Here is a 112464-nt window from a genome sequence, read left to right as displayed (position 1 = left end):
CAGTGGTGTGGTCCATGGTACCGGCCAGGCCGAGGCCTCCGGCCAGCAGGATGGAGCCGGCGATCAGGTACCGCTTCCACTTGCCGGTGCGGCTGATGAGCATGCCGGAGGCGACGGATCCGATGAGGTTGCCCGCGATCATGGGCAGTGTGAGCAGGCCGGCTTCCGTGGGGGTGGCACCGCGTGCCACCTGGTAGTACTGGCCCAGGAAGGCCGAGGAACCGAACATGCCCACGCCGACGGCCACCGAGGCGAGGATGGCGAGGGCGGTGGTCCGCTCCGAGATGATCTTGAGCGGGATGATGGGCTGGGCCACCCGGGATTCCACCAGCACCAGCAGACCCAGGAGCAGGACACCGCCGCCCACCATGGCGACCGTCTGCCAGGACCACCAGTCGTAGTAGTCGGGGTTGCCGGCAAAGGAGACCCAGATGAGCAGCAGGCTGACGCCGGAGGTCAACAGGATGGAGCCGAGCCAGTCGATCTTGGCGGGGCGCTTGACGTGCTGGATCTTCAAGGTGACCTGCAGCAGGATGAGCGCGACGACGGCGAGCGGGACGCAGACGAAGAACGTCCAGCGCCAGCCCAGCGGGCTGTCCACGATGAAGCCGCCGAGCAGCGGGCCGCCGGCGGTGCCCACGGCCATGACGCCTCCCATGTAGCCGGAGTACTTCCCGCGGTCACGCGGCGGGATCATCGAGCCGATGATGGCCTGGGCCAGGGCGGTGAGTCCACCCAAGGCGATGCCCTGGATGACGCGGGCGGTCAGCAGCAGCGGGATGGTCTCGGACAGGCCGGCCATGACGGAGCCGGCCACGAAGATCACGATGCTCAGCTGGACGAGGATCTTCTTGTTAAAGAGGTCCGCCAGCTTGCCCCAGATCGGGGTGGTGGCCGCGTTGGCCAGGAGCGCTGCGGTAATTACCCAGGCGAAGTCCGTCTGGGTGCCGTGGAGCTCGGACATGATGGTGGGCAGCGCGTTCGTCACGATCGTGCTGCTCAGGATGGCGGTGAAGAAGGCCGCCAGCAGCCCCGTGAGAGCTTCCATGATCTGGCGGTGGGTCATTGCCGCAGGTTCTGCGGCGGGCTGGGATGCGCGGGGCGCCCCCCGCTGGATGTCCGACGGGGCCGGGGACGGCCCTGTGGCGGCGGCGTGGCTGGCCATATATCTACTCCTCAACAATTTCGGTCGTATTCGTGGGTCCGGCCGTCGTTGCCCGGGCTGAGGTCCTGAGGGACCCAGCAAGTTTCTTCAGGGTGCGTGCCGTCAGTTCGACGTCGTCCTGGCTCCAGTCCTGCAGCAGGTCCTGGATGGTTGCCGTGCGGTGGTCTTCGATGAGGCGCAGCTTGTCGGCGCCGGCGGCCGACAGGGCGATCAGTTGCGCGCGGCCGTCCTCGGGGTCCGGCCGGCGGACCACGTAGCCCTGTTCCTCGAGTTCGGCGATGTGCCGGCTGAGAACCGGGGCGCTGACGCCGAGCCGCTCCGCAAGATGCGTGGCCCGGGATTCGCCCTCCCCCACAAAGCGGAGAACTCCCTGCAGCGCCACTCCGGTGTCCTGCCCCCGCAGGTTGGCGGCGGCCACGCAGCGGACAGCGCGTTGAAGGTCGAAGATCTGGTAAACGAGTTTGGCTGCAGCGTTGGATTCAACTGACACGATGGACACCCCTCTTTTGTTTGCCCTAGGCAACTATATCGCAAAATGGTTACTTTGGGAAACTAACCCTAGTGAGCCGTCGCTTTGGCCCTCCCTTTGGGGTGCCCTGTGAGGTGCCCGTGGGCGCCGTGCCGCGGCCCACGAGGACGCTTAAACAGCAAACGCGGACCGCCGGGTCCGCCCCTCGCAATGAGGGGCGGATCCGGCGGTCCGCGCTGTTGGGCGTTGCTGCCGTGGAGTGCTGTGGTGGTGCCGTTTTCCTGCGGAGGGACGGCAGGCCTGTTTAGGTGGCCAGGTGGGTGGGGCCGAACATCTTGAGCAGCGTTTCGACCACGACGACGTTGGGCCCGTCCGCGGCAAACCCTGCCTTGAGCGCGTCCCCGACGTCCTCGGGGGCGACCCGGACGGCCGGGACGCCGAAGGCCTCGGCGAGCTTGACGAAGTCAGGCCGGGCCAGCTCGGTGGCCGTGGCCTTGCCGAAGGCGCCGACCATGTATTCGCGCAGGATGCCGTAGCCGCCGTCGTCCACGATCAGCCAGGTGACCGGGACATTGTGCTGCTTCGCGGTGGCTAGCTCGGAGATGGAGTACATCGCCGAGCCGTCGCCGGAGACGGCCAGCACCCGGGCCGAACCGCCGGACTTGCCCGTGGTTTCCAGTCCCACGGCGCCGCCGATCGCCGCGGGGAAGCCGAAGCCCAGCCCGCCGGCGCCCTGCGCGGAGTGGAATTGGCCCTCGCGGGCGTCCCAGCAGCTCCAGGCCCAGTAGGCCGAGATCGTCATGTCCCAGAACGTCTGCATGCCCGCGGGAACGGCCTCGCGGATGTCGGCCATGAAGGCCAGTTCCTTGGCCAGGTCCTGGGATTCCAGCCGTGCCTTGACCTTGGCCAGGGTGTCCTTGACCAGGGCCTCGGGGGCTGTGCCGTGCCAGTCGGCGCGTTCGCCGTGCGGTTCGGTCAGCGCCTCGTCGAGGGCGGCGAGGGCCTGCCCGGCATCGGCCCGGATGCCCAGACCGGGCCGGTTGGATTCCAGGACCCGGGGTTCGGCGTCGATCTGGATGATCCGGCCGCGCGGTTCGAAGGTGAAGTAGTTCGAGGTCACTTCCCCAAGCGAGGAGCCGATCACGATCAGGACGTCGGCGTCCTCGAGCAGCTCGGTCATGTACCGGTCCTCGATCCAGGCCTGGAGCGAGAGTTCGTGGTTCCAGGGGAACGCGCCGTTGCCGCCGGGCGTGCAGATCACCGGCGCCCGCAGCTTTTCCGCAATCGAGAGCAGGGACTTCTCGGCCCGGCCGCGGCGGGTGCCGCCGCCGGCGATGATCGCGGGACGCTCCGCCGTCGAGAGCCACTTCACGGCCTCGCGGACCAGCTCCACCCGGGGCGGGTTGTCCGCGGCCTCGGCCAGCGCATCCTCCACCGGGGGCACCATGATGGGGTCCAGCAGGACGTTCTGCGGGATTTCCAGCCACACGGGGCCCTGCGGCGAGGAGATCGCCTCGGTCCAGGCATCCTGGATGGCCGAAGGAATGCCGGAGGCGTGCTGGATCAGCCGCTGGGACTTGGTGACGTTCGCGGCCGAGGCCTTCTGGTCATCGAGCTGGTGCAGCATGCCCTTGCGCCGGGCGCCGAGGCCCTCCAGCGGGATCTGGCTGGCCACGACCACCATGGGCACGCCGGTGGCGTAGGCCTCCTGCAGCCCGGCCAGGGACGTCAGCGCGCCCGGACCGGTGGAGAGGAACAGGACTCCAACCTCGCCGGTGGCGCGGGAGTACCCGTCCGCGGCGAAGGCCGAGTTGTTCTCGACCCGGGAGGAGACGAAGTGCAGGTTTCCGCGCCCCATCGCATCGAACAGGCCCAGGGCATGCTGGCCCGGGATGCCGAAGACCGTCTTGGCGCCCAGCGCCTCGAGGGTCTCGACGACGAGGTCCCCGCCGTTGCGCACGCCGGTCACTTGGAAGACGCCGGGGTAGCGACAGTGGCACCGAAGCCTGCGGCGCGGCGGGATTCCTGTCCGAGGGCCTGGGCGGCGTAGCCGTTCGGGGCGCCGAAGCGGTTGCCCTCGACGGCGCGGTCCGCCATCAGGGTCACGAGCTCGTAGGCGACGTGGCTGGCCGCGACACCGGTGATCTCGGCGTGGTCATACGCGGGGGCGACCTCGACGACGTCGGCCCCCACCAGGTTCATGCCGCGGAAGCCGCGGATGATTTCCAGCAGTTCGCGGCTGGTGATGCCGCCGGCTTCCGGCGTGCCGGTGCCCGGCGCGTGCGCGGGGTCAAGGACGTCGATGTCCACCGAAATGTAGAGCGGGCGGTTGCCGATCCGGTCCCGGACCTTGGCGACGGTTTCCAGGACGCCCTGGTAGTAGACGTCCGCGGAGGTGACGATGCCGAAGCCGAAGCGGTGGTCGTCGTCGAGGTCCTTCTTGCCGTAGAGCGGCCCGCGGGTGCCGATGTGGCTGATGGCCTCGGTGTCGAGGATGCCTTCCTCGACGGCGCGGCGGAAGGGGGTGCCGTGCGTATACTCGGCGCCGAAGTACGTGTCCCAGGTGTCCAGGTGCGCGTCGAAGTGCAGCATGGCAATCGGCTCGCCCGCGCGCTCAGCGGCGGCGCGCAGCAGCGGCAGGGCGATGGTGTGGTCGCCACCGAGGGTCAGCAGCTTGCTGCCGGCCGCCGTCAGGTCCAGGGCGTTCTGCTGGATGGTTTCGATGGCCTCGTTGATGTTGAACGGGTTGACGGCCATGTCGCCGGCGTCGGCCACCTGGATGGTCTCGAAGGGGCTGACGTCCCAGGCCGGGTTGTACGGCCGCAGCAGCCGGCTGGCTTCACGGACGTGGTTGGCACCGAAGCGCGCACCCGGACGGTAGGAGACGCCGGAATCGAACGGCACGCCGACGACCGTGACGTCCGCCTTGGCCACCTGGTCAAGCCGCGGCAGGCGGGCATACGTGGCAGCCCCGGCATAGCGCGGGATACGGGATGAATCGATGGGGCCAAGGTTGCCATTGGCCTCGATGCGCAGCTCTTCCAAAAGAAGCCTCTCCTCCGAGGATTGAACGACGGTTGTGACAGCCATCATACACTTGGAGTTTCATGCTGCGCATCATTTGTTTACCATGTACCTTCGGGCCACTCCGGGTCCGCGAGGGGAGCCACCCCCAACCGGAGGGCTCCCCTCGGGGGCCGATCCCCAACCGGGCCGGGCCCCAGCCGGGCGGCGACGGGCCGGGCGCGGGGTCTGGAGCGGGGCGGGCGCTTCAGGCGATGGCCGAGGCGCCCCGCTCCCCTGTCCGGACCCGGACGGCGTCGCGCACTTCCATGATCCAGATCTTGCCGTCGCCGAAGCGGCCCGTCCGCCCGCCTTCCTCGATGGCGGCCATGACGCCGGCCAGGGCGTCCTCGTTGACCAGCACTTCCAGCCGCGCCTTGGGCAGCAGGTCGGAGCTGTATTCGGCGCCCCGGTAGACCTCGATATGGCCGCGCTGCCGGCCGTAGCCGCTGGCCTGGCTCACTGTCAGGCCGTTGACTCCAAACCGCTCCAGCGCCGCACTGACGGCGTCGACCCTGTCCGGCCGCACAATGGCCGTAACGAGCTTCATGTCGACACCCGGCCCCGGGCGGCCTCACTTTCGGCCTCCGCTGGAGCCTGAACCTGCGCCGGGGCCTGCGCCTGGGCCTGAGCGTGCGGGGCGGGGTCGGGGATGGCATGCGGGCCCGCGGGGTGGAAGCTGCCGCCGACCATGAGGAGTTCGTAGGCCGTCTCGGCATGTTCTGTCACGTCGATGCCGGAGAGCTCGTCGGCCTCCGAGACGCGCATGCCGATGGTCTTGTGGATTGCGAAGCCAATCAGCAGGGTCATCACGGCACTCCAGGCTGTGACAATCAGCGCGGTGAGAATCTGCGGCCAGAACTGCGCCAGGCCGCCGCCGTAGAACAGTCCGCCGCCGGTCTTGGCGGAGGGAAGCGCGAAGAAGCCCAGGGACAGGGTCCCCCAGAGGCCGCCGACGAAGTGCACCGCCACGACGTCCAAGGAGTCATCCAGCCCGATCTTGAACTTCAGCCCGACGGCGAGCGCACAAACGGCGCCCGCGACGGTGCCGATCAGGATTGCCCCGACGGGGTCGATGAACCCGCAGGCCGGGGTGACGGCCACGAGTCCCGCAACAGCACCAGAGGCGGCGCCAAGCGACGTGGCATGTCCGTCGCGCAACCGCTCCACGAACAGCCAGCCGAGCAGGGCGGCACTGGTGGCAAGCAGCGTGTTGGTCCACGCGAGGGCGGCCGTGGCGTCGGCGGCGAGTTCCGAGCCGGCGTTGAAGCCGAACCAGCCAAACCAGAGGAGGCCCGCGCCGAGCATGACAAACGGCAGGTTATGCGGGCGAATGTTGGGGTCCTTCATGAAACCAAGCCGCTTGCCGAGCACCACCGCCAGCATGAGGCCGGCCATGCCGGCGTTCATGTGGACCACTGTGCCGCCAGCGAAGTCGAGGGCCGAGATCTTGCTGCCGATAATGCCGGTGGGTCCGAAGATGCCGCCGCCCCACACCCAGTGGGCGATCGGCGCGTAGACGAGCGTGACCCAGAGCCCGGCAAAGAGGAGCCAGGGGCCGAACCGGACGCGCTCGGCCACGGCCCCGCTGATCAGCGCAACGGTAATGATGGCGAACGTGGCCTGGAACCCGATGAACACCATGTCCGGCAGGCCGGGCGCCTTGGAGCCAATGCTGGTGGTCAGCCCGCTGAGGCCGAAGTTCGTGAAGGGATCGCCGATGAACCCGCCCAACGTGTCCGGCCCGAAGGCCAGGCCGTAGCCCCAAAGGGCCCAGACGACGGCCACCACGCCCATGGCGCCGAAGCTCATCATCATGATGTTGAGGACGGATTTCATTCTGACGAGCCCGCCGTAGAAGAACGCGAGCCCAGGGGTCATCAGCAGGACGAGAGCGGACGCGGTGAGCATCCACGCCGTCGATCCCGGGTCAAGGACCTGGGGATCAACAGCCATCCCTACTGCAAGAACGGAGAAATTCATTGCGGGAGCCTTCCTCGAGTGCCGGCGCTCCGAGGGCGCCGATTCGGCGAGACCATGTGACGAACTTGGGACTGTTAGACGTCCCCCCGCAGATGACGCTACCCACGGGGTGTTTCAGGGAAGCTGTCCTGTTTTTGCGAGCACGTTACGGGACGGGCACGGGGATGAATTTCCTGTTTCCGGCACATTTCCAGAATGTGACGAACATCTCACCATTCACGGCCCGCTGCTCACTGCCACTGCCACCCACGACTCGCCGCCATCCACAACTCACTGCGATCCAAGACTCACTTCTCAAGGGCCGACCGACGCTCCTTCCCGGTTGCTTCCCCGCCCACTTCCGGGCCGCCCCGGGATGTAGGGTTCGTGCCGGCCGCGGAGCCGACCCCGGGCCCGGCAACCGGGAAGGAACGCAGCCAGCGACCGCCGTCGGGCGCCCAAACCGCCGAATTGCCGGCACAGCCCGATACCCACATAGCCCCATCGCCGCCTTCCGCGATCCAGGCCGACCCTGTGGACTGGCGCCATGGACCCCATCAACTACCTTGCACAACTCGGCGGAGTCGCCCGGACCGGCCAGCTCCTGGCCGCGGGATACTCCCGGACGGACATCGCCGGGCTGACGAGTGCCGGGGCGCGCCAGCCCAGGCGAGGAGTGTTCGCGCTCCCCGAGTGCCAGCCGGAGCTCGCTGCGGCCATCCGGCACAATGCCCGTGTCACCTGCGCCAGCGCGGCCGGGCACTACGGCCTCTGGCTCAGAGAAATCCCGGCCCAGCATCATCTGGCCTGCAACCACGGCCACGGATCCGGCTTCATTAGGCACAGGACCATCAGGTTCGATGGCCCTGCCCAGCTGCCAGTGGCCGCGGTCGAGGACGTTGCGCTGCATGCCCTGTCCTGTTTGAGGCCGCCCGCATCGACAGCACTGGCGACGTCGGCCATGCGCTTGCACGGCATTCCCCTCGAATTGCTGAAGGCCCAGCTCATTGGCGACCGGTCGGGTCCGGTGCTCCAGGCCCTGCGACAGCTGGATTTGCGCGCCGAATCAATCGTGGAGGTCGATGCCCAGCACCTCTTCACCACGCACGGAATTGGATTCGATACCCAGGTCCGGCTCCCCGGAATCGGCCGGGTCGACTTCCTGATTGAGGGATTCCTCATCGTGGAAGTGGACGGTTACGCATTCCACTCCAGCCGCGAGGCCATGCGCGTGGATCTGGGACGCAACAACGCCTCCGCGGTCAACGGGTTTGCCGTGCTGAGGTACATGCCGGAGCACATCTGGCTTGAGCCGGAGCGTGTCATCGCCGATATTCGGGCCGTGCTGAGCCGGACCCCGCACAGCATTCCGTGACGTTAGAGCATTCCGTGACGTTCCTGCCCAGTTGCCGCCGGGTACACGAGGACCGCCCGCTGGATTCCGGGACCGGGCGCCGGCCCGCAGCCCGCGCCGGCTTAGCAACCGGGAAGGAGCGCAGCGGCAGACCGCCCCGCCCGGTCAGCCCGGGCCCATCCCAGCCCAGCCAGCCCGCAGCCCGCAGCCCGCAGCCCGCAGGATGCTAGCGGCTGGCGGCCGGGACGAGCACCCACAGCACCTCGACGGCGTCGTCCGTGGGGTTGACCCAGGTGTGGGGTTCCCGGCCCGGGAACGTCACGGTGTCCCCCGCACTGAGCTCGAATTCCTCGTTGGTGAGGATCAGCCGGATACTTCCCTTGACCACGTGCAGGACGTCGACGTCGCAGTCCACGGCATAGAGCTCGGACTCGCCGCGACCGCGCGGCTCAATGACTGCCTGGATGATCTGGACCCGCCGCTCGGAGCGCGCGGTCAGGAGGCGCTCGACGATCCCCTCGCCCCCGAGGGAGATCCGGGGGCCCTCGTTCTGCTTGGTGAGGTGGGTTTCGGGGGCGGCGAAGAGGTCGCCGATCGAGATCGACAGGACTTGGCACAGGGTGACCAGGGAGGCGACCGAGGGCGAGGTGAGGTCCCGCTCCACCCGGCTGAGGAATCCTTTGGTGAGCCCTGTGGCGTCGGCGACCTGCTCGATGGTGAGCCGCTGTGACTGCCGGGCGGCGCGGATCCTTGAACCGATGGCAACGGGAACGTTGCTCGGTTCAACGGGTAGAGCCTTCATATAGGAACCTTTCACGGCCGGCCGCTTGGCCCCATCATTGGAGCAATCCTAGCGGGAACAAGCCTTCGTGACGCGGATGCGGTGAGGACGGCATTGCGCCTTGACTGTTACCGGGATCACAACATACTGTTTGGCAACATGTGTTGCCTATTGGGCAATACCGGAGGTTCCGACGGACATCCTCCTCGTACCCGTCACGCAGCAGCAGACTTGCCGAACGCACCGTTGAGGCCCGGCAATGCCCGCGCACGCTGCCAATCAGCTCCAAGGAGCCTTTTATGGACGCTAGTTTCGTCAACATCGCCATTGTGGTGGTGTATCTGCTCGCCATGCTGGCGTTCGGATGGTGGGGCAAGTCCCGCACCAAGAACAATAGCGACTTCCTCGTCGCCGGCCGCCGGCTCGGCCCGTTCCTCTACACCGGCACCATGGCCGCCGTCGTCCTCGGCGGCGCTTCCACGGTCGGCGGGGTGGGCCTGGGCTACAAGTTCGGCATCTCCGGCATGTGGCTCGTGGTCGCAATCGGCTCCGGCGTCCTGCTGCTGAGCCTGCTCTTCGCCGGCACCATCCAGAAGCTGAAGATCTACACCGTCTCGCAGATGCTGACCCTGCGCTATGGCAGCAACGCCACGCAGACCTCCGGCATCGTCATGCTCGCCTACACGCTGATGCTCTGCGCTACCTCCACCGGCGCCTACGCCACCATCTTCGTGGTGCTCTTCGGCTGGGACCGGTGGCTCGCCATTGCCATCGGCGGGGCGATCGTGCTGGTTTATTCGACCATCGGCGGCATGTGGTCCATTACGCTGGCCGACCAGGTCCAGTTCGTCATCAAGACGGTGGGCATCTTCCTGCTGATGCTGCCGTTCACGCTGAACGCCGCCGGCGGACTCGACGGAATCCGTGCCCGTGTTGACGCCAGCTTCTTCCAGATCGACGGCATCGGCGTCCAGACGATCATCACCTATTTTGTGGTGTACACCCTCGGCCTGCTGATCGGCCAGGACATCTGGCAGCGAGTGTTCACGGCCAAGACGCCTGAAGTGGCACGTTGGGGCGGTGCCACGGCCGGTATCTACTGCATCCTCTACGGTGCCGCGGGCGCCCTGATCGGCCTCGGCGCCCGGGTGGCCCTGCCGCAGATCGACGTCAAGGCACTCGGCAAGGACGTTGTCTACGCCGAGGTCGCCACCCACCTGCTGCCCATCGGCATCGGCGGCCTCGTGCTTGCCGCCGCCGTGGCCGCCATGATGTCCACCGCCTCCGGCGCCCTGATCGCGGCCGCCACCGTGGCCCGCGCCGACGTGCTGCCGTTCGTCGCCGGCTGGTTCGGCAAGACCGTCAACACCGATGACTCCGACAACCCGGAACACGACGTCAAGGCCAACCGCATGTGGGTTCTGGGCCTTGGCGTCGTGGCAATCGTGATCGCCATCATCACCAAGGACGTCGTCGCCGCCCTGACCATTGCTTACGACATCCTTGTGGGCGGCCTGCTCGTGGCCATCCTCGGCGGCCTGGTCTGGAAGCGCGGCACCGGCGTTGCCGCCGCGGCATCCATGGCCGTCGGCTCGGTCATCACGCTCGGCACCATGATCATCCTGGAAATCAACGCCGAGGTTCCGCTGGACGGCATCTACGCCAACGAGCCGATCTACTACGGCCTCATCGCCTCAGCAGTGGTCTACATTGCTGTGTCGCTGCTGACCAAGCCGACGGATCCCGCGGTCATGCAGAACTGGCACCGGCGGGTCGCCGGCCTCGCGTCCGAGGACGAAAAGACTCCTGTCCTGACCCATTAGGATTCTGACAGCCGGGTAAAGGTCGACGGCGGCGCTCCCCTTTCCGGGGGCGCCGCCGTCGGCGTTTAAACGACTAGGGCGAATAAACGATTAGGGCGACCCAAAAGCGGGCCGGAAAGTCACTCCTTTTCCTCCGGTTCAAGGAATTCTTCCCCTTCCAGGGGCACTACAGGCGTCTCGTCGCCTAGGAAGTCGTCCGCGTCCAAGGGAACGAGGCGGTCGGCCTCCTCGAGAATTTCCTCTTCCTCTGATTCCTGGGCTGCACTGACGGGCGCGTCCTCGGCGTAGTCGTAGGCGGGATCGGATTCGAGGGAATCCCGGGCCGGCTGGATGGGGTGTGATCCGGTGCTGTCCATGATGCAACCTCCGTGTGACAGGGGTGGCGGCAAGGGCCTGGAGAGCCCGCCCTGGGTTTCATTCGAACACCGCGAGCGCGGCCGGTCAAGGGCTCACCATTGCTTCCGGAACCTGTCTGTCAGACACCCCGCCGGAGCAGCCCAATTACGGGGTCCCTAAACTTTGCGCTGAGGATGACCGGCCGGAAATGCGCGGAATTACGGGGTACTCTGGATTCGCAATGGGGCCGGACCATGCCCGACCAAATCCAGGAGTTTTCGTGTCTCAGCACACTGAATCGGATCACGACGATTCTCAGCAGTATCCCCCTGCACACGCCCCTTCCGGCCGCACCGAGCCAAGGAGCGCCCCGCCGCAGGCCCCCGCCCCGGGCGCCGCTCCCGGCTCGACGCCTTCCGCGTCCGCTTCGACGCCCTCGACGCCCGGTTCGACGCCGGCCTCGACGCCAACCGCCGCGGACATCAAGCGCTGGCGCCAGTACCTCGCCGATGAACGCGCCGAGGCCGCCGTCTACCGCCATCTTGCCAAGAACCGCAGCGGCGAGGAGCGCGCCATCCTGCTCGCACTGGCCGAGGCCGAGGGGCGCCACGAGGCCCACTGGCTCCAGCTGCTGGGCGAGCACGCCGGCAAGGACCGGCACGCCTCACTCCGGAGCCGGTTCCTGGGCTTCCTGGCCCGCCACTTCGGCTCGGTTTTCGTCCTGGCCCTCGCGCAGCGCGCGGAGAGCCGGTCCCCCTATGCCACGGACCCTTCCGCCACGCCGGCCATGGTTGCCGACGAGCAAATCCATGAAGAAGTGGTCCGCGGACTGGCCACCCGGGGCCGCAACCGGCTGGCGGGAACTTTCCGGGCCGCCGTCTTCGGCGCGAACGATGGGCTGGTCAGCAACCTCTCCCTCGTCATGGGCATGGCAGCCTCCGGCGTCGGAAATCAGGTGGTGCTCCTCAGCGGTGTAGCCGGGTTGCTGGCCGGGGCGCTCTCCATGGGTGCCGGCGAATTCATTTCCGTGCGGTCTCAGCGGGAACTCCTCGCCGCCACCCGCCCCACCCAGATCACTCTGGCGGCGGCCCCGCTGTTGGATATCGAGCACAACGAACTCCTGCTCGTGTACCTGGCCCGCGGCATGTCCCGGGAAGCCGCCGAGCACCGCGTCGCGGAGCGCATGGGTCTGCTGGAGTGCGACTGCGATCCGAGCCTGTCCCTGCAGCCGGAACTGCCCGAAGCCGAGGACCAGCATGAGGCTGTCGGCACGGCGTGGGGTGCCGCGGCGTCGAGCTTCTGCTTCTTCGCTTCGGGCGCGATCGTGCCGATCATCCCGTTCCTGTTGGGCATGACGGGACTTGCCGCGCTGGTCGCCTCCGCCTCCCTCGTCGGTCTGGCCCTGCTGCTCACCGGCGGCATCGTCGGCCTGCTCTCCGGCACGTCCCCGGCCACCCGCGGCTTCCGCCAGCTGGCCATCGGCATGGGCGCCGCCGGTGTCACCTACCTGCTGGGCATGGTCTTTGGTGCCGTGGTCGGCTAGTGGACGGTCCTGAATTCAGGGACCGCGGGCCGCGGCACAGCCGGTCCGCCACGGCGCTGAGGGTCGTCAGGAACCTTGCCGCCGCCGCCGTGATCGCCGGGGCCGCTTTCTTCGCGGCCGGCTTCATCTACGGCGATCCCCGCTTCACCGGGCTCTTCGAGGTCACCCGGGGAGCGGGGCACAACCCGGGGTACATTTCACAACCGAGCCAGCCCGGCCCGCAGGTGCGGCCGCGGTCCGGCCAGGTGTCGGGCCAGCCGGCCGTGCCGGACAGCGAATCCCACACGGACACTCCCCCGCCGGGGCTGGAGGAGCAGGACAAGCCCCTCAGCACACCCCGGAAGCCGGACGTCGCCAGTACTTCGTACAAGTTCCTCGCAACGAACGGCGACGGCAGTCCGGTGGGCTACTCGCCGTGCCGGCCGTTGCACTACGTCGTCAATGCCGCCCTGGCACCGCAGGGCGCCGAACGGCTCGTGGGAGACTCCATTCGGACGATCTCGCAGGCCACCGGGATCACGTTCATCAATGACGGGTCCACCAACGAGGCGCCCTCGCCAACCCGTGCGCCCTACCAGAAGGAGCGCTACGGGGACCGGTGGGCGCCCCTGCTGATTGCGTGGACCACGCCGGAACAGGCCCCGCGGCTCAAGGGCGCGGTAATCGGCGTCGGGGGCAGCACCCACTTCAGTTTCGGCGACGGGCCAAAGAGCTTCGTCACCGGCAGCCTGGAACTGGATGCGCCGCAAATCGCGGAAGGCCTGGACCGGGCCGAGGGCGCAGCCTACGCCACGGCCGTGATCCTGCACGAGCTCGGCCACGTGATGGGCCTGGAGCACGTCGATGACCCGACCCAGCTGATGTACCCGGAGATCGGGTCCCCTGCCGGACTGGCGGCCGGCGACTTGAACGGGCTCTACGAGCTCAGCCACGCCCGGTGCCGCAAGGACCTCTAGCTCGACAGCACAGTGCCACTAGCGTGCCAGCACGTCCAGGGCTTCCTCCACGGTGTCGACCAGGAAGATCCGTTCTTCCATCTGGCGGCCGGAAGCCAGGCTCTGCAGGAGAGGCCAGGCCGGGAACCGCCGCAGCCAGTGCTCGTGCCCCACGAGCACCATGGGCGTGACGGTTTCCGCGGCGCCGTAGTAGTTCTCACAGGCGTCCTGGAAGATTTCCTGCACCGTGCCGCCGGAGCCGGGCAGGAAGACGATGCCGCCGTTGCACAGTTCCAGCAGGATCGCTTCCCGGATGGCGTTCGCGAAGTACTTGGCCACATGGGTGGCGAAGAAGTTGGGCGGCTCATGACCGTAGAACCACGTGGGAATCCCCAGCGACGGGGTGCCCCCGGGATGGCGTTCGACGACGGCCGCGGCCGCCCGTGCCCAGGCAGACACCGACGGGCGGAAGGACGGCACCGCGGCCAGATCGGTCAGGGCCCGCCGGAACTCCAGCTCCGGGGCCTCGCTGAGGAAGGCGCCCAGATTGGCCGCCTCCATGGTCCCGGGGCCGCCGCCGGTGGCCACCACCCTGTTGTTCCGGGCCAGCAACCGGCCCAGCAGTGCGGCTTCTTCGAAAAGGGCTGTGCCGCGGCGGGCCGCGTGCCCGCCCATGACCCCCACCATCGTGCGGCCCGCGCAGAGGTCCGAACGCGTCAGATCGTCGAGGGCGCTGCCGATCGCGTGGTCGTGCAGGGCCGCGGCCAGCGTCGCCTCCAGACGGTGCCGCTGGCCCGGCCGGATGCTCCACTGATACACCCGCGCGTCGAGCGTGTCCTCATAGCGTGACGCGGCGATCCCTGCATACAGTTCGTGCGGCGTGTACAGCTGACTGCGGTACGGGTTGAACGGGACGGCCTCAAGCCGGGGAAAGATGAGGGCGCCGCGGCCGCGCAGCGAATCCTCCGCGCCGCCGTCGAACGTGCAGCCCAGGAAGATTGCGCCCTGCGGGTCCAGCGCCTCCAGCTGCCCCCGGCGGCCGCGCAGGTCCAGCGACTGGACATGCCAGCCCTGCATGGTGCGCGTCCCGGCCGCAACAAGCCGGTCGAAGACGGCGAGACTTTCGACCTCCAGGGTGCGGGGGCTGGGATGCAGGCTGCGGGCGGCGCTCATGGAGCCAGCCTAGACCGCGGCCCCCGCCGCTCCCCCGTTGCGCCATCACTCTTGGCGGTCATTCCCCGGTTTTGGGGCCCAGAACTGACAGCGCAACGGGGAACGGGGGGACGGTCAGGGTCAGGAGACCTGGAGGCCGCCGTTGATGTCATAGGTTGCGGCGGTGATGTACCCGGCGTCGGGGCCGAGCAGGAAGGCGATGAGCGCCGCCACCTCTTCCCGGCTGCCGACCCGTCCCATCATGATGCCCTCCGACATCTGCGCCTTGCGCTCCTCACTCAGCGTGCCGCCCATGATGTCGGTGTCGATGGGCCCGGGGGCGATCGCGTTGACGGTGACGCCGAATTCGCCCACCTCGCGGGCCAGGGCGCGGGTGAAGCCGATGATGCCGGCCTTGGACGCGCTGTAGGCCACCTTGGAATAGGTGCCGCCGCCGCGCTGGGCAGAGATCGAGGAGATGCTCACGATCCGGCCGAGCCTGCGCTCGATCATGCCCTTGAGGACCCGCTGGGAAACGATGAAGGAGCCGCGCATGTTGATGGCGAAGACCTTGTCCCATTCTTCGACCGTGGTTTCCATGAACGGTGTGGGGGAACTGATGCCGGCCAGGTTGGCCAGGGCGACGATCGGTGGCAGCGAGCCCTCGATCTCCGTGATGGCGCGGTCCACCGACGCGGCGTCGGAGACGTCCGCTCCGACGCCGATGGCCTTCACGGCGCGGTTGGAACCGATTTCGGCGGCTGCGGCGATGGCGTCCTCGGCGTTGATGTCCAGGATCGCGACGGACCATCCCTCGCTGGCCAGACGGTCGGCGGCCGCACGGCCGATGCCGCGTGCCGACGCGGCACCGGTCAGGACCACTGTGCGTTCAGTGGGGAAAGGGGTAACTGACGTCATGGGGAAGGTTCCTTCTGGTAGTTCGGGGTTAGGCGAGGTTGGCGGGTTCGACGGCGGCCGCCGCGGCGACCGCGGGGTCAAGGGCGGCGTCGCCTTCGGGGCGCCTGCGGGCGTAGAGGTAGGTGGCCGCTGCGGTCACGCACAGGCAGAAGGAGAGGAACAGCAGCCCGCTCTGGTTGCTCCCGGTGGCGTCCTTGAGGAGTCCGACGGCGTACGGGGCAACAAAGCCGCCGAGGTTGCCGAGGGAGTTCACCAGGGCGAGTCCGGACGCGGCAGCCGCTCCGGTCAGGGCTGCGGACGGCATCGAGAGGAACGGGGCAATCGCCCCGTAGATCCCCATGGCCGAGACCGTCAGGCCGATCATTGCCAGGATGGGGTTGACCGGCAGGAGGTACCCGGCGGCCACGAGTCCGACGCCCGCGAGGACCATGCTGACGGCGGAGTGCCAGGCGCGCTTGCCGGTCCGGTCCGCGCGCTTGCTCCAGAAGTAGACGAATACTGCGGCCACGGCGTAGGGGATGAAGACGATGAAGCCGACCTCAGCCGTGGAGAAGTTCCCGAGGGCTGCGACGATGGTGGGCATCCACAGGCCCAGGCCGTAGATCCCGCAGACCAGGCCGAAGTACAGGGCGGAGTAGACCAGCGTGCGCTTGTCCTTGAGGCCGGCGAGGAAGTTGTGTTTTCCGGACTGGGACTTGGCTGCCAGCTCGGCGTCCATGGTGGCGGTGAGCCAGTTGCGCTCATCGGCCTCGAGCCATTTGGCGTCGCGCGGGCGGTCCGTCATGAGGATGGGCGTCAGGAGGCCCAGCAGGATCGCCGGGATGCCTTCGATCACGTAGAGCCACTGCCAGCCCTGCAGGCCCAGGACGCCGTCCAACTGCAGGAGGAGCCCGGATACCGGGGCGCCGAGCGCGTTGGAGACGGGCTGGGCGAGGATGAAGATGCCCAGCACGGTCACGCGCTGCGCGGCGGGGAACCAGAGCGTCAGGTAGAACAGGATCGCCGGGAAGAACCCGGCCTCCGCGGCCCCCAGCAGGAACCGGACGATGTAATAGGTGCTTTCGCCGTTGACCAGGCACATGGCGGTGGCAAAGATGCCCCACGTGATGAGGATGCGGGCCAGCCACTTCCGGGCTCCGAACCGGTACATGCCGGCGTTGCTCGGGACCTCCAGGAGGGCGTAGCCGAGGAAGAAGATGCCTGCGCCAAGCCCGTAGGCGGCGGAGTTCAGGCCGATGTCCTCGCTCATGGTGAGTTTGGCGAAGCCAACGTTGTTGCGGTCCAGGTAGGCAACGAAGTAGAGCAGGACAATCAGGGGCATGACGCGACGGCGGACCTTGCGAAGCGTGCGGTCGCCCAGTTCGCCGAGTCCAAAGGACTTGGGGGCTATTCGAGTCATCATCGACCTTCTTATGTGCAGTTCCCTCGGGCGGCCTTGCCGGAAAGGGATACGTGGGTATGGGGAAGACGGCCTGGCCGCGGCTGCTGCCGGGCTTCGGACCTTTTTGAGTCAGATGTCAGACATCTGATTCAAGAACTAGGCACGAGCTTAGAATGTGATTCGGATTACGTCAAGAGATTACGGTGTGGCCGTCAGGCCTTGGCACCCCGGACATAACGCTCGTAGTCCTCATTGGTCTGGTCCATGTGCGCGTCCATCGCCTGCCGTGAGCGCTCGGCGTCGCCGCTCAGGATGCTGTCCAGGACCCGCTGGTGATGATCGATGGCGTGTTGCTGGATCACATCAACCGCCGACGTTTCGCGCCGGGTGATGTACAGCAACTGGCCCAGTTGGGCGAAGAGGGCACGGACAAAGGGATTGCCGGAGGCCCTCAACACGGCGTCATGGAAGCCAATGTCCGCCTCCACGAAGCGGTCCAGGTCGCCGGATTCATGGAAGCGCCTCATGTTCTCGATGCACTCACGCATCCGCTCGGCCTGCTCTGGGGTATAGCGGGTGGCGGCAAGCGCGGCTGCCCCGGTTTCCACCATGCGGCGCATTTCGATCAGCCCCACTGAAACCTGCTCGGCCGCATTGCCGTGCGAGGCCGCCTTGAAGATCGCGTCCAGGCCCGTCCAGTTGTCTGTGGGATTGACGAAAGTTCCCCTGCCGGCTTTCACGTAGAGGATGTTTTGCGCCCGGAGCGCCTTGAGGGCTTCACGCACCGTGAGCCTGCTGACGTCGTAGGCCTTGGCGATGTCGGCTTCCGGCGGAATCGCGCCGTGCGGCTGGAGCTTTCCGTCGAGGATCTCAGTCAGCAGGCCGTCGACGAGGTCGTCGACCAGTGTCCTGCGGCCCATCCCAGTTCCCACCTTCAGTCGCGGCTCGTGCTTCCCTCCACATTACCCAAGTCCCGGCGTCGCCCACGTCCCTGCGTCGCCCCTGGTCACCGCGCAGCCATGTAGGCATCGAGGTTGGCCAGCGTTTGTTCCAGGTTGACCGGATGCCGGCGCAGGTACCCGGCCAGCCGGAGGAGGCTCTTGCCGCGGACCCGCCGCGCGTCCCACTGCTCGGTCACCATGGTGCCGGCGGTCCCGTCGGGGCCGGTGGACGGTTCAAGCAGATAGCGCCACACGTGGCCGTAGAAGTGCCGCCATGCGATCCGGTGGCCTTCCTCGAACTCGCAGACCCTGTTCAGGATCTTGTAGTTCATCCGCATCTTCATCTGCATGCCAAACTTGGCGCCGAGGTAGAGCCGTCCGGGCCCGCGCGGCTGGGCGCCCTTGACGGTGCCCGATCCATCAATCACGCTGTGCAGGGCAGGCGTGGCGAGCACGTCGAAGATGGCCTCCGGGGCGGCGGCGATGAACCGGCTGCGGGACACGAGATATCGGGCTTTCATCTGGCAATCCTAGTCCGCGGATCGTGGTGCAGAATGAGGCATGCAGATTTCCCGCAGCGTTCCGGGCAGCCGGCCGCGCATCGGAGTCCCTGTCCGCCTCACCAGCTCTTCCGATCCGGACCCGCGCGTTGCGGAAGCCAACGCATTGTTCGAGTACATCGTGGAGCTGCTGCGTGAGGGCGGCGGCGAACCGGTGCCGCTTACGGCTGCGGGGACCGACGACGGCGGCCTCGCCGCGTCGCTGGCGACCCTCGACGGCGTCGTGCTTCCCGGTGGCGGCGACCTCGACCCCGGCCTCTATGGCGAGACGCGAAGCGGTGCCTGCTACGACGTCAGCCCGGCCCAGGACGCGCTGGACGCCGCGGTGGCGCAGCAGGCGATCGACGCCGGGCTGCCGCTGCTCGGTATCTGCCGCGGACATCAGCTGCTCAATGTGCTCTACGGCGGGACCCTGGTCCAGGACATGGCGCCCGGGACGGTGATGCACCGCGAGCCCGCGCCGGCACACGGGACCGGCCCGTGGGCCTGGCACGAGGTAGCCGTACAGGCCGGCTCCAAGGTGGCATCCCTCTACGGCAGCGAATCCGGTGGCGTGACCGTGAAGATCGCCTCCGGCCACCATCAGGCCGTGGCACGGGTGGCCGGCGCGCTGCGGGTGACGGCCGTGGCCGAGGACGGGACGGTCGAGGCCCTGGAGGATCCGGAGCGGTGGGTGGCGTCGGTCCAGTGGCACCCCGAGGCCTTGGAGCTCCCCGCCGGAGAGCGGCTCGCCCCGTTCCGGGCCTTCGTCGAGGTGTGCCGGAACCGGGCCTGAGGCAGCCGCTCCCGATACAGACTGCTGCAGACAACGGAACCCCGGGGTCAATTCAATGGGCCCGGGGTTCCGGTTTGTTCAATTCCATACAGGGCAACGCACGGGGCGCCGCTCAGCCGGCGACGCTCACCGCCACCTTGACCGGGGTGCCGGTGGCCAGCGATTCCTGGGCGGCATCGGCCACCCGGGAGGCCGCGACGGCGTCCTCCGGGGTGCAGGGGTTGTACCGGCGCCCCAGGATCAGGTCCACGAAGGCTGCCATCTCGTCGCGGTACGCCGTCTCGAACCGCTCGGCAAAGGTCAGGTGCGGCTTCCCCGCGGGGAACGTGATCCCTGCTTCGGCGGAGGCCAGCGCCGTCCTGTCGTTCAGACCCACCATCAGCGAGCCGCGGGAGCCCTGGATTTCCAGCCGGACGTCATGGCCCGCCCCGTTGTACCGGGTGGCGGAGACGGTGCCCACGGTGCCGTCGTCGAACGTCACCAGCGCGAGGGCGGTGTCCACGTCGCCGGCCTCACCGATGGCCGGATCCCCGTTGTTGGAGCCTTTGGCGTAGACCTCGACGATTTCGCGGCCCGTGAGCCAGCGCAGGATGTCGAAATCGTGGACCGAGCAGTCCCGGAAGAGCCCGCCGGAGCTGGCCAGGAATTCGACCGGTGGCGGCGTCATGTCGCAGGTGACGGCGCGCAGCGAATGGATCCAGCCGAGCTCGCCGGCCTGGTAGGCCCGGCGGGCCTCAAGGTAGCCGGCGTCGAACCGGCGCTGATGCCCGATCTGCACCACGCCGTTGCGGTCCCGGATGTAGTCGAGCACCGGCAGGGCGTCGGCCACGTTCAAGGCCACGGGCTTTTCGCAAAAGACCGGGATCCCGGCGTCCACCCCGGCCTTGATGAGCTCCGGATGGGTGCCGGTTCCGGTGGCGATGACCAGGCCGTCCAGCCCGGAGGCCAGCAGGGCCTCGACCGAGGGCAGGAATTCGGCGTTGAGACCGGACGCGACCGCCCGGGCATGCTCTTCGGCGACGTCCGTGAGCCGCAGGCGGACTTGGATGCCCTGCGGGTTCAGGACGTCGTTGAGGGCGGCGATGTTGTGCGCGTGCATGACCCCGATCCGTCCGACGCCGACAAGTCCGAGGATGACGTCTTTCATACTGCTACTTTCGTGTGTAGTGCGGGCGCGGTGAAGGCAGCCCGGAACGCCTCGAGCGCCGCATCTCCGTCACCGCTGGCCCAGGCTTCCATGCCCACGGTCCCGTCGTAGCCGGCATCCGCGAGCGCCGTGGCGATGGCCGCGTAGTTGATTTCCCCGGTTCCGGGTTCGCAGCGGCCCGGAACGTCCGCCACCTGGATTTCACCGAGGTAGGGCAGGGCGCTCCGGACCAGCTCGATCAGGTTCCCCTCCCCCATTTGGGCGTGGTAGAGATCCAGCATGAGGCGGGCGTTCGGGTGCCCGGCGGCCTGCACCAGCGCCAGGGTGTCCTTGGCGCGGGCCAGCGGGATCCCGGGGTGGTCCAGGATCGTGTTGAGGTTCTCGAGGCAGAACGTCAGCCCGTATTTTTCGCCGAGCTTGCCCAGCCGTTCGAGGGTCCGGGCGCCGGTGATCCACATCTGGCCGGTGGACCGGTAGACCGGGCGGGCCGCGTGGCCGTCGACCAGTTCAGCGGAGTGGACCACCATCCGGCTGACGCCGAGGTCCAGGGCGGCAGGGATCAGGGACTCGGCCGTGCGCACCACGTCGTCCGCCGTCTCAGGGTCCACCAGGCTGCCGGAGGTGTATCCCGTCATGGACGAGAACACCGCCCCGGTGGCCTTGAGGGCGCCAATGTCTTTGGTTCGGGAGTCCCACAGTTCGACGTCGAAGCCGGCGGCGTGGATCCGGCGCACCCGCTCGGTGAACGGCAGGTCGGTGAATACCATTTCTGCACCTACGGCGAGCCGCATCAGAGGACCGAAGCTTCCTTGACGGCCACCGGCGCGCCTTGTTTGACCGACTCGATGCAGGCAAGCGCCATGGCCAGCGCGCTCCGGGCATCCCTGGCTCCCGGCGTGAGGGTAAAGGGCCTCGGCGGCGGCGAAGTCCGCTCGCGCCGGGCACGCACGTGGTCGGCAAAGTCGACGAGCTCATCCGTGTAGGCCTGGCGGAAGAGCTCGACGTTCAGCCGTGGCGTGTCGGCGGACATGCCCTCGGCGGTGAACCGGCGGGCGGCGGTCTCGGTGGCGCGGCCGGCCTGGACCATGCCGCGGGAACCGAAGACCTCCCCGCGGATGTCGTAGCCGTACAGGGCGCTGAAGTTTGCCTCGGCGACGGCAATCGCGCCGTTGCTGTACCGGATGGTTACCACGGCGGTGTCCAGGAAGCCCTGGTCCCGCAGTCCCGGCTCCACGAGGGCGTCGGCAACAGCGTAGACCTCCACGGGCTCGGCACCTTCGTTGAACCAGTTGAGGGTGTCGAAGTCGTGGATGAGGGTCTCGAGGAAGATCGTCCACGCCGGAATCTTTGCGGCGTGGCCGATGCTCCCGGTGCCCGGGTCCCGGGTCAGTGACCGCAGGAGCTGCGGCTCCCCCGCGATTCCGGCGGCGAGGTCCTTCTTGGCTGCCTGGAAATCCGCGGAGTACCGGCGGTTAAAGCCGATCTGGAAGTGCACGCCGGCGGCTTCGACGGCGGCAAGCGCGGAGTCGAGTTCGTCAAGGCCCAGGCCAGCCGGCTTTTCGCAGAAGACGTGCTTTCCGGCGGCGGCGGCCTGGCCGATCAAGGCGGAGTGGAACCGCGCGGGGCTCGCGATGACGACGGCGTCGATCTCCGGGTCGGCCAGGATGTCGGCGGCGTCGGCGGTCACCTTCGCCGTGCCCAGGGTGCCGGCCAGCGCCTCGGCGGATTCCAGGTTGGGATCCGCGATGGCGGCGAGGACGGCACCAGGGACCCGGCGGGCGATGCTCTCGGCGTGGAAGGCGCCCATCCAGCCGGAGCCGATAAGGCCGATGCTCACCGGCACGGAGGCCTCGGACGGGTTGCGGTTCAGGTAAGCCATAGGCTTGTCCTTTCAAGACTAGGGACGGCAGTCACTGGTAGGTGGTACCGGTCGTCTGGGCCACGTCGGCGACTTCGCCCTGGACTTCCTTGACGACGTCGCCGTGGCCGCCGAGTTGTTCGAGTTCGTGGGCGAGTTCGGCGAGTTCGGCGCCGCCGGCCATTTGGGCGGTGAGCTCGTCCAGGGTGATGTCCTTCTTGTCGTAGTAGCCGATCGACTTGCCGCGTTTGAGCAGCAGGAACCGGTCGCCGACGGGGAAGGCGTGGTGCGGGTTGTGGGTGATGAAGATGACGCCGAGGCCGCGGTCGCGGGCCTGCAGGATGTAGCGGAGCACCACGCCGGACTGCTTCACGCCCAGGGCCGCGGTGGGCTCGTCCAGGATCAGGACCTTCGCGCCGAAGTACACGGCCCGGGCGATCGCGACGCACTGGCGTTCACCGCCGGAGAGCTGGCCGATGGGCTGTTCGACGTCGCGCAGGTCGATGCCCATCGCGGCGAGTTCCTTGAGCGTGATGTCCTTCATCTTCTCGACGTCCATGCTCTTGAACGGGCCGAAGCCGGATGTCAGTTCGGAGCCGAGGAAGAAGTTCCGCCAAATCGGCATCAGCGGCACCACCGCGAGGTCCTGGTAGACGGTGGCGATGCCCACATCGAGGGCGTCCCGGGGGGAGCTGAATTTCCGGTCCTCGCCCATGACCTTCAATGTTCCGGCGTCGTGCTGGTGCAGGCCGGCGATGATCTTGATCAGGGTGGACTTGCCCGCGCCGTTATCACCCAGCACGCAGGTGACGCGGCCGTTGTCCACGGCCATGGTGACATCGGACAGGGCGATGATGTTCCCGTAGTGCTTGGCGATCCCGTCGAGGGCAAGCAGGTGCACTGGCGTGTCGGTGAGAGGGTCTTTTTCGCTCTGCAGCAGGGTTTGCTGGTCGATCTCTTTGGCATTCATTTCCGGGCCCCTTTTACTTCAGTTCTGCGCGGCGCTTGACGACGAGGTTGACGATGGTGGCCAGCAGCAGCATCAGGCCCAGGAAGAACTTGAACCAGTCCGGGTTCCACTGCGCGTAGACGATGCCCTTGTTGGCCATGCCGAAGATGAACGCGCCGATCGCGCCGCCGATCGCCGAGCCGTAGCCGCCGGTCAGGAGGCAGCCGCCGATCACCGCGGCGATGATGTAGAGGAACTCGTTGCCCACGCCTTCACCGGACTGCACGGTGTCAAAAGCGAAGAGGTTGTGCATGCCCAGGATCCAGGCGCAGAACCCCACGGCCATGAACAGGCCGATCTTGGTGGCCTTGACCGGCACACCCACGGCACGGGCCGCGTTCGCGTCGCCGCCGACGGCGAAGATCCAGTTCCCCACCCGGGTCCGCATCAGCACCCAGGTCGCCACCGCGACGAGCGCGAACCAGTACAGCACCGTGATTTTGACGTCGACTCCGCCGATGCTGACCGAGGAGGCGAACACCGCCCGGGCGGAGTCGAAGCCGTCCATGTTCGCGATCGAGGGTGAGGATACCGACCCGCCGATCAGGCGGGTCAGGCCCAGGTTCAGGCCGGTCAGCATCAGGAACGTCGCCAGAGTCACGATGAAGGACGGCAGTTTGGTCTTGATCAGGATCCAGCCGTTGATGAAGCCGATGGACAACGAGACCACCAGGGCCAGGCCGACGCCGACCCACACATTCGTGGTGAAGTACCAGCTGAACAGCGACGCCGTCAGGGCCGAACTGATCACGGCGACACCGGTGGAAAGGTCGAACTCCCCGCCGATCATCAGCAAGGACACCCCCACCGCCATGATCCCGATCGTGGAGCTGCCGTACATGATGGTCGCCAGCGCACCGGGCTGGGTAAACGTCGGGGACACCAACGCGAAGAAGATGAAGAGGACGATAGCGCCCACCAGGGCACCGACCTCGGGACGTCCGAGCAGTTTCTGGAACGGACTGCGCTTGGCGACGCGCTCATCGGGCGCCGGCGACTTTGTCTTGGTCTGGGTGATGGTCATGATGATTCTCCTTGCTGCCGGGCCGGCGCGGGGGCCGGCCCGGCCAGCGGGCTGTTAGCGGACGCCCTGCTTGGCGAAGGTCAGGACATCGGCCGCATTTGATTTGTCGACGATTGCGGGGCCCGTCAGCACAGGCTGGCCGCCGCCGATCTTGAATCCGCCGCGCTTGTTCTGCCAGATGGCGTCGACGGCTCCGTAGCCCTGCAGCCACGGCTGCTGGTCCACGGTGAAGAGAACTGCACCATCCACGATCTTCTGGGCGAGATCCGCGTTGAGGTCGAAACTTGCAACCTTGGCAGAGCTGCCGGCATCCGTGACGGACTTGAGGAGAGTCAGTGTGATGGGGGCGCCGAGGCCGATGATGACGTCGGCGTCCTTGGAAGCCTGGAGCTTGGCCGTCGCGGTGGACTGAACGGAGGTCATATCCTTGCCGTCGACGTAAAGGATCTCCGTTCCAGGCACCTTCGCCTTGACGCCCGCGCAGCGTGCTTCAAGTCCTACGTGGCCCTGTTCCTGAATCACGCAGACCGGGTGCTTGAAGTTCTCTGCCGCGAGCCGGGTGCCGACTGCCTCACCTGCGAGTTTTTCGTTAGAGCCGAAGTGGGTGAAGGCTCCGAGTGCTTGCGAGACCCCTTCTCCAGCGTTGAGGCTCACAACCGGGATGCCGGCGTCAGTGGCCTTCTTCAGGGCGTCTTTGAGTGCTTCGGGCTTGGCGAGCGTGACCGCGATGCCGTCAACCTTCTGGTCGATAGCCTGCTGGATGAGCTGTGCCTGGCGTCCGGCTTCAGGATCGGACGTGTAGAGGAGCTCAACGTTGTCCTTCGCGGCCGCCTCCTCGGCACCCTTGCGAACTATGTCCCAGAAGGTGTCACCTGCTGCGGCATGGGTGATCAAGGCGATCTTAATCCGGGGCGTCGAGGCGACCTGGCCTCCGCCAGCCGCATTGCCTGAGTCTGCGGGCTTGCCTCCGCTGCTGGAACACGCGCTCAGGGCCAGCATGGGTACAACGGCCGCCACGAGGGCCGCCTTCCGCCACGAGAACTTGGTCACGATCAATCTCCTTTGATTCCGGGCCACGCCGGCCGCTTCATCGCGTCGGTCAGTGAGCCATCTACCACCGATCATGGTGACTTCGATCACAGATGTCAATAGTTTGTCCTGACATTAGGATGTTGTGACGTAACTTGGATCGGCGAAAATGCCCCTTTCGCGGGCTCGACCAGCCCAGAGGCGTCAGCCCGCCCCCAAGCCCGCGGCGCCCCTCGGCGGCCCTTGGCTCCCCCGGACGGCCCTGCTACTATCAGAAAAAGGCAGTATGTCCTATCAAGCGAACATGATGCTGACAAACGCGGACAGGCCGGCTCACCGGCCGCCGCGGAGTACAAGGGAGCACGCCCAGTGGCGAATCAACTAAATCTGCGCATCGACCGCTCATCCCCGGTGCCGCTGTACCACCAGGTGGTGCAGGGCATCGAGGCGGCGATCCACACCGGGTTGCTGGAGCCGGGCAGCCGGCTGGAAAATGAGATCGACCTGGCGGCCCAGCTCAACCTGTCCCGCCCCACGATGCGCAAGGCCATGGACGAACTGGTCCGCTCCGGCCTCCTGGTCCGCAAGCGCGGCGTCGGCACCCAGGTGGTGTCCAGCCAGGTCCGCCGCCCGCTGGAGCTCTCCAGCCTCTACGACGACCTCAGCAACAACGGCAGCAAGCCCACCACCGACGTACTCAGTTTCTCCCATGAAGAGGCGGACGCCACGATCCGCACAGCACTGCAACTGCCCGCCGGCGCCAAGGTCTACCACTTTGCCCGGCTCCGGAAAGTGGGCGGCAAGCCGCTGGCCCTGATGGAGAACTGGGTGCGCGATGACATCACCGCCATCGACGAGGCGCTCCTGGCCTCCCAGGGCCTCTACGCCATCCTGCGCAACGGCGGCGTGAACTTCCGGCTGGCCTCGCAGCGGATCGGCGCCATGATCGCCAACGACTACCAGGCGCCGCTGCTCGAGACCACCCCCGGCTCCGCCCTCGTCACCATGGAGCGCACGGCCGTGGACGACACCGGCCGCATGGTGGAAACCGGCCACCACGTCTACCGGGCAGATTCCTACAGCTTTGAGATGACACTGGTCCAAAGATAGAAGTCCAACGATAAGAGTTCAAAGGCAGGCGCTCACCCGCGAGCGCCACCGGCTCCACCCCGGCACACCCGCGCCCTCCTGCGGCGCGACAACGAAAGGGCAGCTTCCATGGCCAACTGGGTCTATCCGCTCGGCACAGCCGCCGAGGGCACATGGGACATTTCCATCGGGACGTCCGATTCCGGGCTGGCGGTGGACGGCTGGGCCCATACCGGGCTGAAGGTCGCCACGCTGCCGGCCGGCGGCGGCGTCGTGCTGGACGCGGCGGCGGAGGAACGCATTGTGATCCCGCTCAACGGATCCTTCCTGACGGCCGTGGACGGGCAGGACTATCACCTGGCCGGCCGGGACAGCGTCTTCAGCGGCCCCAGCGACGTGCTCTACACGGGCGCCGGCAAGGCGGTGGCCATCACCTCGGCCGACGGCGGACGGGTGGCGGTAGCGACCGCCCCGGCCAAGGCCTCCTACCCGACCCGCCTCATCACGGCCGCCGAGACGCCGGTGGAACTGCGCGGAGCCGGCAACTGCTCCCGGCAGGTCCACAATTTCGGGACTCCCGCTGCGCTGGAGGCGGACCGCTTCATCGTCTGCGAGGTCCTCACGCCGGCCGGCAACTGGTCCTCCTATCCCCCGCACAAGCACGATGAGGAAAAAGACGGCGAGACCAGCCTCGAGGAGATCTACTACTTCGAAACAAGGGTGACACCCGGGGCACCGGAGCGCCCGGGCGCCGACGACGCCATCGGCTACCAGCGCGTCTATGCCTCGGACGAACGGCCCATCGACGTTTCCGCGGAGGTGCGGACCGGCGACGTCGTGCTGGTGCCGTACGGCTGGCACGGGCCCGCCATGGCCGCCCCCGGTTACGACATGTACTACCTCAACGTCATGGCCGGCCCGGGCCCGGTCCGCGACTGGCTCATCAGCGACGACCCGCACCACGGCTGGATCCGCCAGACGTGGGAGGGCCAGGACCTGGACCCGCGGCTGCCGTTCGGCCGTTAGGCCGGCTGCAGCTCAGCCTCGGAATCCGCCGTGGAGCCGTCGACGTCGGCCGGCCGGCCGGCGTCGTGCTTCAGAGTGTCATGCCGCTTCGCGGCAGCGGCCGCGAACGCCATCACGGCGAGGCCGAGCAGGGTGATCCCGGCGCCGGCCCAGATCGGCGAGGTGTAGCCGAGGCCGGCGGTGATGGTGACGCCGCCCATCCACGCGCCGAGGGCATTGCCGACGTTGAAGGCGCCAATGTTGGCGCCGGAGGCCAGGGTGGGGGCGCTGCTGGCGTACTTCATCACGCGCATCTGCAGGCCGGGAACCGTGGCGAAGCCGAAGCCGCCCAGCAGCACCATGGAGGCGATGGTCGTCGGCTGGTTGTTGGAGGTCAGGGCGAAGACCACGAGCACCGCGACCAGGAAGGCGAGCACCACCAGCAGGGTGCGGTCCACATTCTTGTCAGCCGCCTTGCCCCCAAGGGTGTTGCCAATGAAGAGCCCGACGCCGAAGAGGATCAGCAGCCACGGGACCGTGCTGGCGGCGAAGCCGGTGACCTCGGTGAGGGTGAACGCAATGTAGGTGAAGGCGCCGAACATGCCGCCGTAGCCGAGGATGGTGACGAAGATGGAGAGCCAGACCTGGCCGGACCGGAAGGCACGGAGCTCACCCCGCAGGCCTCCTGGGGCAGTGTCTCCGGAGCCGGTTTTCGGCACCAGGGTGAGGATGCCGACGAGCGCCAGGACTCCGATCCCGGTGATCCCCCAGAAGGTGGAGCGCCAGCCCGCGGCCTGGCCCAGCATGGTGCCGAACGGGACGCCCAGCACGTTGGCCGCCGTGAGGCCGGTGAACATGATGGCGATCGCGCCGGCCTTCTTGTTGGGCGCCACCATGCTGGCGGCCACCACGGCGCCGATGCCGAAGAACGCGCCGTGCGACAGCGCCGCGATGATGCGACCGACCATCATGGTGCCGTAGTCGGGGGCGAGGGCGGAGACGAGGTTGCCGGCGATGAAGAGGACCATCAGCACGGCAAGTACGGGCTTGCGCTCGAAGCGCGTCACGGCGGCGGTGAGAACCAGCGCGCCGACGACGACGGCGAGGGCGTACCCGGAGATGAGCCATCCCGCGGTGGCTTCGCTGACGTGGAAGTCGGCGGAGACCTGCGGGAGCAGGCCCATGATGACGAACTCGGTGAGTCCGATCCCGAAGCCGCCAAGGGCTAGGGCTATCAGGCCAATCGGCATGGAGATGCTCCTTACAAAGCTGTACGGACAGGGGTATGGCGCGTAAGCTAGTAGTTGCAGACGCGTTATTTATTCTTGCACAAGCAGATACAACGCGCAAGCAACTATTATTTGATGTGTCCGGCACCACCTCCGCCGGGCACACGAGCCGAAGGGAAGCAGCAGATGGGCATCAAGGACGACGCCGTCGAGGTCCGGGCACAAGGCTGGCGGACCCTGGCGGCCCTGCACGGGCTAATCGAAGCCGAGCTGGAGCGGTCCCTGCAGGCCGGGGCGCAGCTCTCCGTCGTGGAGTACACCGTGCTGGACGCGCTGAGCCGGCAGGACGGCTGGCACATGCGGATGCAGCAACTCGCCCGCGCCACGGCGTTGAGCGCGAGCGCCACCACCCGGCTGGTCAACCGGCTCGAGGACCGCGGACTGCTGACCCGGATCCTCTGCGCGGATGACCGCCGCGGGATCTACACCGAGCTCACACCCAGCGGCATCACGCTGCTCGAGCAGAGCCGGCCGGTCCACGACGCCACGCTGGAGCGGGCGCTGGCCCAGGCCCAGGAAGTGCCGGAACTGGCCCCGCTGGTGGACGCCCTCCCCCGGCTGCACACCGTGGCCTAGCCGGGACACCGCAGAAGCCGACGCAGAAAGCCCCGCACCGCGTTTCGACGCGGGCGGGGCTCGCTGGTGGGCGGGCCATTCAGGCTATGCGGTGACGGGTTGCTTCGCGGCAAGCTGCTTGAAGTGGTGCTCGAGATCTTCCAGGCTCTTGTCTTTGGTCTCCGGGATGTACTTCGCGGCGAAGGCGATGGCCCCAACGCCCAGCACGGCGAAGACAAAGAATGTATTGGACAGTCCGATCGCGGCGAGGAGCTGCGGGAAGCCGAAGCCAACCAGGAAGTTCACAATCCACAGCACGAAGGCCGAGGCCCCCATGCCCAGGCCCCGGATCTTCAGCGGGAAGACCTCCGAGAGCATCAGCCAGGTGACTGGCGAGATGGCGCCCTGCTGGAACGCCAGGAACGTCACGGTCAGGGCCAGGATCACAAAGCCGCGGGCCGTTCCTTCCGGCAGGATGAGCGAGAAAACACCGATTAGCAGCAGCGCCGTCGTGGTGCCAAGCTGGCCGGTGATGAGCATCTTGCGTCGCCCCACCTTGCCCAGCAGCCAGATGCCCACGAAGGTTGCGGCGACGGAGATGACGCCGTTGGCGATGTTGGCCGTCAGGGCCGCTTCACGGCCGAAGCCCGACTGCGCGAGGATTTGCGTGCCGTAGTACATGATCGAGTTGACGCCGGTGATTTGTTGAATGACCGCCAGCCCGACCCCCACAACGAAGACGTGGCGCAGCCACGGAACACTAAGGTCCTTCCAGGACCCCATCTTGGCCTTGTAGTCCTCCACGGCCATGGCCTTGACTTCTTCAAATTCAGTCCGGGCCTCCGGCTGGGATCGGATCCGCTGCAGCACGCTAAGGGCCTCGCCGAAGCTACCCATTGAGGCCAGCCAACGCGGGCTTTCGGGCATGAAGTTCATGCCGATCCAGAGCGCGATCGCGGGCAGGGTTGCGATGACCAGCATCCAACGCCAGATCCCGCCGGACTCGCCAAAGCTGTTGCCGAGGTAGGCGTTGAAGATGAACGCCAACAGCTGGCCGGTGACGATCATCAGTTCGTTCTGGGTGACGATCCGACCGCGCCGGGCACTCGGCGAGACTTCTGCCAGATACACGGGAACGGTCACTGAGGCGCCGCCCACGGCCAGGCCAAGGATCAGTCGGGCCAGGATCATCACTTCCGTGTTCGGCGCGAAGGTGCAGGCCAGCGTGCCGGCAAGGAAGACCACGGCCAGCACCATGATCATCTTGCGCCGGCCATGCCGGTCCGCGAGCCGGCCGCCGAACAGGGCGCCGAAGGCCGCGCCGAACAACAGTGAGGATGTCACGAGCCCTTCGGTCAGCGGCGTGAGGCCGAGGTCGGCCTGCATGTACGGCAGGGCGCCGTTGATGACGCCGGTGTCGTAGCCGAAGAGCAGCCCGCCAAAGGTGGACACGATCGTCGCGGTGCGCAAGGCCCGCCTGTGGTTCACGGGTCGTGTCACTTCAGTGACCGTCGCAGTCATAGGCTCGCCTTCTCGATGCGCTGCGTCATGGTCTCCAGCTGGTAGCGGGGACCTCCGCGGCGTTGTCGTCCTCGGCGAAGACGCTCGAGACCATGACGGTGTCCTCACGGTCCAGGAAGCCGATTTCCTTCAGGCCGCCGAAGAACTCATCCCAGTTCACGTCGCCGTCGCCGATTTTCAGGTGCTGGTGCACCCGGACCGGGTTACCGGGCGGGTTGGTGATGTAGCGCAGCCCGTGCGAGGCGAGGTGGTCCATGGTGTCGGCGACGTGCACCAGGCGCAGCTTGTCCCCGGCAGCCCGCATGATCTCCAGGGGCTCGTTTTTCATGTGGAAGCTGTGTGAGGCCACGTAGACCAGGCCCACATTCTTCGAGTTCAGCCCACGGATCACCCGGATCGCGGCCAGGCCCTCCTCGACAAAGTCGTCCGGATGCGGGTCGATCAGGAGGTCGATGCCCTCCCGCTCGATGATGGGGAGCAGTTCCTCCATGGAGCGGTAGAAGGCGCGCTCGGATTCCTCGGCCTTCTCCGGCCGGCCGCTGAACTCGGTGTTCATGGTGCTGACGCCCAGGTCCACGGTGATCTGGATGGCGCGCTTCCAGTAGCGGACGGCGGCCTCACGCGCGTCCTCGTCCGGGCCGGACCAGCGCAGTACGGGCAGCACCGAGGCGATTTCGATCCCGGCGTCCTTGCAGGCCGCCTTCAGCTTGCCCACCAGCTCGTCGTCGGCCTTCGGGTGGTTGAAGAAGGGGATGAAGTCGGCGTGCGGGGTCATCTGCATGTACTTGTAGCCGAGGTCGGCAACCACGCGCGGGAATTCCAGGAGTCCGTGCCTGTGGTGGAACGGCGTGGGATCAAGGGCGATTTTCACTTCTGAATACTCCATTGTGGATCTGGCCATTATGGATCTGGCGGACGGGCGGGCGGCCGGCGCCGCGTTCTTGGCGGCCCGGCCGGCAGAGTCTCTCTAGCGGTAGAGGGCGGGCTTGGCGTTGAGTTTCACGGCGACCTTTTCGCCGTTCTTCTGCGCCTCGACCCCGGCCTCGCAGCACGCTGCCGTGGCGTAGCCGTCCCAGGCGGTGGGGCCGCCGATTTCACCGCGGAGGGCCGCATCGACCCAAGACTGGATTTCGACGTCGTATGCCGCCCCGAAGCGTTCCTCGAAGCCGGGGGTGATGTTGCCGCCCCAGTGGCCATTGCTGCGGGTGTAGGGGCCTTTGTCCCCGCCGATACTGACGATGCCGTCCTCGAAGGAGGCCTGGGTGGCCACTTCGTAGCCGAACTTCGCGTTCACGTAGATCTCGACGTCGGCCAGGACGCCGGACTCGGTCTCGATCAGCACGTGCTGCGGGTCGTGCTGCCCAGCCGGTGCGCTCCGCGTGGGCTTGCCGAGGCGGACCTGGACCGAGGTGATTTCCTCGCCGGTGAAGAAGCGGATGGCGTCGAATTCGTGCACCACGGAGTCGTTGATCAGCATCTCGTTGGTGAAGCCTGCCGGCGTGGTGGGGTTCCGGTGCTGGTGATGCAGCATGAGCAGCTCGCCGAGTTCGGAGTCGCGGATGATTTTGCCCAGCGCGGAGTATTCGGCGTCGAAGCGGCGCATGAAGCCGACCTGGATGCGCTTGCGGCCCAGCGCCTGCTCGGCCTCGACAATTTTCCACGAGGATTCGGCATCCGGGGTGAGCGGCTTCTCGCAGAGGATCGGGATGTCCTTGGCGATCGCCTTGAGCAGGATGTCCTCGTGCAGGAAGCCGGGGGTGGCGATCAGCACGGCGTTGACGTCGCCGTTGCTGAGGGCTTCTTCGGCGTCGGCGAGCGCGACGGCGCCGGGGATGCCTTCGATGGCGGCCTGCGCCCTGGCGAGGTCGACGTCGACGACGGCGGCAACTTCCGCGCCATGGATGCGTGTGTTGAGCCGCTGGATGTGGTCTGCGCCCATACGGCCGGCGCCGATGACAGCTACGCGGAGGGTCTTGGTCATGGTCTTGTCCTCAGTTCTAGTTGACCGCGGTGCGGGAGCCGCACGAGAGCAGGTAGTTACGGGTGCGCTTGGCAATGGGCATCGGGACGTCGAAGGCCACGGGGTACATGTCCTGTTCCACAATGCCAAAGATCGGCCGGTTGAGCGCCTCAACGGCTTCGATGACGGCGCGCAGGTCCGGCAGGCCGTTCGGCGGTTCGGTCATGACGCCGGCCAGGTTGGCGGCGGCCCAGGTCATGTTTTCATCGTTGACCTTTTTGAGGACGTCCGGGTTGATCTGTTTGAGGTGAAGGTAGCCGAGCCGGTCGGGGTAGTTCTTGATCAGGTCCAGGCTGGAGGCACCGCAGTATTCGGCGTGGCCGGTATCGAGGCAGAGGTTGAGGTACTTGGCGTCCGTGGCGGCAAGGAGGGTCTCGATGTCCTCCTGCGCGCCGACATGGGAGTCGGCGTGCGAGTGGAACTGCTGCTTCAGGCCGAAGTCCTCCAGGAGCGTCTTGCCCAGGCGGTTGTGTCCGGTAAAGAGGTCGCTCCAGGCCTTTTCGGTGAGGGTGCCGCTCTCCACGGCCTCGCCGGTGACGTCGTCGCGCCACATCGCCGGGATGACCACCATGTGTTCCCCGCCCATCGCGGCGGTGAGTTCGGCGACCTTCCGTGCCGGTTCCCACGCGGTTTCCCACTGGTCCAGGCCGCGGTGAAAGGCGGTGAAGACGGTCCCGGCCGAGATCTTCAGGTCACGGGCCTTGAGCTCTTCGGCGAGGCGTGCCGGGTCCGTGGGGAGGTAGCCGTACGGGCCCAGCTCGATCCACGTGTAGCCGGATTCGGCGACCTCGTCCAGGAAGCGCTCCCACGGGGTCTGCTGGGGGTCATCCGGGAACCAGACGCCCCAGGAGTCCGGCGCGGTGCCGATGATGAGTTTGTTCTCAGTCATGTCCATTCCTTCTCATCGATTGCTCCGCAGGTGCCCTTTTGGACGCCCAAAAAGGCGGTTGCGGAGCAGTCGATGGTGGTTGTTGGGTGGGGACTAGTTGGAGGGGAAGTTGTAGGAGGCGCCGGAGGCGTGGGTGGGCTCGGGCCAGCGGGAGGTGACCACCTTGCCGCGGGTGTAGAAGGAGACGCCTTCCGGGCCGTAGATGTGCTTGTCGCCGAACAGCGAGGCCTTCCAGCCGCCGAAGGAGTGGTAGGCCACCGGCACGGGCAGCGGCACGTTGATGCCGATCATGCCCACCGTGACGGAGCGCTGGAACTTCCGGGCCGCGGCGCCGGAGGAGGTGAAGATCGCCGTGCCGTTGCCGTAGGGGTTGGCGTTGATCAGGGCGATGCCGGCGTCGAGGTCCTCCACCCGGACCACCACCAGGACCGGGCCGAAGATTTCTTCGGTGTACGCGGTCATCCCGGCCGTGACGTGGTCCAGGACGGTGGGGCCGACCCAGAAGCCGTCCTCGTGGCCGGGGACCACGAGGTCGCGGCCGTCCACCACCATGGCGGCGCCGGCGGCCTCGGCCTCGGTGACGATCCGGACGATGCGTTCCTTGGACGCCGGGGTGATGACCGGCCCCATTTCGGCGTCGGGCACGGTGCCGTTGTTGACCCTGACGGCCAGGGCGCGCTCCTCGACCTTCTTGACCAGCAGGTCGGCAGCCTCGCCGACGGCGACCGCCACCGAGATGGCCATGCAGCGCTCGCCGGCGGAGCCGAAGGCGGCGGCGGCGAGGTGGTCGGCGGCGTTGTCAAGGTCGGCGTCGGGCAGGATGATCGCGTGGTTTTTCGCGCCGCCCAGGGCCTGGACCCGCTTGCCGTGCGCCGTGGCGGTCTCGTGGATGTACCTGGCGACGGGGGTGGAGCCGACGAAGGAGATGCCGTCCACGTCTGGGTGGGTCAGGAGGCCCTCGACCGTTTCCTTGTCGCCGTGCAGGACCTGGAAGACGCCGTCGGGCAGGCCGGCCTGCTTCCACAGCTTGGCGAGCAGCATCGAGGCGGAGGGATCGCGCTCGGAGGGCTTGAGGATGAAGGCGTTGCCGGTGGCGATCGCCATCGGCGCCATCCACAGCGGCACCATGACCGGGAAGTTGAACGGGGTGATGCCGGCGACGACGCCGAGCGGCTCGCGGAAGGAGAAGACGTCGATCCCGGTGGAGACCTGGTCCGAGTAGTCGCCCTTGAGCAGCTGCGGGATGCCACAGGCGAACTCGATGACTTCCAGGCCGCGGCCGATCTCGCCCTTGGCATCGGAGAGGACCTTGCCATGCTCGGCGGTGATCAGCTCGGCGAGGTCGTCCACGTGCGCCGCGACGAGTTCGCGGAATTTGAACAGCACGGCGGTGCGCTTGGCCAGGGAGATGTCGCCCCAGGAATCGGCCGCGGCGCGGGCGGCGGCGACGGTGGCGTCCAGGTCTTCCCGGTTGGCCAGCCGCAGCTCCGCGGTGACGGCGCCGGTGGCGGGGTTGTAGACGGGCTGGGTGCGGGTGCCGACGCCCGCGGTTTCGGCGCCGTTGATGAAGTGGCTAATGGTGGCGACGGTCGTCGTTGACATGGTGGTGGACTTCCTTGGTCTGTGGCTTGTTCGGGGTGGTGAAGGGGGTCAGCCGAGCAGTTTGCGCTGGCGGCTCTTGTGGTCGGTGTAGGTCTGGAAGGCCTGCTGCGTGGACTCGAGCTCGGAGACCTGCGAGACGGGAACGTCCCACCAGGACTCGGAGCTGGGGGCATCCAGCAGCGGGTCGGATTCGACGTGGATGACGATCGGGCCGCCGTTCTCGGGGGCGGCCTTGGCGTCGCGGATGGCCTGCTCGAGTTCGGCGATGACTTTCTCGCCCGGTTCGATGCGGATCACCTTCACGCCGAGGCTTTCGGCGTTCAGGGCCAGGTCCACCGGGAGCCGGTCGCCGTCGTCGAAGCTGTGGTGCTCCTCGTCCAGGGCCCGGTACTGGGTGCCGAAGCGCTGGGAGCCGAGGGACTCGGAGAGCGAGCCGATCGAGGCGTAGCCGTGGTTCTGGATCAGGACCACGATCAGCTTGATCCGCTCGGCGACGGCGGTGACGAGTTCGGTGTGCATCATCAGGTAGGAGCCGTCCCCCACCATCACGACGACGTCGCGCTGCGCCCCGCCCCTCGCGGCTTCGGCCAGGGCGGCCCGCTTGACGCCGAGGCCACCGGGGATTTCATAGCCCATGCAGGAGTAGGCATATTCGACGTGATAGCCGAACGGATCCCGGACGCGCCACATCTTGTGCAGGTCACCCGGGAGGGAACCGGCGGCGCAGATGACGACGTCCGCCGCGTCCATGGCGCGGTTCGTGGCGCCGATGATCTCGTTCTGCGCCGGCAACGGGGTGAACCGGGTGTCGAACGCCTCATCCACCGTGGCGTCCCAGCGCTTCTTCTCGTTCGCGATCTGCTGTTCGAGGTCCTCGCCGATCCGGTAGCCGCCGAGGGCCTGGTTCAGCTTGAGCAGGGCCTTGCGGGCGTCCGCGACGATCGGCAGCGACGTCCCGTGCTTGTAGGCGTCGATCGGCGCGACGTTGATGTTGATGAACCTCACGTCCGGGTTCTGGAACGCGGTCCGGGACGCGGTGGTGAAGTCCTCGTACCGGGTGCCGATGCCGATGATGAGGTCCGCTTCGGCGGCGATGGCGTTGGCCGCCGTCGTGCCGGTGGAACCGATCGCGCCGAGGGAGAACCTGTGGTCCCAGGGCAGGACGCCGACGCCGGCCTGGGTGTTGCCGACCGGGATGCCGGTCAGCTCGGCGAACTCCGCGAGTGCCTCGTTGGCGTAGGCGTAGAGCACGCCGCCGCCGGCGATGATCAGCGGGCGCTTCGCGGCGCGGATCGCCTCGGCGGCCCGGCGGATGTCCTCGTCGTCGGCGTCGGGGCGGCGGATCCGCCATTCGCGTTCGGCCAGGAATTCCGCGGGCACGTCCAGGGCCTCGGCCTGGACGTCCTGGGGCAGCGAGATGGTGACCGCGCCGGTCTCGGCCGGGTCGGTGAGGACGCGCAGGCCGTGGTGGAACGCGGAGAACAGTTGCTCGGGCCGGGAGACGCGGTCAAAGAACTTGGACAGCGGCCGGAAAGCGTCGTTGACGGTGATGTCGTAGGCTTCCGGGCGTTCCAGCTGCTGCAGCACCGGGTCGGCGGCCCGGGTGGCGAAGGTGTCGGACGGCAGCAGCAGGACCGGCAGCCTGTTCGTGGTTGCCAGCGCAGCACCGGTGAGCAGGTTCGAGGAACCCGGGCCGATCGAGGTGCTGATCGCGAAGGTCTGGCGGCGCCGGGTGTGCCGGGCGAAGCCGACGGCCTGGTGGGACTGGGCCTGTTCGTTGCGGCCCTGGTAGTAGGGCATGATCGTCGGATCGAGCTGCTGGTACTGCTTGAGGGCCTGGCCGACGCCGGCCACATTGCCGTGACCGAAGATGCCGAAGGTGCCAGGAATCAGGCGCTCCCGGAAGTCCTGGCCGCCGATCGAATCGACGGTGTACTGCTTGGACAGGTATTCCACGACGGCCTGGGCGACTGTCATTCTGCGTGTTCCTGAGGCAGTTCTCATTCCCATGGGAAGTTACTCCGATGCTTCTTCGGTGCGGGTGGATTCTGGGCGATGCAACAGGGAGGCGGCCGTTGCGACGGCGCCGGCGACGTCGCCGTCGTGCGGGTAGAGCAGGGTCCGGCCGACGGTGAGGCCTTGGACCCCCGGAAGGGCGAGGGCGGCCTGCCAGCTGGCGAAGACGTCGTCCTGGCTGCCTTCCGGGTCGCCGCCGAGGAGCACGGTGGGCATGGTGGTGGACGCCATGACGCGGTCCATCCCGGCGACCACGGGCAGCTTCATCCAGGTGTAGGCGCTGCTGGCGCCGAGGCCTTCGGCGATGGCGACAGACTTGATGACGGCGTTGGTGGAGAGGTCGTTGCGGACCCTGCCGTTCTCGCGGACGGAGAGGAACGGCTCCACCATGGCGATCAGCTTGCGCTCAGCCAGGGAGTCGATTGCCTTTGCGGTCGCTTCGAGGGTGGCCACGGTGTCCGGGTCGCCGAGGCAGATGCGGGTGAGCATCTTGCCGCCGTCGGCGCCCAAAGCCTGAAGCGCGGCCGCGGTGTGCCCGGTGAAGCGGTCATCGAATTCGTTGACCAGGCCGGAGAGACCGCCGCGGTTCATCGAGCCGAAGAGCAGCTTGCCCTCGAGCGCGCCGAGCAGGAGCAGATCGTCCATGATGTCCGGCGAGGCGAGGACGCCGTCCACGTCCGGGTTGGCCAGGGCAATCCGCAGGCGGTCCAGGAGCTGACGGCGGTCGGCCATGGCCACGGGATCATTGCCGACGGCGAGGGCGCCGCGGGCGGGGTGGTCGGCGGCAACGATGAAGTTCTGCCGATGCGCCCTGACGCCGGGGTGGCGGCGCCGGGCCTTGGCGGCGCGGGCAATCGCCTCCGGGTCTTCGAGCCGGATGATGCTCAGGTGCTCGTAACGGCGGGGATCATCGTCCACCGCAAGGGTGGAGCCGGCTGGGGTTGCGCTCACAGTGTGGCTCCTTCGGAGGCGTAGGTACCCGGCACCAGGCGGCCGCGTTCGGCGAGCAGGCCGGTGACTTCTTCCGGCGTCGGCATCGCGTCGGCGCAGGAAAGCCGGGAGGCGACGAGGGCGCCGGCGGCGTTGGCGAAGTCGAGGACCTGCGCGAGCGGCCAGCCGGAAAGCAGGCCGTGGCAGAAGGCCCCGCCGAAAGAGTCGCCGGCGCCGAGGCCGTTGACGGTTTCCACCGGGACCGGGGCGGAGACCACGCGTTCGGTGCGGGTCTTGGCCATGACCCCTTCCGGTCCCAGCTTCACGACGGCGATTTCGACGCCGGCCGCGAGCAGCCGGTCCGCTTGATCGTCGGGAGTGCCCTCGCCGACGGCGACGGCGCATTCCTTGTCATTGCCAATCGCGACGGTGACGTGCGGCAGGATCTTGGCGACCTGTTCCCGGGCTTCTTCCTCGGACGCCCAGAACATCGGCCGGTAGTCCAGGTCCAGGATGGTGAACTGGCCGGGCTTCAGCCCGGTGCGGGGCCGCGCCTCGTGGGCCCTGAGATGGGCGGTGCGGCTGGGTTCCTGGCAGAGGCCGGTGACGGTGGACCAGAAGATTCCCGCGTCCCTGATGGAGTCCAGGTCGAGTTCTTCGGTCTTGATCTGCAGGTCCGGGGCCGTGGGGAAGCGGCCGTAGAAGTAGAGCGGGAAGTCCTCCGGCGGCTTGATGGCGCAGAACGTGACCGCGGTGGGCCATTCCTTGACCGCGGTGACGAAGGAATCGTCCACGCCGAACTTGCGCAGTTCCCGGTGCAGGTATCTGCCGAAGGCGTCGTCGCCGGTGCGGGTAATGACAGCGGCGCGGCGGCCATGGCGGGCGGCGGCCACGGTCACGTTGGACGGTGATCCGCCAAGATATTTTCCGAAGGACGTCACATCCTCCAGATCCACCCCGATGTCGTTCGGGTAGATATCAACGCTGATGCGCCCGATCGTGAGCAGTTCGTGGGTCACGGTGATCGCGGACCTTTCTGGTGTGAACTCGGTACCTTTGCGCAGCCTGAGCTTCGTTGCCTAGGGGCCAGCGTGAGCCGGACCACATCCACTACTTTGCCTTAGAATCCATGTACTGTCAAAGGTTTGTACTGACATATTTACAACATTACACGGAGCGTCTACTGGCCCGCGGCGCGGCGGTCCAGACGGCCGCTCGGACGGCTGCCACGGCGGCCGGCGCGGCCGGGCGACTACTTGGCGGGGACCCCAAGCTCGCCGGTGACGTACTGCGCCCGGCCGAAGCCGAACGACCAGTCCCCCGCAGAGTTCTCGACATACCCAATGAAGACGTCCTCCCCCGCAATCCCCTCGGCGGACAACCGCTCCGCGAGGGCGGCAAACAGGGACTGTTTGGCCAGCTGGCTGCGCCCGGACTGGGTGAAGATCTGGATCATCACCACATCCGGCGTCCGCTCGAAGCCGAGGCCGGCGTCCTGGGCGACGATTTGCCCGATCGGATGCTCCGTGAGGATGTGGAAGTAGTCCCGCTCGGGTATGCCATATTCGGCCACTATCGCGGCATGGATCCCCCGACTGATCCCCTGGAGTTGCTCCGGGGTGCGGCCCTGGTTGATGTCGATTCGCACGAGAGGCACTCGCATCTCCTTCGTAGTTTGTCCTGACATACTAACAAAGGGTGCGGCACCCACGCAAGGATTCCCGCGGCACACAGCAACGCGGGGTCACTTAGCGCCCATCCTCGGGTGCGCAATGGGCGCTAAGTGACCCCGGGTTGGGGTATTGCGCGGGCCGAAGCCCAGGCGTAGCGTTAACAACCTAAAGGTTGATCAACAAGCTGATTGATTACCCACGAGGTCGGGACAGGAGGCGGGCACTTCGTGGAAGCACGCGACGACGAACTGCTCGACATGGCCTTCCTGGCCCTCGCCGATCCCGTCCGCCGCCGCATCATTGCCCGGCTCAGCCGGGGTCCGGCCACCGTGAATGAACTGGCGGAACCTTTCGCGATCACCAAGCAGGCGGTCTCGAAACACATCCAGGTCCTCGAGCAGGCGCAGCTCGTTACGCGCACCCGTGACGCCCAACGCCGGCCCGTCCACCTGAACCCCGCACGGCTGGAGGCGCTCACCGCATGGATCTTCCAGTACCGGCTGGTCCGCGAGGGGCAGTTCCGCAGCCTTGACGCCGTGCTTGAAACCCGAGCCGCGGAAGGCGGCACACAGGGAAAGGATGCATCATGAGCAACGCATTGACACTGACAGTCCCCGAAGGGCTGCCCTTCATCGATTTCTCCCGGGACTTCGACTTTCCTGTCGCCGAGGTCTTCCGGGCACACAAGGACCCCGAGCTCGTAGCCCAATGGCTCGGACCTCGGCGGATGACGATGAGCGTTAGCCACTACGACTTCAGGACCGGCGGAGGTTACCGCTACACCCACACCGGGCCGGACGGCGGCGAGTATGTCTTCAGTGGAGTGTTCCACACCGTCCGCGAGAACGACTTCGCCATCCAGACCTTCGAGTTCGACGGCTACCCCGACGTGGTGAGCATAGAGTTCCTAACCTTCGAGGACCTTGGCGGCGGCCGTTCGCGGCTCACCGGCCATGCGGTCTACCCCAGCATGGAGGCCCGTGACGGCATGGCCCAGTCCGGAATGGAGGGCGGCATGTCCGAAGCCTACGAGCGGCTCGAAGAGCTCCTCTCCGGGGCCAGGGTCTGAGTCCTTAAACAAAGCAACGCGGGGTCACTCCGCGCCCATCCCAGCGAGTGGAATGGGCCGTAAGTGACCCCGCGTTGCTTTTGGTGCTTGGTGCTTGGAACCTAGACGGTGGCGAAGACTTCGCGCAGGAGCTTGGCGGTCTCGGACGGCGTCTTGCCGACCTTGACGCCGGCAGCCTCGAGGGCTTCCTTCTTGGCCTGGGCGGTGCCAGCTGAACCCGAGACGATGGCGCCTGCGTGGCCCATGGTCTTGCCTTCCGGAGCGGTGAAGCCGGCCACGTAGCCCACAACCGGCTTCGTGACGTGTGCCTTGATGTAGTCCGCGGCACGCTCTTCGGCGTCGCCACCGATTTCGCCGATCATAACGATCGCCTTGGTCTCCGGATCGGCTTCGAACGCCTCGAGTGCGTCAATGTGCGTGGTGCCGATGACGGGGTCGCCGCCGATGCCGATGGCGGTGGAGAAGCCGAGGTCGCGCAGCTCGTACATCATCTGGTAGGTCAGGGTGCCCGACTTGGAGACGAGTCCGATGGGGCCCTTGCCGGTGATGTTGGCCGGGGTGATGCCGACGAGGGCCTCACCCGGGGTGATGATGCCGGGGCAGTTCGGTCCGATGATGCGGGTGACCTGCTTGCCGTTGGCGTCCACCTTGGACTGGGCCAGTGCCCAGAACTCGGCGGAGTCCTGGACCGGCACGCCTTCGGTGATGACGACGACCAGGCCGATGCCGGCCTCGATGGCCTCGACGACGGCGTCCTTGGTGAAGGCCGGCGGGACGAAGACGATGGAGACGTCGGCGCCGGTCTCGGCCATGGCTTCCTTGACGGTGCCGAAGACGGTGATTTCGTTATCGCCGTGCAGGACCGTGGTGCCGGCCTTGCGGGCGTTGACGCCGCCCACAATGTTGGTGCCGGCCTTCAGCATCAGGGCGGTGTGCTTGGTGCCTTCGCCGCCGGTGATGCCCTGGACGATGACCTTGGAGTCCTTGTTCAGATAAATAGACATAGTCGAGTCCCTCTACTTCGCTGCGTTGGCGAGCTCGGCGGCCTTGTCGGCGCCCTCGTCCATGGTGGCGGCCAGGGTAACCAGCGGGTGGTTGGCCTCGGCCAGGATGCGGCGGCCTTCCTCAACGTTGTTGCCGTCGAGGCGGACGACCAGCGGCTTGTTGGCGGAGTGGCCGAGCTCGGCCAGTGCGCCCACGATGCCCTTGGCGACGGCGTCGCAGGCGGTGATGCCGCCGAAGACGTTGACGAAGACGGACTTGACCTGCGGGTCGCCCAGGATGACGTCGAGGCCGGCTGCCATGACCTCGGCGGACGCTCCACCGCCGATGTCCAGGAAGTTGGCGGGCTTGACGTTGCCGTGGTTCTCGCCGGCGTAAGCAACGACGTCGAGCGTGGACATGACCAGGCCAGCGCCGTTACCGATGATGCCGACTTCGCCGTCGAGCTTGACGTAGTTGAGGTCCTGCGCCTTGGCCTTGGCCTCGAGCGGATCCGCAGCGTCCTTGTCTTCAAGGGTGGCGTGCTTCGGGTGACGGAAATCGGCGTTCTCGTCGAGGGAAACCTTGCCATCGAGCGCGACGATGTCACCAGCGCCGGTCAGGACGAGCGGGTTGACCTCCACGAGGGTGGCGTCTTCCTTCTTGAAAACGTCCCAGAGCTTCAGGATTACGCCGGCGACCTTGCCGCGCAGTTCCTCGGCGAAGCCCGCAGCGGCGACAATTTCGTCTGCCTTGGCCTGGTCGATGCCGACGGCCGGGTCGATCGCGATCTTGGCCAGGGCCTCGGGGCGCTCAACGGCGAGCTGCTCGATTTCCATGCCGCCTTCAACCGAGCACATGGCCAGGTAGTTGCGGTTGGCCCGATCCAAAAGAACGGAGAAGTAGTATTCCTCGGCGATGTCTGCGCCCTGGGCGATCATCACGCGGTGGACCGTGTGGCCCTTGATGTCCATGCCGAGGATGTTGGTGGAGTGTTCAAATGCCTCGTCAGCGGTCTTGGCGACCTTGACGCCGCCGGCCTTGCCGCGGCCTCCGGCCTTAACCTGTGCCTTGACGACAGTTACGCCGCCGATTTTCTCGGCAGCTGCCTTTGCTTCTTCAGGGGTGTGCGCCACGATGCCAGCAAGCACGGGTACACCGTGCGCCTCGAACATATCGCGCGCCTGGTATTCAAACAGGTCCACGGTTTAGTGTCCTTCTACGTCGAAGTAGTTTCTGTACAGCCGGACCCCACGTATTCGCGGTTACCGGGCTGCGGAATAAACGCACCCTGCGACAAGCTTGGAAACGAGCCACACGGCGCAATGCTCCTCTGGGAACTCTAGTCCTTCGATCGGACCAGCCCGTCCCAGAGTACCCGTTATGTGAGTAAGGACACTATTCTATGAGACGTAGAAAAACCGCTAGATTACGCGGTTTTTCGGGTGTACGACGGCGTGCGGACAGGCGGCGCGGGGGCGTCGGATCCGCGTCCGTAATGTAGGCGGGCACGCCGTCGCAGGCCCACGCCGGGGCGTGGGCAGGAGAGCTGCTAGGCGTCCAGCTTGGTCAGCGGCGCGTAGCGCAGCAGCAGCCGCTTCTCGCCGACGTCGAACTTCACCTTGGCGACCGTCTTGTCCCCCGAGCCCTCCACCGCCAGGACCGTGCCGTTGCCGAAGCTGGTGTGGTTGACCTTGTCCCCCACGCTGACGGCGACGACTTCCTTCTGCGGCTGCACCCTGCTCTTGGCTACGGCAGCGGGAACATCGGCGTTGAAGCCCGCAGACGGCCCGGTACCGGCGCCGCGGGCGGTTCCGGCACCCCAGAATGAGCCGCCGTAACGGCTTGAGCCGATCCCGGCGCCGGTCCCCCAGCCGCCGGTCTGGCGGCTGGCGCCTTCCCGCTTCCACTCGACCAGCTCGGCCGGGATCTCCTCGATGAACTGGCTGGCGGGGTTGTACTGGCTCTGGCCCCACATGCTCCGGACCTCGGACCTGGTCAGATAGAGACGCTTGCGGGCACGGGTCAGCCCCACATAGGCCAAACGCCGTTCCTCGGCCAGTTCCTTGGGATCGGTGGCGGAGCGCTGGTGCGGGAACAGCCCGTGCTCCATGCCGGTGAGGAACACCACCGGGAATTCCAGCCCCTTCGCCGTGTGCAGGGTCATCAGGGTCACGACGCCGAGGCGCTTGGCTTCGGCGACGGCGGCATCGATATCTGCCCCGGGCGCGTCCGGAATCTGGTCGGCGTCGGCGACTAGGGAGACCTGTTCCAGGAAGGCTCCCAGGGAGCCTTCGGGGTTGTCGCGTTCATATTCCCGGACGACGGCGACCAGCTCCGCGAGGTTCTCCACCCGCGATTCGTCCTGGGGGTCCGTGCTGGAGCGCAGCGCCGCGAGGTACCCGGTCTGTTCCAGCACGGCTTCCAAGGCGGCGGCCGCGCCGGAGCCGGAGGCCACCTCGGCGAGGTCGTCGAGGAGTTTCACGAAGCCCAGCACGGCGTTGACCGAGCGGGTCGCCATGCCCCGGGCCTCGTCGGCGCGCCTCGCGGCGGCCATGAAGGAGGTGCGCTCCCGCTCGGCAAGGGCGGCGACGGCGCCCTCGGCGCGGTCGCCAATGCCGCGCTTCGGTTCGTTCAGGATCCTGCGGAGGTTGACGTCGTCGTCCGGGTTGACCAGGACCCGCAGGTAGGCGAGGGCGTCCTTGATCTCTTTGCGCTCGTAGAAGCGCGTGCCGCCGACCACCTTGTAGGGCAGGCCCACGCGCACCAGGACGTCTTCGATGGAACGGGACTGGGCGTTGGTGCGGTAGAAAATGGCGACGTCGCCGGGGCGCAGGTTGCCCTCGTCCTGCAGCCGGTCGATTTCCTTGGCGATGAACTGGGCCTCGTCGTGCTCGTTCTCGCCGACGTAGCCGACGATCTTTTCGCCGTCGCCCTCGGCCGTCCAGAGCCGTTTCTCCGGCCGGTTGGGGTTGCGGGAGATGACCGAGTTGGCGGCGCTGAGGATGGTCTGGGTGGAGCGGTAGTTCTGCTCCAGCTTGATGGTGCGGGCGTCCGGATAGTCCTTCTCGAACTCCACGATGTTGCGGATGTCCGCGCCGCGGAAGGCGTAGATGGACTGGTCGGAATCGCCGACGACGGTGAGCTCGGCGGCGCCGGGGCCCTCGCCGACGATCTCGCGCACGAGGGCGTACTGGGCGTGGTTGGTGTCCTGGTATTCGTCCACGAGGACGTGCCGGAAGCGGCGTCGGTAGGAGTCGGCGAGCGCCGGGAAGGCCCGGAACATGTACACCGTCTCGGCGATCAGGTCATCGAAATCCATGGCGTTGGCCTGGCGCAGCCGCTGGCTGTAGCCCTTGAAGACCTCGGCGACGGCCTGTTCGAAGGGGTCGTTGTAGTTGGCGCTGGAGGAGTAGCTGTCGGCGTCGATCAGCTCGTTCTTCAGCGCGGAGATCTTGTGCTGGATGGCCTTGGGCGCGAACCGCTTGGGATCGAGGTCCAGGTTCTTGGCCACGAGCGTGATCAGCCGCAGCGAGTCCGCGGAGTCGTAGATCGAGAAGTTGGAGTTGAGCCCGACGTTCTTGGCCTCTCGGCGCAGGATCCGGACGCAGGAGGAGTGGAAGGTGGAGATCCACATGGTCTTGGCCCGGCCGCCGACCAGGGCCTCAATGCGTTCCCGCATCTCGGCCGCCGCCTTGTTGGTGAACGTAATGGCCAGGATTTCCCCGTGGTGCGCCCGTCCCGTGGCGATGAGGTAGGCGATCCGGTTGCTGAGCACCCGGGTCTTGCCCGAGCCTGCACCGGCGACGATCAGCAGCGCGCTGCCGGCGTGCTTGACGGCTTCCTCCTGCTGCGGGTTCAGCCCCTCAAGGAGTTCGCTGGCGTTCGGAAGCCGGGGACGGTCCCACCCGCCGCCGTCCGGAGCGTTGCCGGGTCCGGGTCCGTGGCCGTGGGCGCTGGCGCTGCCTTCCGCGGCGGATCCGATGCCCTGCGGGGCCGATCCCGCGCCTAAATCGCGGCCCGCCAGACCGGTCCCGGCCCGCGATTTAGCGCCTGCCGCCGCCGTGGAGGCAGCTTGGAAGGGTCCGTCGGCGTAAGGGTCAAACAACATATCCATGGTGTATCTAAGTCTAGGCGGTGGCACTGACGGCCGCGTCCGCTCCCCCGGGACATGCCCTCCGCCGCCCTCGGCCAGTGGACATAGTCCTCATATGCCCACTCCTGAGCGCGAACAATGAGCATGTCCTCTGGGCCCCGTTATGAAAAGTGAGCATGTCCCCTGGGCCCCGCGCTAAAGAGTGAGCATGTCCCCTGGGCCCCGTTATGAAAAATGAGCATGTCCCCTGGGCCCCGCGCTAAAGAGTGAGCATGTCCCCTGGGCCCCGCGCTAAAGAGTGAGCGTGTCCCGCGGCGGCGTTCTGCGTCCCGGAAGGCTAGCCGACGGCTCCGGAGCTGAGCGCGGCACGCAACTGCCGAACCGCCGTCGTTCCTCCCGCAATGAACCACTCGAGTCCGTTGACGCGCACGACGTCGGTCGCGCCGCCGGCCGCCTCGACGATTGCCTGGCCGGGCAGCCAGTCCCATTCAGGGCAACTGTGCTGGAACCAGCAGCCGAGCTCGCCGTCGGCCACCCGGCCGAGGTCGCAGGAGCCGGACCCGAACATGCGCAGCGCGGCCGCCGACGTCGCTGCCGCGTGCCAGGGCATGGCACACATCGGATCGGCCAGCCACGTCGGGTGGATGTAGGTTGCGGCGCCGAGTTCGGAAACCGGAATGTCCGACCGTCCCTTGCCGCCGGATGTGCCGGGGAGAAAGGTGAGCAGCTTCTCGCCGTTGAGCGTGGACGGCCGGGAGGTCCCGCCGAGCCAGAGCTTGTCCTCATCCGGCTGGAAAATGGCCCCGAGCCTCGCCCCGGTTGAATCCTTCAGGGCAATGGCCGAGCACCAGTAGGAGGACCCATGCAGGAAGTTGTAAGTCCCGTCCACAGGGTCGATGACCCAGGTCCGGCCGCTGCTGCCCGCCACGGAGGCACCCTCTTCGCCCAGGATGGCGTCGTCGGGCCGGCAGCGCCGGAGCTGCTCCAGCACGTAAGACTCGGCGGCGTGATCGGCGGCCGTGACCACGTCCGAAACCGAGGTCTTCTGCCTGCCCTCAAGCCCTGCCTGCCGCATCAGCAGCGCCAGGGTGCCGGCCTCGCGGACCAGGGCCTCGGCCAGTTGGTAGTCATCCAGCGAAGGGTCCAGATCTGCAGTGCTGTGCCGGCCAAGCCGGTGTTTTCCAAGTTCAGTCACGCATTCCAGCCTATCGGCGCCGGTCCGCACTGGATAGCCGGCGCGGGCGGCCGTGCCGGACGGGCGATAATGGAGCAATGGCCAAGACACCCGCACAGCGGATCAAGAAGCACGGCGCCAATGCGGCGGTCCCCCAGCACCATCTGCCCCCGGTGATCAATCCGACGGCCAGCCGGACCCCGCCGAAGGCCCAGAGCAACAGCAGCCTGATTGTGATCGCCGGGGTCGTGGCCAGCGTCTTCCTGTTCTGGTACCTGCATCTCCTGACCCTCAACCAGCTCACGCAGCTGTCGGGTGGTCAGGCGATGCCGGACTCGCTGATCGGCGGCTTCGACCAGGGGTTCGTGGCGCACCTGCGCGCGGCCATGGACGCCGACGCCCTGGGCCAGCTGAGCTACGTCCACAAGACGGCCGGCACGCTCTTCCCGCTGATCTTTGGCTTCACGTGGCTGCTCCTGATCGGCATCAATGTGGCCCGCAAACCCCTGCGCTGGGCCCTCTGGGCGCTCCCGCTGCTCTTTGCCGCGGTCCGGCTGTGGGGCAACACGGCGATCGACGCCATGCTGTCCGCCCAAAACCTCGACGCCGGTCAGGTCGCCCTGGCGTCCGGGCTCACCGTCGCCGGCTGGGCACTTCTGGCGCTGTGCCTCCTGGCCGGCGGCGCGGCGGTGTTCCTCGGTCGCAAGACCGTGGCTGTTTCTCCTACCGCGGGACACGCTCAGTCCTGAGCCCGCGCCAGTGGGCTGCTCACTCGCACTCGGGTCTCGAAGCGGGGCATGTCCATCCTTGGGCGTGAGCACTGAACTAAATGGGCCTATGTCCATTCCCCGAGCCTCGAACTGGGCACGTTCGCCCGGCGCAGGGTGCGCCGTCAGCGGGACATGTCCAGCCGTGGACGTAGTTCTTGGACATCTTGGCGTTATGCCCAGTCGCCGCAAGCGGCGGAGGGCATGTCCAAGTCAGCGATGAATCAGGATAGTTCCGTGAGGAATTCGCGGGCCTGCTCCGCGCGTTGCGGGGCTCCCGCCTTCTCAAAGTGGTCGGCGGCTTCCAGCAAGTGGGTCCTTGCTTCGGCACCGTTTCCCAAAGCGGCGTGCGACCGGCCCAGCAACAGATTGGCCTCGCCCAGTATTTGTGGCGAAGTCTTTTCAGGGACCGGGAAGATGTCACCAAGCGTATCGACTGCCGTCTTCTGATCCCCCGCCAGAAAGTTCCAGTGGCCGCGGTTCAGTTTGAGCAATATGTGATCTTCGTCGGTGCCCCCAATGACGTCGGTGGCGAGTTCCGCGCGTTCAATACAGCGCAGCGTATCCGCGTCCGCAACATCGGCCGCGAGCCGCATAGCCGCGGAGGCCTTGTTGAATTTGGCCCAAACAGTGAGGTTTCGAGCCGGCGAAAAGGTGGCAGCGGCGAGCTCGTGATAGTGCAGTCCCTCAGCGACTTTGCTGCAAAGGAACGCGACGTTTCCGATGACCCAGTACGCTTTTCCCACGATTTGGTCATCGACTTCGCCCGAAATAATGTCGGCCATGATGAGGCTTTCCGCCCACGCTTCCTCAAGCCTTCCGCTATCGGCGAGCGCCGCAATGAGGGCCTGTCTGGCCTTGACGGCAATTTCGACGTCGTCCTCGTCATTCATAAGGTCCGCTGCGATTCTTGCCTCGTCGGCTGCCTCTTCGAGCAGACCCATGCCCCGACGGGTTAGGGCCAGGAGGATGTGTACTTGAGCCTGGAGCTGTCGGTTTCCGTCCCAGGGTTCAGCAATCAAGGTGCCGGCAAGTTCAGCGCAAGCCTCAATTTCTCCGGCGGCAATGAGGCTCTCGGCACGGAAAAGCGTCATGTGCCACCACGACGACGAATCACCTTCGGCAAGGGCAATATCCGCGGCCATCTGCGCGGCGTTCGCGGCCTCGCGGAAGTCGTGACTGGATCGGAGCTCGCGCGCCTGCAGCTCTGCAGCGGCGTACGAAGGTGAAACGGAACTTTGTTGCATGCCTCAATTATCCGTTGCCGAAGGAGCGGAAACGAACAAACCGCGCAAGCAAGACCTGCGCAATATTGCCTCAGGACTCACGCAGCTTCGCGCGAATAACACGAATCTATACATTGCGGAACGAATTGTTATACAACGGCGTGTCGCATGCCTCTATACTGATCTTGTATCACACGAGTCACATCAGCCTCTTACGTATCAGGAGTCCTAATGAAGAAGACCCTTGCAACACTCCTCGTCGCCGGTGCGCTGGCAACTGCGGGCATGTCCGCGTCCGCAGCGATTTCTGCTGCTGCTGACAACTCCGGACAGAGCTCAGTCGCCGCTATCGGCTGGTGGCCGGACTCCACAAAGAAGTAACGGAGACTGCATTGACAGGCGGCGGGTGTCGGAAGTGATTCCGACACCCGCCGTCGCTGTTTAACGTTCGCTCACGCAACAACCCTCAGTCCAGACCTACGCGAGCCTCTTACTGGGGTTAATCATCGCCACAACCTCGGCCGCCGGCGCGGGCCGGCCGAAGTAGTAACCCTGGCCGCTGCCGCAGCCCATCTCGCGGAGCATGTCCGCCTGTTCTTGTGTCTCGATCCCCTCGGCCAGCGCCTTGAGTCCGCAGGCGTGGATGAGATGCAGCACCGCGGACACGAAGTCCCGCTGCTGCTCGTCATCGCCCAGGCCGCTGATCAGGCTCCGGTCGATCTTGACCACATTCACGGGCAGCTTCCGCAGGTAGCTGATGGAGGAGTAGCCGGTCCCGAAGTCATCGATCTCAAGCTGCACGCCGAGCCGCCGGAGACCGTTGAGCGAATACTGGTCCACGTCCCCGCCGTTGACGGCCATGGACTCCGTCAGCTCCACGATCAGGTTCGACGCATCCACCCCCGTCTCCCGGAGGATGTCGCGCACATGCTCGATCAGCTCAAGGTTTTGCAGCTCGGTGGTGGAGATGTTGACGCGGACGTTGAAGGTGCTGTCCACCTGTTCGTCTTGCTGCCATTGGCGCAGTTGACGCACGGCATTGCGCAGCACCCAGTGGCCCAGGTCCACGATCATCCCGGTTTCCTCGGCCAAGGGAATGAACTGGTCCGGCATGAGCAGGCCGCGCTCCGGGTGGTTCCAGCGGACCAGCGCCTCCACGCCCTCGATCCTGCCCGTGGCGAGGTCCACCACCGGCTGGTAGTGAAGCGTCAGCTGGTCCTGCAGGATCGCTTCGCGCATTTCCGTGATCATGACGCTCTGCAGCCGGCGTGCGTACAGCAGGGCCGGCTCGAAGACCTTGATGCTGCCGTGCGGCTGGGCCTTGGCCGCGTACATCGCGGTATCGGCCTCCATCACCAGGTCATCAACGGACTGGCCGGGTTCGGCGATGCGCAGGCCGATGCTGGTGCCGCACGTGATTCTCAGGTCGCCGACGTCGAGACTCTCGTTGAGCGCCTTGAGGATCCTGTTCGCGACCCGGCGCGCCCGGACCAGATTGGACTTCGGCAGCATGACGGCGAATTCGTCGCCGCCGAGGCGCGCCACGGTGTCGGTCTCCCGGACGGCGTCCTGGAGGCGGCGCGCGATCACCCGCAGGACGTCGTCGCCGGCGCTGTGTCCCAGGGTGTCGTTGATGCCCTTGAACGAATCCAGATCAAGGATCAGCAGTGCCGGCGGCATCTCGCCGCGCGAGGATTCGGCCAGGGCGTGGCTCAGGACCGAGTTGAGTGCCGTCCGGTTGGCAAGTTGGGTCAGCGGGTCGGTCAGCGCCATGCGTTCGAGTTCCACCTGCGCCTCGCGCAGCATGGCCGTTCGGCTTTCGACCCGCTCTTCGAGCTCCTGGTAGATGGTCTGCAGGTCATCAGCCATCAGGTTGATGCCGGCAATGACGGCGGCGACGTCGTCACGGGCCCCCGAAGGCGGGATCCTGGTGCTCAGATCGCCTCCGGCGATCCGGACAATGCCTTCGACGAGGGCGTGCAGCCGGGGGTCCGGAGTGTCACTCTTCACGGGCGTACTGCCTTAGCCATTCAACGGCCGCGGGTTCAGAGGGGAAGAACTGCGCCGGAATCGTTTCGCTTCTGGACCGCAAGAGATAGTGGGCGATGACCCGATCCACCGGCCCATCGCCTACCAGGGCGAACGCCGTCGCCGCTATGGATCCGGTGTAGACCTGCCGTGCCTCAACGCTGACACCGACGACGCCGGTGATCACCAGGAGCACCGGCATCCGCCGGCCCGCGGCGAGGGCTCGGACGGCGTCGCCCGCAACGCGCGCCTCCGGACCCTCGATTTCCTGGTTGGGGGGCAGCACAACTTCGATGATTCCGCCGTCGATCATCCGCACCCCGATGGCGCGGTCCGCGGCCGGGGCCGTGTCCTGGGCCGCATCGAGGTCTGCGGTGGGCCCGGCCGGCATGGCGGCCGGAATGGCGGTCGCGATCGTTGCCGCGACACCTTGGAGGGCACCGGCTGCCTCGTCCGGGAGCCGCTCGTCAGGCCCGGCCAGGGCCTCGACCGTCATCGGACCGCAATTCGACGGCGGCGGTCCGTGGAACCCCGCAGGTCACGGTTCAGCCGGCGGTCGCCGTGATACAGAATCGTCTCCCAGTCGACTTCCTCGGCTGTCTTCGCAATCACGGGGCTCTCCTTCACGCGCTTGGGCCGGGGACTGACATACAGCCAGTTAACCACTCCCAGGAAGATATCCACGGCAGAGTTGAAAACTCCGATGTAGGCGCGAATGGCGCCGGCGGCCAGAACGGCGTTCAGGGATGCGAACGCCACGTTGCCCCAGTTCCCCACTTGCGCGTCCCGCCACACCGTCAGCAGCGAAAACGCCACAATCGCGTACGGCGTCAGGACGTAAATGGCCGGGGCCGCGGTGCGGTCCTTGACTTTGGGGGTGCGGGCGAAGGGAATCTTGTCGCCGGTGACGGCCTGCTGCAGCGATTTCAGCACGCCCGCCAGGTTGACCGGCAGCAGCACCAGGTTGAAGCCGTAGATCCGGAAAATGTCGCTGAAGCGGTGGCCGCAGTCACGCAAGTCGCTGCCCATGGCCAGAAAATACGGCAGGGCCGCGATGAACACGATCGGGCTGAGCAGCCTGCTGTCGTAGGGATACGCCAGCAGGAAGACGAGGCCGAAGCTGGCCCAGGCGATGGAGGCCATGTAGTTCACCCGCAGCAGGACCTCACGGAACAAGATCGCGCGCCGCTCGGACCGGTGCTGGCGGAGCTGGACCCACAGCTTAGGCAGGATCAGCAGGCCGCCGTTGGCCCAGCGCCGGCGCTGGACCACGAGGGAGCCGAAGTCCGGGGGCGTGGCGCTGTAGCTGAGCCGCTCCGGATAGTTCACCAGAGTCCAGCCGTGCTGGCCAAGGTCGATGCTGGATTCGGTGTCCTCGATGACGGTCCGGTCCTGGATGTAGGTCCGGATCTCGAAGCCGCCCGTGGTCTCCACCTCGACGATGTCCTCGAGGGCGCGTTTGCGGATGACGGCGTTGGCGCCCACCCAGAAGGTCGCCCCGTAGTAGCTCATGCCCTGATGGAGGATGTGCTGGAGGTCGGTAGTGGCTCCGGCCACCCGCTCGATGCGGGTGGGGGCGCCACGGAAGGAAGAATACGGCGTCTGCGTGACCGCGACCTGCTCGCTGCCGGCCGATTCCAGGAAGTACACCAGCCGGAGGCAGTAATCCCGCAGGAGCAGCGAGTCGGCGTCGAGCGTCAGCAGGTACGTGGTGTCACGGACCTCCATGGTCTCGCCCTGCCCGCCGAGGCCGACGTCGGTGGTCACCTTGCGAAGGACCACGCCGTCGGCGGTGGTTTCTTTGTTCCAGGTGTGCCCCATCAGCGAGATGTAGGCGTTGAGGTTCATGGCCTTGTTCGCCTCGTGGGAAAGGCTCGCGTACTTCTTGCGTTCAAACGTCTCGGTGGAGACGTTGAAGATCCAGGTCAGCCGGAGGTACAGCTCCTCGATCCGGGACCGCGGCGGCGAGGCCAGCTGCACCGAAGCGGCGGTCAGCCCCAGCAGCACCAGGCGAAGCTCCCGGGCCAGGCCCATGAGGACGAGGTCGACGAAGAACTCGTCGACGTGGTCCTCCACCTTTTCGGCGGCGGCCATCGTTTCAAGCCATCCGGCGGCGGCCTCGTATTCGGCGATCAGCAGGTCCAGTTCGGCCGCCTCGCCCCCCACGCAAACCTTGCCCCGGCGTCGGAAATCGGCCAGGGCCGCATTGAAACGGGAGGCCGGGACGCTGAGTTCCGCGGCGATCTCAGCGGTCAGGGCGCGGGTCTTGTCCAGCCGGGCCCGGTCCGCCGGGTCCGAGGGGTGCGGCGGGTCATCAAGGAGCAGCACGACTTTGAGGTCAGGGAATTCCTGCAGGGCCGCGGACCACAGCGTGGCGCGCACCACCTGGGGTTCCTCGGCGTAGGAGGGGACCAGGACGGTGATGCCCTCGGAGTACTCGGCGAAGTGGCGGTCCAGCTCGCCGCGCGGCACCCGGGAGTGGTCACGGAAACGGTAGAGGGCCCCTTGCCGGGCAAGGAGATACATGAGGGCGGAAAATGTCAGAAATGTTACGACGACAAGATAGGAAATCGTCTCAAACTGAAACCTGAAGCCCGCATTCGGGTTGTCCGCGAGCTCTTTCAGGATGGTGGAAATAACGTACGTCACCCACGCCGCCAGCGTGGTGAGAATTCCCAGCCGGCCAAGGATGATTTTGCGCTTTGAGGGTCTCGGATGAACAATTGACAGCGGCTCGGAACGCCTCTCGGACCCCCATTGACGGCGCCGGACCGCACCCTTTTCTTCGGTAGTCACGCTTTCCGCTTCTACGCGCGGCAAGACAAGCTGATCTGGCATTAGTCCCCATAAGACTGCAAAGTCGGCATATTGGCGCGCGCCTCAATCAAAACCCGCACGCCGCACCGGATGTTCCGGTGAGTGCCCTTATGATAATGCAAGGTCAGACGCTTGCCGGACATCAGACACCCCGGAAATTGCACGAGCTGATACCGGCCGCCGGCGCATTCCCGGCTGTCCAACGAAAAACTCACATAGGGGGCGCTGTGTCCGATCGATTCCCAGGCCGCAAGCTATCGGTAGTCCGGGTGGGCGTGCTCATCGGCGCCGTGGTGGCTGCGGCTGCCGGCGGAGTGGCCGCATGGGGCAACTTCCAGGATGTCCGGGCGGCCGAGGCCATCCCGTCCGTGTTCTCCGGATACGTGGACGTCACGGCGACCCCGCGATATGCCTTCGAGGCCCCGGTCTCCAAGGAGGCCGACAAGATTGTGCTGTCCTTCGTGGTGGCCGATCCCAAAGATCCGTGCACACCGTCCTGGGGCGCCGCCTACTCGCTCTCCGACGCGGCGACCGCGTTGGACCTGGATCGGCGCGTGGCCCGGCTCCAGCAGCTCGGCGGCACCGTGGCCGTGTCCTTTGGCGGGCTGACCAACCAGGAGCTGGCCGTGAGCTGCACGGATCCCGCCAAGCTGAAGTCGGCCTACGCCGCCGTCGTCTCCCGCTACAACGTCAGCAGCATCGATCTTGATGTGGAAGGCGAGGCCCTCGCCGACCCGGCGTCCCTGCAACGGCGTTCCGCTGCCATCGCCGCGCTCCAGCAGGACCGTCAGCGCGACGGCAAGGCCCTCAGCGTCTGGCTGACCCTTCCGGCGGATCCGAACGGCCTCACGACGGCGGGCACAGACGCCGTGAAGCGGATGATTACCGCCGGCGTCGACCTCTCGGGCGTGAACGCCATGACGATGGACTACGGCGGGAGCAAGCTTCCCGGCCGCTCCATGTATGAGAACGCAGTGTCCGCCGCGGAAGCCACCCACCGGCAGCTGACCGGCCTGTACCGGGCCGCCGGCAGCGAACTTGGCAGCGAAACCGTGTGGCGGAAGGTCGGGCTGACGCCGATGATCGGCCAGAACGACGTCGCCGGCGAAATCTTCACGCTCAAGGACGCGCAGGAGCTCAGCGCCTACGCGAGCGCGCAGGGCATCGGCCGGCTGTCCATGTGGTCCCTGAACCGGGACCGCACCTGCAGCCAGAATTTCCCCGACGTCACGAAGGTTTCCGATGGCTGCAGCGGCGTGGACCAGGGCGGCTCGTCCTTCGCCACGATCCTCGGCGCCGGAGTGACGGCAAGCCCGTCCGCCTCCCCCGCCGCAGTGGCTCGGCAGACCCCCGCCCCGGTTGTCAGCGACGATCCCTCCACCAGCCCGTATCCGGTGTGGTCCGAGACCGCGGCCTACACCGCCGGCGAGCGGATCGTGTGGCATTCGAACGTGTACGAGGCCAAGTGGTGGACCCGCGACGACACCCCGGATGATCCCGTACTCCAGGGCACCGCGACCCCGTGGCGCATCATCGGTCCGGTCCTGGCCGGCGACCGGCCGACGCCCCAGCTGACGGCACCGGCGGGCACGGCACCGGCCTGGCAGCCGTCCAAGGTCTACCGCAAGGGCGACCGGGTGCTCTTCGAGGGCCGGGTCTTCGAAGCAAAATGGTGGACCCAGACCGACAGCCCCGAAGCTTCCTTGCAGGGCTCGCCCGACTCGCCGTGGTCCAAACTTCGCGATGAGGAGCTGCTCAAGGTCATGGCAACTTCGACGGCGCCCGCTCCGGCGCCTTAGCGCTCGTGGCCGGCGGCTGACATGTCGCCGGCCCCGGGCGTGCCATCGGCGAGCGCGTAGCGCTGCAGCACCGCACCCTTCGGTGTCGCGACGACCGGCTCGATGAGTCTGAGGTTCGTCGGAACCACCCCGTCGGTGAAGACCTTCTTTCCGCTGCCGAGGAGGATCGGATACACCCAGAGCGTGAGCCGATCGAAGAGCCTCTCGGCGAAGAGGGTCTGCACGAAGTCGAGGCTGCCGATGACGTGGATGTTCGCGTGCCGGTCGCGCAGTTCGCGAACGGCGGCGACGACGTCGGGACCGAGCAGGGTGGAGTCGGCCCAGTCGAGGGTCGGCGTGCGGCGCGAGGCCACGTATTTCGGGATCCGGTTGAACAGCCGCGCGATACCCCCGTCCGCGTGCGGCCAGTACCCGGCAAAAATGTCGTAGGTCCGGCGCCCAAGCAGCAGTGCGTCCATCCCCGCCATTCCGGAGACCACCTGCTCGCCGACGACTTCGTCGAAGAGAGGTGCCTGCCAGCCGCCAAACGCGAAACCGTTCTCCGGGTCCTCGTCCGGGCCGCCGGGCGCCTGCGCCACGCCGTCGAGAGTGGTGAACAGGTCGATATGGATGAGTCCCATGCCGCGCTCCTTCCCTGCCGCCCCGTTGCCCCGTTGCCCCGGCGACGGGATCACTTTGAGGCTGCCACGCGATGCCTCTGGGAAGCAACAGGTATTAGCCGCTCGTCACCCGGACACGCCGGCGCAGCGTGCGCTCGTGCTTGACCCGCTGGGCGATCACGAGGCCGGCCGCGGCGACGCCAACCGTAATGGGGTACCCCATGAGCCTTTCCAGCGTGCCCGGTTCCGGGACGTGCATGCCCGTCAGGCCGCCCGCAATGAGCGCCGCCAGGGACACCGCACCGCAGGCCAGGATGAGCCAGCCCAGCGGTGTCTGCCGCAGCCACAGCCAGCCCAGAACCAGGAGCGCCACGGCACCGGCCGCAAAATACATCAGGGCACCGGCGATGTGCCAGACGGACCCGGTGTTCTCGGGCACCAGCCCCACGATCACGGTGCCCGCCCCCGCGACGCCGGTCAGCAGCCGGGCTGTGCCTGCGGCGACCACGCCCGCGCTCCCGTGCGTTCGCCCCGCAGCCCCGGCCAGACCCGGAACTGGGACCAGGCCCGGGAACGGCGCCGTGCCCGCCATCCGGCCCCGTACCGACGGGACGCCGCGACGGGCGGCGCAGCACAGGAGCGCCGAACCGAGCAGGAACGCGCCGACGATCATGCCAAGACCCTGGACCATAAAGGACACGTTCATCAGCAGATGCGCCGGCGAGCAGACGTCCCGGCCGGAAAAGTCCCCGCAGGCCGAGGCGCCGAGGTCGCTGATATAGCCGGTGCGGCGGCTGTAGGGCTCCGGGCCCGCCCAGGCGCCGATCACGGCTGCCTCCGCCACGAAATACTGCAGCACGCTCAGCTTCGCCAGCGCCCCGACATAGAAACGCGTGGAGGCGACATTTGGGTAATAGAGGGCTCCGGCGGAAAGCTCGGTGGTTCCTGCGGTCATGCCAAGAGCGTAGTACGCGTGCTCACCTTGTATGCTTATATCCGTGTCCGACCGGGCCGGCCGTTGACCGGCCCCGGACGCCCGCCCTCGTAGCTCAGTGGATAGAGCACGGCTCTCCTAAAGCCGGTGTCGTTGGTTCGATTCCAATCGAGGGCACTTGAATATTCCTGCCCCGGACGAAACCCCGGACTCGGGTCCGGACGTTGACCTCCGCGCCTACCTGCGCGGCTCCTGGTCCGTCGACCGCACCCTGCTGGACCGCAGCAGCGGGACACGCGGAACTTTTACCGGCGTCGTCCGTTTTACGGACACGCCCGACGGCGGCCTGAACTGGCGTGAAGACGGCACCGTTCGCTGGTCATCCGGGAACGGCGCGCCGTTCAGCGGGCCGGCGAGCCGGGAATACGTGCTGCGGCCCGCGGACACACCCGCCGTCCTGGACGTGTACTTCCCGGACGGACGCCCCTTCCACCGGATGGGCTTCGCCGGGCAGTCCAGCCAGGATGTGCACTGGTGCGCCCCCGACACGTACCGCGTGACGTACACGGTGCTAGGGCCGGACGAGTGCGGCTACCGCTGGGACGTCACCGGACCTGCCAAGGACCAGCTACTGGAGTCATCCCTGCGCCGGCTCGACCCGGCAGCGGCCGCAGACCCAGCCACAAGGCCTGCAGAGTGAACCCCCGCATTGTGGTCTCCGCCGTCTGCGTCTTTGATGGCGCCGGACGCCTGCTGACCGTCCGCAAACGCGGCACGGACAAATTCATGCACCCCGGCGGCAAGCCCGAGGCCGGCGAAAGCGCCGCCGAGGCCGCGGCGCGCGAGCTGCAGGAAGAAGTGGGCATCATGCTGGCCCCCGACCGGCTGGATTTGCTGGGCCACTGGCTGGCGGAAGCCGCGAACGAGGCTGCCACCCAGATCGAGGCCACCGTCTTCACCGCCCCGGGCGTCTGGAGCGCCCGGCCGTCGGCTGAAATCGCCGAGATCCGCTGGCTGGACTTGGCCGCCGAACTCCCGGACGACCTCGCCCCGCTCCTGACGGACCATGTGCTGCCGGCGCTGTCCGCCAGGCGCCCCGCTTCGTACCGGGCCTAATACCCGGGAACAGACTCCTGGGCAACCGCACTGGCCTCAGCGAACTGCGTCCGGTACAGCTCCGCGTAGCGGCCCTCGGCGGCGAGGAGCTCGCTGTGGGTGCCGCGCTCCACGATGGTGCCGCCCTCCACGACGAGGATCGCGTCGGCCGCGCGGATGGTGGAGAGCCGGTGGGCGATGACGACGGCGGTGCGGCCCTCCAGCGCGGCGCCCAGCGCCTCCTGGACGGCGGCCTCGTTGGTGGAGTCCAGGGCGGCGGTGGCCTCGTCGAGGATGACCACCCGGGGCTGCGCGATGAGCAGGCGGGCGATCGTCAGGCGTTGCCGTTCGCCGCCGGAGAGCCGGTAGCCGCGCTCCCCGACTATGGTGTTCAGCCCGTCGGGGAGGGAACGAATCATGTCTTCGAGCCGGGCGCGCCGCAGCACATCCCACATCTGCTCTTCGGTGGCCTCGGGCCGGGCCAGGCGCAGGTTGGAGGCGATGCTCTCGTGGAACAGGTGACCGTCCTGGGTCACCATGCCGAGGGTCTCGCGCATCGAATCGAAGGTGAGGTCGCGGACGTCCACGCCGGTGCCGGGCTCGGTGCCGCCGAAGCGGACTGCCCCCGAATCGACGTCGTACAAGCGGGACAGAAGCTGCGCAATAGTGGACTTGCCGGCGCCCGAGGAGCCCACCAGGGCCACGGTCTGCCCCGGCTCCACCCGGAAGCTGATGCCGTGCAGCACTTCCTCGCCGCCGCGGGTGTCCAACGTCAGAACATCTTCCAGTGAGGCCAGAGAGACCTTGTCCGCCGAGGGGTAGGCGAAGCGGACGTCGTCGAACTCCACGGACAGCGGACCGCGCGGGGAGGCCACCGCGTCCGGCTTCTGCTCGATGAGAGGCTTGAGGTCCAGGATCTCGAAGACACGCTCGAAGCTGACCAGGGCGCTCATGACCTCGACCCGGGCGCTCGAGAGCGCCGTCAGCGGCGCGTAGAGGCGGGTGAGCAGCAGGGCGAGGACGACGACGTCGCCCGCGGCCAGTTGCCCGGCGAGCGCGAGCCAGCCGCCCAGGCCGTAGACCAGCGCGAGGGCCAGCGCCGAGACCAGCGTCAGCGCCGTGACGAAGGTGAACTGCAGCATCGCGGTCCGGACGCCGATGTCCCGGACCCGCCCGGCCCGGAGCGCGAACTCGTGGGACTCCTCGTCCGGGCGGCCGAACAGTTTGACCAGGGTGGCGCCGGGCGCGGAGAAGCGCTCGGTCATCTGGGTGCCCATGGCGGCGTTGTGTTCGGCTGCCTCGCGCCGCAGGTCTGCCAGTTTCGAGCCCATCCGGCGGGCCGGAATGAGGAAGATCGGGAGCAGGATCATGGCGAGCACCGTCACGAGCCACGATTTGTTGAGCATGACCGCGAGGGTCAGGGCCAGGGCCACGACGTTGCTGACCACGCCGGAGAGCGTGCCGGCGAAGGCCGATTGTGCCCCGATGACGTCGTTGTTCAGCCGGCTCACCAGGGCGCCGGTGCGGGTCCGGGTGAAGAAGGCAATCGGCATCTTCTGGACGTGGTCGAAGACCTTGGTGCGCAGGTCCACGATCACGCCTTCGCCGATGGTGGAGGACATCCAGCGCGTGACGAGGCCGATTCCGGCCTCGGCGACCGCCACGATCGCGATCAGGACGGCGAGGCGGATCACCGTGGAGGCATCCGCGTGGGCGATGATCGCGTCAACCACCTGCCCGGCGAGGACCGGGGTGGCGACGGCCAGGAAGGCCATCACGATGGACAGCAGCACGAAGGCGATCAGCTTGCCGCGGAACGGGCGGGCAAAACTGAAGACACGCTTCAGCGTCGCCTTCGAGAACGGCTTGGACCCGCTTGAGGCACGGGTGATGTTGTAGAGGGAGCTCCAGGCGACCCGGTCCATGCTCATGTGATGTTGCCTTTCGGGGCAGTGGCGTGCAGTTCGGTGACGACGCCGTTCTCGACGTTCCAGCGCGTATCAAGGCGCACGTTTTCCAGCAGCCGGCGGTCGTGGGTGACGAGCAGCAGGGCGCCGTCGTAGCTCTCGAGGGCTTCCTCGAGCTGCTCAATCGCGGGCAGGTCCAGGTGGTTGGTGGGTTCATCCAGGACCAAGAGGTTCACGCCCCGGGCCTGCAGCAGCGCCAGCGCGGCCCTGGTCCGTTCCCCCGGGGAGAGGGAGTCGACGGACCGGCTGGTGTGATCGGCCTTGAGGCCGAACTTGGCCAGCAGGGTGCGCACCTCCGCCGGGGTCTGCTCCGTCAGTACCGCCTCGACGGCATCCCCCAGCAGCCGATCGCCGGCCAGCAGCCCGCGGGCCTGGTCGATCTCCCCGACCGCCACGGAGACCCCCATGGACGCGTCCCCGGAGTCGGGCTGCTGGATGCCCAGGAGGAGCCGGAGCAGCGTGGATTTGCCCGCGCCGTTGGGACCGGTGATCCCGATCCGCTCGCCAGCATTCAGCTGCAGGTTCACCGGACCCAGGGTAAAGTCGCCCTGCTGCGCGACGGCGTCGCGCAGGGTGGCCACCACGGCACTGGACCGGGGCGCGGCCCCGATGCTGAACTGCAGCTGCCACTCCTTGCGCGGCTCTTCGACTTCCTCGAGCCGGGCGATGCGCGATTCCATCTGCCGGACCTTCTGCCCCTGCTTTTCCGAGGACTCGGTGCTGGCCGCCCGACGGATCTTGTCATTGTCCGGGTTCTTCTTCATGGCATTTCGGACGCCCTGCGAGCTCCACTCGCGCTGCGTGCGGGCCCGCGAGACGAGGTCGGCCTTGGTGGCGGCGAATTCCTCGAAGCGTTCACGGGCGTGGCGGCGTGCGACCGCACGCTCCTCCAGATAAGACTCGTACCCGCCGTCGTACACGGCCACCGAATTCTGGGCCAGGTCCAGTTCGACGACGGTGGAGACGCAGCGGGCAAGGAATTCGCGGTCGTGCGAGACCAGGACGACGCCGCCCCGCAGCCCCTGTACGAAGGCCTCCAGTTTGGCCAGGCCGTTGAGGTCGAGGTCGTTGGTGGGCTCGTCGAGCAGCACGATGTCGAAGCGGCTGAGCAGCAGCGCAGCCAGGGCAACGCGCGCGGCCTGGCCCCCGGACAGCCCGGTCATCCCGGCGTCCGGCCCCACCTCGAGGCCCAGGTCGGCCAGGACGGCCGGAATCCGGTCTTCGAGGTCCGCGGCGCCGGAGGCCATCCACCGGTCGAACGCGAGGGAGTAGGCATCGTCCGCGCCCGGGGCGCCCGAGCCGAGAGCCTCGGCGGTGGATTCCATGGCTGCGGTCGCCTGGGCGCAGCCCGTGCGCCGGCCGATGTAGCCGGAGATCGTCTCGCCGGCAATGCGTTCGTGTTCCTGGGGCAGCCAGCCCACAAAGGCGTCGGCCGGGGCCAGGCTCACCGAGCCCTCCTGCGGATCGTCGACGCCGGCCAGCAGCCGCAGCAGGGTGGATTTGCCGGCACCGTTGGCGCCGACGACGCCGACGACGTCGCCGGGGGCCACCGTCAGGGAAAGTTTTGAGAAGAGTGTGCGGTGATCGTGACCACCGGAAAGGTCTTTCGCAACAAGGGTTGCAGTCATTACTTCATCCTCTCACTGCGGCCCAAAACGGGCCCTCCCGGCCGGCAGAACCGGCCGGATAACGCGCCGAAAACCGGCCATCCCCCGGGCCGAAACCACACCGGGCATAGAAGAACCCGCCGGTCCGGACTTGGGGGGTGTACGGACCAGCGGGTTCGACCATTTAGCATAGTTGAATTAGGACCTCACGTAAAATCCCAGCCCGATCCACCGACACACCACAACCACCAGCCTCCACTGCCCCACCGCATGCCAGTAACCACACTGCCCATCGACTCCGCAGGAAGCCCTAGATGCCCCTACCCGCCAAGGCGTTCCAACTCTGGCTTCATCAGGTTGCCCCATCCGCGAGCACAGCCGATATCTGCAGAATCTCCGGGATCAAGCGCACTACGCTTGCGCAGCAACTGGTGCGCGGGAAAGTAGGCGAAGCGACGGTGGTCAGCATCAGCAGGGCCCTGCATTTGAGTCCGCTGGCGGCTCTGGCCTCCTTCGAGCACTACGAGGAACTGGCCACTGGGCCGCAGCCGCCGACACCCGCCGAACTCGTCAGCCAAATCGCGACCATGGACCTGTTGCGGGCGGTCATTTCGCGGTCTTCCCCGGCCTACGGCGGGTATGGCGACAACGGCAGCTCAATGACGCCCGCACTGACCCCGGCCCCGCACGCCACGTCCGTCCGGAACTGGGTGGACGCGATCGACGACGGCGAGTTGCGTCACCGGGTGTCAGCCGCCACCGGCGTGGCGCCGCAAAATTTTTCGGCCCAGCTCACGGCCAACAGGCTGTCCCCGGAACTGGCGATCGCGACTGCCCGTGCGGCGGGCGTAGGATTCACGGGCGGGCTCGTCGCCACCGGCTTGATCACCGAGGACGAGGCCGGCTGGCCGCCGGGGGCCAAGCAGGCAGCGTTGGACGCACTCTCCGACGGAGAACTGACCGCCCTCGCCGGTGAACGGCTACAGGCGCTCGGAAAATCGCTGCGCCGCCAGGAGCAGGAACAGGCACAGACAGAGAAAATTTGGGAGAACCTGGGATGATCGGGGTCCTGCAGTGGGGCACGCTGGCAGTGTGCTGCATCATCACGCTCGGCCGCCTTCCGAGTGCCCTCCGGGGTGAAAACCGGTCCCTGTTCTCGATATTTGCGCTGTTGACCCTGGCGATCCTGCTCAGCATCGATGCCCCGTATGTGGCCGTAGACCAGGCCTTGGGCGGCATGAATGTCGCCAATCTCGTGCTCCGGTTCGTCATCTTCGCCGCCGTCTTCTTCCTCGGGTTCCGGATGGCCCGGGGTTTTGGCGCGGACGACGCCCGCCGGCTCATCACCGGCCCCATCGGCATCGCAGCAGCCGCAGCCGCCTCGGCCGCGGTGGTGGTGGTCTTCCTCATGATGGACACGGCCGGCTCCTCGGCGGGACTGGCCGGGATTGCCGCCAAAGACGGCCACCAGGCCGCCTTGGTGGAGTGCTACGGGGCCGCTGGGAGGCTCTATCCGACGTTTATCATGCTGGCCCTGTTTCCGGCCATGATGCGGACCCTTCGCAGCGGCCTCTCCGTCCTGGTCCGGTCCGGCGCGGCGCTACTGGCGCTGGGTGCCGTGGCCATTTCCCTGAGCCTGCTGTTTCCCGCTATTCCGCCGCCCCTGGGCTTCTTGCGCTTCGTCATCAACTACACGGCGGTGCTCTGCGTGGTTCTGGGGCTGGTCCTGTTCTGGATGGCGAAGGGTCTTGCGAAGCGGGGGTCTAAGAAGCAAGCTAGCCTCACCGGAGTGACGTGGCGCTGAGCAGGCGAGTGATGTAGGAGAACCCGGAATGATTGCAACCCTTCAGTGGGGAACGCTGATCATTTGTTCCGTGGTGCTCCTCCTCCGTGTTCCGGACGCGATCCAGGGCCGGAACAGGACGGTTTTCGGGATTTTGGTTCTCGCGACGCTGTGCAGCCTGCTCTCGGTGCCCGGGCCCTACGAGGCGATCGACGCGGCTCTCGGGGGATGGAACCTCACGCATCTCATCCTGCGCTTCCTGGTGTTCGCCGCGGTTCTGCTGGTTGGCCTGCGGGTTGCCCGGGGGCTGGCAGATCAGCGCGGCTACCGTCTCATTGCGGGCCCGGCCGGGCGCTGGGCTCTGGCGATCAGTGCTGCCGCCGCCGCGGCGACTTTCTTCCTGATGGACACCCGCGGCTCCTCGGCCGGCCTGCTGGGCATTCCGGACCATGGTGGACGCAACACCATCCTGGCGCCGTTCTATGCCGCGGCCGGCCGCGCGTATCCGGCCTATGTTTCGCTCGCCCTCCTGCCGGCGTTACTGGCCACCACGAGGAGCCAGTTGCCGCGGCTGGTGCGTGCCGGCGCCTTCCTGACGTCCTTCGGCGCCCTCGCCACCGCCACCAGCGTCCCCGCATCCTTCGCCCCGGAGCCCTGGATCCCTGCGCAGCAGACGGTCAACTATGTGGCCGTCCTTGGTTATGTCCTGGGGCTGGGACTGTTCTGGATTTCCGGTCGCGTCCCTAAGGAATCTGGTAACGCTCGCGCAACATTTCGCAAGAACCAGGAATAGACATTCACAAAATCATTAGACCGTGAGAGAATCATGAATGTGTGAAAGCGACATCCGCTTTGTGTACGGATTGAGCCGTGCAAAGCCGAGGCAGTCGTCCAAGCGCCATTGGGGGGATGAGTGGTAGCGGTCCGCGAGGACCGCTCCCACTCAGCCTGTTTAAGGGGCGCATCGGCTCCGGGCGTCAGCGCCCGAACCGGAGCGTGACCAGCTGGAACGGCCGGAGCGTGACCTCGGCGGTATCCACGTGCGCCGTCGTCACCCCGGGCGCCTCAACGGGCCGTTCCAGCAGGTCCACGGCCTGCACCCGGAGTGCCGGGAAATTGGCCGCGACCACGCCCACGGACCGCTCCCCCAGCGATTCATACAGCCTGACGACCACATCGCCGGAGCCGTCCTCAGCGAGTTTGACCGCCTCAATGACGAGGGCAGGATTGGACACGGCGAACAGCGGCTCCACCCCGTGGGCGCCTCGTGCAATCCGCGGTGTCAGATTGGTGCGGTAGCCCTCCTCGACCGCGTCCGCGATTGTGGCGCCCGGCCGGATGGTGACGTACAGTTCGTGCCGGCCCTGGTCCGCGCCGGGATCCGGAAACTTCGGTGCCCGCAGCAGCGAAACCCGCACCGTGGTGGTGGTCCCGCCGTCGGCGTCCCGGACGTTGCGGGTGACGTCGTGGCCGTAGCTGGACGCGTTGGCGATGGCCACCCCGTAGCCGGGTTCGGCAACGTGGATCCAGCGGTGGGCGCAAATCTCGAACTTCGCGGCCTCCCAGGATGTATTGAGATGGGTGGGGCGGAAGACGTGCCCGAACTGCGTCTCCGCCGCCGAACGGTCCGCCTTCACGTCCAGGGCAAAGCCGAGCTTGAGAAGCTTTTCGCTTTCCTGCCAGTCCACCGCTGTGGTGATCGCAAGGGAGTCGGCCCCGGCGCCAAGCGCGATCCGCTGGGTCACGGCAGAGGAACCGGCCATCCGCTCCACCACCACGACGGCGCCCGGGTATTCCCCCCGGGGATCGTGTTCCAGCGTCACCGACCTCGCCTCATCCAACCGGACGACGTTGCGGCGGTAAAACGCGTCGATGTCCCACGCGTCCCATTCGTTCGGCGTGTCCCGGTGCAGCTCCAGGAGGTTGCCGCGTTCCCCGGGCGCGATCGCCTCACGCCCGGTGGCGTGGTCCATGAGCGAGGCCAGCAGCCCGTCGGTGTCCACCACGGCCCGGATGATGCCGTTGTCCAGGATGTAGCCGCCGTCGGCTTCGGTTACGGCCACCGGGTTCCCGGGCGGGACCGGCTCGGCAGCGGCCAGCGCCGGCACGCCCTGGCGCCCGTGCGGGGCGGCGTTGAGCAGGAACTCCCGGTTCCCCGCGCCCAGGACCGCGGCTGCGGCGTCGCTGATAATGGCCTCCAGTCCCCGTTCGACGGCGGCATAATTCCGTTCGGCGTCCTGGTGGACCCACGCGATGGAACTTCCAGGCAGGATGTCATGAAACTGCTGGAGCAGGACCAGCCGCCACAGGCGCCTGAGCTCAGCCGCGGGGTAGGTGTGCCCGGCCCGCACCGCCGCCGTGGCGCTCCAGAGTTCGGCTTCCCGGAGCAGGTGCTCGCTGCGCCTGTTCCCGAGCTTGGTCCGGGCCTGGCTGGTGTAGGTTCCGCGGTGCAGTTCCAGGTACATCTCCCCCACCCAGACCGGCAGGGGACCGTACTCAGCCTGGGCCCGCGTGAAGAAGCTGGCCGCCGAGCCGATCCGCACCTTCGGGGATCCTTCCAGGTCAGCCGTGCGCTGCGCCGCGGCGAGCATCTCCCGCGTCGGGCCGCCGCCGCCGTCGCCGTACCCGAACGGCACCAGGGAGGTTGTCCCGTGTCCATGGTCCCGGTAGTTGCGTTCCGCGTGCGCCAGATCCCTGGCGCTGAGGTCGGAGTTGTAGCTGTCCACCGGCGGGAAATGGGTGAACACCCGCGTGCCGTCGATCCCCTCCCAGTTGAACGTGTGGTGCGGCATCTTGTTGACCTGGTTCCACGAGATCTTCTGGGTCAGGAACCAGCGGCTGCCTGCTGCCTTGATGATCTGCGGCAGGGCGGCGGAATACCCGAAGGTGTCCGGGAGCCATGCCTCCTGGCAATCCACGCCGAACTCGGCCAGGAAGAAGCTCTTGCCCTCAAGGAACTGCCGCGCCATGGCCTCGCCGCCGGGCATGTTGGAGTCCGATTCGACCCACATCCCGCCGACCGGAACGAACTGGCCGCCGCGGACCTTGTCCCGGATGCGCGCGAAGAGCTCCGGGTAGTACTCCTTCATCCATGCGAGCTGCTGGGCCGAGGAGCATGAGAAGACGAAGTCGGGGTGCTCGTCCATGAGCGCGACGACGTTTGAGAACGTCCGGGCGCACTTGCGGATGGTTTCCCGCACGGGCCACAGCCATGCTGAATCGATATGGGCATGCCCCGTGGCTACGAGCTGATGGGCCGAGGCATAGGCCGGCCGGGACAGGGCCTCGGCCAAGGCGGCCCGTCCGGCTTCCGCGGTTCCGGCGACGTCGTCCGGGTCCATGATGTCCAGCATGCGTTCGAGCGCCCGCAGGAGCTCATGGCGGCGGGGCAGGTCCATGGGAAGTTCGTGCATGAGCCCGCTCAGGGCCAGAATGTCCTGCTGCAGCTCCCAGACCGTCTGGTTGCGCTCGGCGATGGCGATTCGGCCGAGGCGGTATTTCGGCTCGCTGCCCGAGGTCGCCTTGTCACCGTAGGGGGTGGCTGCGAAGGTCCAGTTCTGCGACAGGTCCGGGTTGGCCGCGGCTTCGACGTAGAAATCGACGGCCATGCCGCCGCCCAGGAGCTTGAGCGGAATGTATTGGTTCCGTGGCGAGATCGCCTTGATGATGGTCCCGTCGGACCGCCAGGCGATGCCTTCGCACTGGAATCCCGGGAGGTCGCCGCTGAACCCCAGGTCCACAAGGACTTCCACCGACATGCCGTCCGCCGTGCCCCAGGCTTCCGGCACCTCGCCCTGTAGCCGGAGCCACTTGGTGCTCCACGGCCGGCCCCAGGCCGCGCCGTGTTCCTGCGGCGTGAACTCGTGCCGCAACGCCTCCAACGCCGGCACGGGCTCGTCCGGCGCGTCCCAGCTGCTCAGCGTCAGCGGCAGAGTGCGCGGGTACACCGCGGGGTCGATGCGGTCACGCAGAAAGCGGTCCAGCCGGACTTCCGTAAGACGGCGGTCGTCGTGCAATGTGATCCTCTTCCGCGCCGGGGACCGATCGGTTCCAATCGATGGATAAAACTTACGTCGCGGGCACCCTTCAGGCCAAGTGTTGCCGCCGGCCGGCCAGGCCACTGGCCAGCCACACCTCCGGTCGGAGGGGCCGGTCTAGACGGCCGCGCCCGCCGCGGGCGCCGGGGCGGGAGCGGGAAACGCCACGCGGTGCTGGCCGGCGTAGACGTTCAAGCTGGTCCGGCGGCTGAACCCGGCCAGGGTCATCCCGCTGGCCTCGGCGAGCTCGACGGCCAGGCTCGAGGGTGCGCTCACAGCGGCGAGCACCGGGATTCCGGCAAGGGATGCCTTTTGGACGAGTTCAAACGAGGCCCGGCCGGATACCTGCAGCACGGTCCCCCGGAGCGGCAGCAGTCCCTCGCGGAGCGCCCAGCCCACCACTTTGTCCACGGCGTTGTGTCGTCCGACGTCTTCCCTGAGGCACAGCAGCTCGGCCGAGCCGTCGTCGGCGATCCTGAAGAGGCCGGCGGCATGCACGCCGCCGGTGACGTCAAAGACGTCCTGGGCGGACCGGAGCGCGTCCGGGAGGGCCGCCAACGTTTCCACGGGGACGGTCAACGGATCCCCGGCCGGGCTGAAGTGCGAGGATTTGCTCACGGCCTCAATGGAGTCCGTCCCGCAAATGCCGCAGGAACTGGAGGTAAAGACGTTGCGTCCAATCTCCGGCCGGACGACGTCGGGACGGAGCTGGGCCTCCACGACGTTGAAGGTCTGCACGCCGTCGGCGTCCTCGCCGGCGCAGAACCGGAGCGAGACCAGCTGCTCGGGGGTCCAAATGATCCCCTCCGAGACCAGGAATCCCGCGACGAGGTCGAAGTCGTTGCCCGGCGTTCGCATCGTGACAGAGAACTGCATGCTTCCGAGCCGGACTTCCAGCGGTTCCTCGACGGCCAGGACGTCTTCCCGGTGCCGGACCGGGAACTCGAGGGCCTGCGGGGAACCGTCCAGGACGATTTTGTGCACCTTGCGGCGCTGTGTCACACGGCCCATCCGGTACTCCTAAGCAACATAGTGTGCGGTTGTGTTAATTCTCTGACTGGTTCCATCATTGCAAGCGCCCGACGCTGAAGCCAGCGCGCCAAAGGGCTGTGGGTCCGACCCGCGGCTCCGACCGCGGTGCCGATCCGGAGGCCTGAGGGGTCGGACCCATCGGGCGGGCTGGGGCGGGCCGCACCGGCAGGATACGGGCCGTGTACGGGCCGGGTCTCCGGCGATTTTCAGCCCAGGAGGGCACTCCAGTCCACCGGCCCGTCATTGGCTGCCGGTTTCCTGGCCGTGCGCTTCGCGGCAGGCTTTGGCTCGGGCGATGCCGCCGCCGGGTCCGGGAGCGGCGGCCCCCACGGGAGCGCGAAGGCGCGGACCAGCTCCCCCAGCTGCACACCGTGGGGCGGAACCACCAGCACGCCGTCGGCGGCGGCCAGGCCCCGCATCATCCCCGATCCTGAGTGCTGCGCCGGCGATGCCATGCCGTAGAGAAGCCGGTAGGGCATGAGCCGCGTCCGGCCGGGATCAGCGTCAATCGTCGAACCGCAGGGCACCTCGCCGAGCGGCGGCATGGGCCGGTGCCCCAGGGCGGCCAGGAGCGGAGCTCCGATGGTGGACAGCGCCATCATGGCCGCGAGCGGGTTTCCCGGCAGGCCGAGGATGTACCGTCCGTCCGGCAGTTCGGCCAGCACGGCGGGGTGGCCCGGCCGCATCGCGATCCCGTCGATCAGCAGGCGTCCGCCCAGTTCGGCGACCGAACGCCGCAGGTGATCTGTTCCGGAGCGGCCCGTGCCGCCGGTGGTGATGACGACGTCGGCAGGCAGGCTCTCCCCGGCGGCTGCCAGGACGGGCTCCGTGTCCTCGAGCGCGGCGAGCCATTCGGCGTAGGAGTCGCCGATTTTCACTTCTTCGGTGCAGATCCCGCCGAGCATCCCCACCACGGCTGCCAGTTGGGGACCGAACGTGTCACGGACCTTCCCGGGTGCCGGCATCCCGGACGCCACGACCTCCGAGCCGGTGAAGACGAGCCGCACCACGGCCTTGCCGAGCACCGCGAGAGCGTCGGTTCCGGCCAAAGCGGCGAGGGCCAGGTGCGCCGGATTCAGGACGGTGCCGCGCTTGATCAGGATGTCCCCGTCGGCTGCCTCCTCCCCTGCTTTCCTGATGTGCTCGCCGTTACGCGGGTCCCCCGGCTTCGCGCTGCCGCCCAGTCTCAGGACGGGCAGGCCGTCCTCGTCCGTGTCGATAACGCCGCTTTCACTGCGCAGCACAGCCTTGGCCCCGACCGGAATGAGGCCGCCGGTGACAATCGGACTTGCCTGATGCGGCACCAGCCGCTGGCTGGGTTCGGCCAGGATCCAGGGACCGCTGCCGTTGACCGCCCACCCATCCATGGCAGAGGAGGCATAGTGGGGCATGTCCTGCAGGGCAACGACGTCGGCCGCCAGCGTCCGGCCCAGGGCCTGCCGGAGCGGGACGGGGGCGGCCGGGATCGGAACGGCACAGTCGAAGGCGAGCTGCCGGGCTTCCTGCCACGTGTGGGCCAGATGCCGGTGCTGCACCACCGCCGTGTTCTGGTCAGCCGGGACCTGGCCCGCTATGTCTGAATCCGCCGTCTCCGCGCCTGCTGTGAGCGTGCCTGCCGGATCCGCGCCTGCCGTCTCCGGGCCTGCAGCAACAAGAGGGGCCGTGGGCCTGTCCCCGCCTGCGGAGGCCGGTCCGCCGTCGTCCGGGAGCGCCGGCGTCATGCCCCGGGGGCTTCGGCGGCTGCGTAGTCCGTGGCGAACCGGCGCGCTACGGCCATGGCGGCCTGCATGGATGCGACGTCCGTGCTCTGACCAGAGCCCGAGGCCAGGCCGGCGGCAAAGCCGGCAATGAACGTGGTCAGCGGCGCCGCCGGACGGACCACCGAATGGGCGGCCACGCCTGCGAGGGCCAGCACCTCGTTCACGTCAATCTCAACATTGTCCAGCTCCAGCGCCTGGAGCAGGGCACGGCACCAGTCTTCCAGCATTTCATCCTGGCTTTTCACCGTTTGCCTCCATGGTCGAGTTCAGCTGGGGAGTTCCGGACCGGAGCCCGGGCCTGGGTTCGGGATCACACCGGACACCCCGAGTGCCGCAGCGTCGCCCCACGTGTCAACATCATCCGTGGAACCGGGGGGAACGCTAACTTCACGCACGTCCAGCCTAGCAAGAAGGGCGAACACCGAGGCGTTTTCCAGACTTCCCCGGCGCGCGGCGTCCGACGCGCATCGTTGTAGCGCGGCCGTGCTATAAAGTGCCACGAGGGGCTGCTTTCGGCCGTCGGACGCGACGGCCATGACGCCGTCGGTGCGGTCCCCGCCCCGGTCAGCGCCCGGCACAGCGGCCACCGCTTCGCGCAGGGCGCTTACGGCCGCGGCCGCCCGCGGCATGTCGCAGGCGAGGACGAGGACAAAAGGCGGCGCGGCGGCGGCTCCAGGGCGACCGGCCCGGCTCGCGGCCAACGCGCCCAAACCTGCGGCGATCGCGGCGGCCGGCCCTGCAAAGCGCGGCTCTTCCCGGCAGCTCAGGACGCCGCTGGGCAGGTCACCGGGGTCGGGCCCGACGACGACGATGTGCCCGGCCGCGTCCGCGGCGCGCAGTGATCGCTCAAGGAGGGTGGCGCCGTCGAAAATCAACCCGGACTTGGGCACGCCGCCAAGGCGGGACGATCTGCCCCCGGCGAGAATAATGGCATCGAACTGCACCGATTCAGACTATCGCGGCGCGGGCTGCCGGCGAATCCTGCCCGGCCGGGACCGCCGGGGGTGCCCGCGGTTCAGTCCTCACGCAGCGGGACGGCCCGGCAACTGGTTCAGGCGGCCGACTCCGGGAGCAGGAACGGATCCCAGGCAGGCGTCGGCTTCTCGAGCTCCTTGATCTGCCAGATGGTGCCCTTCGGCGGCCCCGGAACAAACCCGACCTTCCAGCCCATCTCCGCCGGGGTGTGGTCGCCTTTGGCGTTGTTGCAGCGCAGGCAGGCCGCGACCAGATTCTCCCAGGAATCAGCGCCGCCCCGCGATTTGGGCTGGACGTGGTCGATCGTGTGGGCGGCCTTGCCGCAGTACGCGCAGCGGTGCGCGTCGCGGCGAAGCACCCCGCGGCGGCTGACCGCCGTCGTCGTGTTGTATCGCGGCCGGATGTAGCGGTTAAGGAGGATCACGGATGGTCGTCCCAGAACGTCCTGGGGGCCGACGACGGGATCGTCTCCTTCGGCCACGACGCTGGCCTTTCCGGTCAGGACAAGGACGAGCGCCCGGCGGAAGGTCACTACCGCCAGCGGTTCATATCCAGCATTCAGAACGAGAGTGCGCATCCGCATACCTCTTCACGGCCGCACCCGCCAGGGGCACGAGGGCCGGCTGCCCTGTGCATGGTCGGGCTATGGATCGACAAGACAAGAGTAAACACTCAACTGCCGGATCACCGAATATTTTTTCGCTGGCCCGGTAACTGACGCAGAAATTGCCTCGCGCTTAACCCAAAGGACCCCGGCCTCAAGAGGCAGGGGTCCTTCGAAGTGCGGGGGTGTGAGCCTAGCCGCCGACGCGGATGAAGACCGGGCCGGAGCCGATGTTCACGCTGTACAGCGCGGTGGTGCCACCGTTCCAGCCGCCGTGGACGGCCATGCCGTTGCCGACGTAAACCGCGATGTGGGCCATGCCGACTCCGCCGTTCTGGTAGTAGGCGAGGTCACCGGGACGAGCTTCGGCGGCGCTCACCGTGCGGCCGAGGGACAGGTAACCAGCCGGCCAGCCGTGGTAGTGGATGCCGGCCGCGGCCAGGGCGTTGGTGGCGAGCATGGTGCAGTCCTGCGACACGCCGATCTGGGCGTAGGCGGCGGCTGCGATGGTCGCGCCCATGCCGCTGGCAACACCGGTTGCGGCCGGGGCGGCAACCGCGGCGGTGGCGCCAACCTGGGCGCCGCCGGCCTGGGGAGCCGTCGCATCCTGGACCTTCACGACAGGCTTGGGAGCCGCGACCGGAGCCGCGACGGCGGGAGCCGGTGACGTGGTCACAGCAGGCTTCTCGTAAGAGATCGCGATGCTGGACGCAGCCGAAATCGTCGCCGGTGCGGACGACTGGACTTCCAGGGCCGAAGCGGAGGTGGATTCGCGCTGAACATTGGTCTCAGCAGCGTTGGCTGCGATTCCGCTGGTCAAAACCAGACCGGAAGCTGCGGCGATAACCGCGGCCTGACGGCCCATGCCGCCGGCGTTGTCGCCGACTGCCTTGGCAATAACAGCCAGCGAGTTGGTCTTGGTGACCTCGGCGCGGTGCCGTGCAATGGTTGCACGAGTAGTCATTAAGTTCTCTCTTTCGTGATCCTTGGACCGCGCGTTTTCGGGCGCGGGCTGAGGACGCTCCGGCATCTTGGGGGTACGCCGGATCGCCCCGAAATGGGTTACTTAGCGAAGGGTGTACTGCGAAGACGCGCCAAAAGCGGGAACTGCATGCTGTCCGGGCTCGATAGAAAACGAGCGTGCGGAACGTGATCCAATCCGGGCGCCGGCAAGGGCGGCACGTGATATGGATTCCAGCGGGCTCGTAAGAGCCGCGCCAGTGCGCAGACGCGCAGCATTGTGGCGTGAAGACACGAAAGTAGCCTCTCCCAATGCCTACGAGGTGAGCTGTCGGATTCGGATGGGAGTCACCCGGCCGCTCCGCTTCCTGAGAAGCTTTGCGACTTAACCCCTAGGCCTTCTTTCGAAGGCCAAAATTGGTTCCCCCGCCCCTGCCAGACGATGTAATGCGAACGGACCTTGAGCGGTGGCAGAGCTAGGCAATCCACTCAAGAGCGCCAACTTCGGAAAAGTTGGCGTGCTTCAAACCCTACAGGAGTCCGGCCTCAATGTCACATTCAGATCACGGCGTGTCACATGGATGCGAGAGAGGTCCATCGTCTATTTAGAGCCAGCCGAGCGGATCAACGACGTTGCCGTTGACCATGACTTCAAAGTGGAGGTGGCAGCCCGTGGAGGCGCCGGTGGTCCCGCTCAGGGCAATGACGTCGCCGCGGGAGACCTTCTGGCCCACCGTGACCAAGGACGAGGACAGGTGGTTGTAGGTGGTCTCCAGGCCGTTGCCGTGATCGATGACCACACGGTTTCCGCCGCCGTAGGGGTGCCATCCGTTGAAGGTCACGGTGCCGCTGGCTGCCGCGTGGACCTGGGTGCCGCACTGGGCGACGAAATCCTGGCCGCGGTGAAACTCGCCCACAACGCCGGTGATGGGGCTGACACGGTAGCCGAACGGCGAGGCAGTGATCATCTGGTCCAGGGGTGGGCCCAAGGTGCCCTTCGATGCCGCGCGGGTGATGCTGCCGACGGACTGGGCACTGAGTAACTGTTTCAGCTTGCCGTCCGGGTCGCCCTTGGTGGCGATGGCGGTCCGGCTGAAATCGACTTTCGCCGCGGCGGCAGCCGTGACATCCGGCTGCACCGCGGCGGAAAGTGCGCCCGATGCGCCCGTATTAGCCATGACCGGGCTAGTGACGGGAACCGTCACTGTGAGGATCAGACCGGCTGCGGCCAGAGCGATCCCGGCCTTCTGGCCGACGCCGCTGGCCGCGGCGAAGTCCGTTACCTGACGGAACGGGCCGCGCCGCCGACGGCGTTCATCGCGGTGCGGGTCGCGCGGCCGATCGGCCATAGGCTCAAGAACGGGACGCGGCTCCGGAGCGGGACCGGTCGCGCGGCGACGTCCCCTGACGGTCTGGGTGGTCAAGAACGGTTCCTCTCTGGAGAGCCTGCGAAGTTAGCTGTCGGATTCGGGTCAGAGAGATCACAGACCCGGTCCGCCGCTGCAAGCACCAGACGCAGAGGTATCCCTGGGGATCCGCCGTGAAAGCTGCTTGCCGCTGACGGACTTCACCCCGAGGCTGCGATGAAGCAGCCGAAAGTGGTTCCCCCGCCCCTGCCAGGAGGTCGTTCTGCTGCTGATCCGCTGGCAGGGCTCGGCTTCGGATCAGATAACGCTTTGGTATCGGTACAGGGCACTAACTATAGGGGATCAAGCCACCCGGTAATAAATCCGTGACCGCCCTGTGCAAAACTCGTGGGTTGTCCCATGACTGGCACGTTGTGGCTGGTCAGGCGACGGTGACAAAGACATGCGCGGCAACTTCGGGCGGCAATTCCAGGGCGCCTTCGATATCCGGCACGCGGACCGAGATGTACTCCCCCACCCGCTCCAGCGAGACCAGCGCGCCGGGCCGGATGCCGCCCTCGTCGAGCTGGGCCAAAAGCTCCGGTTCCACCTGGATCGGCTCCGCGAGCCGGTTGACCGTAATCCGCGAGTCCGGACCATAGCCGGTCATGGCCTGCAGCAGGTTCAGGACCCCGTCAGCGTGGGCACCGGACGGTGCACCACCCAGCTCGGCCAGCCCCGGAATGGGGTTTCCATAGGGCGAAACCGTCGGGTGGTTGAGCAGCTCGAAGATCCTACGCTCGACGCGTTCGCTCATGACGTGCTCCCAGCGGCAGGCTTCCTCATGGACGTACGCCCAGTCGAGCCCGATCACGTCTGCGAGCAGGCGTTCGGCGAGTCGGTGCTTGCGCATGACACCGATGGCGCGTTTCCGGCCAGTTTCGGTCAGCTCAAGGTGCCGGTCGCCGGATACAACCACCAGCCCGTCCCGCTCCATGCGGCCGATGGTCTGGGAAACTGTGGGGCCGGAGTGGCGGAGCCGTTCGGCGATGCGGGCGCGGAGGGCGACGATGTTTTCTTCTTCAAGTTCCAGAATGGTCCGGAGATACATCTCCGTGGTATCGATCAGATCCGTCATTCAGCTCAGCTCCTCGAGCGCAGTCCTTGCGTCATTCCCACCGTACCGCGTGCGGGCTGCGTGCAGGATGCGCCCTAGCGGGATCCGCCGTACGTTCGCAGGACAGCCTAGCCTATTTTGAATTACTCCAGATAATTATTCGTCCTGCCAGGAAGGCGCCCGACGCCCGAAGCCCGGCCGATCGCCGGGCGTCTCAATGACCGGACTATGACAGAGGATTTTCCGTGTCGACGGGGGCCGTCAGGCAAAATGGGACAGGCAGAATGAAAAGGGTGCCCGTTGCAGCCATCCCTTCCCGTCCACCTCCCCGCCACGTCACGACCCAGCCGAAAATTGGAGCCACTGTGAGCGACACCAGCATCACGATCCCCGCCAACCTGCTGCCCAAGGACGGACGGTTTGGCGCCGGACCGTCCAAGGTCCGGCCGGAGCAGATGGAGGCCCTCGCCGCGGCGGCGGCGAACCTGCTGGGAACTTCGCACCGCCAGGCACCCGTGAAGAACCTGGTCGGCTCTGTCCGCAGCGGCCTCAGTGATTTCTTCCGCGCCCCGGAAGGCTATGAAGTGATCCTCGGCGTCGGCGGCTCCACGGCGTTCTGGGACATTGCCAGCTTCGGACTCGTGGAGAACAAGGCGCAGCACCTGTCCTTCGGCGAGTTCGGCTCGAAGTTTGCCTCGGCCACCAACAAGGCACCGTTCCTCGCCGAGTCCTCCATCCTCAAGGCCGAGCCCGGCACCCGTCCCACCGCCAGGGCCGAGTCCGGCGTGGACGTCTACGCGTGGCCGCAGAACGAGACGTCCACCGGCGTGGCGGCTCCCGTCCGGCGCGTGGCAGGTGCCGACGACGGGTCCTTGGTCCTCGTGGACGCGACCTCGGCCGCCGGCGGCCTGGACGTGGACGTGGCGGAGTCGGACGTCTATTACTTTGCGCCGCAGAAGAACTTCGCGTCCGACGGCGGCCTGTGGCTTGGCTTGTTCTCCCCGGCTGCGCTGGAGCGGGCAGCCCGGATCAAGGCCAGCAACCGCTGGATCCCCGATTTCCTGGATCTCCAGACCGCAATCGACAACTCCCGGCTGAACCAGACCTACAACACCCCCGCGCTGGCCACCCTGGTCACCCTGGATGCCCAGGTGCAGTGGCTCAACGCCAACGGCGGCATGGACTTCGCCTCCGCACGTACCGCGGATTCAGCCGGCCGGATTTACCGCTGGGCCGAGGCGTCCGGCTACGCCACGCCGTTCGTGGTCAACGCCGAGGACCGCTCGAACGTGATCGCCACGATCGACTTCGACGAATCGATCGACGCCGCAGCCATCGCCAAGGTTCTCCGCGCCAACGGCATCGTCGACACTGAGCCTTACCGTAAATTGGGCCGGAACCAGCTGCGCATCGCCACCTTCGTGGCGATCGAGCCGGACGATGTCTCGGCGCTGCTCGAATGCATCGATTTCGTCGTGGCCGAACTCAAGAAGTAGCCTCAGCGTCCGACGGCGTCGTCCCGGCCAGGTGCCCGGACGGCGCCGTCGCCGTTTCCGGCGGCGCCGGCTGGCTGCCCGTCCATCTGCGCGCCCGCGGCGGCGGTGTCCGCGGCCAGGCGGAAGTAGCGCAGCCCGCGCGCCCGGCGGTTGAAGTGGAGCCGCAGCTGCTTCGCCCGGATGATCCACAGCAGCCCGATCAGGGCCGCGAGCAGGCCGGCGCCGGCCGCTACCGCCATGGACCAGCGGGGGCCGGCGACGTTTGCCACCCAGCCGACGAACGGCGCACCGATGGGCGTTCCGCCCATGAAGATCGCCATATAAAGCGCCATCACCCGGCCCCGCATCACCGGGTCCGTCGTGGTCTGGACGTACCCGTTGGCGCTTGTCATCATGGTGATCGCGAACAGCCCCACCGGCACCAGCGCAATCCCGAACCAGAAGTAGCTTGGGGCCAGCGCCGCGAGGCCCGAGGTCACGCCGAAGGCTCCGGCCGCGCCGAAAATGACCCGCAGCCGCGGTTTGCCGCGGCCGGCGGAGAGGAGCGCCCCGGCGACGGAGCCGATGGCCATGATCGAATTCATCAGGCCGAAGGCTCCCGCGCCGAGACCGAATTCCGTGCCCACCATGGCCGCAATGAACAGGGCGAAGTTCAGCCCCAGGGTGCCAACGATGAAGATGGCCACGAGGACCACCACGAGGTCCGGGCGGTACCGCACATACTGCAGCCCCTCCCGGATCCTGCCTTTGCCCGCCGGTGCCCGGGGCAGCCGCCGCAGCGATCCCGCCGGGATTCTCGCCAGGCTCAGCAGCAGTGGGACGAACGTGAACGCGTTGATGAGGAAGACCCAGCCCGGGCCGACAACGGCCGTCAGCACGCCGGCGACTGCCGGGCCGATCATGCGGGCAACGTTGAAGGAGGCGCTGTTGAGGGCCACGGCATTGGGAAGGTAATCGTCCTGGACCAGTTCCGAGACAAAGGTCTGCCGCACGGGGGCGTCCAGCGCGGAAACCACCCCAAGCATCAGGGCGAAGACGTACACCTGCCAGAGCTGTGCCGCCCCGGAAACCACCAGGATGCCCAGCCCGGCACTTAGAAGTGCCATGGAGGACTGGGTCAGCACCAGGAGCCGCTTGCGGTTAAAGCGGTCCGCAACCAGTCCGGCGACCGGTGCCAGGAACAGCTGGGGGCCCAGTTGCAGGGCCATGGTGATGCCCACGGCCCCGGCGTCCTGGTTCGTCAGGTGGGCGAACACCAACCAGTCCTGGGCGGTGCGCTGCATCCAGGTACCGATGTTGGAGATGAGCGCGCCGACGAACCAGATCCGGTAGTTCAGGATGTGCAGGGACTTGAACGTGGACATCATGCCCAGCCCTCCTCCTGCTCGCTCCCTGACGCTTTCAACCGCTAATCGGCCTCGTCCGCGGGGCGTTCCCCGTCGTCGTCGGCATCCGCACCGTTGGCATTAGTCTCCTCGGGGTCAGCCTTGTCGGCGTCGGCCTCGTCAGCATCAGGGTGCGCGGAGTCGGAGCCCTGCGACGCCGGTTCGGCGCCCAATGCTTCCTCGGCCTCGTCAGCCTGCGCGTCTTCCGGGCGGACCCGCTCAGCCCACGGGACCCAAGCCGGAGCGAGGATGGAGTCCTCCGAGGGCAGGAGGCCGAGTTCGTCGACCGTCACCACTTTGGACCGCGAGTTGCGGGTCAGCACGGCGTACCACTGCCAGCCGCCGTAGCCGGGCAGCTTGGATTCGAAGAGGTGGGTCACCAGGCGGTCGCCTTCGCTGCGGGCCGCCAGGTGCTCCCCGATCTGCTCGGCAGGGGCAATGCCCTCCACGGCGGCACGGGCGACGTCGACGGCGGCGGCCAGGAAGGCGTCCGGTTTGCCGGTCCGCCAGACGGGCACACCGGCGCGCGGACGGGACCCCGGCTTTGAGCCGGCTCCCTTGGAGCCTGCCGGCACGATGGATCCGGCATCCTGCGCCGGCAACTGATCGGGTTCCTGAGTCATCAAGGGCCTTAGACGTCCAGCTCGTCGGCAACCTTACGGAGGGCGGCCGCTATCGCTTTGCCCTTGTTGCCTTCCGGGTACTTTCCCGCGGACAGGGTCCCGGACAGGTTGTCCAGCACGCTGACGAGGTCCTGAACCAGCGGGGCAAGGTCCCTGGCGCTGGGCCGCTTTGCCTTGGCGATGGACGGCATTTTGTCCAGCACACGCAGTCCGAGCGCCTGGGCGCCCTTGCGGCCGTCTGCCACCCCAAATTCAACGCGAGTTCCGGCCTTGAGCTCCGTGACGCCCTCGGGCAGCGCGGACTTGGGCAGGAAGACTTCCTGGCCGTCCTCGCCAGCGAGGAATCCGAAGCCTTTTTCCTTGTCATACCACTTGACCTTGCCGGTAGGCACGTAATCAACCTTCTTCGTTCTGCGGGGACACGGCCGGCGGCCACCGCATCCGCATGGATACGCGGGTTCAGGGTATGACTGCCCGGATCGTGTTGGTCTGTATCTCCAAGGTTATCCTGCCTTGTTCACTTTAGCGGTTTGAGGCGCGGGCGGGGCCGGACTGTTAGCGTTGCCCACATGACACTGACGCGTTACCGGCGGCCCTTCCTGATCCTCACGGCCACCCTTGCCGTGTTGTCCGTCATCGCCGTCGGCACGGTCATGGCCATGGCCCTCAACCACGTCGTTGCGCCCGCGTGGATCACTTCGGTGGCCCTCTACGGGCTCCCGGTGGCCTTCATCCTCATGCTCGCGCTTGTTGTGGACGGTGTGGTCGCCCGGCGCCGCCCGCGCGGACCTGGCGAAAGGTAACGTGGGAACGATGTCCCTCATCCGTGCGCTCAGCAAGGAACTTCAGGCACGAAACGACGATTCGCTGCGGGCCTTGTTCTGCGCGCGGCCGGACCTGATTTCCCCCGGCGTCCCGGACTTCGCGGCCCTGGCCGCGCGGGCCAGCGGGCGGGTCAGCGTGCAGCGTGCGCTGGAGCGGCTCAACCGGCCGCAGATGCAGGTGCTGGAAACCCTGCACCTGTGCACTAATGCCGATACCGGGCACAGCGCGTCGGCGGCGATGCTGAAGAAACTGATCAATGGCGCCTCGATTGCCGCCATCGACCGCCTGCTCCATTCCCTGCAGGAACTGGCCCTCGTCCACCGCGCCGACCCACCCCACGGGGTGACTCCCGCCGCAGCCAAGCAGCGGCACTACCTTCCGGTCGGCAGCCTCAAAGACGTGATTGGCATCTATCCGGCCGGGCTCGGCCGCAGCTACACCGAGCTCGTTCGGCTCCAGCCGGCCTTCGCGCAGCGGGTGGTGCAGCTGGTCGGAGAACTGCACCGCAGCGGCGCATCCATCTCGCCCGCCACCACGCCGATGGAAGCGGCCCTGTCGCTGCAGCACTGGACGGCGACGCCGGAGTCGCTCCAGGCCATCCTGGCCACCGCGCCGGAACGGACCGCCGCGCTCCTGGCCCGGTTCGGAAACTGGGCCATGGGCGCCGTTCCCCAGGCGCAGCGCCGCGCCTCGGTGCTTCACGAAAGTGCCGACGTCGGCCCGGTGGACTGGCTGCTGGCCCGGGGGCTGCTGGTGCCGCTGGACGCCGCCCACGTCGAACTGCCGCACAGCGTGGGGGTGTCGCTGCGCGGCGGGTTTGTCATTGAGGACTTTTCCCTGCTGCCCCCGGTCCCCCGGCTGGGGCACACGAGCGCAGCGCTCCGCCGCAACGCCGCGCTGGGTGCCATCGCCGAGACGCTGCGGCTCGTGGGCGAACTGCTGTACACCGTGCGTGCGCAGCCCCTGGCCACGCTGCGCAGCGGAGGCGTCGGAGTCCGGGAGATGAAGCGGCTGGCGGATTCCCTGCGGATCGACGTGCACGAGGCCGGCGTCCTCGCGGAGCTCTGCGGGATGGCCGGTCTCCTGCGGCTGGACGTCGACAGTTCCGCATGGGTGCAGCCGCCGCAACTGGAGTGGCTGGCGCTGCCGCGGCAGGAACAGTGGCTGTGGCTGGTCAATGCCTGGCTGGCCAGCGAGCGCGCACCCTCCCTCGTGGGCCAGCCGGTGAACGCTGCCGCCCCGGGGGCGGCCGGCCACCGCGGCCCGGCCGGGACCACCATCAATGCGCTTTCCGCCGAGGCGCAGCGGCCGGACGCCCCCGTGGTCCGCAAACGCGTCCTGGAAATCCTGCATGAGCTCACGCTCGAGGCCGCGGCGCCGGACGGGCAGGCTCCCGTGCTGGATGCCGCCGCCGTGCTGGAGCGTGCCGAGTGGGCGCAGCCCCGGATGGCCCGCCGCTTCAGCTCGCTGATCCGCGGTCTCCTCACGGAGGCGGAGATGCTTGGCCTGATCGGGTCCGGGGCGCTCAGCCAACTGGGCGCCGCGATTGCCGCAGAACAGCCTGACGCCGCCCTGGGGATCCTGGGCGAACACCTGCCCGCAGCCCTGCAACACGTGTTGCTGCAGGCGGACATGACCGCGGTGGCACCGGGCTATCTTGATCCGGAACTGAGTGACCGGCTGCTCACCATGGCCGAGGCGGAAGGCAAGGGGCCGGCAACCATTTACCGCTTTTCCGTCGCATCGGTCCGCCGGGCCCTCGACGCCGGCCAGGACGCCACGGCGATGCTGGACTTCCTGCGCCAGCATTCAGCCACCGCCATCCCGCAGCCCCTGCAGTACCTGATCGAAGACACCGCCGCCCGCCACTCGCGGCTCCGGGTAGGGGCTGCGGCCAGCTTCATCCAAAGCGAGGACGAGACGGCCCTGCTGGACGTCCTCAACGCCCCGGCCGCGTCCGGTCTCGGGCTGGTGCGGATCGCACCCACCGTGGTGATCTCGCACGCCGCACCGCGGGACACCGCCCAAGTACTCAGAGGCCTCGGGCTCTCCCCCGTCCTGGAGGAGGCGGCAGCCGGCGTTATCCGGCTGCGCCGCACCACGCCGGTTCCCGGCAGCGGCCGGCCGGTCTACACCGCCCCGCGCACCGCCCCGCCCGAGGCCGACATCGACGCCCAGCTGGCCGTACTGCGCAATGACGGCGCGCTGGCCCCGGCAACGGCGGGCGGGAATCCCCCGGCAGCCGCACCCGGCAGCGAGGAAGCGACCCAGCTCGGGCTGGAGACCCTGCTGAAGGCGATCCGCCTCAAGCAGCGGGTGGTCATGAATGTCGTGGACAGCATGGGGAATGCCAGCCGCGAAACCGTTGTTCCAGTAGCGGTGAACGGCGGCCGCGTGCGGGTGTTCGATCCGGACAAGGAGACCGAACGCGTGCTGTCCATCCACCGGATCATCGACGTAGAAGCTACTGAGGAACTGCTCCAGTGAATGACGGGCCCCTGATCGTCCAGAGTGATAAGACCATCCTGCTGGAGGTTGACCACGAACTCGCCACCGAGGCACGGCACGCCATCGCGGCGTTCGCCGAACTGGAACGGGCGCCGGAGCATGTGCACAGCTACCGGCTGACGCCGCTGGGTCTCTGGAACGCCCGGGCCGCCGGACTGGACGCCGAAAAGGTGCTGGACACCCTGCTGAAGTACTCCCGGTTCCCGGTGCCCCACTCGCTGCTGATCGACGTCGAAGAGACCATGTCCCGGTACGGACGCCTGCGGCTGGAAAAGGACCCGCAGCACGGCCTGGTCATGCGCACGTCCGACTACCCGGTGCTGGAAGAGGTCAGCCGCGCCAAGAAGATCGCCCCGCTGCTCGGGCCGCGGATCGACGGGGAGACGGTGGTGGTGCATTCGTCCCAGCGAGGCCAGCTCAAACAACTGCTGCTCAAGATCGGCTGGCCGGCGGAGGACCTGGCCGGCTACGTTGACGGCACGCCGCATCCCATTATGCTCAACGAAACCGGCTGGAAACTGCGGCCGTACCAGCAACTGGCCACGGAGAACTTCTGGGCCGGCGGCAGCGGCGTCGTCGTGCTTCCCTGCGGCGCCGGCAAAACCCTCGTCGGAGCGGCCGCCATGGCCACCAGCTCCACCACCACGCTGATCCTGGTGACCAACACCGTGTCCGCGCGGCAGTGGAAGGACGAGCTCCTCAAACGGACGTCGCTGACCGAGGAGGAGATCGGCGAGTACTCCGGCTCGGTCAAGGAGGTCCGCCCGGTCACGATCGCCACCTATCAGGTCCTGACCACGAAGCGCGGCGGGCTGTATCCGCACCTGGAGCTCGTGGACGGCAACGACTGGGGCCTGATCATCTACGACGAGGTCCATCTGCTCCCGGCACCGATTTTCCGGATGACGGCGGACCTCCAGGCCCGGCGCCGGCTGGGACTGACCGCCACCCTGGTGCGGGAGGACGGCCGGGAGGGCGAGGTCTTCAGCCTGATCGGTCCGAAACGCTACGACGCCCCGTGGAAAGACATCGAGAGCCAGGGCTATATCGCCCCCGCCGACTGCGTGGAGGTCCGGGTCGACCTGCCCCGGGACGAGCGGGTGGCCTACGCCATGGCCGAGGACGCCGACAAGTACCGCCTGTGCGCCACGTCGGAGACGAAGACCCGGGTGGTGGAAGAGCTCGTGGCCGCGCACGCGGGCGAACAGCTCCTGGTGATCGGGCAGTACATCGACCAGCTCGACGAGATCGGCGAGCGCCTGGGCGCGCCGGTGATCAAGGGAGATACATCGGTCAAGGAGCGCCAGCGGCTTTTTGAAGCCTTCCGGGCCGGCGAGGTGCAGACCCTGGTGGTCTCCAAGGTGGCCAACTTCTCCATTGACCTGCCCGAGGCGTCGGTCGCGATCCAGGTCTCGGGGTCCTTCGGTTCCCGTCAGGAGGAGGCCCAGCGGCTGGGCCGGCTGCTGCGGCCCAAGAAGGACGGCCGTGCCGCCCGGTTCTACTCCCTCGTGGCCCGGGACACCCTGGACCAGGACTTCGCGGCGAAGCGGCAGCGCTTCCTCGCCGAGCAGGGCTATGCCTACCGGATCATGGACGCCAAGGATGTCGGCGCCGCCGGTTAGGACCGCCGGGCAGCCCCGGCTTTTAGCACGCCGTTCGGCACTCCGTCCGGCCTGCGCGGCCCTCCGGCACCGCCCATTCAACATCCACCTTCCATTCAGATAACTCACAGAGTCTGGGAGCATCATGGGAACATGAAGAAGAACGGTCCCGAAGCCAAGCTGCTCGTCGTCGATGATGAACCAAACATCCGCGAGCTGCTGTCAACGTCCCTGCGCTTCGCAGGCTTTGAAGTTGTCTCAGCTGGCAGCGGGCGCGAGGCACTGGCTGCCGCCGAGCTGCACGCCCCCGATCTGGCGGTCCTGGACGTCATGCTCCCGGACATGGACGGCTTCACCGTGACCCGGCGGCTCCGCGCCGCCGGCAAGCACTTCCCCGTCCTGTTCCTGACGGCCAAGGACGATACCGAGGACAAAGTCACCGGTTTGACCGTGGGCGGCGACGATTACGTCACCAAGCCCTTCAGCCTCGATGAGGTGGTGGCCCGGATCCGCGCGGTGCTCCGGCGCACGCAGCCCCAGATCGACGACGATGCGGTCATCCGGGTCGATGACCTCCAGCTCGACGACGACGCCCATGAGGTCCGCCGTGGCGGGACCGTGATCGAGCTGTCCCCCACGGAGTTCAAGCTCCTGCGCTACCTGATGCTCAACCCGAACCGGGTCCTGTCCAAGGCCCAGATCCTCGATCACGTGTGGGAGTACGACTTCAACGGTGACGCCTCGATCGTGGAGTCCTACATCTCCTACTTGCGCCGCAAGGTGGATATCGATCCCGACGCGCCCGCGCTGATCCAGACCAAGCGCGGCGTCGGCTACGTCCTGCGGACCGCGGAGAAGCGCTGACCTTGCTGCACCGCTGGAAGTCGGCGTCGCTGCGGTCGCAGCTCGTGGCCATCATGATGGCGCTCATGCTCGTGGCCCTCACCGCCACGGGCGCGGGCACGCTGACGCTGCTGCACAGCTTCCTGCAAGGCCAGGTGGACGACAAGCTTCGGGACGCGGTCGATTCCGCGCGCCAACAGCAGTCCTTCACCCAACTGCAGGAAACCACGTCCAACGTCCCCACCGACTATTCCCTGATGCTCTTCAGCCCGGGCGTGAAGCCCTGGGTCTTCGGCGGGGACAAGGACTCCCACCCCGCCATCAGTACCTTTTCGGCGGTCGAAGCCCGGGAGCGCCAGCAGGTTCCGTTCCAGGTGCGCGGTTCCGAGGGCGGCAACTGGAGGGTCGTGGCGGTCAACGTCGTTGACAACAACCAGCACAGCGCCGTCGTCGTCATCGGCCTCCCCCTGAACCCGGTCGATTCCGTCATGGAACACGCCGCCCTGGTGGTTGTCGGAGTCGGGCTGCTCACGCTTGTCCTGGCATTCTTCATCGCCACATGGACCGTCACGCGGTCCTTCCGGCCGCTGACCCGGGTGGAGAAGACGGCCGCCGCGATCGCGGCCGGAGACTTGTCCCGGCGCGTGGAGGTGGAGAACCCGGGCACCGAGGTGGGCCGGCTCGGCAGCTCGCTCAATGCCATGCTCGCGCACATCGAAACGGCGTTCGCCGCCCGGATGGCGTCCGAGGCGCGGATGCGGCGCTTCGCCGCGGACGCCTCGCACGAACTGCGCACCCCGCTGGTGACCATTCGGGGCTTCTCCGAGCTCTACCGGCACGGCGCGCTGTCCACCCCGGAAGACGTGGCCACCGCGATGGGACGGATCGAGAGCGAAGCCAAGCGCATGGGCGCCATGGTGGAGGACCTGCTGCTGCTGGCCAGGATCGATGAGCAACGGCCGCTCCAGCAGAAACCCGCGGACCTGCTGCTGCTGGCCAACGACGCGGTGGTGGACACCCAGGCGAGCGACCGCAGCCGCACCATCACCCTCACCGGCCTGGATGGTGCGGCCCCCGCTGCCGCCCCCGTGCTGGGCGACGAAGCCAAGCTGCGCCAGGTGGTCAGCAACTTGGTCGGCAATGCCCTGCGCTACACGCCGGAGGGAACCCCCATTGAAATCGGCGTCGGCGTCCGGACGACGCCGGACGGCTCACGGCAGTCCGCGATTGAGGTCCGGGACCACGGGCCCGGTGTCCCGGACGAGGAAGCTGCCCGGATCTTCGAGCGCTTCTACCGGTCGGACACCTCAAGGACCAGGGAAACCGGCGGCAGCGGGCTTGGCCTGGCGATCGTGGCCGCAATTGTCGGCGCGCATTCCGGATCCGTGCGGGTTGGGAAGACCGAGGGCGGCGGGGCCACGCTGGTGGTCAGCATCCCGTTCCTGGATGAAGACGCCATGGAACTGTCCGCCAAAGAGATGTCCACATAGGACCCGACGGCGGTGTCCCCACGCTGCGCTGCCGCCTACGCTCGGGATGTCCGGAACATCCGGATGAGGCAGGCACTCCCCCGCAGGCTCCCCCGCGTCCAGTACTGCCTCCCGAACCGTCGAGAGGGCATTCCCATGAGCATCATCTCCGTCGACACGGAGCTCCTCGAGCTGAAATCCGCCAACGTCAAGGCCACGGTGGAGCGGATCAGTGCGGACGTCCACGCCATGAAGCGCGGGCTGGACGAGCTGCAGGGCAGCTGGCGCGGTTCCGCGGCGACAAACTTCCAGAGCCTGGTCGCGGAATGGACGCTGACCCAGGGCAGGGTCGAGGCCTCGCTGGCGTCCATCAATCTCGCACTGAATTCCGCGGCGGCCACCTACGCCCAGGCAGAACTGGGCAACGCGCAGCGCTTCAGGTGAGCTTGTCCGGGCCTCAGGCCTCGGGGGTGCCCTGATGGAACCGCAGCCGCCATTGCGCGCCGTCAAGGATCCACAGGGAGCTGCGCAGGGCTGATCCCTCGCGGTTGCGGCTGCGGTAGGTCAGGAGCATGGTCTTCTCGCCCAGCCGGTCCGCGGCCAAGAGCTCCAACTCCGTGGGTCCTCCCGGGTTGTCCTCCAGGGCCATCATCATGGCGTCGCGGGTCCAGATCCGGCCGGAGGTGCCGATCTCGGTGAAATCCGGGTGGAGCAGGACGCCGGTCCGGCCCAGGTCCGCGCGGGTTTCCGGGCGGAGCAGTTCACGCTCGAGGGACTCGACCACGCTTTCCGGGCTCACGTCCGGGGCCCCGGCTCCGGCCTGCACTTCGTCGAGTTCGCTGAAGAGGTCCGGTTCGTCGAAGGAGCCCGGCGCGCCGAAGAGCTCCTGCTGGCCCGTCGGCGCCGTTGCTGCCCGCGGCGGGGCCTCGGCTGGGGCTTGGGACGAGATCAGGGGCGACGCCTGCGGTGCCTTGGCTGGCGGCGTGGCCTGCGGGGCTGCCTGCGGGGCCGTGGAGCCCGGCGGGTGTGCCTGTGCGGGCGCTCCCTCCGGAGCCCCGAATCCGGGCCCCTGCCGGACGGCAACGCCCTGCTGGTAAGCCGTGGCGGCCGCCCTGGCGCGGTCGTCGGCCGCCTCGTTGAGCTCGTGCCCGGCATGGCCCCGCACCCATTCGAAGGTGTACTTGCGGCCCACGAGTTCCCGGTCGATATCTTTGAGCAGGTCTACGTTCAGGACGGGCTTGCCGTCGGCCTTGCGCCAGCCTTTGCGCTTCCAACCGGGCATCCACTTGGTCACGGCGTTGATGACGTACTGGCTGTCGCAGAGGATCAGCAGGTCTTCGCCGGGGACATGAGCCGTGGCCCGGAACAGGTCCAGTACCGCCATCAGTTCGCCCTGGTTGTTGGTGCCATGGGGCCACCCGCCGGCCCGCCAGCAGTCGTCATTCACGTACCAGGCCCAGCCGGCCGGGCCGGGATTTCCTAAAGCCGAACCGTCGGCCGCTGCTGTAATCGTCACTGACCTATCCTGCCAGACCCCGCCGGCCCCCGCCGACGCTCCCTCACATCCGGCGCCAAACCACCCCGCGCTCCCTCACATCCGGCGCCCACCCGCCCGACGCTCCCGCACATCCGGCGCCAAACCACCCCGCGCTCCCTCACATCCGGCGCCAAACCACCCGACGCGCCCTCCCCGCCCGTTCTCAAGTGAGGGAGCATTCGCTTGAGCGCTGTGATACCTGAGGCAGCGTCGGCTAAATCGCTGCACAAACTGAGGGAGCGTCGGATGGATGGGGGCGAGACGTGAGGGAGCGTGGGGGAAGTGCGTTTAATTGACGGCGGCGGCCCCACCCGAAGGTGGGACCGCCGTCGTTGAACTACTGAGGTGAACTCGTCAGTTCAGGTGGCTGGACGCCAGAGGGTTAGAAACCGCCCATGCCGCCCATGCCGCCCATGTCGTCGCCGCCCATAGCCGGGGAGTTCTTCTCCGGCTTGTCGGCCACAACGGCCTCGGTGGTGAGGAACAGGCCGGCGATGGAGGCCGCGTTCTGCAGGGCAGAGCGGGTCACCTTGACCGGGTCGTTGATGCCGGCGGCCAGCAGGTCAACGTACTCGCCGGTGGCGGCGTTGAGGCCGTGGCCTGCGGGCAGGCCGCGGACCTTGTCCACCACGACGCCGGGCTCGAGGCCGGCGTTGAAGGCGATCTGCTTGAGCGGGGCGTCGATGGCGACGCGGACGATGTTCGCCCCGGTCGCTTCGTCGCCGGAGAGCTGCAGGTTCGCGAAGGCCTTGGCGCCGGCCTGGATCAGGGCAACGCCACCGCCGGCGACGATGCCCTCTTCAACGGCAGCCTTTGCGTTGCGGACAGCGTCCTCAATGCGGTGCTTGCGTTCCTTGAGCTCAACCTCGGTTGCGGCTCCGGCCTTGATGACTGCAACGCCGCCGGCCAGCTTGGCCAGGCGCTCCTGCAGCTTCTCGCGGTCGTAGTCGGAATCCGAGTTCTCGATCTCGGCGCGGATCTGGGACACGCGGCCGGCGATCTGGTCGGCGTCGCCTGCACCCTCGACGATCGTGGTCTCATCCTTGGTGACAACAACCTTGCGGGCCTTGCCGAGGAGTTCGAGTCCGGCGGTCTCAAGCTTGAGTCCGACTTCCTCGGAGATGACCTGGCCACCGGTGAGGATGGCGATGTCGGCCAGCTGCGCCTTGCGGCGGTCGCCGAAGCCCGGAGCCTTGACGGCAACGGACTTGAAGGTGCCGCGGATCTTGTTGACGATCAGGGTGGCCAGGGCCTCGCCCTCGATGTCTTCGGCAATGATCAGCAGCGGCTTGTTGGACTGCATGACCTTTTCGAGGACAGCAACCAGTTCCTTGACGTTGGAGATCTTGGAGTTGACGATCAGGATGTACGGGTCCTCAAGGACCGTTTCCTGGCGCTCGGCGTCGGTGACGAAGTAAGCGGAGATGTAGCCCTTATCGAAGCGCATGCCTTCGGTGAGCTCCAGCTCGAGGCCGAACGTGTTCGACTCCTCGACCGTGATGACGCCTTCCTTGCCGACCTTGTCGAGGGCTTCGGCAATCAGGGCGCCGATCTCGTTGTCGCCGGCGGAGATGGACGCGGTGGCGGCGATCTCTTCCTTGGTCTCGATTTCCTTGGCGGAGGCCAGGAGCTCGACCGTGACGGCCTCAACAGCCTTCTCGATGCCGCGCTTGAGGGACAGCGGGTCAGCGCCGGCCGCGACGTTGCGCAGGCCTTCCTTGACCAGTGCCTGTGCCAGAACCGTAGCGGTGGTGGTGCCGTCGCCAGCGACGTCGTCCGTCTTCTTGGCAACTTCCTTGACCAGCTCGGCGCCGATCTTCTCGTAAGGATCGTCCAGCTCGATCTCCTTGGCGATGGAAACACCATCGTTGGTGATCGTGGGGGCGCCCCACTTCTTTTCGAGGACGACGTTGCGTCCCCGCGGGCCGAGGGTGACCTTGACGGCGTCGGCGAGGATGTTCAGGCCCCGCTCAAGACCGCGGCGTGCCTCTTCATCAAATGCAATGATCTTGGCCATAACGGCAGTAGTCCTTTCGGGACAGTCGTTAAGAATGAACCTTCGCTGTGGTGCCCGCGACGGACGACCCCTACCCGGCGGCCTCTGTATGCCGCTGGGCCCGGGATCTCACCCCAGCAAGGTGTTTCTTCAGCTCCTGGACCGGCCGCTCCACTTCGCGGCCGGACGGACCGGGCGTCGTGTTAGCAGTCAGTGCGCTGGAGTGCTAACTCAATAATTAGCACTCCCCCGGGGAGAGTGCAAGCAGTGCCCGGCCCGAACCGCCCGCTCCGGGCGGCCAATACGCTAGGAGCGATCAGCCGCCGCTGCTGCTGGCGACTTCCGTGCCGGTCATCGTGGACTGGTTGTCCCCGCCATAGGTGTAGACCACATAGTTCGCCTGCGTGATGTCGCCGCGGGAATCGAAGTTGATCCGGCCGGACTTACCGTCATAGTCCGGCCGCTTGCCCGCCCGCAGGACGTCGACGCAGGCCTTGTACGTCGTGCAGGCCTGGCTGGGGCCCTGGCTGGCGGGCTGGCCGCCTGGCTTACCGCCCCCGGCTGTGGTTCCGCCCGAGACGCCGACGAGGGACGCCGCGATGGAGGTTCCGGCGTCGTCCTCTGCCGCTGCGGCGGCGAGGGCGGCCAGGATGACGGCGTCGTACGTCTCGGCGGCGAAGGTCATGTCCTTCAGACCGGGATCGACGGCGACGAGGCCCGCCTGAAAGTCGGTGGAGGGGAAGACGCCGGGCAGGATTCCGCGTGCGCCGTCCAGGGCGCGTGCGCCCAGTCCGGAGCCGTACTGGTTGACTGCTCCGTCGCTGAGGACGAGTTTCTTGCCGGCAAGGCCGACGTTGTTCAGCTCCGCGACGGCGCCCTGGGCGCCTTCGCGCGCGACCAGGACCACGGCGTCCGGGTTCGCCGCTTTCAGGGCGGCGGCAGCCTGGTCCGCGTGGCCCGGTTTGAACTCGGCGTCCGCGACGGCGTCCATGCCGGACTGTTTGGCCGCGCTAGCGACGGCGTCGGCAACGTCCTTGCCGTAGTCGCCTTCCTCGTGCAGGACCGCCAGGGTCTTGGCGCCGCCGTCTTTGGCCAGCTTGGCGAGGACTGACGCCTGGGCGGTGTCGGCCGCCGAGGTGCGGAAATAGTAGCCGCCGTTCTTGTAGTTACTCAGTGCGCCGGCCGAGTTGGCTGGCGAGATGACCGCGACTTTGGCGTTCGCGAGCACGTCGATGGCGGCGGGGGCGCGGCTGGAATCGGTCGGGCCGATCACGACGTCGGCCTTGGCGGCCACGAGCGCTTTGGCCTGGGCGGCGGTGTCCGTGCTGATGGTTTCCGGCAGCAGCTCCACGGGCTTGCCCTTGTGGCCGCCGGCGGCGTTGATGTCCTTGATGGCAAGCTTTGCCGCCGCGAGCTGGGGGGCGTTGAGGAAGTTCTGCTGCCCCGTGTTGTCCAGGAGCAGGCCGATGCGCAGGGTGCCGTCACCGCTGGCGTCAGCGCTGGCTACGCGGGCGCTGCCGGACGGACCCAGGCAGCCTGTCAGCGCCAGGGCGGAAACCGTTCCCGCGGCAAGGGCGCGGCCCAACGAGAAACGTCCGGTACGGCGCCGGGCCGGGTCCCGCGGGCTCTTCGTGACGGCAGAAAGTGCCACTAGGCGGGCCGAACGCTATCAGCCTGCGGGCCCTTTTCGCCCTCGCCGATTTCCAGCTCCACCCGCTGGCCCTCATCCAGGGCGCGGTAGCCTTCCCCGACGATCGCGGACCAATGCACGAAGACGTCGTCTTCGGAACCATCCACGGTGATAAAGCCGTAGCCCTTTTCGGCGTTGAACCATTTGACGGTTCCCAGTGCCATGGCGTCCACACTTTCAGCTAGCTTGCGTGCGGCCCACCTCGATGTGTGCCGCGGAATGCGAAGAGAAATCCGCAGATACTGTACTCACAGCGTCCCCCAGGAACGCCGCCGGCGGGCAGGGCCGCCGGCTAATAGTTATTGAGGCGTAACCGGATTGGCCTACTGGAAGCCGGGTCCGATCACCACGACGAGCGGCGTGTTGAACTCGGCGGACTCCTCGAGGGTGTCGATGCCGAGGAGCGTTCCCAGGGCCTTCGCGTTGCCCTTCTGATCGGCGCTGCTGTAGAAAATCACTGACGTTTGTTGCGGGACGCCGCTCCAGTTTCCCTTCTCGGCCACGACCCAACCGGCGGAGCTGACAGTACCGCCGACGCGGTTGGCGAGGCCGGCGGTGGTGGTCCCGTTGTAGACCGTCACCGGCTGCGTCTTGTCCACACCGGCAGCTGTGGCAGTGGCGCTGGCGCTGGGCGTCGCTGAGGGCGACGCCGCCGGGGCGGTGCCTGCGGCCTCGGGACGCGTCTGCGCGGGGCTGGGGGTGGCGGAGCCGGGGCTCGCCGTGCTCGTGGCAGACGCACTGGCGCCGGCCGTCACGTTCGCGGCCTGTCCCGCGGAAAAGCCGAGCTTCGGCAGGATCAGGAAGGCCACCAGTCCGATGGCCAGGGCCACGCAGCCCGCCGCCAGGATGGGCGCGAGGCTCCGGCGACGCGATGCGGCAGCTGCCCGGTGGACACCCTGCCGGGTGGAGGTCTCCGGGACCCGATCAAATTCATCCCGAGCGTATTTGGTCATGGTAAAACGACGTCCTTGCTGATTTCATACGGGTGCCCGAAGCCGGAAGCGGACACAAGAGGACCTGCGCAACCGGCCGCGCGTGACGCGACTTTACGAATCTGTTCCCAGACGGCGGGCAGTTCGGGCACGTTGGCGTGATGTACGTAGTCTACGCAATCTCTTGACCAGCATGGGATCGTGGGCCAGAGCATCCTCGGTATCGATGAGGGCGTTGAGGATCTGGTAGTAGTGCGTAGCGGAAAGATCGAACAGCTCCCGGATGGCCTGTTCCTTGGCCCCCGCATACTTCCACCACTGCCGCTCGAGGGCCAGCATCTGCTGGTCACGGGGACTAAGAGGCGACTCCTCGGCCACCCCTCCTGGACTCGCGACGGCGTCGGAAACATCGTCAGAATCCCCCGCGAGCACGTGCTCTTGCGCTGTTTCGGCCACGACACACTCCCTGGCTGGATCCGGTAAAAAGTCAGTCCCATGCTACGGCCGAAACGACAAGGTTGTCATTTGACTCGCGGTGCCGGCGGAGGCGGCCGGGACGGACCTGCGGAAGAATGGGACCTGTGTTTGATTCCGATGCCTTGTTCGAGCTGGAACCCGCAGCCGCCGACGACCTCAGTTTCGCGGACCTGGCGCGGCGGCCGCTCCATGAGCTGGTCGCCCCGGACTGGGCGGAGGCGCTGGCCCCGGTGGAGCCGCAGCTGCGGGAAGTCCTGGCCTTCCTGGCCGGCGAGGCGGCCGCGGGGCACGAGGTGCTGCCATCGCCGTCGAACGTCCTGCGCGCTTTCCGGCAGCCGCTGGCCGGCGTCCGGGTCCTGATCGTGGGCCAGGACCCCTATCCGACACCGGGGCACGCCGTGGGGCTGTCCTTCGCCGTGGATGGCGCCACCCGGCCGATCCCCCGCAGCCTCGCGAACATGTACAAGGAACTTCAGGCCGATCTCGGCTTCCCGCCGCGCGTCCATGGGGACCTCGGCCACTGGGCGGACCAGGGCGTGCTGCTGCTCAACAGGGTTCTCAGTGTCCGGGCTGGCGCGGCGGGGTCGCACCGGAACAAAGGCTGGGAGGCCGTCACGACGGCCGCCATCCGGGCAGTCGCGAACCGTGCATCCGCGGACGGTGCGGGCCCGGCTCCCCTCGTGGGGATCCTGTGGGGCAAGGACGCCGAGTCCGCGCGGCCCCTGCTCGGCTCTGCCGCCGTGCTCGCCAGCGCACACCCCAGCCCGCTCTCGGCCTCGCGCGGCTTCTTCGGGTCCCGGCCGTTCAGCCGCACCAACGACCTGCTGCAGGAGCAGGGCGACGGAACGGTGGATTGGGAACTGCCCCCGCTGCCGTAACAGGCCTCCCGGCCACGGTTGCCGGACGGGTTCTTGGTTAGGCTTAGCAGCATGACCTCCGCCCCCGCCGCCACCACCGCCAACCGGAACTCCCGCCCCCAGACGGACCTGACGGTCCTGCGCCGGGAAGAGCTCTCCCCGCACATGGTGCGGATCATCGCCGGCGGCCCCGGTTTCGCCGGATACGTCAACAACGACTATGTGGACCGGTACGTCAAGATCGTATTTCCGCAGCCCGGGATCGACTACCCGGACCCTCTGGACCTGTGGGCGATCCGGGAATCGATGCCGCGCAGCCAGTGGCCGTTCACCAGGACCTACACGGTCCGCTGGGTGGACACGGCGGCCCAGGAACTCGCCATCGACTTCGTCGTCCACGGCGATGAAGGCCTGGCCGGCCCGTGGGCGGCAGCGGCCAAGCCCGGCGACCGTCTGACGTTCACGGGCCCGGGTGGCGGCTACAACCCGGACCCGGCGGCCGACTGGTATCTGTTTGCCGGTGATGAATCGGCGCTGCCGGCCATCGGCGCCGCCATTGAGTCGCTGCCGCAAGATGCGCGCGGCCTCGCCATTCTCGAGGTGGACAGCGACGCCGACATCCAGGGGCTCGCGGCGCCTGCCGGCGTCGAACTGCACTGGCTGCTGCGCGGCGGCCGCCCCGCCGGTGAGAGCGAACTGTTGGTAGCGGCAGTCCGCGACGCCGAGTGGCCCGAGGGCCGGGTGCAGGTGTTTGCCCACGGCGAGCGGGGCTCCATGAAGGGCCTCCGGGAGGTCTTCTACGTGCAGCGCGGGCTGGAGCGGACCCAGGTGTCCCTCTCGGGCTACTGGGCCCAGGGCCGGGTGGAGGACGACTTCCAGGCCGAGAAGAAGCTGCCGATAGGCAAGATCTAACGGCACAAGGTCCAAAGGCGCCGCTGGCCGGACGGCCTAGCGGCGGCGGGCCCGGCGCCGTTCGTTGCTGGCCAGGCTCCGCGTCAGGGGCCGGGCCAGGGTGTCGCCGAGCACGATGCCGGCCGCGACGCCGAGCACGATGGCCCCGGCGTTGAGCATGCCGCCGGCACCCATGAGAATCTTCGATTCCTCGATGGTCAGTACATACATGGACCGGAATATAGTGAGGCCGGGGAGCAGGATCAACGCCGCCGGGACAGCGACGACCAGCTGGGGAGCACCCATGCGGAGCGCCACTACCCGGGCCAGCAGGCCGATCACGACGGCGGCGAGGGCCGGCGCGAACCGGGACCCGATGCCCAGGGCATCACCCCCGATCAGAACCAGATAGCCCACTACACCGACGGCCGCCGTCGGAAGCAGCAGCCTCAGGCTGGTCTGTTCGGTGATGCCGATCATCAGCACCGCAATGGCGATCAGGATGACGATCACCCACAAGGCATACTTGGGCGGGAATGTTTTGGTGACGTCGATCGGCGCCATGCCGGCCATGTTTCCCACGACGAAGCCGACGGCTATGCCGGCGACCAGTGCCCCGAAGGTCAGCATGGTGGACAGGAACCGGCCGGCCGCCGTGACGGGGAAGCCGTTGATCGCATCCTGCACGGAGGATACGAGCCGTCCGGTCGGCAGGAGCAGCAGGATCCCGCCGACCACCACGATCTCGGGGGCAATCTGCACTCCCAGCGGGCTGCCGAAACGCCACAGCAGGAGGGCGATGATGGTCACCAGGAACGAACACGCGGCCGTGATGAAGAAGTCCGGGGTACGCCAGCGGCCCAGCTGGCGGGCCAGCAGGCTGACAAGCAGGTTGGACACGAACGCGACCATCGAGGCGCCCAGTCCGCCGCCCAGGACACCCACGAAAACGGCGGAGAACACGCCAAAGGCCACGGTGACCATCCACCGCGGGAACGGCTTGGCGCTGCGGGTGATGTCCTCGAGCCGGCGCACCGCTTCCTCGCGGCCGACCCCGCCGGCCACGATGTCCGTGACCAGCTGGTGGACCTGCGAGAGTCCGGCGTAGTTGTTGGTCCAGGACCGCACGACGCGCAGCAGGGAGATGGGCGTCTGGTCCTTTGGGGCATAGTTGATGGCCACCGACTGGTTGGTGATGTCCACCTCGATGTGCTTCAGCCCCAGCGCGGCGGTGATGGCGATGATACTGGTTTCGACTTCGAGGGCGCCGGCGCCGTACCGGAACATGGATTCCGCCAGTTTCAAGGCGAAGTCGATGGTCTTGCGGGCTGAGGCGTCCACCCCGCCGACCTGGATCATCGGGTTGGCGTAGGGGCTGCCGGCGAGCCGGTCCACGATGCTCAGCGGTGCCGTTGGCGGGTTTTCCCCCTGCACCAGCCGCCGCAGCATGCGCTTGGCCGCGGCGTTTTGGCGCACCTGCATGGCCGACATCGGTTCGGTCCGGGGCAGTCCGTCCGTGGGCGGCCTGCGGCGGCCGTCGGGTTGTGTATTCATTCCGGCCTCCTCACTGTCCTTGCCGCTCGTTTAGTAAAACTGCTGGCCCGTGCGTCGGGTGTAAAGCTGGCGCGCCACGCGCTCCCCAGCCGTCATCCAGGCCTTGTACTTCAGCGGGCTGAGGACCTGGTCATAGCAGCCAACGAAGTCGGTCACGGTCTTGCTGAAGCTGGTCTTGAACAAGCCCAGCCCGTGGAAGGGGTTCGAGGTGTCCTTGAGCTTGTCGCTCGGCGGGGTCCCGCAGAAGTCGTATTCGGTGCAGCCGAGGTCCTTGACTTGGTTGATCGCAGTCCACTGCACAAGGTGCGAGTCACCGTACTGGCTGCGCTTCTGCAGTGAGCCCCCGTCCTTGTACGTTCCCTTGCGGCCGTAGTTGATCACGAACGCGCCGACCGAGGGTACGCCGTTTTCGTACACGAAGAGGAGCCTGCCCTGGTCCCGCTTCAGGAAGTTGGTCCAGAACTGGCGGTAGTACTCATACTCGCGGACGCGGACCTGGGATTTGGCCTCCACGGTGGTGGTCATCAGGGAGTACATGGCCCGGAAGTTCTCTTCCGTGGGCTCGACGTTGCGGACCTCGACGCCCTCGCGGATGGCGCGGCGCACGGCGTTGCGGCCGCGGGAGTGGAGGTTGCGCAGCAGCTGGTTTTCCTCCGGCGCAATGTCGAGAAGCGCCGTGGAGTCGTTGGGCTGCAGGTTGTGGGTTTTGACCAGTCCCGCCGCCTCGAGGACCCGGGTGGCGTCGTCGGAGAGGATGATATCCGGCTCGATCTTGATCGCGAAGACGCCCAGCTTGGCCCGTTTCACGAAGTCCGCGTTGGCGGCGGTGATCCCGGGAATGTCCTCGACGGACGCTACGTCGGGGCCTTTGATCAGGTACCAGAGCTTGCCGAGCAGCGGAAAGGACTTCTCCAAGACCAGGTTGTAGCTGGTGTAGTCGGCGGTCTCGTAGACGAGGTGCAGGGGCTTCCAGCCAAAGTGCTGCTTGACCTCGGCGAACGCTTCCGATTGCAAGAGATTGCCGCCATTGGGGTTCGCCGTGACGTGGGCATCCCAGTTGGCTATCTCTTCGGCAGAGGCAAAGCGGGCAGTGAATTCACGCAAGGGTGCGGCATCCAATCATTGCGGTACGAGCTTCGGCGGTATGCGGACATGCAGCCCCAAGTCTATCGGTCCGGACCCTGCCGCCTGTCCGGCCAAGGCGGTTACGCTGGTCTCATGCACGCGCAGCAGCAACCGCTGGAGGGCCCTCCCGGGCAGGCCGGCGGCCGGTCGCGACGCGCCGGCAGCGGCTCACAGGTGATCGCACTGATTTTGTTCCTCGGCGCGTCGGCGCTCGTTGCGGCGCTCGGCGGCCTGGCCACCGCCAACCACGTCAACGGCTGGTACGCCACGGCGGACAAGGCCCCGTGGTCCCCGCCCAACTGGGTGTTCGGCCCAGTGTGGACCGTCCTGTACACCGCCATGGCAGTCGCGGCATGGCTGGTCTGGCGCAGCCATGCCGAAGGGCCCCGGACACCGAACAAGCGGACGGCCCTCACCGCCTACGGCGTCCAGCTGGGGCTGAACCTGCTGTGGACCCCGGTCTTCTTTGCCCTGTACCCGGCGCTGGGGACGCCTGCGCTGTGGATTGCGTTCGTGATCATCGTGGCGCTGGCCGTCGCCGTGGCGGTGACCGTGGTGCTCTTCGGGCCCATCAGCCGGACGGCGGGGCTGCTGATGCTGCCCTACCTGTCCTGGATCGTGTTCGCGGCCTCGCTGAATCTGTGGGCCGCGCTGCACAACTGACGGCTGCACAACTGACGGCTGCACAACTGACGGCTGCACAACTGACGGCTGCACAGCCAGCGGCTACCGGCGGCGGCAGCCCGTCAGCACTCCACCACGTTCACGGCGAGGCCGCCCATCGCGGTTTCCTTGTACTTGGAGCTCATGTCCTTGCCGGTCTCGCGCATGGTCACAATCACCTCGTCCAGGGAGACCCGGTGGGTGCCGTCGCCCCACAGGGCCATCTTGGCGGCGTTGATGGCCTTCGCCGCGGCGATCGCGTTGCGTTCAATGCACGGGACCTGGACGAGCCCGCCGATAGGATCACAAGTCAGGCCCAGATTGTGTTCCATCGCGATTTCCGCGGCGTTCTCCACCTGCTGGGGCGTGCCGCCCATGACCTCGGCCAGGCCGGCGGCGGCCATCGACGACGCCGAGCCCACCTCGCCCTGGCAGCCGACTTCGGCGCCGGAAATCGATGCCTGCTCCTTGTACAGCACCCCGATGGCAGCCGCGGTCAGCAGGAACTTAACGATGGTATCGTCGCGGTCCTGCTGGGTTGCCTTGTCCATCCCGGGGGCGAAGTGCAGCGCATAGTAGAGCACGGCGGGGATGATGCCCGCGGCACCGTTCGTGGGGGCGGTGACCACGCGGCCGCCGGAGGCGTTTTCCTCGTTCACGGCCAGGGCGATGAGGTTGACCCATTCCTGCCAGTACTTCGGATCCCGGTCCTTGTCTTCCTTCATCAGGCGTTCGTGCCAGTCGGGCGCGCGGCGCCGCACCTTGAGCCCGCCGGGCAGCAGCCCAACGCGTTTGAGGCTGACCTCGACGCAGCCCTCCATCACCGAATAGATGTGCAGAAGGCCCTCCCGGATCTCCTCTTCGGTGCGGGAGGCGCGTTCGTTGACGAACATAATGTCGCCGATCGAGAGGCCCTTGGACTGGCAGCGGCCCAGCAGTTCCGCGGCAGTGCGGAAGGGCAGGGGAAGTTCCTTCTTCGACTCGGCGAGTTCCTTCAGGGCCGCGTCTTCCTCGCCTTCGCGGACAATGAAGCCGCCGCCGACCGAGAAGAACGTCGCCTTGTGCAGGACTTCGCCGTCGGCGTCGGAGACCGTGAAGGTCATCCCGTTGGTGTGCCGGGGCAGGATGGTCAGCGGCCGCAGGATCATGTCCTTCACACCGTAGGGCAGGGGAACACCGTTCCCATCACCGGCCCCGGCCAGCTGCAGGGTGCCGGTCTCGGCGATCGCGGCGAGCCGGACCTCCACTTCCTCGGGGAGGATCAGCTCGGGGTGGAAGCCCTCGAGCCCGAGCAGGATGGCGGTCATGGTGCCGTGGCCGTGGCCCGTGGCGGCGAGGGATCCGTAGAGGTCAACCCGCAGCGAGGCCACCTTCTCCAGGTCCCCGGAAGCCTTGAGTTCTTCGGCGAAGACGGCGGCGGCCCGCATGGGGCCCACGGTGTGCGAGCTGGATGGCCCAATTCCGATGGAAAAAAGGTCAAAGACTCCAACAGCCATTGTCGGTTCCTAACTAGGTCTTGCTGTGGCCCGGCAGAGGGTCTTGCCGGTAGGAGGTGCGGCCGCCGGTCGGCGGCAGTCCTGCCTGATGCACGACGCCGGGCGGCGGCTTCTGGCCGCAACCCGCCCGGCGTCGTGTCTTCTTTCAGTGATACGTCGCTTAGGCGAGGTTATCAACCGAGGGGTAAAGCGGGTGGGCAGCGGCGAGGGCCTCCACCCGTGAGCGCAGACCGGACAGGTCCGCATCGGCGTCGGCGATCAGGGCCTCGGCGATGATGTCCGCAACCTCGGCGAAGGCCGCTTCGCCGAAACCGCGGGTGGCCAGGGCAGGGGTGCCGATCCGCAGCCCCGAGGTGACCATCGGCGGGCGCGGATCGAACGGGACGGCGTTGCGGTTGACGGTGATGTCGATCGCCGCGAGGCGGTCCTCGGCTTCCTGACCGTTGAGCACGCAGTTGCGCAGGTCCACGAGGACCAGGTGCACATCGGTGCCCCCGGAGATCACGTTGATCCCCTGGGCGGTGACGTCCGGCTGGACCAGGCGCTCGGCGAGGATCCTCGCGCCGGCCAGCACACGCTCCTGGCGCTCCTTGAACTCCGGGGACGCGGCGATCTTGAAGGCCACGGCTTTGCCGGCGATGACGTGCTCCAGCGGGCCGCCCTGCTGTCCGGGGAACACGGCCGAGTTGATCTTCTTGGCGATGTCGGCGTCGTTGGAGAGGATGATGCCGCCGCGCGGACCGGCGAGGGTCTTGTGCGTGGTGGAGGTGGTGACGTGGGCGTGCGGCACCGGCGACGGGTGCAGACCCGCGGCCACGAGCCCGGCAAAGTGGGCCATGTCCACCATGAGGTAGGCGCCCACCGAGTCCGCGATCCGGCGGAACTCGGCGAAGTCCAGCTGCCGGGCGTACGCGGACCAGCCGGCAACGATCAGCTGCGGCTTGTGCTCCTGGGCCAGGCGTTCGACCTCGGCCATGTCGATCCGGTGGTCCTCTTCACGGACCTGGTAGGGGATGACGTTGTAGAGCCGGCCGGAGAAGTTGATCTTCATGCCGTGCGTCAGGTGCCCGCCGTGGGCCAGGTTCAGGCCCATGATGGTGTCGCCCGGACGGATCAGGGCGTGCATGACGGAGGCGTTGGCCTGCGCCCCGGAGTGCGGCTGGACGTTGGCGTACTCGGCGCCGAACAGGGCCTTGACCCGGTCGATGGCGAGCTGTTCGATCACGTCAACGTGCTCGCAGCCGCCGTAGTAGCGCTTGCCCGGGTAGCCCTCGGCGTACTTGTTGGTCAGCACGGAGCCCTGCGCCTGCATGACGGCCTTGGCGGTGTGGTTCTCCGAGGCGATCATTTCCAGGCCGTCGCGCTGGCGGGTGAGCTCAGCGTCGATCCTCGCGGCGATCTCCGGGTCCAGGGCGGACAGTTCGGCGTCCAGGCTCGGGGAAACGACCTGCTCAAACACGGCGGTGTTGGTGCCTGCGGCTGCCGCGCTCACAGCTCGCCGCCGTTCTTGGACGCGTAGTCCTGGGCGGACAGCAGCGGGCCGTCGGACTCCGCGGCGACCTTGAAGAGCCAGCCGGCACCGTACGGGTCGCTGTTGATCAGTGCGGGGTCGTCAACGACGGCGGGGTTGATTTCGGTGACCTCGCCCGTCACGGGGGCGTACAGGTCCGAGACGGACTTGGTCGACTCGACCTCGCCGCAGGTCTCCCCCGCGGTCACCGCGGAGCCGACCTCGGGCAGGTCCACGTAGACGATGTCGCCGAGGGCGTCCGTGGCGACGGCGGAGATGCCGATGGACACAACGTTCCCGGCCTCGCGTGCAACCCACTCGTGCTCGTCGGAGTACTGCAGTTCAGGGGCAACTTTTGCCATGTGTTTTTCCTAAGTCTTGGAGTGGTCGTTGGTGCTAAATCAATTGTGGCTGGGTTGGGCGGCGGGATAAGCGGGGTTGGTATCGGTACATACCCAGCACCTGTGGCGTTCGAAGGCGCCCCCAATGACGCCTGGAACGGGAGGTGAGTTGAAACCGAGGTGAGCTGCAGGGCCCCTTCGGGCCCGACATCCGGCAGCATGCTCCCCGCCGTCCCCCTAACCTCGCAAGCTCGGCCAGGGAACCCGGACGGCGTGGGCCCCTTCGGGAGCGTCACGTCCGCCCAGCGGGCGTCTTCGCGACCGAGCATGCAGAGGATGTCGGACCCGACGGGCTCACGCAACCACAGTCACGCAGCCCCCGGGACCGCTTCGGCTACTTTTGGCGCTTGTAGAACGGCAGTGCGACCACTTCGAAGGGCTCGGACTTGCCGCGCAGGTCGATGTCCAGGGCCGTGCCGGGCTCAGTGAATTCGACGTCGACGTAGGCCATCGCCACCGGGTAGCCCAGGGTGGGTGAGGGCTGCCCGGAGGTGACTTCGCCGACCACGTTGCCGTCCTTGAGGACCGGGTAGTGGCCGCGGCCGGCCCTGCGGCCCAAGCCCTTGAGCCCGACGAGCTTGCGGCCCGTGGTAGATCCGGCGCCGGCTTCCTTCTTGGCGGCCAGTGCGGCCTTGCCGATGAAGTCGCCTTCCTTGGAGAGGGCTACGACGGGACCCAGTCCGGCGGCGAAGGGGTCGCCTTCGAGGGAAAGCTCATTGCCGTAGAGCGGCATGCCGGCTTCGAGCCGGAGCGAATCGCGGGACGCCAGGCCGGCCGGCGTCAGCTCGCCGTCGTCGGCAATAGCGACGAGGGCCTGCCACAGCGCGGCGGCGTCCTCGTTGGCCACGAAGATCTCGAAGCCGTCTTCACCGGTGTAGCCGGTGCGGGCCAGCAGGAGGTCCTGGCTGGTGCCGCCCACGAGGAAGGGGACGTCCACCGCGGCGTAGTACTTCAGGCCGGTGACGAGCTCATGCTGCGCGGCCGGAACCAGGCGCAGCAGGATTTCCTCCGCTTTGGGGCCCTGCACGGCGATCAGCGAGGTTTCGGCCGAGGCGTCCTGGACGGTGACGTCGAATCCGCCTTCCTTTCCGGCAGCGGCGCGCTCGGCCAGGGCTGCGGCCACGACCTTGGCGTTTCCGGCGTTGGGGACCACGAGGAACTTCTCTTCGCCGCGGCGGTAGGTGATGAGGTCGTCGATGATGCCGCCGTCCTCGTTGCAGATCAGCGAGTACTTCGCTTTGCCAATCGCCATCGCGGAGATCTTGCCGACCAGGGCGTAGTCCAGGAAGGCGGCGGCGTCCGGGCCGGTGACCCAGACTTCGCCCATGTGGGAGAGGTCGAACAGGCCCGCGGACTTGCGGACGGCGTGGTGCTCGGCGAGTTCGGAGCTGTACTTCAGCGGCATCTGCCAGCCACCGAAGTCAGTGAAGGAAGCGCCGAGTTTCTTGTGCTCTTCATACAGGGCCGTGTAGTTCTCAGTCATCGTTGGCTGTCCTTATTTGGCGGAGTCGGAGGTGGCGGAGTCGTCAGCGTGATCCTCGAAGGCTTCGAGGGGAGGGCACGAGCAGATCAGGTTGCGGTCCCCCGCGGCGCCGTCGATCCGGCCGACCGGCGGGAAGTACTTGTCCTGCCTGAGCGTGTGGACCGGGAAGACGGCCTGCTCGCGCGGGTATTCGCGGGCCCAGTCGGTGCTGATCACGGCGGCGGCGGTGTGCGGGGCGTTGCGCAGCGGGCTGTGCTCCACGGTGAAGTCGCCGTGGGCCACCTGGTCGATTTCGGCGCGGATGGAGATCATGGCCGTGATGAATCGGTCAATCTCGCCCAGGTCCTCGGATTCGGTGGGCTCCACCATCAGGGTGCCTGCCACCGGGAACGCGAGCGTCGGGGCGTGGAAGCCATAGTCGATCAGGCGCTTGGCCACGTCCTCGGCGGTCACGCCGGTCTTGGCCGTGAGCTCGCGCAGGTCCAGGATGCACTCGTGCGCCACCAGGCCGCCTTCGCCGGTGTAGAGGACCGGGAACGAATCGTTCAGGCGGGCCGCGATGTAGTTCGCCGCGAGCAGGGCCGACTTGGTGGCCTCGGTGAGGCCCCGGCCGCCCATGAGCTTCACGTAGGCCCAAGAGATCGGCAGGACGCCGGCCGAGCCATAGCGGGAAGCGGAGATCGGGGTGCCGTCGGCGCCGTTGGCCGGGTCAGCCGCGTTGCCTGGCATGAACGGTGCCAGGTGGGCCTTGGCAGCGACCGGGCCGACGCCGGGTCCGCCGCCGCCGTGCGGGATGCAGAAGGTCTTGTGCAGGTTCAGGTGCGAGACGTCGCCGCCGAACATGCCGGGCTGGGCCAGCCCGACGAGGGCGTTGAGGTTGGCGCCGTCGATGTAGACCTGGCCGCCGGCGGCGTGGATCGCGTCGCAGACCTCGCGCACATCGGCGTCGTACACCCCGTGGGTGGACGGGTAGGTGATCATGATGCAGGACAGGGCGTCCTGGTTGGCCTCGATTTTGGCGGTGAGGTCCGCATGGTCGATCGTGCCGTCCGACGCGGTGGCCACCACGACCACCTTCATGCCGGCGAGCACGGCCGAGGCCGCGTTCGTGCCGTGCGCGGAGGCCGGGATGAGGCAGACGTTGCGCTGGGCATCCCCGCGGGAGAGGTGGTAGCCGCGGATCGCCAGCAGGCCCGCGAGCTCGCCCTGGGATCCGGCGTTGGGCTGGATGGAGACCTGGTCGTAGCCGGTGATCTCGGTCAGCTGGGCTTCGAGGTCCTCGATCAGTTCGCGCCAGCCGGCGGTCTGGGATTCCGGGGCGAAGGGGTGGATGGAGGCGAACTCCGGCCAGGAGATGGCTTCCATCTCGGCCGTGGCGTTCAGCTTCATGGTGCACGAACCCAGCGGGATCATGGTGCGGTCCAGGGCGAGGTCGCGGTCCGAGAGGCGGCGGATGTAGCGCAGCAGCTGCGTTTCCGAGCGGTGCGTGTTGAACACCGGGTGCTGCAGGTAGTCGGAGGTGCGCTCGAGGGCGGGGTCCAGGCCGAACCCTTCATCCGTGTCCGTCACGGACGCGCCGAACGCGGCGATGACGTCGGCGACGATATGCACAGTCGTGGCCTCATCGGCGGAGATGCCAACGGTGTCGGCGTCGATGGCGCGCAGGTTGACGCCCTTGGCGTCGGCTGCCGCGATGATCTCTGCTGCCCGGCCCGGCACGGAAACGGTGATGGTGTCGAAGAAGGAGGTGTGAAGCACGTCCAGGCCGGCGGCCTTCAGCGAGGCCGCGATGGTCTTGGCGTGGACGTGGACCGACTGGGCGATTGCCTTCAGCCCGTCCGGGCCGTGGTAGACGGCGTAGAAGGACGCCACGATGGCCAGCAGGGCCTGGGCGGTGCAGATGTTGGACGTGGCCTTCTCGCGGCGGATGTGCTGCTCGCGGGTCTGCAGGGCCAGGCGGTAGGCGGGTACGCCGGCGTTGTCCTTGGAAACGCCCACGAGGCGGCCGGGCATGGAGCGCTCAAGGCCCTTCTGAACGGCCATGTAGGCGGCGTGCGGGCCGCCGAAGAACAGCGGGACGCCGAAGCGCTGGGCGGAACCGACGGCGATGTCCGCGCCCTGTTCACCCGGGGACGTGATGAGGGTCAGGGAGAGGAGGTCTGCGGCGACGGTCACGAGGGCACCGCGTTCCTTGGCCTCGGCGATCACGGCGGTGTGGTCGAACACCCGGCCGGAGACACCCGGCTGCTGCAGCACGACGCCGTTGATGACGCCGTCGGGCAGGCCCTTGGAGAGGTCGGCGACCTCGACCTCGAAACCGAGGGCTTCGGCGCGGCCCTTGACGATCGCGATGGTCTGCGGGAGGCAGTCGGCGTCGAGGACGGTCTTGCCGTCGTGCGCCGTCTTGTTCTTGTTCGCGCGGCGCATCATCAGCACGGCCTCGGCCACGGCGGTGGCTTCATCCAGCAGGGAGGCGTTGGCGATCGGCAGGCCGACGAGGTCCTGGACCATGGTCTGGAAGTTCAGCAACGCCTCGAGCCGGCCCTGGGAGATTTCCGGCTGGTAGGGCGTGTACGCGGTGTACCAGGCCGGGGCTTCGAGGATGTTGCGGCGGATCACCGGCGGGGTGAGGGTGTCGTAGTAGCCCTGCCCGATCATCTGCACGGCCGTCTTGTTCTTCGCCGCCAGCTTGCGCAGTTCCGCGAGGACTTCGACTTCGCTGAGGGCTGCGGCGAGCGCGAGGTCCGCGTCCTGCCGGATGTCCTTCGGAACGGCGGTATCCACGAGGGCGTCGACGGTGTCGTAGCCGACAGCCTTCAGCATGGCGTCGACGTCGGCCTGGCGGCGCGCGCCAATGTGCCGGTCAACGAAGGACGTGGAGGCTGGGGTAACAGTCACAAGGAACTCCATAACTCAGGCGGCGCAGGGTACGCCACAGTGATTTGGGTTCCTCCCCGCTCTGTATTGGACCTGAGAGTTTCCGCGCAGCCTGCGATTCAGGGCTCCGCTTGCACCGTCGGTGAGCACGGCATGTCCGGGACACGCCTGCTACTTTCCAGAGTTGCCTTGCCGCGGCGGTACATGGGCCTGAGAGATTCCTGGGGAGGATTTGCTCCTACGGCGCCTGCTTGTACCTACTTGCAGGACTCTCCCGCCGCAGATCAAAGGCGTATTCAGTTGGCTTTTCGATTGGGTTTCAATCGGGGGTGACTACAGTCACAGGTCTCATTCTCCTACGCCGGACGCGCGTCCGCAAACTCCCTCCCGGCCGCGGACCCAGGTTACGCGGCGGCAGGCAAGTCCCGCTCAGCGGCGCAGCTTCTCGACGGCGGCCAGGAGGCTCTCGACGTCGGCCTCGATTTCGGCAGGCGGCCCGGCGGGGCCGCGGCCCAGCATGGCGTTGAAGTAGAGCCCGTCCCCCATGTAGAGGACCGCCTTCGCCATGGCGGGCCCGACGTCGGCCGCCAGCAGTTCCAGCCAGCTAGCCTGCCCGGCGGCGAAGCGGCGCTGGGTTTCCTGGTGCGCCACCTCCGCGAGCCGGGTGGCCGCCACGAACACCCGGTCCATGGGCGTGTCCGCCCACACCGAGGACTTGATGAAGTAGGCCGCCGCGCCTTCCGGCGCCGCCGCCATGGCCGCAACATCCGCCGCCAAGTGCCGGTCCAGCCGTTCGAGCAGGACTCCGATCATCGCCTCTTTGGTCGGGAAGTGGTAGAGCAGCCCGCCCTTGGACACACCGGCCCGGCGCGCCACGGCGTCCAGCGTCGCGGCGCGTTCACCCACCTCGATGAGCAGCGATTCAAAGGCATCGAGGACGGCCTCGCGGGCCACGGGTTTCCTGGGCATGCCTCCCATCATGCCTGCCCGGTCCCGCATTTCTTAACTGTACCGTCCAGACGGTATAGTTAACGCCCATGAGCACCCCCTCGATCACCGCAGCCACCAGCACCCCGGCGGCCCCCCGGCCCCAGGCACCCTGGCGTGACTGGGTGGCGTTGGCCCTGCTGATGTTCCCGGTCTTGCTTGTGGCTGTGGATAACACCGCCCTGACCTTCGCCCTGCCGTCCATCGCCCGCAGCCTGTCCGCCTCCGGCGTGCAACTGCTCTGGATCATCGACGCCTACCCTCTGGTCCTGGCCGGACTGCTGGTTGCGATGGGCAGCCTGGGCGACAGGATCGGCCGCCGCAGGCTGCTCTTCGTCGGCAGCGCAGGTTTTGCCGCTGTCTCGGCCGTGACGGCGTTCGCCCCGAGCGCCGAATGGCTGATCGCGGGCCGCGCCGTGCTGGGCCTGTTCGGCGCCATGCTCATGCCGTCCACGCTCTCCCTGATCCGCAACATCTTCCCGCAGCCGAACCGGCGCCGGCTCGCGGTGGCGATCTGGGCCGCGGGCTTCTCCGGCGGCGCGGCCCTGGGCCCGATTGCCGGCGGCTGGCTCGTGGAACACTTCTGGTGGGGCGCCGTCCTGCTGGTCGCAGTGCCGATCATCCTGCCCCTGCTTCTGCTCGGGCCGGCGCTGATCCCCGAATCCCGCGACCCGAAGCCGGGGCGCGTCGATGTGCCCAGCATCGTCCTGTCCCTGCTGGTCATGGTCCCCGTTGTGTACGGGATCAAGGCCCTCGCCACGCACGGGCCGGCCCCGGCGGCCTTCGCGAGCATCGGCGTCGGGCTGTTCATGGGCTATGTGTTCATCCGGCGCCAGCGTGCGCTGGCGGTAGGCCAGAAAAAAGGCCAGAACACGTGCCCCAGGACAGGCCACAGCACGGCGCCCATGCTCGACGTCAGCCTCTTCGGCAACCGGATTTTCAGCACGGCCATCATTGCCAACGTCCTGGCGCTGTTCTCCTACAACGGTTTCATTCTGTTCCTGGCCCAGCACCTGCAGCTACTCGAAGGCCAGTCCCCTTCTGCCGCCGGCGTCGCCATGGTCCCGGCCCTCATCGCCACGGTCGTCGCGGGCATGCTGGTGGTCCCGCTCGTGCGCAAGGTCCGGCCCGGCTTCGTCGTGGCCGGCGGCCTGCTGCTGAGTGCGGCCGGCTATTTCATCGTCGCATTCGGCGACCACAGCCATGGGCCCTCGCTGCTCCTCGCCGCCCTCCTGGTTCTCTGCCTGGGCGTGGGCGCCGCCGAGACAATCTCCAATGACCTGATCCTGGGTGCCGCCCCGGCGGACAAGGCGGGCGCCGCCGCAGCTATTTCCGAGACGGGCTACGAGGTGGGGTCCCTGCTGGGCACGGCGATCCTCGGGTCCATCCTGACGGCCTCCTACCAGGGAAACCTCCGGCTCCCCGACGGCGTGTCCGGGCTCGCCCCGGCCACGGCCACCAGCCAGGCCCACGAAACGCTCGCCGGCGCTGTGGAGCTCGCCCGGACGCTCCCCGCTCCCCTTGCGGAGGCAGTGACGGCGGCCGCGCGGACCGCCTTCGACTCGGGCGTCCACGTCACGGCGACAATCGCCCTGGTCTTGATGTCCGGCGCCTGCGTCCTCGCGGCGGTTGTGCTCAGGAAAGTGCCGAAGGCCAGATAGCGCTCGCCCGGCGTCGACTTACTTCTGCAGCGCATCAAGGGACGCCGGGCGGGGGGCTTGAACGCGGCTTAAACACGAGCGTCCGGCGCCGGGAGACCCCGGCGCCGGACCCTTCGGCTGAACAGCCCGCCCGGAGCTACTTGCTGTCCGGCGTGGTCACGCTGGCGTTGGCCCGCATGGTCTCGGCATTGACCATCCAGGCGTACTGCTCAAACTTGGCGATGAACGCATGCAACAGATCGGCAGTGGTGGGGTCTTCCTCGTCCACTTCGTCATGGACCTTCCGCATCGTGCCGACGGCCGCTTCGAGGGCCGCGACTATCCGCTCGATGGCGTCCTTGGTGTTGATCAGGCCTGCGGGAAACTCGGCAAGTGCGGTCGACTTGGACACGGTTGAGCTCCGGCCGTCCGGCAGGGCATGCAGTGCCCGCATGCGTTCGGCGAGGTCGTCCGCGAATGCCCGGGCGGCGTCGATGATCTCGTCCAGCTGGAGGTGAAGGTCCCGGAAGTTGGTGCCGACGATGTTCCAGTGCGCCTGCTTGCCCTGGACGTGGAGCTCGATCAGGTCCACTAGGACTGCCTGCAGGTTGGCCGTCAGGGTGGGTGTTGCTTTCATGCGTCCTCCTGGGTAGAACCGGTACCGTGCGGGCCTCGCGCGCCATTTCCTGGCGCACCGGCCGATGCTACCGACGCTACCGCAGGGCCGTGACGGACCGCGACGGTTCGGGGAGGAATTTCTCGGTCAGCTTACTAAGTAAGCTGACTAACGGTTGCGGGCAGGCCTAGACGGCTTCGTTCAGCAGGGGCCCCTGCGGCAACACGGCCCGGGTGATGCCGCCGGACGTGGACTGTGAAAGCTGGGCGAGGTAGTCGTTGCGGCGCCGGGGCGTAATCCTGGACTGGGGCTCGAACGGCTGCTCCGGGTCGTCGGCGTAGTGCGCGGTCAGCCCGTCCCGCATGAGCCTGATGGCCTCCGACCGCTGCTGGGACACCGCGGCATGCGTGGACCCGAGTTCTGCGGCCAGGTCCTTGACCGTCCGGTCACCGAAGTAAATTTCCTCCACAACGTAGCGCATCCGGTCCGGGAGGGATTTCACGGCGGCCCGCAGGTACTGAAGCCGTTCGTCTGCGAGCACGGAGTACTCCGGGGACAGGGTTTCGGCGGCCAGGGTATCCACCACGGCCTCGTCGAGGGGCGTCAGGGTCCGGGAGGCGTCGGCGAGCGCGGCTTCCACGACGCTCTGCTGGACGCCAAGGGCGGAGGCGATCTCGTCAACTGTAGGGGTACGGCCAAGGGCGGAGGAGAGGGTTTCCTGCACCGACATGGTTTCTTTGATCCGCCGCCGGGCGGAACGGGTGGCCCAGTCGCTGGCCCGCATCTCGTCCGCGAAGGCGCCCAGGATGCGCCGGCGCGCGAAAGCACCGAACGGTACGCCGAGGCCCGGATCGAACGAATCGGCCGAGGTGATCAGGGCAATTGCGCCAGCTGAAGCCAAGTCATCGCGAGAAAGGTGTGACGCTTTCGAGCACAAATCTGAGACGAGATACCCCACCAGCGGAAGGTGCTGCGTGACCATCTCGTTGCGTTCCACGCGATTCAATACTGTGTCCCCCCATGAGACCGGATCCGAAGGGCTAGCCCTTTAAAACGCCTGGAGCCGCACCCAGAACGGACCGGTGCTCCCCCCATTGGAGTCAACGTTCGATTGTGGGGCGCAGCACCCATGGTGGAAACCTATCACCTGATCCACATTCTGCGTGTACCCTCAGGGAAAAGCTTGGCGAAAAATGCGGTAACCGCCCCCGGGGCCGCGATCCCGGGGGCGGAAGAGAATGGGGCCAATGAGCGCAAGTGATCTCTCCGCGGCACTCTGGCAGGAGCGGCGCCAGCTCGAATTGCTCCTGTTCAGGCTGGACACGCAGCGGCTGCACGTCCAGGCCGGGAACCTGGAGTGGCTGAACTTTATGGCGTCCGAGGTTGAAACCGTGCTGGACCGTTTGCGCTTCGAAGCGCTGGCCCGGAGTGTGGAATCGGCGGCCGTGGCGGCTGAATGGGGCCTGCCGGCCCAGACCACGCTCGTCGAACTGATTTCCGCCGCACCCGCCGGGCCCTGGGCCGAGATCCTGCGCGAGCATCTGGACGCGCTGCGCGGGCTGCTTGCCCGGCTCGGCGAGGCCGCGCGCGTGAACGAGGAAGCGCTGCGGGCCCTCCCGCTGACGGGCCGCCCCGGTCCCGCCGGAGCCGCCGGGCTGCTGGATCAGCTGGCCGCTGCCGGGAACCTGGACCGGTCCGTGGCCGTGATCAGGCGCGCATCCCACCCCCTCCTGGCGCAGTATGTGGGCTGGGAACAGGGCTGACCCGGAAGTCCGGTCCTCAGTCCGCGGCGGGAACGGCGGGATCAGCCGGGGGTGCGGGCGGCGGCATGAGTCCGCGCAGCACGTCCTCGGCCTCCGGGCCTGCTTCCGCCGCAGCGAGGTTTGCCGCGGCGATGGCTTCGATGACTTCCCGGCGCTGAATGGGCACGCCCCGGGGCGCCTCAATGCCTATCCGAACACCGTCGCCGCGGCCTTCCAGGACCGTGATGACGATGCCGTCGCCGATCATGATCTGTTCGCCCGGCTTGCGTGTTAGTACCAGCATTCTCTCAATCTACCCTTCGCCGCGGGGAGCGTCGGACGAATCCCGCCGGTTCTGCCGCGCCGGGTCCGGCCCGACCCGGCGCCCGTCGATCCAGCCCACAGGCAGTCCCAAGCCGTTGACGCTTTCAGGGGTCCCCGTTTCCGCGGCGCCCACCACGGCCACTGCGGCGACGTTGAGCTGCGCCGAGAGCACGCCGACCCAGCGTGCCGTGTCCTCGTGCTTGCGTCCGGCGTCAACCACAACCCACACCTGGTCGGCCGAGAGCGCAGCCACGGATTGCACCCGCGCCAGGGCGTTCCGGGCCTTGCCGAGGCCGAACGCCACCAGGACGGTGCGCTCCGAAACCACCGCGTGGGCCCGTGCGGCCGTGGCGCTTTGGCGTCCGTCAACGTGCAGGTGGCCATAGGCGGAGAGCTCGCCGGCCGTCCGCACATCGGCACCACCCGCAGCCATGGACATCGCCAGGGCAACATCCATGGCGTCCTCTCCCAGCCCCACCAGGACCACGAGATCGCCGACGCCGGTCAGCGGCGTCGGGACTGCGGCCGCCGGCGGCGCGGCCACGGCGTCCCCGGCGCCGGGGGTACCGACCGCACCGACGGCACTAACCGCATTCGGCATGCCGTCGTCACCCGCTGCCGGAGTTACGGTGCCGGACGCCGGACGGACGGCAGCCCGTCCGGCGGGGGCAGCGGCGGGTTCCGCAGGGGTCCGGAGCCCGGCGCCCAGTTGCGCCAGCACTTCGGCGAAGTCCCGCGACTCGGTGGATACCCCGGCGGCCGCCGGCCGGTGCAGGCTGACTTCGGCGGCGTCTGCCTCGTCCAGCAGGGCGGCGATGGCCGAGCCCTGCAGCTGATGGGACGGCCCGCCGCCAGCCCGGTCCGGCTCCGGCGCGAAGCGCGCCGCGGGCGGGCCGGCGGCGCCGTTCTTCCCGGACTTGGCGTGCCCGGCGGCACTATTCTCCGCGTTGGGTGTCCCGGCGTCGTTCTTGGCGGACGGTACCGCGGCGGCCGGGGCCGCTTCGGCCGCCGCCAGGATGTCGGCGTCGGGCACCACCTCGCCGGTGACCACCTCATGGTTCGGCAAGACCTCGACCATGGCCTCGTAGCGGTCCTGGGCGAAGAGCCCGGCGATTCCGGGACTGATGACCCGTTCGGCGGACACGATCCGGGCTGCGGGACCGTACTGCTGTTCCGCTTTGCGGCGGATCTCCTCGAGCGAGGCTCCCTTAAGCCGATAGCGGTTCGGCATGGCGCACGACTCCTACTGTTTCGATCCGGACGTTGGCAGAGGTCACCTCGCGGTAGGACAGCACAGGCACGGAGCCCGGCTGTGCGCCGACGAGGCGG

The 112464-nt window shown here is 67.4% G+C and carries 101 protein-coding genes, 1 tRNA gene, 1 pseudogene and 4 riboswitches (2 of these 107 only partly in view); of the genes and pseudogenes, 31 read left to right on the top strand and 72 right to left on the bottom strand.

Features of this window, described 5'->3' with window-relative positions; genetic code table 11:
• From AB4Y72_RS08230 to AB4Y72_RS08205, 6 genes are all read right to left on the bottom strand, one after another.
• Positions 1-1066: the 5' portion of an MDR family MFS transporter gene (locus AB4Y72_RS08230; protein WP_441425667.1), read on the bottom strand. Its footprint begins 1019 nt before the window's first position; the window shows 1066 of its 2085 coding nt (coding positions 1-1066); the start codon lies at positions 1064-1066; its stop codon lies off the left edge, out of view.
• A 103-nt stretch (positions 1067-1169) separates the two neighbouring features.
• Positions 1170-1655: a MarR family winged helix-turn-helix transcriptional regulator gene (locus AB4Y72_RS08225; protein WP_441425666.1), complete on the bottom strand. Its 486-nt coding sequence runs from the start codon at positions 1653-1655 to the stop codon at positions 1170-1172.
• Between the two features lie 283 nt (positions 1656-1938).
• Positions 1939-3603 (bottom strand): thiamine pyrophosphate-binding protein, encoded by a 1665-nt coding sequence (locus AB4Y72_RS08220; protein ID WP_441425665.1) that lies wholly within the window; start codon positions 3601-3603, stop codon positions 1939-1941.
• Entirely contained in the window at positions 3600-4679 is a 1080-nt protein-coding gene (gene speB / locus AB4Y72_RS08215; RefSeq protein ID WP_441425780.1) for an agmatinase, read from the bottom strand. Before speB ends, AB4Y72_RS08220 begins: the two co-directional genes overlap by 4 nt.
• Before the next feature lie 226 nt (positions 4680-4905).
• On the bottom strand, positions 4906-5247 hold the full coding sequence (locus tag AB4Y72_RS08210; protein WP_441425664.1) for a P-II family nitrogen regulator: 342 nt from the start codon (positions 5245-5247) through the stop codon (positions 4906-4908).
• Positions 5244-6680 carry an ammonium transporter gene (locus tag AB4Y72_RS08205; RefSeq protein ID WP_441425663.1) on the bottom strand — a complete coding sequence of 479 codons (1437 nt, stop codon included), beginning with the start codon at positions 6678-6680 and terminating at the stop codon, positions 5244-5246. Before AB4Y72_RS08205 ends, AB4Y72_RS08210 begins: the two co-directional genes overlap by 4 nt.
• A gap of 526 nt (positions 6681-7206) precedes the next feature.
• On the opposite strand from AB4Y72_RS08205, the gene AB4Y72_RS08200 reads away from it, so the two are divergent.
• Positions 7207-8034 carry a DUF559 domain-containing protein gene (locus tag AB4Y72_RS08200; protein ID WP_441425662.1) on the top strand — a complete coding sequence of 276 codons (828 nt, stop codon included), beginning with the start codon at positions 7207-7209 and terminating at the stop codon, positions 8032-8034.
• A 205-nt stretch (positions 8035-8239) separates the two neighbouring features.
• Here AB4Y72_RS08200 and AB4Y72_RS08195 read toward each other — a convergent pair whose 3' ends face one another.
• On the bottom strand, positions 8240-8815 hold the full coding sequence (locus AB4Y72_RS08195; RefSeq protein WP_028275626.1) for a helix-turn-helix domain-containing protein: 576 nt from the start codon (positions 8813-8815) through the stop codon (positions 8240-8242).
• A gap of 278 nt (positions 8816-9093) precedes the next feature.
• On the opposite strand from AB4Y72_RS08195, the gene AB4Y72_RS08190 reads away from it, so the two are divergent.
• Entirely contained in the window at positions 9094-10617 is a 1524-nt protein-coding gene (locus AB4Y72_RS08190; protein WP_441425661.1) for a sodium:solute symporter, read from the top strand.
• 119 nt (positions 10618-10736) lie between these two features.
• Here AB4Y72_RS08190 and AB4Y72_RS08185 read toward each other — a convergent pair whose 3' ends face one another.
• Positions 10737-10973, bottom strand: a complete 237-nt coding sequence (locus AB4Y72_RS08185; RefSeq protein ID WP_441425660.1) for a hypothetical protein — start codon at positions 10971-10973, stop codon at positions 10737-10739.
• A gap of 260 nt (positions 10974-11233) precedes the next feature.
• Between AB4Y72_RS08185 and AB4Y72_RS08180 the strand changes: the two genes are divergently transcribed.
• A complete protein-coding gene (locus tag AB4Y72_RS08180) occupies positions 11234-12496 on the top strand; it encodes a VIT1/CCC1 transporter family protein (RefSeq protein WP_441425659.1) in 1263 nt (420 codons plus the stop codon).
• Positions 12496-13452, top strand: coding sequence for a matrixin family metalloprotease (locus AB4Y72_RS08175; protein ID WP_441425658.1), 957 nt, complete (start codon positions 12496-12498; stop codon positions 13450-13452). Before AB4Y72_RS08180 ends, AB4Y72_RS08175 begins: the two co-directional genes overlap by 1 nt.
• Before the next feature lie 18 nt (positions 13453-13470).
• Here AB4Y72_RS08175 and AB4Y72_RS08170 read toward each other — a convergent pair whose 3' ends face one another.
• The 5 genes from AB4Y72_RS08170 to AB4Y72_RS08150 all read right to left on the bottom strand — a co-directional run bounded on the left by AB4Y72_RS08170 (position 13471) and on the right by AB4Y72_RS08150 (position 18344).
• Positions 13471-14604, bottom strand: a complete 1134-nt coding sequence (locus tag AB4Y72_RS08170) for an LOG family protein (RefSeq protein ID WP_441425657.1) — start codon at positions 14602-14604, stop codon at positions 13471-13473.
• 120 nt (positions 14605-14724) lie between these two features.
• Positions 14725-15501, bottom strand: coding sequence for an SDR family NAD(P)-dependent oxidoreductase (locus AB4Y72_RS08165; RefSeq protein WP_441425656.1), 777 nt, complete (start codon positions 15499-15501; stop codon positions 14725-14727).
• A gap of 28 nt (positions 15502-15529) precedes the next feature.
• Positions 15530-16903 (bottom strand): MFS transporter, encoded by a 1374-nt coding sequence (locus tag AB4Y72_RS08160; RefSeq protein WP_441425655.1) that lies wholly within the window; start codon positions 16901-16903, stop codon positions 15530-15532.
• Positions 16904-17094: 191 nt separating this feature from the next.
• Positions 17095-17802 (bottom strand): FadR/GntR family transcriptional regulator, encoded by a 708-nt coding sequence (locus AB4Y72_RS08155; RefSeq protein ID WP_441425654.1) that lies wholly within the window; start codon positions 17800-17802, stop codon positions 17095-17097.
• Between the two features lie 86 nt (positions 17803-17888).
• Positions 17889-18344, bottom strand: a complete 456-nt coding sequence (locus AB4Y72_RS08150) for an SRPBCC family protein (RefSeq protein ID WP_441425653.1) — start codon at positions 18342-18344, stop codon at positions 17889-17891.
• A 40-nt stretch (positions 18345-18384) separates the two neighbouring features.
• On the opposite strand from AB4Y72_RS08150, the gene AB4Y72_RS08145 reads away from it, so the two are divergent.
• Complete coding sequence (locus tag AB4Y72_RS08145; protein WP_441425652.1) at positions 18385-19158, top strand: gamma-glutamyl-gamma-aminobutyrate hydrolase family protein; 774 nt, start codon at positions 18385-18387, stop codon at positions 19156-19158.
• Positions 19159-19270: 112 nt separating this feature from the next.
• On the opposite strand, the gene AB4Y72_RS08140 is transcribed toward AB4Y72_RS08145, so the two are convergent.
• From AB4Y72_RS08140 to AB4Y72_RS08115, 6 genes are read right to left on the bottom strand one after another with little or no spacing between them, the layout of a single operon-like run.
• The gene (locus AB4Y72_RS08140; RefSeq protein ID WP_441425651.1) at positions 19271-20305 is read right to left on the bottom strand and encodes a Gfo/Idh/MocA family protein; all 1035 of its coding nucleotides are present in this window, start codon (positions 20303-20305) and stop codon (positions 19271-19273) included.
• Positions 20302-21096: a TIM barrel protein gene (locus AB4Y72_RS08135; RefSeq protein WP_441425650.1), complete on the bottom strand. Its 795-nt coding sequence runs from the start codon at positions 21094-21096 to the stop codon at positions 20302-20304. The genes AB4Y72_RS08140 and AB4Y72_RS08135 overlap by 4 nt, the downstream gene beginning before the upstream one ends.
• Positions 21096-22184: a Gfo/Idh/MocA family oxidoreductase gene (locus tag AB4Y72_RS08130; protein WP_441425649.1), complete on the bottom strand. Its 1089-nt coding sequence runs from the start codon at positions 22182-22184 to the stop codon at positions 21096-21098. The genes AB4Y72_RS08135 and AB4Y72_RS08130 overlap by 1 nt, the downstream gene beginning before the upstream one ends.
• A 31-nt stretch (positions 22185-22215) precedes the next feature.
• Entirely contained in the window at positions 22216-23133 is a 918-nt protein-coding gene (locus tag AB4Y72_RS08125; RefSeq protein WP_441425648.1) for an ATP-binding cassette domain-containing protein, read from the bottom strand.
• Positions 23134-23146: 13 nt separating this feature from the next.
• Positions 23147-24196 carry an ABC transporter permease gene (locus AB4Y72_RS08120; RefSeq protein ID WP_441425647.1) on the bottom strand — a complete coding sequence of 350 codons (1050 nt, stop codon included), beginning with the start codon at positions 24194-24196 and terminating at the stop codon, positions 23147-23149.
• Positions 24197-24250: 54 nt separating this feature from the next.
• On the bottom strand, positions 24251-25246 hold the full coding sequence (locus AB4Y72_RS08115; protein ID WP_441425646.1) for a substrate-binding domain-containing protein: 996 nt from the start codon (positions 25244-25246) through the stop codon (positions 24251-24253).
• Between the two features lie 348 nt (positions 25247-25594).
• Between AB4Y72_RS08115 and AB4Y72_RS08110 the strand changes: the two genes are divergently transcribed.
• The gene (locus AB4Y72_RS08110) at positions 25595-26335 is read left to right on the top strand and encodes a GntR family transcriptional regulator (protein ID WP_441425645.1); all 741 of its coding nucleotides are present in this window, start codon (positions 25595-25597) and stop codon (positions 26333-26335) included.
• Between the two features lie 108 nt (positions 26336-26443).
• On the top strand, positions 26444-27340 hold the full coding sequence (iolB, locus tag AB4Y72_RS08105; protein WP_441425644.1) for a 5-deoxy-glucuronate isomerase: 897 nt from the start codon (positions 26444-26446) through the stop codon (positions 27338-27340).
• Here the strand turns inward: iolB and AB4Y72_RS08100 are convergent.
• The gene (locus AB4Y72_RS08100) at positions 27337-28569 is read right to left on the bottom strand and encodes an MFS transporter (RefSeq protein WP_441425643.1); all 1233 of its coding nucleotides are present in this window, start codon (positions 28567-28569) and stop codon (positions 27337-27339) included. The genes iolB and AB4Y72_RS08100 overlap by 4 nt on opposite strands.
• Positions 28570-28734: 165 nt before the next feature.
• Here AB4Y72_RS08100 and AB4Y72_RS08095 point away from each other — a divergent pair, with 165 nt between their 5' ends.
• The gene (locus tag AB4Y72_RS08095; protein WP_441425642.1) at positions 28735-29184 is read left to right on the top strand and encodes a MarR family winged helix-turn-helix transcriptional regulator; all 450 of its coding nucleotides are present in this window, start codon (positions 28735-28737) and stop codon (positions 29182-29184) included.
• Positions 29185-29268: 84 nt separating this feature from the next.
• On the opposite strand, the gene AB4Y72_RS08090 is transcribed toward AB4Y72_RS08095, so the two are convergent.
• The 9 genes and pseudogenes from AB4Y72_RS08090 to AB4Y72_RS08050 form a co-directional block, all read right to left on the bottom strand.
• Positions 29269-30684 (bottom strand): sugar porter family MFS transporter, encoded by a 1416-nt coding sequence (locus AB4Y72_RS08090; RefSeq protein ID WP_441425641.1) that lies wholly within the window; start codon positions 30682-30684, stop codon positions 29269-29271.
• Positions 30681-31555, bottom strand: a pseudogene (locus AB4Y72_RS08085) (sugar phosphate isomerase/epimerase family protein). The gene AB4Y72_RS08090 and the pseudogene AB4Y72_RS08085 overlap by 4 nt, the downstream one beginning before the upstream one ends.
• 96 nt (positions 31556-31651) lie before the next feature.
• A complete protein-coding gene (locus tag AB4Y72_RS08080) occupies positions 31652-32665 on the bottom strand; it encodes a Gfo/Idh/MocA family protein (protein ID WP_441425640.1) in 1014 nt (337 codons plus the stop codon).
• A 16-nt stretch (positions 32666-32681) separates the two neighbouring features.
• On the bottom strand, positions 32682-33593 hold the full coding sequence (locus tag AB4Y72_RS08075; protein WP_441425639.1) for a sugar phosphate isomerase/epimerase family protein: 912 nt from the start codon (positions 33591-33593) through the stop codon (positions 32682-32684).
• Between the two features lie 93 nt (positions 33594-33686).
• A complete protein-coding gene (locus tag AB4Y72_RS08070) occupies positions 33687-35195 on the bottom strand; it encodes a CoA-acylating methylmalonate-semialdehyde dehydrogenase (protein ID WP_441425638.1) in 1509 nt (502 codons plus the stop codon).
• 48 nt (positions 35196-35243) lie between these two features.
• On the bottom strand, positions 35244-37172 hold the full coding sequence (gene iolD / locus AB4Y72_RS08065) for a 3D-(3,5/4)-trihydroxycyclohexane-1,2-dione acylhydrolase (decyclizing) (RefSeq protein ID WP_441425637.1): 1929 nt from the start codon (positions 37170-37172) through the stop codon (positions 35244-35246).
• Positions 37173-37211: 39 nt separating this feature from the next.
• A complete protein-coding gene (locus AB4Y72_RS08060; RefSeq protein ID WP_441425636.1) occupies positions 37212-38162 on the bottom strand; it encodes a Cgl0159 family (beta/alpha)8-fold protein in 951 nt (316 codons plus the stop codon).
• Positions 38159-39160, bottom strand: coding sequence for a 5-dehydro-2-deoxygluconokinase (iolC, locus tag AB4Y72_RS08055; protein WP_441425635.1), 1002 nt, complete (start codon positions 39158-39160; stop codon positions 38159-38161). Before iolC ends, AB4Y72_RS08060 begins: the two co-directional genes overlap by 4 nt.
• A 233-nt stretch (positions 39161-39393) precedes the next feature.
• On the bottom strand, positions 39394-39798 hold the full coding sequence (locus AB4Y72_RS08050; protein WP_441425634.1) for a tautomerase family protein: 405 nt from the start codon (positions 39796-39798) through the stop codon (positions 39394-39396).
• Positions 39799-40071: 273 nt separating this feature from the next.
• Between AB4Y72_RS08050 and AB4Y72_RS08045 the strand changes: the two genes are divergently transcribed.
• Positions 40072-40404, top strand: coding sequence for an ArsR/SmtB family transcription factor (locus AB4Y72_RS08045; RefSeq protein WP_441425779.1), 333 nt, complete (start codon positions 40072-40074; stop codon positions 40402-40404).
• Positions 40401-40883, top strand: coding sequence for an SRPBCC family protein (locus tag AB4Y72_RS08040; protein ID WP_441425633.1), 483 nt, complete (start codon positions 40401-40403; stop codon positions 40881-40883). The genes AB4Y72_RS08045 and AB4Y72_RS08040 overlap by 4 nt, the downstream gene beginning before the upstream one ends.
• A gap of 101 nt (positions 40884-40984) precedes the next feature.
• Here AB4Y72_RS08040 and sucD read toward each other — a convergent pair whose 3' ends face one another.
• The 4 genes from sucD to AB4Y72_RS08020 all read right to left on the bottom strand — a co-directional run bounded on the left by sucD (position 40985) and on the right by AB4Y72_RS08020 (position 47155).
• The gene (gene sucD / locus AB4Y72_RS08035) at positions 40985-41887 is read right to left on the bottom strand and encodes a succinate--CoA ligase subunit alpha (protein ID WP_441425632.1); all 903 of its coding nucleotides are present in this window, start codon (positions 41885-41887) and stop codon (positions 40985-40987) included.
• 12 nt (positions 41888-41899) lie between these two features.
• On the bottom strand, positions 41900-43069 hold the full coding sequence (gene sucC, locus AB4Y72_RS08030; RefSeq protein WP_441425631.1) for an ADP-forming succinate--CoA ligase subunit beta: 1170 nt from the start codon (positions 43067-43069) through the stop codon (positions 41900-41902).
• 347 nt (positions 43070-43416) lie between these two features.
• On the bottom strand, positions 43417-45981 hold the full coding sequence (pcrA, locus tag AB4Y72_RS08025; RefSeq protein WP_441425630.1) for a DNA helicase PcrA: 2565 nt from the start codon (positions 45979-45981) through the stop codon (positions 43417-43419).
• 316 nt (positions 45982-46297) lie between these two features.
• Complete coding sequence (locus tag AB4Y72_RS08020; RefSeq protein WP_441425629.1) at positions 46298-47155, bottom strand: inositol monophosphatase family protein; 858 nt, start codon at positions 47153-47155, stop codon at positions 46298-46300.
• A gap of 77 nt (positions 47156-47232) precedes the next feature.
• Between AB4Y72_RS08020 and AB4Y72_RS08015 the strand changes: the two genes are divergently transcribed.
• Positions 47233-47883 (top strand): hypothetical protein, encoded by a 651-nt coding sequence (locus AB4Y72_RS08015; RefSeq protein ID WP_441425628.1) that lies wholly within the window; start codon positions 47233-47235, stop codon positions 47881-47883.
• A 242-nt stretch (positions 47884-48125) separates the two neighbouring features.
• Here AB4Y72_RS08015 and AB4Y72_RS08010 read toward each other — a convergent pair whose 3' ends face one another.
• On the bottom strand, positions 48126-49148 hold the full coding sequence (locus AB4Y72_RS08010; RefSeq protein ID WP_441425627.1) for a hypothetical protein: 1023 nt from the start codon (positions 49146-49148) through the stop codon (positions 48126-48128).
• A 210-nt stretch (positions 49149-49358) separates the two neighbouring features.
• On the opposite strand from AB4Y72_RS08010, the gene AB4Y72_RS08005 reads away from it, so the two are divergent.
• Positions 49359-49508 (top strand): hypothetical protein, encoded by a 150-nt coding sequence (locus tag AB4Y72_RS08005; RefSeq protein ID WP_441425626.1) that lies wholly within the window; start codon positions 49359-49361, stop codon positions 49506-49508.
• A gap of 96 nt (positions 49509-49604) precedes the next feature.
• Here the strand turns inward: AB4Y72_RS08005 and AB4Y72_RS08000 are convergent, their stop codons facing one another.
• From AB4Y72_RS08000 to AB4Y72_RS07990, 3 genes are read right to left on the bottom strand one after another with little or no spacing between them, the layout of a single operon-like run.
• A complete protein-coding gene (locus AB4Y72_RS08000; protein ID WP_441425625.1) occupies positions 49605-51137 on the bottom strand; it encodes a putative bifunctional diguanylate cyclase/phosphodiesterase in 1533 nt (510 codons plus the stop codon).
• Positions 51127-51651 (bottom strand): DUF7793 family protein, encoded by a 525-nt coding sequence (locus tag AB4Y72_RS07995; protein WP_441425624.1) that lies wholly within the window; start codon positions 51649-51651, stop codon positions 51127-51129. The genes AB4Y72_RS08000 and AB4Y72_RS07995 overlap by 11 nt, the downstream gene beginning before the upstream one ends.
• The gene (locus AB4Y72_RS07990) at positions 51648-53993 is read right to left on the bottom strand and encodes a glycosyltransferase family 2 protein (protein ID WP_441425623.1); all 2346 of its coding nucleotides are present in this window, start codon (positions 53991-53993) and stop codon (positions 51648-51650) included. Before AB4Y72_RS07990 ends, AB4Y72_RS07995 begins: the two co-directional genes overlap by 4 nt.
• Before the next feature lie 206 nt (positions 53994-54199).
• Here AB4Y72_RS07990 and AB4Y72_RS07985 point away from each other — a divergent pair, with 206 nt between their 5' ends.
• Complete coding sequence (locus AB4Y72_RS07985) at positions 54200-55771, top strand: chitinase (RefSeq protein ID WP_441425622.1); 1572 nt, start codon at positions 54200-54202, stop codon at positions 55769-55771.
• Here the strand turns inward: AB4Y72_RS07985 and AB4Y72_RS07980 are convergent.
• The gene (locus tag AB4Y72_RS07980; protein ID WP_441425621.1) at positions 55768-56391 is read right to left on the bottom strand and encodes a dihydrofolate reductase family protein; all 624 of its coding nucleotides are present in this window, start codon (positions 56389-56391) and stop codon (positions 55768-55770) included. The two genes, AB4Y72_RS07985 and AB4Y72_RS07980, sit on opposite strands and share 4 nt — an antisense overlap.
• A 94-nt stretch (positions 56392-56485) precedes the next feature.
• Positions 56486-57325 carry a DUF998 domain-containing protein gene (locus AB4Y72_RS07975; RefSeq protein WP_441425620.1) on the bottom strand — a complete coding sequence of 280 codons (840 nt, stop codon included), beginning with the start codon at positions 57323-57325 and terminating at the stop codon, positions 56486-56488.
• Positions 57326-57408: 83 nt separating this feature from the next.
• Between AB4Y72_RS07975 and AB4Y72_RS07970 the strand changes: the two genes are divergently transcribed.
• The 3 genes from AB4Y72_RS07970 (at position 57409) to AB4Y72_RS07960 (ending at position 58420) form a co-directional block, all read left to right on the top strand.
• Positions 57409-57481: transfer RNA gene (locus AB4Y72_RS07970), tRNA-Arg, on the top strand.
• Between the two features lies 1 nt (position 57482).
• Positions 57483-58004, top strand: coding sequence for a DUF6314 family protein (locus tag AB4Y72_RS07965; protein WP_441425619.1), 522 nt, complete (start codon positions 57483-57485; stop codon positions 58002-58004).
• On the top strand, positions 58001-58420 hold the full coding sequence (locus AB4Y72_RS07960; protein ID WP_441425618.1) for an NUDIX hydrolase: 420 nt from the start codon (positions 58001-58003) through the stop codon (positions 58418-58420). Before AB4Y72_RS07965 ends, AB4Y72_RS07960 begins: the two co-directional genes overlap by 4 nt.
• Here AB4Y72_RS07960 and AB4Y72_RS07955 read toward each other — a convergent pair.
• Entirely contained in the window at positions 58417-60330 is a 1914-nt protein-coding gene (locus AB4Y72_RS07955) for an ABC transporter ATP-binding protein (RefSeq protein ID WP_441425617.1), read from the bottom strand. The two genes, AB4Y72_RS07960 and AB4Y72_RS07955, sit on opposite strands and share 4 nt — an antisense overlap.
• Positions 60327-61994 carry an ABC-F family ATP-binding cassette domain-containing protein gene (locus AB4Y72_RS07950; protein WP_441425616.1) on the bottom strand — a complete coding sequence of 556 codons (1668 nt, stop codon included), beginning with the start codon at positions 61992-61994 and terminating at the stop codon, positions 60327-60329. The genes AB4Y72_RS07955 and AB4Y72_RS07950 overlap by 4 nt, the downstream gene beginning before the upstream one ends.
• Positions 61995-62287: 293 nt before the next feature.
• Here AB4Y72_RS07950 and AB4Y72_RS07945 point away from each other — a divergent pair, with 293 nt between their 5' ends.
• Genes AB4Y72_RS07945 through AB4Y72_RS07935 form a run of 3 tightly spaced genes read left to right on the top strand, consistent with a single transcriptional unit; the run spans position 62288 to position 64549 of the window.
• Positions 62288-63034, top strand: coding sequence for a hypothetical protein (locus AB4Y72_RS07945; RefSeq protein WP_441425615.1), 747 nt, complete (start codon positions 62288-62290; stop codon positions 63032-63034).
• Positions 63016-63777, top strand: coding sequence for a hypothetical protein (locus tag AB4Y72_RS07940; protein WP_441425614.1), 762 nt, complete (start codon positions 63016-63018; stop codon positions 63775-63777). The genes AB4Y72_RS07945 and AB4Y72_RS07940 overlap by 19 nt, the downstream gene beginning before the upstream one ends.
• Positions 63778-63805: 28 nt before the next feature.
• Entirely contained in the window at positions 63806-64549 is a 744-nt protein-coding gene (locus AB4Y72_RS07935; RefSeq protein ID WP_441425613.1) for a hypothetical protein, read from the top strand.
• 184 nt (positions 64550-64733) lie between these two features.
• Here AB4Y72_RS07935 and AB4Y72_RS07930 read toward each other — a convergent pair whose 3' ends face one another.
• The 9 genes from AB4Y72_RS07930 to AB4Y72_RS07890 form a co-directional block, all read right to left on the bottom strand.
• The gene (locus tag AB4Y72_RS07930; protein ID WP_441425612.1) at positions 64734-67772 is read right to left on the bottom strand and encodes an alpha-mannosidase; all 3039 of its coding nucleotides are present in this window, start codon (positions 67770-67772) and stop codon (positions 64734-64736) included.
• A gap of 138 nt (positions 67773-67910) precedes the next feature.
• Positions 67911-68804, bottom strand: coding sequence for a formate dehydrogenase accessory sulfurtransferase FdhD (fdhD, locus tag AB4Y72_RS07925; RefSeq protein WP_441425611.1), 894 nt, complete (start codon positions 68802-68804; stop codon positions 67911-67913).
• A 227-nt stretch (positions 68805-69031) separates the two neighbouring features.
• A complete protein-coding gene (locus AB4Y72_RS07920) occupies positions 69032-70546 on the bottom strand; it encodes a molybdopterin molybdotransferase MoeA (protein WP_441425610.1) in 1515 nt (504 codons plus the stop codon).
• Positions 70543-70830, bottom strand: a complete 288-nt coding sequence (locus tag AB4Y72_RS07915; RefSeq protein ID WP_441425609.1) for a DUF6457 domain-containing protein — start codon at positions 70828-70830, stop codon at positions 70543-70545. Before AB4Y72_RS07915 ends, AB4Y72_RS07920 begins: the two co-directional genes overlap by 4 nt.
• A 21-nt stretch (positions 70831-70851) precedes the next feature.
• Positions 70852-71529 (bottom strand): molybdenum cofactor guanylyltransferase, encoded by a 678-nt coding sequence (gene mobA, locus AB4Y72_RS07910; RefSeq protein WP_441425608.1) that lies wholly within the window; start codon positions 71527-71529, stop codon positions 70852-70854.
• Between the two features lie 107 nt (positions 71530-71636).
• On the bottom strand, positions 71637-72137 hold the full coding sequence (locus AB4Y72_RS07905) for an HNH endonuclease (protein WP_441425607.1): 501 nt from the start codon (positions 72135-72137) through the stop codon (positions 71637-71639).
• Positions 72138-72357: 220 nt separating this feature from the next.
• Complete coding sequence (locus AB4Y72_RS07900) at positions 72358-73128, bottom strand: NlpC/P60 family protein (RefSeq protein ID WP_441425606.1); 771 nt, start codon at positions 73126-73128, stop codon at positions 72358-72360.
• Between the two features lie 295 nt (positions 73129-73423).
• A riboswitch (cyclic di-AMP (ydaO/yuaA leader) is annotated at positions 73424-73593 on the bottom strand.
• A gap of 136 nt (positions 73594-73729) precedes the next feature.
• Positions 73730-74548 carry a M23 family metallopeptidase gene (locus AB4Y72_RS07895; RefSeq protein WP_441425605.1) on the bottom strand — a complete coding sequence of 273 codons (819 nt, stop codon included), beginning with the start codon at positions 74546-74548 and terminating at the stop codon, positions 73730-73732.
• 4 nt (positions 74549-74552) lie between these two features.
• A riboswitch (cyclic di-AMP (ydaO/yuaA leader) is annotated at positions 74553-74768 on the bottom strand.
• Positions 74769-74912: 144 nt separating this feature from the next.
• Positions 74913-75608 (bottom strand): metal-dependent transcriptional regulator, encoded by a 696-nt coding sequence (locus tag AB4Y72_RS07890; RefSeq protein WP_441425604.1) that lies wholly within the window; start codon positions 75606-75608, stop codon positions 74913-74915.
• Positions 75609-75952: 344 nt separating this feature from the next.
• Here AB4Y72_RS07890 and serC point away from each other — a divergent pair, with 344 nt between their 5' ends.
• Positions 75953-77083 carry a phosphoserine transaminase gene (gene serC, locus AB4Y72_RS07885; RefSeq protein WP_441425603.1) on the top strand — a complete coding sequence of 377 codons (1131 nt, stop codon included), beginning with the start codon at positions 75953-75955 and terminating at the stop codon, positions 77081-77083.
• 2 nt (positions 77084-77085) lie between these two features.
• On the opposite strand, the gene AB4Y72_RS07880 is transcribed toward serC, so the two are convergent.
• From AB4Y72_RS07880 to AB4Y72_RS07870, 3 genes are read right to left on the bottom strand one after another with little or no spacing between them, the layout of a single operon-like run.
• The gene (locus AB4Y72_RS07880; protein ID WP_441425778.1) at positions 77086-78447 is read right to left on the bottom strand and encodes an MFS transporter; all 1362 of its coding nucleotides are present in this window, start codon (positions 78445-78447) and stop codon (positions 77086-77088) included.
• Positions 78448-78491: 44 nt separating this feature from the next.
• Positions 78492-79091 (bottom strand): DUF3027 domain-containing protein, encoded by a 600-nt coding sequence (locus tag AB4Y72_RS07875; RefSeq protein WP_441425602.1) that lies wholly within the window; start codon positions 79089-79091, stop codon positions 78492-78494.
• A gap of 8 nt (positions 79092-79099) precedes the next feature.
• Positions 79100-79483: a cold-shock protein gene (locus tag AB4Y72_RS07870; RefSeq protein ID WP_441425601.1), complete on the bottom strand. Its 384-nt coding sequence runs from the start codon at positions 79481-79483 to the stop codon at positions 79100-79102.
• A 177-nt stretch (positions 79484-79660) separates the two neighbouring features.
• Here AB4Y72_RS07870 and AB4Y72_RS07865 point away from each other — a divergent pair, with 177 nt between their 5' ends.
• From AB4Y72_RS07865 to AB4Y72_RS07840, 6 genes are all read left to right on the top strand, one after another.
• On the top strand, positions 79661-79894 hold the full coding sequence (locus AB4Y72_RS07865) for a hypothetical protein (RefSeq protein ID WP_441425600.1): 234 nt from the start codon (positions 79661-79663) through the stop codon (positions 79892-79894).
• A 10-nt stretch (positions 79895-79904) separates the two neighbouring features.
• Entirely contained in the window at positions 79905-82403 is a 2499-nt protein-coding gene (locus tag AB4Y72_RS07860; protein ID WP_441425599.1) for a helicase-associated domain-containing protein, read from the top strand.
• On the top strand, positions 82400-84046 hold the full coding sequence (locus tag AB4Y72_RS07855) for a DNA repair helicase XPB (protein ID WP_441425598.1): 1647 nt from the start codon (positions 82400-82402) through the stop codon (positions 84044-84046). The genes AB4Y72_RS07860 and AB4Y72_RS07855 overlap by 4 nt, the downstream gene beginning before the upstream one ends.
• A 132-nt stretch (positions 84047-84178) precedes the next feature.
• Positions 84179-84889 (top strand): response regulator transcription factor, encoded by a 711-nt coding sequence (locus AB4Y72_RS07850; protein ID WP_223984236.1) that lies wholly within the window; start codon positions 84179-84181, stop codon positions 84887-84889.
• A gap of 2 nt (positions 84890-84891) precedes the next feature.
• A complete protein-coding gene (locus AB4Y72_RS07845) occupies positions 84892-86358 on the top strand; it encodes an ATP-binding protein (protein ID WP_441425597.1) in 1467 nt (488 codons plus the stop codon).
• A gap of 135 nt (positions 86359-86493) precedes the next feature.
• Positions 86494-86781 (top strand): WXG100 family type VII secretion target, encoded by a 288-nt coding sequence (locus AB4Y72_RS07840; RefSeq protein ID WP_441425596.1) that lies wholly within the window; start codon positions 86494-86496, stop codon positions 86779-86781.
• Between the two features lie 13 nt (positions 86782-86794).
• On the opposite strand, the gene AB4Y72_RS07835 is transcribed toward AB4Y72_RS07840, so the two are convergent.
• From AB4Y72_RS07835 to AB4Y72_RS07810, 6 genes are all read right to left on the bottom strand, one after another.
• Entirely contained in the window at positions 86795-87853 is a 1059-nt protein-coding gene (locus tag AB4Y72_RS07835; protein WP_441425595.1) for an RNase H family protein, read from the bottom strand.
• 403 nt (positions 87854-88256) lie between these two features.
• Positions 88257-89891, bottom strand: a complete 1635-nt coding sequence (gene groL, locus AB4Y72_RS07830) for a chaperonin GroEL (RefSeq protein ID WP_441425594.1) — start codon at positions 89889-89891, stop codon at positions 88257-88259.
• 295 nt (positions 89892-90186) lie between these two features.
• The gene (locus AB4Y72_RS07825; RefSeq protein WP_441425593.1) at positions 90187-91521 is read right to left on the bottom strand and encodes an ABC transporter substrate-binding protein; all 1335 of its coding nucleotides are present in this window, start codon (positions 91519-91521) and stop codon (positions 90187-90189) included.
• Positions 91521-91724, bottom strand: coding sequence for a cold-shock protein (locus AB4Y72_RS07820; protein ID WP_441425592.1), 204 nt, complete (start codon positions 91722-91724; stop codon positions 91521-91523). The genes AB4Y72_RS07825 and AB4Y72_RS07820 overlap by 1 nt, the downstream gene beginning before the upstream one ends.
• A 159-nt stretch (positions 91725-91883) precedes the next feature.
• Complete coding sequence (locus AB4Y72_RS07815) at positions 91884-92513, bottom strand: LytR C-terminal domain-containing protein (RefSeq protein ID WP_441425591.1); 630 nt, start codon at positions 92511-92513, stop codon at positions 91884-91886.
• Between the two features lie 93 nt (positions 92514-92606).
• The gene (locus tag AB4Y72_RS07810; protein WP_441425590.1) at positions 92607-92948 is read right to left on the bottom strand and encodes a DUF3263 domain-containing protein; all 342 of its coding nucleotides are present in this window, start codon (positions 92946-92948) and stop codon (positions 92607-92609) included.
• Positions 92949-93064: 116 nt separating this feature from the next.
• Between AB4Y72_RS07810 and AB4Y72_RS07805 the strand changes: the two genes are divergently transcribed.
• Both AB4Y72_RS07805 and AB4Y72_RS07800 read left to right on the top strand, forming a co-directional pair.
• Entirely contained in the window at positions 93065-93847 is a 783-nt protein-coding gene (locus tag AB4Y72_RS07805) for a uracil-DNA glycosylase (RefSeq protein WP_441425589.1), read from the top strand.
• Positions 93848-93898: 51 nt separating this feature from the next.
• Complete coding sequence (locus AB4Y72_RS07800; RefSeq protein ID WP_441425588.1) at positions 93899-94738, top strand: siderophore-interacting protein; 840 nt, start codon at positions 93899-93901, stop codon at positions 94736-94738.
• Positions 94739-94774: 36 nt separating this feature from the next.
• Here the strand turns inward: AB4Y72_RS07800 and AB4Y72_RS07795 are convergent, their stop codons facing one another.
• Both AB4Y72_RS07795 and AB4Y72_RS07790 read right to left on the bottom strand, forming a co-directional pair.
• Positions 94775-96271 (bottom strand): threonine/serine ThrE exporter family protein, encoded by a 1497-nt coding sequence (locus tag AB4Y72_RS07795; RefSeq protein WP_441425587.1) that lies wholly within the window; start codon positions 96269-96271, stop codon positions 94775-94777.
• A 30-nt stretch (positions 96272-96301) separates the two neighbouring features.
• Complete coding sequence (locus AB4Y72_RS07790; protein ID WP_441425586.1) at positions 96302-97375, bottom strand: lipid II:glycine glycyltransferase FemX; 1074 nt, start codon at positions 97373-97375, stop codon at positions 96302-96304.
• 114 nt (positions 97376-97489) lie between these two features.
• Between AB4Y72_RS07790 and AB4Y72_RS07785 the strand changes: the two genes are divergently transcribed.
• The gene (locus tag AB4Y72_RS07785) at positions 97490-98059 is read left to right on the top strand and encodes a TspO/MBR family protein (RefSeq protein ID WP_441425585.1); all 570 of its coding nucleotides are present in this window, start codon (positions 97490-97492) and stop codon (positions 98057-98059) included.
• Positions 98060-98142: 83 nt separating this feature from the next.
• On the opposite strand, the gene AB4Y72_RS07780 is transcribed toward AB4Y72_RS07785, so the two are convergent.
• From AB4Y72_RS07780 to AB4Y72_RS07755, 6 genes are all read right to left on the bottom strand, one after another.
• Positions 98143-99555 (bottom strand): L-serine ammonia-lyase, encoded by a 1413-nt coding sequence (locus AB4Y72_RS07780; protein WP_441425584.1) that lies wholly within the window; start codon positions 99553-99555, stop codon positions 98143-98145.
• Positions 99556-99715: 160 nt separating this feature from the next.
• Entirely contained in the window at positions 99716-101047 is a 1332-nt protein-coding gene (gene glyA, locus AB4Y72_RS07775; RefSeq protein ID WP_441425583.1) for a serine hydroxymethyltransferase, read from the bottom strand.
• On the bottom strand, positions 101044-101427 hold the full coding sequence (gene gcvH / locus AB4Y72_RS07770; protein ID WP_441425582.1) for a glycine cleavage system protein GcvH: 384 nt from the start codon (positions 101425-101427) through the stop codon (positions 101044-101046). Before gcvH ends, glyA begins: the two co-directional genes overlap by 4 nt.
• A gap of 373 nt (positions 101428-101800) precedes the next feature.
• Complete coding sequence (gcvT, locus tag AB4Y72_RS07765; RefSeq protein WP_441425581.1) at positions 101801-102949, bottom strand: glycine cleavage system aminomethyltransferase GcvT; 1149 nt, start codon at positions 102947-102949, stop codon at positions 101801-101803.
• A 12-nt stretch (positions 102950-102961) separates the two neighbouring features.
• A complete protein-coding gene (gene gcvP, locus AB4Y72_RS07760) occupies positions 102962-105859 on the bottom strand; it encodes an aminomethyl-transferring glycine dehydrogenase (RefSeq protein WP_441425580.1) in 2898 nt (965 codons plus the stop codon).
• 39 nt (positions 105860-105898) lie between these two features.
• A riboswitch (glycine riboswitch) is annotated at positions 105899-106013 on the bottom strand.
• A gap of 1 nt (position 106014) precedes the next feature.
• A riboswitch (glycine riboswitch) is annotated at positions 106015-106113 on the bottom strand.
• Positions 106114-106255: 142 nt separating this feature from the next.
• A complete protein-coding gene (locus tag AB4Y72_RS07755) occupies positions 106256-106795 on the bottom strand; it encodes a TetR/AcrR family transcriptional regulator (protein ID WP_441425579.1) in 540 nt (179 codons plus the stop codon).
• Positions 106796-106863: 68 nt separating this feature from the next.
• Between AB4Y72_RS07755 and AB4Y72_RS07750 the strand changes: the two genes are divergently transcribed.
• The gene (locus AB4Y72_RS07750) at positions 106864-108474 is read left to right on the top strand and encodes an MFS transporter (protein WP_441425578.1); all 1611 of its coding nucleotides are present in this window, start codon (positions 106864-106866) and stop codon (positions 108472-108474) included.
• A gap of 136 nt (positions 108475-108610) precedes the next feature.
• Here AB4Y72_RS07750 and AB4Y72_RS07745 read toward each other — a convergent pair whose 3' ends face one another.
• Positions 108611-109090, bottom strand: coding sequence for a Dps family protein (locus tag AB4Y72_RS07745; protein WP_441425577.1), 480 nt, complete (start codon positions 109088-109090; stop codon positions 108611-108613).
• Between the two features lie 166 nt (positions 109091-109256).
• Positions 109257-110075 (bottom strand): sigma-70 family RNA polymerase sigma factor, encoded by an 819-nt coding sequence (locus tag AB4Y72_RS07740; RefSeq protein ID WP_441425576.1) that lies wholly within the window; start codon positions 110073-110075, stop codon positions 109257-109259.
• Positions 110076-110316: 241 nt separating this feature from the next.
• Here AB4Y72_RS07740 and flgN point away from each other — a divergent pair, with 241 nt between their 5' ends.
• The gene (gene flgN / locus AB4Y72_RS07735) at positions 110317-110832 is read left to right on the top strand and encodes a flagellar export chaperone FlgN (protein WP_441425575.1); all 516 of its coding nucleotides are present in this window, start codon (positions 110317-110319) and stop codon (positions 110830-110832) included.
• A gap of 16 nt (positions 110833-110848) precedes the next feature.
• On the opposite strand, the gene AB4Y72_RS07730 is transcribed toward flgN, so the two are convergent.
• The 3 genes in view from AB4Y72_RS07730 to AB4Y72_RS07720 are tightly spaced (at most 9 nt apart) and all read right to left on the bottom strand, a layout consistent with a single transcriptional unit that may run on beyond the window.
• The gene (locus tag AB4Y72_RS07730; protein WP_441425574.1) at positions 110849-111115 is read right to left on the bottom strand and encodes a carbon storage regulator; all 267 of its coding nucleotides are present in this window, start codon (positions 111113-111115) and stop codon (positions 110849-110851) included.
• A gap of 9 nt (positions 111116-111124) precedes the next feature.
• Positions 111125-112366, bottom strand: coding sequence for a hypothetical protein (locus tag AB4Y72_RS07725; protein WP_441425573.1), 1242 nt, complete (start codon positions 112364-112366; stop codon positions 111125-111127).
• A protein-coding gene (locus tag AB4Y72_RS07720) for a flagellar biosynthesis protein FlhA (RefSeq protein ID WP_441425572.1) crosses the window boundary here: on the bottom strand, positions 112344-112464 show its end. It continues 1928 nt past the right edge of the window; the window shows 121 of its 2049 coding nt (coding positions 1929-2049); its start codon lies beyond the right edge, outside the window; the stop codon is at positions 112344-112346. Before AB4Y72_RS07720 ends, AB4Y72_RS07725 begins: the two co-directional genes overlap by 23 nt.

Origin of the sequence: Arthrobacter sp. YAF34 (assembly GCF_052113245.1) — a bacterium.
Taxonomy (GTDB): domain Bacteria; phylum Actinomycetota; class Actinomycetes; order Actinomycetales; family Micrococcaceae; genus Arthrobacter.
The sequence above is the reverse complement of the archived record's forward strand: the minus strand, read 5'-3'. Positions and strand labels throughout refer to the sequence as shown.

What these genes read in the sequence shown, in the direction of transcription:
- AB4Y72_RS08210 (WP_441425664.1), bottom strand. Translation starts at nt 5,247, where the DNA reads ATGAAGCTCGTTACGGCCATTGTGCGGCCGGACAGGGTCGACGCCGTC.
- AB4Y72_RS08205 (WP_441425663.1), bottom strand. Translation starts at nt 6,680, where the DNA reads ATGAATTTCTCCGTTCTTGCAGTAGGGATGGCTGTTGATCCCCAGGTC.
- AB4Y72_RS08200 (WP_441425662.1), top strand. Translation starts at nt 7,207, where the DNA reads ATGGACCCCATCAACTACCTTGCACAACTCGGCGGAGTCGCCCGGACC.
- AB4Y72_RS08195 (WP_028275626.1), bottom strand. Translation starts at nt 8,815, where the DNA reads ATGAAGGCTCTACCCGTTGAACCGAGCAACGTTCCCGTTGCCATCGGT.
- AB4Y72_RS08190 (WP_441425661.1), top strand. Translation starts at nt 9,094, where the DNA reads ATGGACGCTAGTTTCGTCAACATCGCCATTGTGGTGGTGTATCTGCTC.
- AB4Y72_RS08185 (WP_441425660.1), bottom strand. Translation starts at nt 10,973, where the DNA reads ATGGACAGCACCGGATCACACCCCATCCAGCCGGCCCGGGATTCCCTC.
- AB4Y72_RS08170 (WP_441425657.1), bottom strand. Translation starts at nt 14,604, where the DNA reads ATGAGCGCCGCCCGCAGCCTGCATCCCAGCCCCCGCACCCTGGAGGTC.
- AB4Y72_RS08165 (WP_441425656.1), bottom strand. Translation starts at nt 15,501, where the DNA reads ATGACGTCAGTTACCCCTTTCCCCACTGAACGCACAGTGGTCCTGACC.
- AB4Y72_RS08160 (WP_441425655.1), bottom strand. Translation starts at nt 16,903, where the DNA reads ATGATGACTCGAATAGCCCCCAAGTCCTTTGGACTCGGCGAACTGGGC.
- AB4Y72_RS08155 (WP_441425654.1), bottom strand. Translation starts at nt 17,802, where the DNA reads ATGGGCCGCAGGACACTGGTCGACGACCTCGTCGACGGCCTGCTGACT.
- AB4Y72_RS08150 (WP_441425653.1), bottom strand. Translation starts at nt 18,344, where the DNA reads ATGAAAGCCCGATATCTCGTGTCCCGCAGCCGGTTCATCGCCGCCGCC.
- AB4Y72_RS08145 (WP_441425652.1), top strand. Translation starts at nt 18,385, where the DNA reads ATGCAGATTTCCCGCAGCGTTCCGGGCAGCCGGCCGCGCATCGGAGTC.
- AB4Y72_RS08140 (WP_441425651.1), bottom strand. Translation starts at nt 20,305, where the DNA reads ATGAAAGACGTCATCCTCGGACTTGTCGGCGTCGGACGGATCGGGGTC.
- AB4Y72_RS08135 (WP_441425650.1), bottom strand. Translation starts at nt 21,096, where the DNA reads ATGCGGCTCGCCGTAGGTGCAGAAATGGTATTCACCGACCTGCCGTTC.
- AB4Y72_RS08130 (WP_441425649.1), bottom strand. Translation starts at nt 22,184, where the DNA reads ATGGCTTACCTGAACCGCAACCCGTCCGAGGCCTCCGTGCCGGTGAGC.
- AB4Y72_RS08125 (WP_441425648.1), bottom strand. Translation starts at nt 23,133, where the DNA reads ATGAATGCCAAAGAGATCGACCAGCAAACCCTGCTGCAGAGCGAAAAA.
- AB4Y72_RS08120 (WP_441425647.1), bottom strand. Translation starts at nt 24,196, where the DNA reads ATGACCATCACCCAGACCAAGACAAAGTCGCCGGCGCCCGATGAGCGC.
- iolB (WP_441425644.1), top strand. Translation starts at nt 26,444, where the DNA reads ATGGCCAACTGGGTCTATCCGCTCGGCACAGCCGCCGAGGGCACATGG.
- AB4Y72_RS08100 (WP_441425643.1), bottom strand. Translation starts at nt 28,569, where the DNA reads ATGCCGATTGGCCTGATAGCCCTAGCCCTTGGCGGCTTCGGGATCGGA.
- AB4Y72_RS08095 (WP_441425642.1), top strand. Translation starts at nt 28,735, where the DNA reads ATGGGCATCAAGGACGACGCCGTCGAGGTCCGGGCACAAGGCTGGCGG.
- AB4Y72_RS08090 (WP_441425641.1), bottom strand. Translation starts at nt 30,684, where the DNA reads ATGACTGCGACGGTCACTGAAGTGACACGACCCGTGAACCACAGGCGG.
- AB4Y72_RS08080 (WP_441425640.1), bottom strand. Translation starts at nt 32,665, where the DNA reads ATGACCAAGACCCTCCGCGTAGCTGTCATCGGCGCCGGCCGTATGGGC.
- AB4Y72_RS08075 (WP_441425639.1), bottom strand. Translation starts at nt 33,593, where the DNA reads ATGACTGAGAACAAACTCATCATCGGCACCGCGCCGGACTCCTGGGGC.
- AB4Y72_RS08070 (WP_441425638.1), bottom strand. Translation starts at nt 35,195, where the DNA reads ATGTCAACGACGACCGTCGCCACCATTAGCCACTTCATCAACGGCGCC.
- iolD (WP_441425637.1), bottom strand. Translation starts at nt 37,172, where the DNA reads ATGACAGTCGCCCAGGCCGTCGTGGAATACCTGTCCAAGCAGTACACC.
- AB4Y72_RS08045 (WP_441425779.1), top strand. Translation starts at nt 40,072, where the DNA reads ATGGCCTTCCTGGCCCTCGCCGATCCCGTCCGCCGCCGCATCATTGCC.
- AB4Y72_RS08040 (WP_441425633.1), top strand. Translation starts at nt 40,401, where the DNA reads ATGAGCAACGCATTGACACTGACAGTCCCCGAAGGGCTGCCCTTCATC.
- sucD (WP_441425632.1), bottom strand. Translation starts at nt 41,887, where the DNA reads ATGTCTATTTATCTGAACAAGGACTCCAAGGTCATCGTCCAGGGCATC.
- pcrA (WP_441425630.1), bottom strand. Translation starts at nt 45,981, where the DNA reads ATGGATATGTTGTTTGACCCTTACGCCGACGGACCCTTCCAAGCTGCC.
- AB4Y72_RS08015 (WP_441425628.1), top strand. Translation starts at nt 47,233, where the DNA reads ATGGCCAAGACACCCGCACAGCGGATCAAGAAGCACGGCGCCAATGCG.
- AB4Y72_RS08010 (WP_441425627.1), bottom strand. Translation starts at nt 49,148, where the DNA reads ATGCAACAAAGTTCCGTTTCACCTTCGTACGCCGCTGCAGAGCTGCAG.
- AB4Y72_RS08005 (WP_441425626.1), top strand. Translation starts at nt 49,359, where the DNA reads ATGAAGAAGACCCTTGCAACACTCCTCGTCGCCGGTGCGCTGGCAACT.
- AB4Y72_RS07995 (WP_441425624.1), bottom strand. Translation starts at nt 51,651, where the DNA reads ATGACGGTCGAGGCCCTGGCCGGGCCTGACGAGCGGCTCCCGGACGAG.
- AB4Y72_RS07990 (WP_441425623.1), bottom strand. Translation starts at nt 53,993, where the DNA reads ATGCCAGATCAGCTTGTCTTGCCGCGCGTAGAAGCGGAAAGCGTGACT.
- AB4Y72_RS07980 (WP_441425621.1), bottom strand. Translation starts at nt 56,391, where the DNA reads ATGGGACTCATCCATATCGACCTGTTCACCACTCTCGACGGCGTGGCG.
- AB4Y72_RS07975 (WP_441425620.1), bottom strand. Translation starts at nt 57,325, where the DNA reads ATGACCGCAGGAACCACCGAGCTTTCCGCCGGAGCCCTCTATTACCCA.
- AB4Y72_RS07955 (WP_441425617.1), bottom strand. Translation starts at nt 60,330, where the DNA reads ATGAGCATGGACCGGGTCGCCTGGAGCTCCCTCTACAACATCACCCGT.
- AB4Y72_RS07950 (WP_441425616.1), bottom strand. Translation starts at nt 61,994, where the DNA reads ATGACTGCAACCCTTGTTGCGAAAGACCTTTCCGGTGGTCACGATCAC.
- AB4Y72_RS07945 (WP_441425615.1), top strand. Translation starts at nt 62,288, where the DNA reads ATGCCCCTACCCGCCAAGGCGTTCCAACTCTGGCTTCATCAGGTTGCC.
- AB4Y72_RS07935 (WP_441425613.1), top strand. Translation starts at nt 63,806, where the DNA reads ATGATTGCAACCCTTCAGTGGGGAACGCTGATCATTTGTTCCGTGGTG.
- fdhD (WP_441425611.1), bottom strand. Translation starts at nt 68,804, where the DNA reads ATGGGCCGTGTGACACAGCGCCGCAAGGTGCACAAAATCGTCCTGGAC.
- AB4Y72_RS07920 (WP_441425610.1), bottom strand. Translation starts at nt 70,546, where the DNA reads ATGACGCCGGCGCTCCCGGACGACGGCGGACCGGCCTCCGCAGGCGGG.
- AB4Y72_RS07905 (WP_441425607.1), bottom strand. Translation starts at nt 72,137, where the DNA reads ATGCGCACTCTCGTTCTGAATGCTGGATATGAACCGCTGGCGGTAGTG.
- AB4Y72_RS07900 (WP_441425606.1), bottom strand. Translation starts at nt 73,128, where the DNA reads ATGACTACTCGTGCAACCATTGCACGGCACCGCGCCGAGGTCACCAAG.
- AB4Y72_RS07890 (WP_441425604.1), bottom strand. Translation starts at nt 75,608, where the DNA reads ATGACGGATCTGATCGATACCACGGAGATGTATCTCCGGACCATTCTG.
- AB4Y72_RS07880 (WP_441425778.1), bottom strand. Translation starts at nt 78,447, where the DNA reads ATGTCCACGTTCAAGTCCCTGCACATCCTGAACTACCGGATCTGGTTC.
- AB4Y72_RS07875 (WP_441425602.1), bottom strand. Translation starts at nt 79,091, where the DNA reads ATGACTCAGGAACCCGATCAGTTGCCGGCGCAGGATGCCGGATCCATC.
- AB4Y72_RS07865 (WP_441425600.1), top strand. Translation starts at nt 79,661, where the DNA reads ATGACACTGACGCGTTACCGGCGGCCCTTCCTGATCCTCACGGCCACC.
- AB4Y72_RS07860 (WP_441425599.1), top strand. Translation starts at nt 79,905, where the DNA reads ATGTCCCTCATCCGTGCGCTCAGCAAGGAACTTCAGGCACGAAACGAC.
- AB4Y72_RS07850 (WP_223984236.1), top strand. Translation starts at nt 84,179, where the DNA reads ATGAAGAAGAACGGTCCCGAAGCCAAGCTGCTCGTCGTCGATGATGAA.
- AB4Y72_RS07840 (WP_441425596.1), top strand. Translation starts at nt 86,494, where the DNA reads ATGAGCATCATCTCCGTCGACACGGAGCTCCTCGAGCTGAAATCCGCC.
- groL (WP_441425594.1), bottom strand. Translation starts at nt 89,891, where the DNA reads ATGGCCAAGATCATTGCATTTGATGAAGAGGCACGCCGCGGTCTTGAG.
- AB4Y72_RS07820 (WP_441425592.1), bottom strand. Translation starts at nt 91,724, where the DNA reads ATGGCACTGGGAACCGTCAAATGGTTCAACGCCGAAAAGGGCTACGGC.
- AB4Y72_RS07815 (WP_441425591.1), bottom strand. Translation starts at nt 92,513, where the DNA reads ATGACCAAATACGCTCGGGATGAATTTGATCGGGTCCCGGAGACCTCC.
- AB4Y72_RS07805 (WP_441425589.1), top strand. Translation starts at nt 93,065, where the DNA reads ATGGGACCTGTGTTTGATTCCGATGCCTTGTTCGAGCTGGAACCCGCA.
- AB4Y72_RS07800 (WP_441425588.1), top strand. Translation starts at nt 93,899, where the DNA reads ATGACCTCCGCCCCCGCCGCCACCACCGCCAACCGGAACTCCCGCCCC.
- AB4Y72_RS07795 (WP_441425587.1), bottom strand. Translation starts at nt 96,271, where the DNA reads ATGAATACACAACCCGACGGCCGCCGCAGGCCGCCCACGGACGGACTG.
- AB4Y72_RS07785 (WP_441425585.1), top strand. Translation starts at nt 97,490, where the DNA reads ATGCACGCGCAGCAGCAACCGCTGGAGGGCCCTCCCGGGCAGGCCGGC.
- AB4Y72_RS07780 (WP_441425584.1), bottom strand. Translation starts at nt 99,555, where the DNA reads ATGGCTGTTGGAGTCTTTGACCTTTTTTCCATCGGAATTGGGCCATCC.
- gcvH (WP_441425582.1), bottom strand. Translation starts at nt 101,427, where the DNA reads ATGGCAAAAGTTGCCCCTGAACTGCAGTACTCCGACGAGCACGAGTGG.
- gcvT (WP_441425581.1), bottom strand. Translation starts at nt 102,949, where the DNA reads ATGACTGAGAACTACACGGCCCTGTATGAAGAGCACAAGAAACTCGGC.
- gcvP (WP_441425580.1), bottom strand. Translation starts at nt 105,859, where the DNA reads ATGGAGTTCCTTGTGACTGTTACCCCAGCCTCCACGTCCTTCGTTGAC.
- AB4Y72_RS07755 (WP_441425579.1), bottom strand. Translation starts at nt 106,795, where the DNA reads ATGCCCAGGAAACCCGTGGCCCGCGAGGCCGTCCTCGATGCCTTTGAA.
- AB4Y72_RS07750 (WP_441425578.1), top strand. Translation starts at nt 106,864, where the DNA reads ATGAGCACCCCCTCGATCACCGCAGCCACCAGCACCCCGGCGGCCCCC.
- AB4Y72_RS07745 (WP_441425577.1), bottom strand. Translation starts at nt 109,090, where the DNA reads ATGAAAGCAACACCCACCCTGACGGCCAACCTGCAGGCAGTCCTAGTG.
- flgN (WP_441425575.1), top strand. Translation starts at nt 110,317, where the DNA reads ATGAGCGCAAGTGATCTCTCCGCGGCACTCTGGCAGGAGCGGCGCCAG.
- AB4Y72_RS07730 (WP_441425574.1), bottom strand. Translation starts at nt 111,115, where the DNA reads ATGCTGGTACTAACACGCAAGCCGGGCGAACAGATCATGATCGGCGAC.
- AB4Y72_RS07725 (WP_441425573.1), bottom strand. Translation starts at nt 112,366, where the DNA reads ATGCCGAACCGCTATCGGCTTAAGGGAGCCTCGCTCGAGGAGATCCGC.